Here is a 115,343-nt window from a genome sequence, read left to right as displayed (position 1 = left end):
CATGACGGTTTCAAAAAGATTTCAATAAGAAAAGATCGACCATTTATGTTGCATTTGGTAATTTGTCTGATTACTGGGATTTTGTTTTTTCAGATTTTTACCACTTTACCATTGTATCATAAAGAGCGATTTAATATGTCGGAATTTGATAGCGGGTTGCTTTTGAGTTTAAATGGACTCCTTATTTTGCTTTTTGAACTTCCGATAGTGAATTATGTAATCAAAAATAAAATAGATAATCATAGAGTTATTTTTGTAGGACTGTTGCTTATGTCTTCTAGTTTCTTGCTTTTGTTGTTACCTTGGCAAGCTGCTTTGATTCCTATGATGTTGCTTATGACATTCGGTGTAATGTTGACTTTTCCTTTTGCCAACTCATTTGCAATGGGTAGGTCTTACGAATCGCATGAAGGGAAGTATATGGCTGCTTTTACGATGAGTTATAGTTTTGCACATATCTTAAGTGCTAAAAGCGGGATGGAAATCATTCAAAGGTCAGGTTATGAGTCTAATTGGATGTTTATGGCTGCTCTCGGAATGGTTGGTTCTTTACTGGTGTTTAAGCTGTTTGCCATGGTTGAGAAGGAAGACGTGAATACTGATAGAAAAGTTGATGCCATTTTTCTTGATGAATAAAACTCCCTCTGTGTTAATTCAGTTTTTGATTGTAAAAACAGTTGTCCCTGAGAAAGGAATATAGTTTTAATAAATTTTAGACAGCAGTAAGCAAAAGTTTACTGCTGTTTTTTTTTGCGTCAATAAGTCCTTAATTTTAATTTGGTTTTATTTCTTTCTCGTTTTCTGTAAATTAGAATGTGAGTGTCGTTCCAATGGTATTAATTCCATCGATTTTTTTTGCATTGAATTTGAAACTGTATTTCCCAGTTTTTCCATTTTTAGAATTTTGACTTACGAATTTGCTTTTAGCGATGTTTTTACCAATAATATAGCCCATTACTAATGACAATGGATAATCAGAGTACCAATGTATGTTGCTCTGTGCCATTTGGAATCCCAATGCAATTATGATTGCTATGCCCAAGGGCTTTATCCATTTGTATTCGGGATAGTTCCCTGTTATTACATATAATGCCGCAGTGGCGGTCATTATGTGTCCTGAAGAAAATGAGCTGTAATTTGTTGGGTCATCTTCATACTCATCTAAGCCTGGAAAAGGCGACCATTTCCCTCCTGGATTTCCGGTTTCCATTGCAACATGAGGTTCTTGTCTCCCTGATATTCTTTTGAAAGTTTGGCTAAAAATACCTGTTATGATTGTACTTTCCACGAGTCCTGAAGCGGTGTGGAGAGATCGATAGTCATTTTTGAACAGTCCGTAAGTAGCAAATCCTATTCCTAATACTATTGGTGTTACTTTGCTGCCGCATAAAAAGAGTGAAGATGTGATGTTACTTGGGGTAACCACAGTAATGTTTGCCACTTTGTCATAAGTGACATTTTCGTCAAGGCCTATTCTTTCGCCTATTTTTCTTGATTCACATAAAGCTTGCTGGTCGTAGGGCAATAGTGCTACGGTTGTTATTGTAGCACAACTTAGAGCGATTATGTTTTCTTTTTTGCCACAATCCTTTATCGGGCCTATAAAGTCTCTTGGTAATTTTGTGATGAAGTCAAATAAATGTGGTTTCTTATATAGGTAGTTTTATTAATATCGATTTCATATACTTGATACATCTCTGCTGTGATGGTTGAGTCCTTCGGTTGTGAGAATAATAGATGTGTCGTTGTAAAAAGAACAAGTAAAAATTTTTTTGAATTTTTATACATAACGTTTATTTTTTTGTTAAGTATTCAATATGTTCTTTTAATAACTTATTAAATTTAAGAAATTTGCTCTAGTATGCTTTAAAAACAGTATGTTTTTTATCGGGTTAATCATGGATTTTGTAGATTATTTTTTTTTGAAAATCTAAAAAAAATCCCATCTAGTAATGAAGCAAGATGGGATTATGGGAGTAATGGCATTAAATAAATTAATTTTTAACAGCTTTTTTTTTTTGTTATATTCGCGAAAAAAAAGATGAAATATAAATGGTTATTTTCTATCTATTTTGTAACATTCATTACAAATGCGCAGTACACTTTAATTCCAGATGCTAAATTTGAGCAGGTTTTAATTAATAAGGGACTTGATGGGGGGGCTTTAGACGGAAAGGTTCTTACTGCAAACATTAATGGAATAACAACTTTAGATGTTTCTAATAAATATATTTCGGATCTTACGGGTATAAATGACTTTGTATCATTAACAATTTTAAGATGCAATTCTAACAAAATTATTTTGTTAGATGTGAGTAATAATAAAAATTTGGTTTCTTTGGTTGTTGATGACAATCCTTATCTGACTTTTTTAAATTGTTCTAACAGTAAATTAACGACCTTAAATATTAGTTCAAATATTGGTTTAGTAAATTTAAATTGTTCCAATAATTATTTAATCTATTTAGATGTTAGTAAAAATACTCTTTTGACCTCATTAGATGTTAGTAAAAATCTTGACTTAACCTCTTTAATAGCTAGTAATACCAGTCTGATATCTTTAGATTTAAGTACAAACTATTATTTGAATTTTTTGAAATTGGATAATATTCTTACTCTGAAGGTGTTAAATATATCAAATACCATTTTAACTAGTTTGGACGTGTCAAAATTAGTTTCTTTATCAAATTTAGATTGCTCTTTTACAAGGATAAGTTCTTTAGATGTTAGTATGAATAGTAATTTGATTAGTTTAAATGCTTCTAGTAATTATGATTTAATAAATTTAAATTGTTCTAATATACCATTGTCTTATTTAAATACTTATATAAGTGCTTTGACAACTTTAAATTGTGAGAACACACAATTAAGTTCCTTGGATCTTTCGTCAAATTCAAAATTGTCAATTTTAAATGTTAAAAAAAACAGCGTTTTGACTTCTTTAATTTTAGGTGCTAGTAATTTGAGTTCATTAGATTTAACTAACAATCTAGCTTTGACTTATCTAGATTGCGGTTCTAATTATTTAACTTCTTTAGATTTAAGTACGAATGTGGCTTTGACAACTTTGATGCACTCCGGAACTACAAATCTATTGGCTTTAAATTGTTCAAATACCCAAATAAAATCATTAGATGTAAGTATTCATACTAATTTGAAAGAATTGAATATTGATAATATGACTGTTTTAAAACGTTTAAATTGCTCTAATACAAAAATAACAGATTTAAATATAAAATCAAATACTGCATTAATTGAATTAAATTGCTCTTTTACTCCTTTAACTTCATTAGATGTAACGAAAAACATTGATTTAGAATCATTAACTTGTTCTTCTACTAAGCTTATTTCTCTTGATGTTAGTTCTAATAAGGTTTTGAATAATTTGATTATTAATAAAAATAGTGATTTAACCAGTTTGAATTGTTCAAATACTCGACTAACAAAATTAAGTCTAAGGGAAGATCCTTCTTTGTCAATTTTAAATGTTTTAAATGTAGTCACTTTGACTGATTTATATTGTGGATATAATAAAATAGCAGCATTAGATCTTTTAACTAATATTGCATTGACTAGCCTATTGTGTTCTGAAACAAATATTACAACCTTAGATTTAAGTAAAAATATTTTTTTGGAATATCTATTTTGTTCTAATAATAAACTTACGGATTTAAATTTAAGTCAAAACACTAAATTATTTCAATTGGATTGTAGGGATAACCAAATAACTAGTTTAGATTTAAGTTATAATAGAGAATTAGGTGATTTGCATTGTGAGAACAATTTAATTCATTCTTTAGATTTATCGCAAAATGATTATACTGGTGCTTTAGATTTATACTGTGATAGTAACCGTCTCACTTCTTTAAATTTGAAGAGTTGTAGTTATGGTACAGGAAATGTTGCGTATTTTTTGAGTGCTTTAAATAATCCAGATTTAACTTGTATTATGGTTGGTAATGTAGACAAAGCGATAAATAATTATTTGTGGCATATAGATGGAATTGCAAGTTATAGCTTGTTTTGTGAATCATTGGGAGTTGATCAAAACGTATTGTATAATATGCATTGTTATCCAAACCCGACTAATGACTTTTTAACTGTCGAGCTGAACGGTTCAGAGGATAAAGTTACTTTTAGTATTTATGATTTAATTGGAAAACTGGTTTCTAAGCAAGAAGGGCAAGGATTGTTGAATAAATTAAATTTGAGTGGTTTGGTTCAAGGTGTTTATTTGTTAAAAATTGACACGGATAATGGTTCTTACAGCGCTAAGTTTATAAGGAATTAGCTTTATTATGACTGCGTTTATAATGTTAACTTTTTTTAAACAAACCCAGCGAATGTTGTTATGATTTAATTTTATTGAAAAGTGAATTTAAAATTTCTGTTAATGTTTTTTATGATTATAAAGGTTATGCCTAATTCTTTCTATAATATAAGAATTCTAATGATATTCAAGTTGTCCGTAATTGAATTTACAGTCAACTTTTTCAGGACAAGACATTATAAAAAAAATCCCATCTCGTAATGAAACAAGATGGGGTTTTTTATATTTTAAATCTAATTTAGATTATCCTAAAGCAACTCTTTTGAAATTTGTAATTTCAACGTTGAATCCTTTAACATAATCACTAACTTTTTTACTATCATCTTTGATAAAGTTTTGGTCTAATAAAGCTTTCTCTTGGTCTAAAGTAGTATTGTCAGAGATGAAACGTAGAATTTTTCCTGGAAGAATTTTATCCCAAATTTGTTCTGGTTTACCTTCAGCTTTTAATTCAGCTTTGGCATCTTCTTCAGCTTGTTTTATAACTTCTTCAGTTAGTTGAGAGAAAGAAATATATTTAGGAACATTTTTTAAAGTTTTTCCTAAACGTTTAGCTTCTTCATTTTCTTTTTCGATTATAGCAATACGAGCAGCAAGTTCTGAAGCGACAAAAGCTGGATCAAAATCTTTGTAAGATAATGTGTCAGCTCCCATAGAAGCAACTTGCATAGAGACGTCTTTGGTTAAAACATCAGCATTGTCAACTGATGCAGAAATTGCTGTTAATGCAGCAATTTTGTTAACGTGAACATAAGATCCAACGAAAGCACCTTCAACGATTTCAAAACCACCGATTTCGATTTTTTCACCGATAACACCAGTTTGTTCGATTAATTTTTCAGCAACAGTGATTCCGTTGAAATCTGAAGCTAAAAATTCTTCTTTAGTAGCGAAGTTGATCGCTTTTTCAACTAATTCTTTAGCCAAAGTTACGAAAGAATCATTTTTACCTACGAAATCTGTTTCGCAGTTTAAAGTGATAATAGCTCCTTTAGTTTTGTCTGCATTGATAAAAGAAACAGCAGCTCCTTCACTAGACTCACGGTCAGAACGGTTATCAGCAACTTTTTGCCCTTTTTCTCTAAGGTTTTGTATAGCTTTATCGAAATCTCCTTCAGCTTCAACTAAAGCTTTTTTACAGTCCATCATTCCGGCACCTGTAGTTTGTCTTAATTTATTTACGTCTGCAGCAGTAATTGTTGCCATAATATTTTGTGTTTAATGTTATAAAAGTAAAAATTCCAAGTTCTAAATCCCAAATCCCAATTTTAATAAATTATCAACATATCGTTTCTAATTTTTTATGGAATTTGGAATTTAAATCTTGGAATTTAAAAATTTGATTTATTCTTCAGTTGCTGGAGCTACAGGAGCTTCAGCTGCTGGAGCCGCAACTACTGGAGTTTCAGCTGCTGGAGCTTCAACTTCAGCAACAACTTCAGTAGCATCAGTTTCTTTATCAGAAGTTCTATTTGCAAGACCATCGATAATTGAAGCAGTAACTAAAGATAAAATTTTATCAATTGATTTAGAAGCATCATCATTTGCAGGAATTACGTATTCTACTTCACGAGGATCAGAATTGGTATCAACCATTGCAAAAACTGGAATGTTTAATTTTTGAGCTTCTTTTATTGCGATGTGTTCTGCTTTGATATCTACTACGAACAATGCTGCAGGAAGTCTAGACATATCTGCGATTGAACCTAAGTTTTTCTCTAGTTTAGCACGAAGACGATCAACTTGTAAACGCTCTTTTTTAGAAAGGGTCATGAATGTACCGTCTTTCTTCATTTTATCAATAGTAGACATTTTTTTAACTGCCTTTCTAATTGTAACGAAGTTAGTTAGCATTCCACCAGGCCATCTTTCAGTGATGTAAGGCATGTTTGCAGCTTTTGCTTTTTCAGCAACGATGTCTTTTGCTTGTTTCTTGGTAGCAACAAATAATATTTTTCTACCTGATGCAGCGATTTTTTTCAAAGCTTCATTAGCTTCTTCAATTTTTGCTGCAGTTTTATATAGATTGATAATGTGTATACCATTACGCTCCATATAAATGTAAGGAGCCATATTCGGATCCCATTTTCTAGTCATGTGTCCAAAATGAACACCTGCTTCTAGTAATTCTTTTACTTCTACTTTGTTTGACATTTTTTGTACTAGTTTACGTTCTGTTGATTAGCAATGTAGGAATGGCGATTTCTCGGCTACATACATTTAGATGCTAAACTAATTCCTACCTCGGTAGGCAACAACAACATTGTTTTAAATTTTTTAATACATTCTAGAATGTCTTGTCCTAATTGAACAAGACAGGTAATATTAACGTTTAGAGAATTGGAATCTCTTACGAGCTTTCTTCTGACCGAATTTCTTACGTTCAACCATTCTTGGATCTCTAGTTAATAAACCTTCTGGTTTCAAGATAGCTCTGTTTTCAGCATTTACTTCACACATAACACGTGCTAATGCCATTCTTACAGCTTCTGCTTGTCCAGTTGAACCACCTCCGTAAACGTTTACTTTTACGTCAAAGTTAGTAGCGTTCTCTGTCATAGACATTGGTTGCATAACTTTGTACTGTAAAGTAGCAGTTGGGAAGTAAGTTGCGAATGCTTTTTTGTTTACAGTGATTACTCCTGTTCCTTCCGAAACATAAACACGTGCAACAGCGGTTTTTCTTCTACCGATTTTGTGAATAACTCCCATTACTTAAGATCGTTTAGGTTAACAGTTCTAGGTTTTTGAGCTCCTTGTTTGTGCTCAGATCCTACAACAACATTTAAATTTCTAAAAAGTTCAGCCCCTAATTTGTTTTTAGGTAACATTCCTTTTACAGCTTTCTCAACTAATAATGCAGGGTTTTTTGCTTGCAATACTTTAGCAGTTAAAGTTCTTTGTCCTCCAGGGTAACCAGTGTGACGGATGTATGTTTTCTCATCCATTTTGTTACCTGTTAGGTTGATTTTTTCTGAGTTGATAACAATTACGTTATCTCCACAGTCCACGTGTGGGGTATAACTTGGCTTGTACTTACCTCTTAAAATCATAGCGACTTTTGAAGCAAGACGACCTAAGTTATGACCGTCAGCATCTACAACTATCCATTCTTTTACAGAATTGGCTTTTGTTGTTGAAATTGTCTTGTAGCTTAATGCGTTCACAATAATATATTTTAATTAAACATTCCATCCCCAATAAAGGGGTTGCAAAAGTACAATTAATTATTTTAAATACAAATACCTTAATTGATTATTTTTCAATATGGTTTGCGCTGATTATCAAATGTATATTTATTGTATTCTGTTTTTAATTTTATAGCGGAACCTTTATTTGCTATATTTTGCTTCAAAAATCTTTTTGTTGTAGTAAATTTTTTGTACTTTTCGCTTTTATCTGTTTAAATGCTTGTCTTTTTATTGTTTTTTTGTAATAATATGGCTAAGTACTGATAAATTCTGATTTTTTTTATTTTTAAAGTTTCTTAAAGACCACTAAATTCCACATCCCAATGAAAGCAAAGGCTACATTAAAACAAATTGCAAAAGAACTTAATGTTTCGGTTTCTACCGTTTCCAAAGCACTTAATGACAGTCCTGAAATTAGTGAACAAACAAAAATTAGAATTAAAGAATATGCTAAATTAAAAAATTACAAACCCAATGTTATCGGGTTGAACCTGAAAAATAGAAAGACCAAAACCATTGGGGTAATCATACCTAATATTCTAAATTCTTTTTTTGCAAAAGTATTTAGCGGCATAGAAAAAGTGGCTGATAAAAAAGGATACAACGTAATTATGTGTATCTCTAATGAATCGCTTGAAAAAGAAGCGCACACCTTAGAGATGTTAAGTAATGGTACTATTGATGGATTTATTTTATCCATATCCGAAGAAGCCCAGAAATTAGGGGATTATAATCACTTTAAACAAATCATTATTGACGGTACTCCAATTGTCATGTTTGACAGAACAACAGACGAGGTAGACTGTGATAAAGTTATTGTAGACGATTTTGATTCGGGATTAAACGCAACACAACATTTGATTGATTTAGGATGCAAAAATATTGCGTTATTTTCTTCCGTTGATAATTTAAGTGTTGGTAAATTAAGGGCCGAGGGTTATTTTAAAGCATTAAAAGATAATAATATTGCAGTAAATGAAAATATTATTGTGCGCACCGATACAGAACTTGATTTAAAGGAGCAGATAGAAGAAGTGTACTCCAATAATCTTGTTGATGGTGTTTTTGCTTTGGATGAGAATGATTCGGTTGCCGCTTTAAAAATTGGTGTTAAAAAAGGATATAAAATTCCAAAGGATCTTAAAATTATCGGTTTTGCCGATGGTATTCTTGCTTCTAGACGTTTGTCTCCTAGTTTAACCACGGTTAGCCAACACGGAATTGAAATAGGTGAAGTAGCTGCGGAATTGCTTATCAAAAGATTAGAGTCTGAAGAAGAAGAGGAAAGCCCGTATGAAACGTTAGTAATCAGAACCAAACTTAAGGAGCGGGAATCTACGAGAAGATCTTGATTTTTCTACTGAGTTTAGGGGTTTTGATTAAACTATATTTACATAAAAAAAGGCAATCGATATTTTTATCTTGATTGCCTTTTTTTATTTAAAATATTGAAAGTTATTCTGGAAGCTATTGCTTATTTCTTTTTTCCATTGCTTTTATTTGAACTTGAATTATGACTGTCATAATCGTGATCTATTTTTTTAATTTCAGAGCTTTTGACTGACTTGCTTGGCTTGTATTGCGATTTGTGTTTGGAATTTTCTTTCCAAGGATCGTCTCCGTCAAAATCAAAATCGTTCCCATTTCCTGTTAATCGAATAGAAGAAGGTAAGTTGGCAGCAGTTGTCCATCTGCCACCGCCGTAATACGTGTATCTTTTGGTCGCAGGGTTAAAATACACATTAGCATCCGGATAGTATTTGTATTTCTTTTTTACTCCGTGGGCCAGCGCATGTGCAGGTGGGTTTTGGGCACTAGCGTTATAGGTCCCAGCTCCAATAAGAAATGCGAAAAACAAAATAATGGTTTTGATCGTTCTTTTCATAATAAATTGCTTTTAGTTATTATAAGTGTATGTAAATCAGAAAATTAAATATAATAAATTAGTTCTAAATGTTTTTATTTTTTTTAATTGTCAACTGAATACTAAAAACTGCTAACTGTATACTTCTCCTAATGCGCTTCCAGCCAGTTTTTACCCATGCCTAATTCTACTTCTAACGGAACTGTCATTATAAAAGCATTTTCCATTTCATGTTTAATCATAGGCTGAATTTTCTCTAATTCGGAATTGTGTACATCAAACACAAGCTCATCATGAACTTGTAATAACATTTTACTTTTCCAGTTCTCCGAAGTTAGTTTTTTATGAATGTTAATCATGGCGATTTTGATCACATCGGCAGCGCTTCCTTGAATAGGAGCATTCACGGCATTGCGTTCGGCTCCACCACGAACAATGGCATTGGCAGAATTGATGTCTTTCAAATAACGGCGACGCCCTAATATGGTTTGTACATAACCGTTCTCTCGTGCAAATTCAACTTGTTCCTGTATGTAGGATTTTAATCTAGGATACGTTTGATAATAGGCTTCGATCAAGGCGGCACTTTCACTTCTTGATAATGAGGTTTGATTGCTTAATCCAAAGGCAGAAACCCCGTAAATAATTCCAAAATTCACCGTTTTGGCATGACTTCGTTGTTCCCTTGTGACTTCTTCAAGCGGTACATTAAATACTTTTGAAGCGGTTGATTTGTGAATGTCTTCGTGGTTTTGAAACGCTTTAGTCATGTTTTCTTCTCCGCTCAGTGCTGCAATGATGCGCAGTTCTATTTGAGAGTAATCCGCAGAAAGCAAAGTGTAATTCTCATCTCTTGGAATAAAAGCTTTTCGGATCAATCGTCCTCTTTCGGTACGAACGGGAATGTTTTGTAAATTTGGGTTGTTCGAGCTCAAGCGACCTGTTGCGGCAACGGTTTGCATATAATCGGTGTGGACACGTCCTGTTTTTCTATCGACTTGGTTGGGCAATGCATCAATATAAGTACTTTGCAATTTTACCATTTGACGCCATTCGAGTATGTCACGAACAATTTCGTTGTCATTCGCTAAATAGGATAAAACCTCTTCACCTGTGGCATATTGACCTGTTTTGGTTTTCTTTTGTTTGGCTCCACCAATTTTCAATTTGTCAAATAAAACATCTCCGAGTTGTTTTGGAGAAGCCAAATTGAATTTCTCTCCGGCGGTTTCATATATTTTTTGTTCCAATGCGTTGCTTTCGGCAGCCATTTCAACCGACATCGATTTTAAAAACGGAACATCCAGATTAATTCCTTCCAATTCCATCGCAGCCAAAACCGGAATTAACGGAATCTCGATTTCGTCAAATAGTTTTTTGGTTTCGGCTTTGTCGAGAATCGGACTGAAATTTTGCTTCAACTGATAGGTAATGTCCGCATCTTCGGCGGCGTATTCTTTGATGTCTTCCAAAGACACCTCACGCATCGATTTTTGGTTCTTACCTTTTTTGCCAATTAAATCTTCGATAGATTTTGGCGAATATTTTAAATACGTTTCGGACAAAACATCCATGTTATGACGCATATCAGGATTGATTAAATAATGTGCGATCATCGTATCGAATAGCTTTCCTTTGATTTGAACATTATAATGAGAAAGGATCTTCAAATCGTATTTGATATTTTGACCAATTTTTTCGATGGTTTCACTTTCGAAAAAAGGCTTGAATTTATCTGCCAAAATTTGTGCTTCTTCCTGATTTTCCGGAAACGGAACATAAAATGCTTTTCCTTTTTCGAAAGAAAATGACATGCCGACCAATTCGGCATTCAAGGCATCAATTCCTGTAGTTTCGGTGTCAAAACAAACCGATGTTTGATTCATTAAATTTTGCAAAAGTAATTTCACAGCAAAATCTCCTTGAATACTTTGGTAAAAATGTTCTGTATTTTCTAAAGTTGCATAATACGAACTCGATTTTATTTCGTTGCTTTCTTCATCGGTAAAGCCAAATAAGTCAAATTGATCTTCATTGGATTTTTTGGCAGGAGCTTTTTTAACTATTTTTTCACTGTCATCATTATTGCCATTACCATTCGTTTCAATTTCGTCGTATTCTTTCCCTGTTCCAAAATATTTGTCAAACTGCGCTTTCATTTGACGAAATTCCAATTCCTGAAAGATCGCATCGGTTTTTTCAACATCGGGTTTTGATAATTCGTAGTCAGCTTCGTTAAACGTTACGGGACAATCGAGTAGGATAGTGGCTAATTTTTTAGACAAAATTCCCAATTCGGCATTGGCTTCGATTTTGGCTTTTATAGCACCTTTTAATTGATGGGTGTTGGCCAATAGATTTTCCATTGAGCCGTATTCTGCCAAGAATTTCTTGGCTGTTTTTTCTCCAACCCCGGGTAATCCCGGAATGTTATCGGCGGCATCGCCCATCATCCCCAGAAAATCGATAACTTGTTCTGGACGTTCAATTTCAAATTTGGCTAAAACTTCGGGAACACCCCAGATTTCTATGCCATTCCCCATACGAGCGGGTTTGTACATGAAAATATTTTCGGACACCAATTGTGCAAAATCTTTATCTGGAGTTACCATAAAGACTTGGTAGTTTTCTTTTTCGGCTTGTTTGGCGATGGTTCCAATTAGATCATCGGCTTCAAAACCGGGAACTTCAATAATCGGAATGTGCATAGCCTTCAATAGCTCTTGAATGTATGGAACGGCAATTTTTATCGCTTCTGGAGTTTCGTCACGATGTGCTTTGTATTCTTGGTACATTTCGTAACGGTATGTGCTTCCGCCTTTGTCAAAAGCCACTGCCAGATGGTCGGGCTTGTCACGTTTTATAACATCCATCAAGGCATTCATAAAACCCATAATGGCTGAAGTGTCCATTCCTTTAGAATTGATTCTGGGATTTTTTATAAATGCATAATACCCACGAAAGATTAAAGCATAGGCATCGAGAAGGAATAGGCGTTTTTGAGCAGACATATAATAAGTGTGTTTTTTTAGTGGGGTAAAAATAATCAAACATAATTTAATGGCTCTAATAAGCGTTAAATTTTAATTAATTAAAATCAGTATCCTTTTTTTAATTTGTTAATTTGTCTAAAAATTTTCTAAAATGATTTTACGCTTGCTCTTTTTTGGAATTGTTTTATTTGTCATTGAGCTTTATGCTTATCAAGCCTTTAGAACTTTAATTAAGTTGAAATGGGTATTAGTGTCTTATCAGATAATTAGTCTTGCCCTTTTTGTTTTTATTATTTATTCCTTTACGTTATTCGATCGTTCTGTTGGACAAACCAAGCAAACTATGTTTACGATGGGATTGTTGCTTTTGGTTTATGTCCCGAAAATTGTAATGTCAATTATTCTTTTGGGAGAGGATGTATTCAGAATAGCGGCAGGAGCTGTTAATTATTTTATTGATAATAGTGCCAATACTGGTTTTTTGCCTTCAAGGCGTAAATTCGTTAGTCAAGTAGGGCTAGGGTTGGCCGCGATACCTTTTTTGTCTTTGATTTATGGGATTTTTGAAGGAAAGTATAATTATAAAGTGGTGAAACAAGCGATACATTTCCCTGATTTGCCAGATGCTTTTGATGGTTTTACGATTACTCAAATTTCAGATGTGCACAGTGGAAGTTTCGATGATCCAGAAAAAATCAATTATGCGATTGATTTGGTAAACGAACAAAATTCGGATTTGATTTTATTTACGGGAGATATTGTTAATACGCATGCCAAGGAAATGAATCCGTGGATTGAAACTTTCAATAGAATTGAGAAGCCTCAATATGGTAAATATTCGGTTCTTGGTAATCATGATTACGGTGAGTATGTAACATGGCCGACCCAAGTTGCGAAAGATGAAAATTTTGAAGCCATAAAGAACTTGTACGATCAAATTGGTTTTACATTGTTGTTGAATGAACATACTTTTATAGAAAAAGATGGGGATAAAATTGCATTAGTTGGTGTGGAGAATTGGGGACATAATTTCAAGCAGGCTGGTGATTTAAAGAAAGCCTCACAACATTTGACCAAAGAAGATTTTAAAATCTTAATGAGTCACGATCCAAGCCATTGGGATCATGTTGTACAACACGACGAAAAGCATTTTCATTTAACGCTGTCGGGTCATACGCACGGAATGCAATTTGGCATTGAAATTCCAGGTTATTTTAAATGGAGTTTGGCTCAGTATGTTTATAAACAATGGGCCGGATTATATGAAAACTTGGGGAGATACGTTTATGTAAATCGTGGATTTGGGTTTCATGCGTATCCTGGTAGAGTCGGAATTATGCCTGAGATCACGGTAATTCAACTAATAAAGGGAGAAAAATTAGTATAGTTAGTTTTAAATGCTAAATTTGCAAGATAATATCTCTTTTCGAAAGTATTAGAAATTAAACATTTTGGTTTTATGTCAAAATTTGGAGAACTTATAAACGCTCAAGTTCCTGTGTTAATTGATTTTTACACAGATTGGAACGAACCTTCGGTATCAATGCATCCGGTTATTAAAGATGTGGCTGCAGCACTTGGTGATAAAGTGAAGGTAATAAAGATAGATGTAGATAAAAATCAAGAATTGGCTGATGCTCTACGTATCAAAGGCCTTCCTACTTTGATGATCTATAAAGAGGGGCATATGGTCTGGAGGCAATCCGGAGAACTGGATGCCAATACCATTATAGGACTTGTCCAAGAACAAATCTAAATTCAGTACTCTTTTATCGAATTATATCAAATTCAAATCCTTTTTGTTTTAGTACTTCTATGGATCTAGGTAGTGTGTATTCTAGGTTTTTGAATGCTTTTATACTGTCGTGAAAAACGATTACACTTCCTGACCGTGTGTTTTGCAGTACGTTTTCTAAACATTTTTCCGGTGAAATGCTTTGGTCAAAATCGGCACTCAGAACATCCCACATAATTATTTTGTATCCTAATTGGCGTAGTTTTTTGGACTGCGTTGTTTTTATTTTCCCGTAAGGCGGTCTAAAAAGTTTGCAGTGTTCAGTATTTAGTTCGCAGTTGTGATAGGTGTCAGATAGAGTTTGACACATTCTTATGTTATCAATATAGCCTTCAGTTTTGGTACTCCAGCCATTCAGATGATTGAAAGTGTGATTCCCTATTGCATGACCATTGTCGATTATTTTGTTAAAAATTGCGGGATGTTTTTGGATGTTTTTTCCAATGCAGAAAAAAGTGGCTTTTATTCGATGTTCTTTTAATACGTCCAAAACCCATTCTGTTATTTCGGGTGTTGGGCCATCATCAAAAGTTAAGTAGACTTTATTGTTCACATTAGGAATGTCCCAAATGTAATTGGAGAATATTCTTTTAATGAGGGAATGTGTTTTGATCCAATAAAAATTCATCTTTCAATACTACGATTAAATGTAGTTTAAACAAAAAAAATGCAGTGCTTTTTTATCAGCACTACATTTTTTGAGAGGTTCTAAATCTAAAAATTATTCTTTTTCACGTCCAAAACGAGCGAATATTTCGATATAGGTATTAAAAGTTTTTTTGCTTTTGTTGTAATACGTGGTATCTCCACTTTCTTTCATTACTTGTAATAATCCTCTATAACGCTCTAGATCTGTAATGATCTCCATCGTGATGCCTGATTGCTCAGACGGGCTTAATTTTGAATAATAATTAAGATTGTCGGTATATTTGCCAATTAATTTTTCAAGTAAATCATGAGCTTTTACTTTATCGCCTACCTGATAATACCCTTTTGCAAATGGCTCCAATACGGAGTAGTATCCAAATTTCTCCAAAGGCATTTTTGTCATGGCCAATTCAATGATATTTTTTGCTTTGTCTGTCTTTCCTTCTGCAATGAGTTGGTTCATCAAACGGGATAGATTCATTCTGTAGGTTAAGCTTTCTCTTCTGGTCTCAGGATCGTGATAAATTTTGTCACTTTCGCTATTGCCCCAATCCCATTTCATTATTTTGGCGTACATGTTTTCAGAGTCAATTCTTCCCATATCCATTTGGCCAGCATCTTTTGGTAATGCTGTTTTTATTGGGACTAATTTATAAACCATACCTTCCAGTTGAAGATATTCTTTCATCCATAAGTAATCTTCAGGATCAAAAGCACCTCCACTAAAATAAACAGGTCTTTTCCAGTTGTTATTGGCGATAAGATCCAGCATCATCAATCTGTTTTTGTATAAAGCACTTCCTTTTATCTCAATATCAATGCTAGGAACGATAGAGTCAATCAATTTTGGATCAACTACTTTATTCTTAATGATGGTGGCTTTGTCAATTGGAAATTTAATTTTATTGGTTGGGTAAAAATGAATAGTTTGTCCATTCTGCATCTCAACAGTCGATTTTGGATTTTTTATAAATTCAATAAAATCTTTTATGTCCCAACGGCTTTCTGTTTTAGGGATGTGGGCAACATAATCTAATTTATCACCTACATATTCATCATGAATAAACGAAATTGGTAAAGGCTCCGATTCGTATGCTTTTCTTTTCATTTGATCAATATACCAATCCGTCATAAAAAGACTCGTGTTAACAATTTTTATGTCGGTACGGATGCCTTCTATTTCTTGGGCGTACCAAAGAGGGAAAGTGTCATTGTCTCCTATGGTAAATAAAATAGCATTAGGGTCGCATGACTGTAAATACGCTTTTGCCATAGCAGTGGCGGTGTATTTTTCAGAACGATCATGGTCGTCCCAATTTTGGAATGCCATAAGTGCTGGAGCGGCCAATAAGCATCCGCCAATAAGTATTGGGCCAGCAATTTTTGGAGCTAAGTAGCTGCGAAGGCTTTCGTATAATGAATAAACTCCAAAACCAATCCAAATGGCAAAAACATAGAATGAGCCTACTAATGCATAATCTCTTTCACGAGGCTCAAAAGGTCTTTCATTCAGGTATATTTTTAATGCAATTCCTAAAAATAAGAATAGAACCAGTAAAACATAAAAGCTTTTTCTGTCTTTGCTTGCATGATACATGATCCCAATAAGTCCTAATATAAAAGGCAAAAAGAAATAAACATTGCGTCCTTTGTTGTTCAAAACGTCTGCGGGTAAATTGTCTTGAGATCCTACATGTAAAGTGTCGATAAATGGAATTCCGCTTATCCAGTTTCCGTCCAAATAATCGTATCTTCCTTGTTCGTCGTTTTGTCTTCCAACAAAATTCCACATTAAATACCTCCAGTACATATAACCAAATTGGTATTCGAACATAAAGCTAAAATTGTCTGCGGTAGTTGGCTTTTCGATGATTAAGTAATCACCGTAATGTTTCAGAAAAGAAACATAGCCTTCATTGTCGATCTGTTTTTGAGCATAAGCTTGTCTAAACTCGGCAATGGTTTTTTCGGTTTCGTTCTTTAATTGAGCAATGGCTTTATTGTAATCTTCTTCACTTAATTGATTTGGGTCTAAGCCGTATTTTGCTAAATCATCCTCATAAGGGTAGTCGGGATTCATTCTAAATGCAGGTGGATTTGTGAAATTCATGTAGTTTTCAACATGATCAGGGCTCCACATTCTTGGTAAAATGGTTTTTTGATTGTCGTCACTATTTTGTTCCGCATTTTTATAATTGTTTACAATAACGTATTTGCCCGTTTTGTAATCTCTTTCGTAGTTAGGTGCTTTGTCGCGGTAAGGGTTGTCAGCGTCTAATCCTGCAAAAGTTTCAGTGTACTGTGGGCCGTAAAATAATGGATTTACACCATACTGTTCCCTGTTGTAATAAGCTAGGACTTCGGCGGCATCCGAAGGTTTGTTTTCGTTAATTACGGTATTTGAATTGGCACGTATAGGTAACATCAACCAAGTTGAAAATCCTATTAGAATAAAAAGAACGCATAAAATAAGCGTATTGTAATGTACAAGATTTTTTTTGCGGGTGTATTTCAATCCAAAATAGAAGAATGCGATAAGAAGTAATGTTACAAAAATTGTCCCCGAGTTAAAGGGAAGTCCCATTGAATTAACCATGAAAACTTCGGTTTTACCAAAGAATGCCATTGTTAATGGTAGTAATAATTTAAAGATAAAAAGCAAAACGGATACAACTACAATATTGGCAATGATGAAGTTTTTTATCGTTACTACTTTGTGATTTTTAAAGAAATAAAGAAATCCAATTGCTGGAATAGTTAATAAAGCCATAAAGTGGACGCCAAACGATAGTCCAACCACTAATGAAATTAATAGCAACCATCGATTCCCTCTTGGCGTGTCCATTTCTTGTTCCCAACGTAATCCCAACCATAAAAGTAGAGAAATTAGTAAGGAAGCCATCGCATATACTTCGGCTTCTACGGCGTTGAACCAAAAACTATCTGAAAAAGTGTATGCTAGTGCTCCAACAAAAGAGCTGCCAAGAATGACAATAGCGTTGTCTTTGTTGATTTCAGTATATTGAGAAATTATTTTCTTCAAAATCATAGAAGAAGACCAAAACATAAATAGTATAGTAAAGGCACTTGAAAAAACAGAGGTCATGTTTACCATTAATGCAATATGTTCTTTGTCTATGGCAAACATGGCAAAAAAGGCTCCAATCATTTGAAACAAAGGTGCTCCTGGTGGATGGCCAACTTCTAATTTTGCTGCTGTAGCAATGTATTCTCCGCAATCCCAAAAACTCATGGTAGGTTCAACCGTAAGAGTGTAGGTTATTAATGCGATTGAAAATGCAACCCAGCCTGTAATCGTATTCCATTTATTGAAATTGAAAGATGCCATATAGTAGTTTTCTGTGTTTTTTTATATTTATTTTTTGTGTTACAAAGAAAATGTTTTTTTTTTTAATGTTTGTCTCCATTATTGTAATTTTATGTAAAAGAATTCGATTTTGATAACTTTATGTTTATTAGTATTTTAGAGGGTGTTGGTTTGTGAAAAGAAAATTATTTTCATTTTTTTTAAATAAAAAACCAAAAAAAATTTGCGCAAACTGAATTTTGTTCTAAATTTGCACTCGCTAAGCAAAACAACAGTAGCTAAGCAAAACGGAATTGGTCTATGGTGTAATGGTAACACAACTGTTTTTGGTGCAGTCTTTCAAGGTTCGAGTCCTTGTAGACCAACAGAAAGCCTCTCAAATTTGAGAGGCTTTTTTTTATGCCTTTTATTTTGGGGTGTGTTTGAGGTTTTCGAATGTGAAATCGAATGTGTTTAGGTTTAAATCTTAAATGTGACCACTGGTCTTGAAGTGTGATTTACCAAGTCTTCGGATATGCTGCCACTAAAGAAATGGGTTAAGGCGGTTCTTCCATGAGTGCAAAGAGCTATTAAATCGGCATTTTTTGCATTTGCGTAGTTGATTATGCCTTTTTCTATATTTGTATCGTTGTAGGTTTCCATTGAATAGTCAGGCATGTCGAATTCGGCAACAAATTCTTTCATTATTTTCTCGGCAGCAGTTGTGCTTTTGAAGCTGTTTGGGGTGCAAATCATTACCAGTTTTAATTTTGCGTTAAAAATCTTGGCGAATTTCAGTAATTCAAGAAATGGTTTTTTTATTTCTTTTGAAAAATCGGATGCAAAAACTATTTTTTTGATATCTAGCTGATCTACTTCCTGTTTGATGATTAAGACAGGAATGTTTGATAGGCGTACCACTTTTTCAGTGTTGGTTCCTATGAATATTTCCTCGAATCCAGAACTTCCATGCGATCCCATGACGATTAGGTCAATGTCGTTTTTATTGGCGTAAGTGGCTATTCCTTTGTATACATTGTCTAATAGTATGACTTCTGTGATTGGAATTCCTTTTAAATAAGGGCGGTCTTTGATGCTTTTGAGGATTTCATCTGCTTTTTGTTTGAACAGCATGATCGCAGGAATGCTTGTTTCACCAGTTACGGCATCGTTGCTTTGTCCAGGCAATTCTAACATATGTATTAAAACGATTTCAGCATTGTTTTTTTTGGCAATTTGAGCTCCCGCTTCAATGGCTTGATCGGCATATTTTGAAAAATCAGTAGGAATTAGTATTCTTTTCATGGTAGGTTAGTTTTTATTCCTGTAAAAAAAACAGGGTTTTGTTGATACTTTAAAGGTATAATTTTTTTTAATAGTAATCAATTTTTTTTGATTTATAAAAAAACACTATATTTGCACCGTTATTTATTAAAACTTAAATAATGAGGGGACTAATGTCCCCTCTTTTTATAAAGATATGACATTCAAAGAAAAAGTAATAGCAGTATTAGATGAAGCTCTTTTAGAAAAGCCAACGGTTTTTTTAATTGATCTGACCATTACGGATGCTTTTAAAGTTATTATAGGTATTGATGGGGATAATGGTGTGGTTTTACAAGACTGCATTGATATTAGCCGCGCAGTTGAAAATAATTTAGATAGGGAAGAACAAGATTTTTCTTTAGAAGTAGCATCAGTAGGAGTAGGGTCGCCATTAAAATTGGTTAGACAATACAAAAAAAACATAGGAAGAACATTAATTGTTAAGACTGCTACAGAAAATATTGAAGCAGAATTAGTTGAAGCTAATGATCTTTTTATAATTTTGTCTTGGAAAGCTAGAGAACCCAAAAAAATAGGTAAAGGAAAAGAAACAGTTCAAAAAGAATTGCAAATTCCTTACTCAGATATTAAAGAAGCAATTGTTACAGTAACATTTTAATTAAAGAATTCGCATGGAAAATTTAGCATTAATCGATTCATTCTCAGAGTTTAAAGATGATAAACTTATTGATCGTGTAACGCTTATGGCAATTTTGGAAGATGTATTTAGAAATGCATTGAAGAAAAAATACGGTTCAGATGATAATTTCGATATCATTATCAATCCTGATAAAGGTGATATGGAGATTTGGAGAAGAAGAGTAATCGTTGCTGACGAGGATTTGGATTTTGAAAATGAAGAGATAACTCTTACTGAAGCTAGAAAAATTGAATCTGATTTTGAAATTGGGGAAGAAGTTTCTGAAGAAGTGAAGTTAATAGATTTGGGTAGAAGAGCAATTTTAGCTTTACGCCAAAACTTAATATCTAAAATACACGAACACGATAATACGAATCTTTACAAGCAATTTAAAGATATTATTGGTGATATTTATACTGCCGAAGTACACCATGTGCGTCCTAGAGTGGTTATTTTGGTTGATGATGAAGGAAACGAAATCATATTGCCAAAAGAAAAACAAATACCTTCTGATTTTTTCCGTAAAGGAGATAATGTTAGAGGAATAATTGAAAGTGTTGAATTGAAAGGAAACAAGCCTCAAATTATAATGTCCAGAACTTCTGAAAAGTTCTTGGAGAAATTATTTGAACAAGAAATCCCAGAGGTTTTTGACGGTTTAATTATGGTTAAAAACGTAGTGAGAATTCCTGGTGAAAAAGCAAAAGTAGCCGTAGATTCTTATGATGATCGTATTGATCCAGTTGGAGCTTGTGTGGGTATGAAAGGTTCTCGTATTCATGGAATTGTTCGTGAATTAGGAAATGAGAATATTGACGTAATTAATTATACTAGTAATATTCAATTGTATATTACAAGAGCATTAAGTCCTGCTAAAGTTTCTTCTATTAAAATTAATGAAGAAACCAAAAGAGCCGAAGTGTTTTTGAAGCTGGAAGAAGTTTCAAAAGCAATTGGTAGAGGTGGACACAATATTAGATTAGCAGGTCAATTGACCGGTTATGAATTGGATGTAATCCGTGAAGGAGACGTTGCTGGTTCTACATCAGATGATGATGATGTTGAATTAACAGAGTTTTCAGACGAGATTGAAGATTGGGTAATTGAAGAATTTGCAAAAATTGGTTTGGATACTGCTAAAAGTATCTTGAAACAAGATGTAGAGGATTTGGTTAGACGAACAGACCTAGAAGAGGAAACGATTCTAGATGTAATGAGAATATTGAAAGAAGAATTTGACAGTTAGTCAATAGATCTTCAACGATAAACGTGCCACTTTACAATTAATTCTTGCTCGGTAGGTATCGAGTTAGAAGTAAAGTGAGGAATAACAAAAAAGGTAATAATAAAAAGGTTTTATGTCTGAAGAGAGAATTATTAGAATAAACAAGGTTTTAAGGGAATTAAATATTTCGTTAGAAAGAGCTGTGGATTATCTAAAAGATAAGGGAATTGCTATAGAGGCAAATCCAAACGCTAAAATTTCTGATCAGGAATTTAATATCCTACAAAGTCAGTTTGCAGGCGACAAGGGGAATAAAGAAGCTTCAAAAGAAGTAGGCGAAGAGAAAAGGAAAGAGAAAGAGGCGTTGCGTGTTGAGCGAGAAAAAGAAGTTGAAGACAAACGCAAACTTGAAGAAGACCGATTGAAACAACAAGAAGTTATTAAAGCAAGAGCTGTTTTGTCAGGGCCTGTTCAAGTAGGGAAAATTGATCTTAATCCTAAAAAACCTGCTGTAGCTCCTGCTCCCGTTATTGCTGAAAAAGTGATCGCTCCTAAAGATGTAATTCAAGAAGAAAAGCCTGTTCAAAAAGAAGCTATTCAGAATGAGGTTTCTGTTGAAAAACCGATCCAAAAAGAACCTTCTGTTGAGAAACCAGTAGTTGAAAAACCAGTAGTTGAAAAACCAGTAGTTGAAAAACCAGTAGTTGAGAAAACTATCGTTGAAAAACCAGTTGAGGAAACGAAAGAGGTAAAACATATACCTGGTATTAAAGAGGTTAAAAAAGTGGAGAAACCTGAGGTTGTTGCTGAGAAAAAAGTGGAACCTGTTGCTGGAGAAACTCCAGTAGAGGAATCTATCACAACTCAGTATCAAAAACTTTCGGGTGCTACTTTGACTGGTCAAGTTATTGACTTGTCTCAATTCAACAAACCTAAAAAGAAAAAAGAAGAGCCTAAAATCACTCCTAATAAACCAGGTGCGCCAGGTGCAGCGGGAGCGAATAGTGCTAACAAAAATAAACGCAAAAGAATTGCTCCGAAACCGGGTGCGCCTAGGCCGCCTGCAGTTCCGGGAGCGCCTAATCCTAACAAAATCACTCCAAACACAGGAGGAGGTGGTTTTAATGCTAACAGAAGTGCTAGACCTGGATTCGTAAAAGGAAACAGACCTGCTATTGTAGCAAAAGTGGAGCCAACAGAAGAGGAAGTTAAAAACCAAATCCGTGAAACTCTTGAAAAACTTCAAGGAAAAGGTGGTAAATCTAAAGCGGCAAAATACAGAAGAGATAAAAGAGATACACACCGTCAGAAATCGGATGATGAGCAAAGAGCTATTGACGAAGGAAGTAAAACAATAAAAGTTACTGAATTTGTTACTGTAGGTGAAATTGCAATCATGATGGATGTGCCAATTACTAAAGTGATTGGAACGTGTATGTCACTTGGAATCATGGTTACCATGAACCAGAGACTTGATGCGGAAACTTTAACTATTGTTGCCGATGAGTTTGGCTATGAAGTTGAATTTATCACGGTAGATATTGAAGAAGCAATCCAAGTTGTTGCTGATAAAGAAGAAGATTTAGTATTCAGAGCGCCTATTGTTACTGTAATGGGTCACGTCGATCACGGTAAAACATCTTTACTGGATTATATTCGTAAAGAAAATGTTATTGCAGGTGAGTCAGGTGGAATTACACAGCATATTGGAGCTTACGGAGTAACTTTGGATAACGGTCAAAAAATCGCATTCTTGGATACACCAGGTCACGAAGCGTTTACTGCTATGCGTGCACGTGGAGCTCAAGTAACAGATATCGCTATTATTGTAATTGCTGCAGATGATGACATCATGCCGCAAACCAAAGAAGCAATTTCTCATGCTCAAGCTGCAGGGGTTCCAATTATATTTGCTATCAATAAAATTGATAAACCAAATGCGAATCCTGAAAAAGTAAAAGAAAGATTAGCTGGAATGAACCTTCTTGTTGAAGATTGGGGTGGGAAAATTCAATCTCACGATATATCTGCAAAAGTGGGAACTGGTGTTAAGGAATTATTAGAGAAAGTATTATTAGAAGCGGAATTGTTAGATTTGAAATCGAATCCTAATAAAGCAGCTCAAGGCACGGTTGTTGAAGCTTTCTTGGACAAAGGAAAAGGATACGTTTCGACTATATTAGTGCAACATGGAACCCTGAAAGTGGGTGATTATATGTTGGCTGGAAAGCATCATGGTAAAATTAAAGCCATGCATGATGAGAGAGGAAATATAGTTACTGTTGCAGGTCCTTCGACTCCAGTATCAGTTTTAGGTCTTGATGGAGCGGCAACTGCGGGTGATAAGTTCAATATCTTTGAAGACGAAAAAGAGGCAAAACAAATTGCAGCTAAACGTTCTCAATTAATGCGTGAACAATCAGTACGTACACAAAGACATATTACATTAGATGAAATTGGACGTAGAATTGCATTAGGTCAATTTAAAGAATTGAACATTATCCTTAAAGGAGATGTGGATGGTTCTGTTGAAGCCTTGTCTGATTCGTTCTCTAAATTATCTACTGACGAAATTCAAATTAATATCATTCATAAAGGAGTTGGTGCGATAACAGAAACTGATGTTATGTTGGCTTCTGCTTCGGATGCAATCATTATTGGATTTAATGTTCGTCCTGCTGGAAATGCGAGACAATTGGCAGACAAAGAAGAAATTGATATCCGTTATTATTCTATTATCTATGCAGCGATCGATGACTTGAAAGATGCAATGGAAGGAATGTTAGCGCCAGAAATGAAAGAAGAAGTTCTTGGTACTGCTGAAATTAGAGAGATATTCAAAATCTCTAAAGTTGGTTCTATTGCAGGAAGTATGGTTATGGATGGTAAAATTGTTAAAAACGCCAAAATGAGAATTATCAGAGATGGTGTGGTTGTCTTTACTGGAGAGTTATTAGCATTGAAGCGATTTAAAGATGATGTAAGAGATGTTGCCAAAGGATACGATTGTGGTATTCAAGTGAAAGGATATAATGATATCGAAGAAAGAGATATTATTGAATCGTACCATGAAGTAGCGATCAAGAAGAAATTGAAATAGAATTTCGATATATTTAAAGTTTAAAAAATCCCAATTCGTTGGGATTTTTTTTATTTAAGCATAATTTGGAAATAAGGGGCTGGCTGAAGCTAGAACTTTATTTGAAAGAAGAGATACAGATTAATAATCTAAAATACATAGCAAATGGTGATGAACCGAATTGGGATTCTTGGTGCAATGCCTGAAGAAATAAACGGCATAGTTTTGTTACTTAAGGATAGGAAAGAATTAGTAAAGGGAATGCGTACCTATTATTTAGGCACAATAAATGGAGTAGAAGTAGTAGTAGTTTTTTCCCGTTGGGGAAAAGTAGCTTCCGCCACGACTGTAACCCATTTAATGGTAGAATTTGGGATTACGCAATTGTATTTTACAGGTGTTGCGGGATCTGTTAGCCCGGATTTGGCCGTTGGAGATATAGTTGTTGCGAGTAGTTTGGTGCAGCATGATATGGATGCTCGTCCTATTATGAAGCAGTTTGAAATTCCTTTATTGGGTAAAACGGAATTGTTTCCGCCAAAAGAGTTGTTGGAAAAATCATTTCATAAAGTTAAGAAACTAGAAAGTGCTAAAGAATTATTGCAGCTGATTTCATTGAAACAAAGAGAAATGTTTTTCATTTCAAATCCAAAAGTCTTTCTTGGGAAAATCGCTAGTGGGGATAAATTTTTTGCTAATAATGGTGAAAAAGAAAATCTTTTAAGGTTGCTTCCTGATGTATTGTGTGTGGAAATGGAAGGAGCGGCAGTTGCTCAAGTGTGTTTTGAATACGGCATTCCTTTTGTGGTTATCCGCACGATTTCGGATGCTGCAAATGAATCTTCATCTGTCGATTTTAAAGAGTTTGTGGGGCAAGTTGCATCTAAATTTGGAGTTGCAATTATTCAGGCTTTACTAAAGGAGTAATTTGTTTGCAATAGGTTTTTTTAAACAGTTGGGATTAAATACAGAAGCACCGTTATAACCTGAATTAAATTTAATAATACATAAAAAAAGCAAAGAGAATCAATGTTGTCTTTGCTTAGGTACTTATTGTTTAAAGAAAATGTAAATCGAAAGAAAAATTAACTTGAATCAGATTTTAGTTTATATAATGGAGTAGGTGTGTGAATTGAATAAGCCTTGTTTAGTAGTTTATTTGCTTGGCTTAATTAAAAATACAGTTTTGTACTTTTTTTTGATCTCTATAAGATTTCGCTCCGCTTCCATTCTATTTCTAAAATTTCCAACCCATACTTTGTAATTGGGTGTGTTGAAAATAATGGTGCCATCTATAGTTTTGAATTCTTGTTTGAACTCGCTCAAAGTTTTTTTAGCGGTTTCGCTTGGGCCGTTGAATATTTGAATTTTGTAGCGGTCATTGTAAGGTAAATTGGTGTTTATTTTTCTTTTTTCATTCAATATTTGCTCGAATTTCGGGTCTTGATTTAGGGTTGAATTCTGACTTTGTGCTTTTAAAGTGTTGCTGTAATTTAACAGGATAGTATAAAGTAGTACTGATTTTAGGGATCTTAAAATTCTCATAATGTGATTGTTTAAAATGCAAAAATAGTATTTAATGGGTTAGTGAAAATCAAAATCATTATTTAGATTTAATATAAATTATAATTAAGATTATTTTAAGTTTTTGTGAATAGTTCTTAAGTCGTATTTTTGTCGAAATTTTTAAATAAAGATTCGTTGTTATTTGACATTTATGTAAAATAAGCGAGTAAGTTTTTAGTAGATAATCATTATACTATATGGAAAAGGTGGGTAACCATAATTCGATTTCAAGGAAATTAATTTTAAGCTTAGCTTTAATGTTGAGTATTTCCTTAACTTCATTTGCGCAAGATGCAGCTCCTGTTGCTGATGCTTCAACTTCAGCGGCTCCTGCGGCTGCTACTGGTGGCGATGCGGCAAAGGGTAAAGAACTTTTTAATGCAAATTGTGCTGCGTGTCACAAGCTTGATGCTAAATCTACAGGTCCTGCTTTAAGGGATGTGGCTTCTAGAAGAGAAGTGGGTTGGTTGTACAAGTGGATACATAATAGTTCTGATTTGATTAAATCTGGTGATGCAGATGCTGTCAAAGTTTTTGAAGAAAACAACAAAATTCCAATGACTGCTTTTCCTCAGTTGTCAGAAGGGGATATTGATAATATTATAGCGTATACTTCTGAGCCAAAAGCTGAAGCGCCTGCTGCTGTTGTTGGAGCTGCGCCTGTTGCTGGAGCTGAAGATCAAGGTACTGGAATTTCTAATAATGTTATTTTAGGTGCTTTGTCATTAGTGATGGCAATACTTATTGTAATGTTAGTTTTGGTTAATAGGGTTTTAAGAAAAGTTGCTGCTGCAAATGGTATCGAAGTTGCTTCAAAAGAGCCTTCATTGCCTGTTTGGAAAGCATTTGTTAGAAATCAATTTTTGGTTTTAGTAACTGCAATATTTTTGTTGTTGTCTGGCGCTTATTTTGTGTATGGTTTCTTTATGCAAGTAGGGGTAGATCAAAACTATCAGCCAATTCAGCCAATACATTATTCACATAAGATTCATGCTGGAGATAATGAAATCAATTGTAAATATTGTCACTCTGCGGCACGTGTAAGTAAAACTGCTGGAATTCCTTCTTTGAATGTTTGTATGAACTGTCATAAAAGTATTTCTGAAGTTGCAGAAACTACAGCTACACCAGAATACAGTAAAGCTTTTTACGACGCTCAAATCCAAAAATTATACAAAGCTGTGGGTTGGGATGCTACTTCGCAATCGTACACAGGGAAAACAGAGCCTGTAAAATGGGTTCGTATTCATAATCTGCCTGATTTTGTTTACTTTAATCACTCGCAACACGTTACTGTTGCTGGTATTGAATGTCAAACCTGTCACGGTCCTGTTCAAGAATTTGAAATTATGAAGCAATTCTCTCCTTTAACAATGGGTTGGTGTATTGAATGCCATAGAAAAACCGATGTTAAAATGGAAGGAAATGAATACTATACTAAAATTCATGCTGAACTTTCTAAAAAGTATGGTGTAGATAAATTGACTGCCGCTCAAATGGGAGGTTTAGAATGTGGTAAATGCCATTACTAGAAATTTTAGGTTCCAATTTTTAAGTTTTCTGTAAACTTAAAACTTGAAGCAAAAAACTTGAAACAAAAAATAATAATTAAGATTAATATTTATATATAATATGTCATCAAACAAAAAATACTGGAAAAGTGTTGAAGAGCTAGACGGAAATAGTTCTATTGTTGAGGCGCTTAGAAATAACGAATTTGTTGAAGAAATTCCTACTGATGAATTTTTAGGAAATGAAGCAGCTTTGTCTTCTTCTTCAACTACGCGTCGTGACTTTTTAAAGTACGTTGGTTTTAGTACAGCGGCAGCATCTCTTGCTGCTTGTGAAGGTCCCGTGCATTTGTCAATTCCTTACGTGTTACAACCTGAGCAAATTATTCCTGGAGTAGCAGATTATTATGCAACTTCTGTTTTTGATGGTTTTGATTTTGCTAACCTTTTGGTGAAAACTCGTGAAGGTAGACCAATCAAAATTGATAATAACACTATCGCTGGAGCTAAATTTACTGCGAACGCTAGAATTCATGCTTCTATATTGTCATTATATGATAGCATGCGTTTGAAAGAACCTAAAGTAGATGCTAAAGATTCTTCTTGGTCAGCGGTTGATTCAAAAATAAAATCTAGTATTGTTGACGCTAAAGCAAAAGGAGGTCAAGTTGTATTCTTGACAAACACATTGGCAAGTCCATCTACTGAAAAGTTGATTGCTGATTTTATTGCTAAAAATCCTAATGCTAAACATGTAATATATGATGCTGTTTCTTCTTCGGAAGCTTTAGATGCATTTGAAACTGTTTATGGTGAAAGAGCTTTAGTGGATTATGATTTTTCAAAAGCTTCTTTAATTGTTTCTGTAGGAGCTGACTTCCTGGGAGATTGGCAAGGTGGATCATACGATACAGGATATGCCCAAGGTAGAATTCCGAAAAACGGAAAAATGTCTCGTCATTTTCAATTAGAAGCGAATATGACTTTATCTGGTGCTGCTGCCGATAAGCGTGTTGCGATGTCAACTGCGAATCAAAAACAAGCATTAGTTGTTATTTATAATATTATTACTGGATCATCAGTTGCAACTAATTTAGATGCAGCTTATAAGGCAGAAGTTACTAAAGCAGCTCAGCAATTAAAAGCAGCTGGTTCAAAAGGACTTCTTGTATCTGGTATTCAAGATAAAAATGCTCAATTATTAGTTTTGGCTATTAATCAAGTATTGGCTAGTGAAGCATTTAATACTTCAGGAACTAGACAAATCCGTAAAGGATCAAACGAAAAAGTAGCTCAATTATTGAAAGACATGAACGCAGGAAGTGTTCATACTTTAATAATGAGTGGTGTTAATCCAGTTTATACTTTGGCAGATAGTAAATCATTTGTTGAAGGATTGAAAAAGGTTAAAACATCTGTTTCATTATCTTTAAAAGAAGATGAAACGGCTTCGTTAACTACAATTGCTGCTCCAGTTCCTCATTATTTAGAGGCTTGGGGAGATTTGACTTTAACAAAAGGAACGTATAGTATTACTCAACCAACTATTCGTCCATTATTCAATACAAAACAATTTCAAGATATTTTATTGTCTATAAACGGTATTCCAGGTGCTTACTATGATTACTTGAAAGGGTATTCAGCTTCAGTTATTGCTGGTTCTTCTTGGAATAAAGTTTTGCACGATGGAGTTTATGTAGGTGTTATACCTGCGGCTCCAGCCGGTACTGCTGATTATAGCGCTGCCGCAAATGCTTTGGCGCAATCAAAACCTGCTGCTGGTCTTGAATTGGTATTGTATACTAAAACAGGAATGGGAGATGGTCAACAAGCCAACAATCCATGGTTGCAAGAGTTCCCAGATCCATTAACGAGAGTATCTTGGGATAACTATGTTACTGTTTCAAATGCAGACGCTAAAAAATTAGGACTTTCAAATGAGATTGTTGCTGATGGTGGTTTGAATGGTAGTTATGCTACGCTTACCGCTAATGGTGTTAAATTTGAGAAAGTGCCTGTTATTGTACAACCAGGTCAAGCTGTTGGAACTGTTGGTATGGCTCTTGGTTACGGTCGTAAAGCAGCTTTGAAAGAAGAAATGCAAGTAGGTATTAATGCTTATGCCTTATATAATGGTTTTAATAATGTACAATCTATTACATTAGTAAAAGCTGACGGAGTACATGAATTTGCTTGTGTTCAAGGTCAAAAAACATTGATGGGTAGAGGGGATATTATCAAAGAAACTTCTTTAGAAATATTCAATACCAAAGATGCTGAAATTTGGAATGAACAGCCAAAGGTTTCTTTGGATCATAAAGAAGTTGATGCTACATCAGTAGATTTATGGGGTTCATTTGATCGTTCTACAGGACATCATTTTAATCTTTCTATCGATTTAAATGCTTGTACAGGATGCGGTGCTTGTGTAATAGCTTGTCACGCTGAAAATAACGTTCCAGTTGTTGGTAAAGATGAAGTGAGAAAAAGTAGAGATATGCACTGGTTGCGTATTGATAGATACTATTCTTCTGAAAGTACTTTTGAAGGGGACAATGAAAGAAAAGAGAATATCGCAGGTTTGTCTAGTTCATTATCTACATTTAATGAAATGGAAAAAGCGGGAGATAATCCACAGGTTTCTTTCCAACCAGTAATGTGTCAACACTGTAATCATGCTCCTTGTGAGACTGTTTGTCCAGTTGCTGCAACATCACACGGTCGTCAAGGTCAAAATCAAATGGCTTATAACAGATGTGTTGGTACTCGTTACTGCGCTAATAACTGTCCTTATAAAGTACGTCGTTTTAACTGGTTTTTATACAACAAAAACAGCGAATTCGATTATCATATGAATGATGATTTAGGACGTATGGTTTTAAATCCAGACGTAAACGTTCGTTCTCGTGGAGTAATGGAAAAATGTTCAATGTGTATTCAAATGACACAAGCGACAATTTTGAAAGCTAAAAACGAAGGAAGAGCAATAAAAGACGGAGAATTCCAAACTGCTTGTTCAAATGCTTGTTCTACTGGAGCAATGGTGTTTGGAGATGTAAATGATAAAGAAGCTGTAGTTGCAAAACTTGCAGAAGACGAAAGAAGTTATCATTTATTGGAGCATGTTGGTACAAAACCAAATGTTGTATACCACGTTAAAGTTAGAAATACCTAGTACAAAAATTATTAATTAAGAATCAAATAAAGGATTATGTCGTCTCACTACGAAGCAGCCATTAGAAAACCCTTAGTTATTGGTGATAAATCTTATCACGATATAACTGTAGACGTAGCCGCACCTATTGAAGGTAAAGCAAATAAACAATGGTGGATTGTGTTTTCAATCGCATTAACCGCTTTCCTTTGGGGAATGGGGTGTATTATTTACACTGTATCTACCGGTATTGGAACTTGGGGATTAAATAAAACAGTTGGTTGGGCTTGGGATATTACTAACTTCGTTTGGTGGGTTGGTATTGGTCACGCAGGAACACTTATCTCTGCGGTGCTATTATTATTCCGTCAACGATGGAGAATGGCCATTAACCGTTCTGCGGAGGCAATGACAATTTTCTCTGTAATACAAGCAGGTTTATTTCCAATTATACACATGGGGCGTCCATGGTTAGCATACTGGGTATTACCAATTCCAAATCAGTTTGGGTCATTATGGGTAAACTTTAACTCTCCTTTACTTTGGGACGTGTTTGCAATTTCAACGTATCTTTCGGTTTCATTGGTTTTCTGGTGGACTGGTTTATTGCCTGATTTTGCTATGTTACGTGATAGAGCTATTACTCCTTTTAATAAAAGAGTCTATTCTATATTAAGTTTTGGATGGAGCGGTAGAGCTAAAGATTGGCAACGTTTTGAAGAAGTTTCATTAGTTCTTGCTGGTTTGGCAACTCCTCTTGTACTTTCTGTGCATACTATTGTATCGATGGACTTTGCTACCTCTGTTATACCAGGATGGCATACTACGATTTTCCCTCCATACTTTGTTGCTGGAGCGGTATTCTCTGGATTTGCAATGGTGAACACCTTGCTTATCATTATGAGAAAAGTTTCTAATCTTGAAGCATACATTACGGTTCAACATATTGAATTGATGAACATTGTAATTATGATTACAGGTTCGATTGTAGGTGTTGCTTATATTACTGAGTTATTCATCGCATGGTATTCAGGTGTTGAATACGAACAATATGCATTTTTAAATAGAGCTACCGGACCTTACTGGTGGGCTTATTGGGCAATGATGTCTTGTAACGTATTCTCTCCACAATTCATGTGGTTCAAAAAATTAAGAACTAGTATTATGTTTTCTTTTATCATTTCAATTGTTGTAAACATTGGAATGTGGTTTGAGAGATTTGTAATTATCGTAACTTCTTTACATAGAGATTATTTACCATCTTCATGGACAATGTTCTCCCCTACATTTGTAGATATTGGAATTTTTATCGGAACAATAGGTTTCTTCTTTGTACTTTTCTTATTGTATGCTAGAACATTCCCTGTTATTGCACAAGCCGAGGTAAAAACAATATTGAAAGCTACTGGAGAACGTTATATTAAAGAAAGAGAAGCTAATAAAAATTCACATCATGAGTAATAAAGTTATATACGCCATTTATAATGACGATGATATTTTGATGGATGCCGTAAAAAAAACACGTGCAGCTCATCATCATATTGAAGAAGTTTTTACCCCTTTTCCAGTTCACGGATTGGATAAAGCAATGGGACTTGCACCAACACGATTAGCAATTTGCGCTTTTATATATGGTTTGTGTGGTTTATCTTTTGGAACTTGGATGATGAATTTTATTATGATTCAAGATTGGCCTCAAGATATTGGTGGTAAACCAAGTTTCAGTTATATTGATAATATGCCAGCTTTTGTGCCTATTATGTTTGAAGAAACAGTATTTTTTGCAGCTCACTTAATGGTAATCACTTTTTATATGAGAAGTAGATTATGGCCTTTTAAAGAAGCTGAAAATCCTGATGTGAGAACAACAGATGACCATTTCTTGATGGAAGTAGCTGTTAATAACAATGAAGAAGAATTGATTTCTTTTTTTGAGGGTACAGGTGCAGTAGAAGTTAAAGTAATCGATAAGCATTAATTGTAGATATGAAAAGTTTATATAAAATAACACTTATATTTGGTTTAATGATTTTAGTTGCTTCATGTCATAATGATGCCAACCCAAATTATCAATATTTTCCAAATATGTATGAAGCCGTAAGTGCTGAAACGTATGCAACCGCACCAGTTGATGTATTTAAAAACGGTAATGAAGCTCAACTTCCTGCTGCAGGATCAATAAATAGAGGTTTTGAACCTTTTGACTATGCAAATACGCCTGAAGGTTATGCATTAGCTAAGGCTAATTTAATTTCTCCTTTAACAGTTGAAGAGAAAAATTCAGAAAAAGGAAAAGAACTTTATGAAATTTACTGCATCAGCTGCCATGGAGGTAGTGGTGATGGTAATGGAAAATTAGTTGAAAGAGAAAAATTTCTTGGTGTTCCTAATTACAAAGACAGAGAAATTACTGAAGGAAGTATTTTTTATGTTGAAACGTATGGTTTAAATGCTATGGGATCACATGCTAATCAAATGAGTACTCACGAACGTTGGTTAGTTGCTGACTATGTTCTTAAACTAAAAGCACAATAATAATTGTTGAACAAACTGATCGTAATAGATATGTATACATTTTCAAGTAAATTAAAAACTTTTTCTTTTGTCTTAATGGCTGTTGGTCTTTTAGGAATAGGATATGGTTTTTGGACTGCACCGAAAGATATTCAAGAAGTAGAAGCACTTCTTGCTGCAGACTCACATGGAGGACATGGTGAAGCTAAACATGAAGCAGCTGCACCTGCTCATGATTCTGAAACTACTCATGAAGTAGCTTCTGCTGAGCATGCTAAAGTAGCAACAGATAAACATGATGTTAAAGAAGATTCTGAACATAAGGAACATTTAGAGCATGTATTTCACCAATTAAGTAATAAACCTTGGGCAGCATTATACGTAGCTTGTATTTTCTTTATGCTTCTTTCGATGGGTACCCTAGTATTTTATGCTATTCAACAAGTAGCTCAAGCTGGTTGGTCTCCAGTTCTTTTCAGAGTGATGCAAGGAATTACATCTTACTTGCCTGTAGGTTCTGTAATTTTCTTTATATTTTTGGTTCTTTGTGGATTACACTTTAACCATTTATTTATATGGTTAGATCCTGAAGTTGTTGCACATGATAAAATTATTGCTAATAAAGCAGGATATTTAAACTTTCCTTTCTGGATTGTAAGAGCTGTTATATTTTTGTTAGGATGGAATGCATATCGTTATTTCTCTAGAAAAAATTGTTTAGCTCAAGATGAGTCAGATGATAATAGTTTTTACAAAAAGAATTTTAACATATCTGCTATGTTTCTAGTTTTCTTTATTGTTACTGAATCTATTATGTCTTGGGATTGGATTATGTCAATTGACCCTCACTGGTCTAGTACTTTATTTGGATGGTATGTTTTCGCTAGTTTCTTTGTAAGTGGTATTACTACCATTGCCATGGTTACTGTATATTTGAAATCTAGAGGATATTTAGAAAATGTAAATACAAGTCATATTCATGATTTAGCTAAATTTATGTTTGGTATTAGTGTTTTTTGGACTTATTTATGGTTCTCTCAATTCATGTTAATATGGTATGCTAACATTCCTGAAGAGATTACTTATTTTATTACTAGAATTCAAGTTTATAATTTACCGTTTTTTGGTGCTGTTGTTATGAATTTCTTGTTTCCTATATTAATTTTAATAAATACTGATTTCAAACGAATCACTTGGATTTTAGTTATGGCTGGTGTTTCTATTTTATTGGGTCATTATATTGACTTTTTTAATATGATTATGCCTGGTACGGTTGGAGGCAGTTGGTTTATTGGGATTTCAGAAATTGCATCGGTTTTATTCTTTCTTGGATTATTTATTTTTGTTGTCTTCTCAGCATTAACTAAAGTTCCTTTGTTGCCAAAAAGAAATCCATATATAGAAGAGAGTAAGCATTTTCATTATTAATATTTAAAGAGAAAAACAGATGACAAGTTTGTTGATAATTATAGTTTTAGTTTTATTGGCTGTTGCTTTATGGCAATTGACGAAGATTTTCGATCTAACGCAAGTAGGATCGACTTCGGACGATTCTCAAGTTGCAACCGATGATGATAATAATGTGCAAGGGTATTTGATGTTTGGTTTTTTAGCCTTCATTTATATTTTTACAATTTATGGTGTATTTGCTTGGGGGCCTTTGGTTCTACATACGCCAGCTTCAGAACATGGTTCGCTTATTGATAGTCTAATGAATATCACATGGGTGTTAATATTTATAGTTCAGGCTGTAACTCAAGTTTTGTTGCATTATTTTTCTTTTAAATACAGAGGTAGAAAAGATCAAAAGGCATTGTATTTTGCTGACAACAATAAATTAGAAGCAATTTGGAGTATTATTCCTGCTGTGGTTTTGGCTGGTTTGATTCTTTATGGTCTTTATGCTTGGACAAACATCATGTTTGTTGACGAAGATGAAGATACAATTGTAGTTGAATTATATGCACAACAGTTTAAATGGACGGCAAGATATGCTGGTGCAGATAATGTTTTAGGTAAAGCAAATGTGAGATTGATTGAAGGAGTTAATACTTTAGGGGTTGATTTGTCAGATCCTTATGCTCAAGATGACATCATAGTTTCTGAATTGCATATACCAAAAGGAAAAAAAGTACATTTCAAAATGCGTTCTCAAGATGTTTTGCACTCTGCTTATTTTCCACATTTTAGAGCACAAATGAATTGTGTTCCAGGTATGGTTACTGAGTTTGCTTTTACACCAATTTATACTACTGAAGAATATCAAGCTATGCCTTATATGATTGACAAAGTAGCTAATATAAATGCTTTAAGAGCTAAGAAAAGTATAGAGCTTGTTGCTAAAGGGGAAACTGCTTTAGATCCATATACTTTTGATTACTTATTATTATGTAATAAAATTTGTGGTGCATCTCATTATAACATGCAAATGAAAGTTATAGTTGACACACCTGAGGATTATAAAAAATGGCTGAGTGATAAAGCAACCTTGGTTAGCGAAGTAAAAGCTGCAAATGCTACTCAGGAACCTGTTGAAGGAGGAGTTAAATCGGATTCAACTCAATCAAAAGATACTGTAGCTGTTGATAAAATAGCGATGAAATAATTATTAAGAAAATTTAAAGTATAAATATATGTCAGCAGAAGGTCACGATCACGGACAGGATCACGAACACGAACACCACCATAAAGACACTTTCATTACTAAATATATTTTTAGTATTGATCATAAAATGATTGCCAAACAATACCTTATTACTGGTATTATTATGGGAGTGATTGGTGTAACTATGTCTTTGCTTTTTAGAATGCAATTGGCTTGGCCAGAAGAGTCTTTCAAGATTTTCAATATATTACTAGGAGATAAATGGGCTCCAGACGGTGTAATGACTAATGACATTTATTTGTCTTTAGTTACCATACACGGTACCATAATGGTATTCTTTGTGTTAACCGCAGGATTAAGTGGGACCTTTAGTAATTTATTAATACCACTTCAAATTGGAGCTCGAGATATGGCTTCCGGTTTTATGAATATGATCTCTTATTGGTTATTCTTCTTATCAAGTGTAATCATGATTTGTTCTTTGTTTATTGAATCTGGACCTGCGAATGCTGGTTGGACAATTTACCCTCCTTTGAGTGCTTTGCCACAATCTATTTCTGGTTCTGGACTTGGAATGACATTATGGTTGGTTTCTATGGCTATATTTATTGCTTCTTCTTTAATGGGATCTCTAAATTATGTAGTAACGGTTATTAACCTTAGAACTAAAGGAATGTCAATGACAAGATTGCCACTTACTATTTGGGCGTTTTTTGTTACAGCAATAATCGGGATAGTTTCTTTTCCAGTTTTATTATCTGCAGCTTTATTGTTGATTTTTGATAGAAGTTTTGGTACTTCTTTCTTCTTATCTGACATTTATCTTGCTGGTGAAGTTCTTCATTACCAAGGAGGTTCTCCTGTATTGTTTGAGCACTTATTTTGGTTTTTAGGACACCCTGAAGTGTATATTGTAATCTTACCTGCATTGGGGATTACTTCTGAAATTATTGCTACAAACTCTCGTAAACCGATTTTTGGATATAGAGCGATGATTATGTCAATTATTGCAATTGCATTTTTATCTACGATTGTTTGGGGACACCATATGTTTATATCAGGAATGAATCCTTTCTTAGGATCAGTATTTACATTTACAACATTGTTGATTGCGATTCCATCTGCTGTAAAAGCATTTAACTATATCACAACTCTTTGGAAAGGAAATCTTCAATTGAACCCAGCTATGTTGTTTTCAATTGGTTTGGTTTCTACTTTCATCACAGGAGGTTTGACAGGGATTATTCTTGGAGACAGTACTTTGGATATTAATGTTCATGATACTTATTTCGTTGTGGCTCACTTTCACTTGGTAATGGGTATTTCTGCTCTTTACGGGATGTTTGCTGGAGTTTATCACTGGTTCCCAAGAATGTTTGGTAGAATGTTGAACAAAAACTTAGGATACGTACACTTTTGGGTAACGGCAATCTGTGCTTATGGGGTATTTTTTCCAATGCATTTTATCGGATTAGCGGGTTTACCAAGACGTTATTATACCAACACAAACTTTCCATTGTTTGACGATTTACAAAATGTAAATGTATTGATTACAACATTCGCTTTAATTGGTGGTGTTTTTCAATTAGTGTTTTTGTATAATTTCTTTAGTAGTATTTTCTACGGTAAAAAATCGGTTCAGAATCCATGGAAATCGAATACCCTAGAATGGACTGCACCTGTGGAGCATATTCACGGAAACTGGCCTGGAGAAATTCCTCACGTACACCGTTGGCCTTATGATTACAGTAATCCTGCTCACGAAGAGGATTTTGTACCTCAAACGGTTCCAATGAAAGAAGGAGAAGTAGTTTTACATCACTAATATTTCAAAAATTATATAAATGCCTTTCTTTACGGAAAGGCATTTTTTCTTTCACTAAGCTTTGTCAATCCCGATAGCTGTCGGGATAAACTTTGACAAAGCTTTACTTCTTTTCTTATCTTTACACCTATGAATGAAAACTTAGATCCAACCAATACTAACTTCAGCTCTGAAGAACTCGATATAGAAAAAAGATTAAGACCCTTGTCTTTTGATGATTTTGCAGGACAAGATCAGGTTTTGGAAAATCTTAAGGTTTTTGTTGCAGCCGCCAATCAGCGTAACGAAGCTTTGGATCATACCCTTTTTCACGGTCCTCCGGGACTGGGAAAAACTACTTTGGCAAACATTTTGGCAAATGAACTGCAAGTGGGCATCAAAATAACTTCGGGTCCTGTATTGGACAAACCTGGGGATCTTGCAGGATTGCTTACCAATCTCGAAGAAAGAGACGTTTTGTTTATAGACGAAATCCATCGTTTAAGCCCAATAGTCGAGGAGTATTTGTATTCGGCAATGGAGGATTTCAAGATAGACATCATGATTGAATCTGGGCCGAATGCCAGAACGGTTCAAATCAATCTTAATCCGTTTACGCTTATTGGAGCCACCACACGCTCAGGGTTGTTGACAGCTCCTATGCGGGCCCGTTTTGGGATTTCATCACGATTACAATATTATACCACCGAACTTTTGACATCGATTGTGGAACGTAGCGCTTCTATTTTTAAAATGCCTATTTCCATGGAAGCGGCTATTGAAATTGCGGGTAGAAGCAGAGGGACTCCTCGTATCGCCAATGCGTTACTGCGTCGTGTGCGTGATTTCGCACAAATAAAAGGGAATGGAACAATTGACATTGAGATTGCTCGATATGCTCTGAAAGCATTGAATGTTGATGCGCATGGACTCGATGAGATGGATAATAAGATATTGAATACCATTATAGATAAATTTAAAGGAGGGCCGGTTGGTCTTTCTACATTGGCAACAGCCGTATCCGAAAGTAGCGAAACTATCGAAGAGGTCTATGAGCCTTTCTTGATTCAAGAAGGTTTTATTATGAGAACTCCCAGAGGACGTGAAGTAACCGATAAAGCGTATAAGCATTTAGGGAAAATTAAAACAAATATTCAAGGAGGTTTGTTCTAATTGTAAGGAGCTATTCCTGCTGTTCACTATATCTTTTCCTACTTAAAGAGAGCAGGAAAAGGATGTTGTTCCCATCAGGTCTATGGTATTTGCAGAGACTAAGTTCAATTTCTTTAAATTAGAAGTGATAAATAATAAGTTCAAATACACCCAATTCATCAAATCCGAAGCCAAGCGCCTCGGGTTTTTATCTTGTGGTATATCTAAAGCAGGATTTCTAGAGCAAGAAGCACCACGTTTAGAAAGCTGGTTAAACCAAAATTATAATGGTCAAATGACCTATATGGAGAATCATTTTGATAAACGTTTAGATCCTACTTTATTAGTTGTTGATGCCAAAAGTGTGGTTTCCCTTTTGTTGAATTATTATCCTTCGGAGACACAGAATCCGGATTCCTATAAAATTTCAAAATACGCCTACGGTCAAGACTATCATTTTGTAATCAAAGATAAACTGAAAGAATTACTTTTTTCTATTCAGTCTGCAATTGGAGATGTTACGGGTAGAGCTTTTGTTGATTCGGCACCTGTTCTTGATAGAGCTTGGGCCGCCAAAAGCGGTTTGGGTTGGATTGGCAAAAGTGGTAACTTACTCACCCAAAAAGTAGGCTCCTTTTATTTTATAGCCGAACTCATTATAGATTTAGATCTGGAATACGATACGGCTGTTACAGATCATTGTGGTACGTGTACCGCATGTATTGATGCCTGTCCTACAGAGGCAATTGTTGCTCCCTATGTAGTAAACGGGAGTAAATGTATTTCTTATTTTACAATCGAACTTAAAGAAAACATTCCTGTAGAAATGAAAGGAAAGTTTGAAGATTGGGCTTTTGGATGTGATATTTGCCAGGATGTTTGTCCTTGGAATCGTTTTTCGAAACCACACAATGAACCCTTGTTTAATCCCAATCCGGAATTGCTTTCCATGTCTAAAAAAGATTGGGAGGAGATTACCCAAGAAACGTTCAATATTGTATTTAAAAACTCTCCACTCAAGAGGGCCAAGTTTTCAGGCATTAAAAGCAATATTATTTTTTTGAATGATTAATATGTGTCAAATTTGATATTTATTGCTTTCTAAATGAGTAAAATTTCAAAGAATAAGAGTTAGGTCTGTCTATTAGTTATCTTTTTTTTGACTATTACATTTTTTTCATTTGTGCCAAAGGCTAATCATTCTTCACAAATTGCGAACAGCAGAGTTGCTACAAAATAATTTTTATTTTTATTTTTTATGTGTTATTTTTTTTTAACTTTAACTTCTATAAAATAAATTATTATGACTGTAAATCAGATACTAAGCGTAAAAGGAAGGGAAGTTTATTCGATACCTTCTTCAATAACCGTATTCGAAGCTTTGAGAATAATGGGGGAAAAAAATATTGGAGCAGTTCTAGTTATTGAAGAAACTGTTTTAAAAGGAATTTTATCGGAGAGGGATTACGCCCGAAAAATTATTTTAAAGGACAAATCTTCAAAGAAAACATTAGTGGGTGATATTATGGAGACAGAAGTTGTGACTGTAAAGCCAACGGATGATTTAGAATATTGTATGGAATTAATGACTGGAAAAAGGATAAGACATTTACCGGTTTCAGAAAATAATGTGGTTATTGGGATTATTTCTATAGGGGATGTTGTAAAAGCGATAATAGAACTTCAAAAAAGTACCATTCAATACTTAGATTCCTATATCAGTGGAAGCAAGGCATAAAAAAAAATTTTTTCAAGAAAGAATAGTTGCATTTTCATGTGGCTATTTTTTTTTGGGACATAAACTGTCCTAATTTTATATAAAAGAATTATATAAAAGCTTCCGTTTTAATGGAAGTCCTTATCTTTGCGGATTGAAAAAAAAACTAAAATAATGGACAAAAATAATAAAAGAAGAGAGGCGTTACTGTATCACGCTAAACCAACTCCAGGTAAGATTCAAGTAGTCCCAACCAAAAAATATGCTACTCAAAGAGATTTGTCTTTAGCCTATTCTCCGGGTGTTGCTGAACCTTGTTTGGAAATTGCAAAAGATGTAAATAATGTTTATAAATATACTGCCAAAGGAAATTTAGTAGCTGTAATTACAAATGGAACAGCTGTTTTGGGACTTGGGGATATTGGTCCCGAAGCCTCAAAACCAGTAATGGAAGGTAAAGGATTGCTGTTTAAAATTTTTGCCGACATTGATGTATTTGATATTGAAATCGGAACTAAAGATATAGAAGAGTTTATCCAGACCGTAAAGAATATTGCGCCAACATTTGGCGGAATCAATCTGGAAGACATAAAAGCACCAGAATCTTTTGAAATCGAACGCAGATTGGTCGAAGAGCTTGATATTCCGGTGATGCATGATGATCAACACGGAACCGCAATTATTTCTTCGGCAGCTTTAATAAATGCATTAGAGTTGGCTGAAAAAAAAGCCGAAGAAGTGAAAATGGTAGTGTCTGGAGCGGGATCTGCAGCTTTGGCCTGTGCCAATTTATATGTTTTGTTAGGGGTGAAATTAGAGAATATATTGATGTTTAATAGTAAAGGACTTTTAACAAAAAATAATCCTTCCTTATCTGAGTTACAACAAAAGTACGCCAGAGACATTGAACCAATATCTCTTGAAGAAGCTTTAATGGGGGCAGATCTTTTTCTGGGATTGTCTTCCGGTAATATCATGACTCCAAAAATGTTGCTGGGAATGGCCGAAAACCCAATTGTTTTTGCAATGGCAAATCCAGATCCAGAAATAGATTATAACCTAGCCATTGCCACCCGTAAAGATGTAATTATGGCGACTGGCCGTTCCGATTTTCCTAACCAAGTAAACAATGTTCTTGGGTTTCCCTATATTTTTAGAGGAGCATTAGATGTTCGAGCCACCAAAATAAACGAGGCTATGAAAATGGCCGCTGTACATGCATTGGCCGCTTTAGCAAAAGAATCGGTGCCGGAGCAAGTGAATATTGCTTATGGAGCCACTAAATTGGTTTTTGGAAGAGAATATATTATTCCTTCTCCATTTGATCCTAGATTGATAACTGTTGTTGCGCCTGCTGTTGCAAAAGCGGCAATGGATTCTGGAGTTGCCCTTAACCCAATTACAGATTGGAATAAGTATGAGGAAGAGCTTTTGAACCGTTTGGGGAATGACAATAAAATGGTTCGTTTGCTAACCAATAGAGCCAAAACAGATCCTAAAAGAATTGTTTTTGCAGAAGCGGATCAACTTGATGTTCTAAAAGCAGCTCAAATTGTTTCTGAAGAAGGTATTGGTTTTCCTATTTTATTAGGAAACAAAGAGATTATTTTGGAATTAAAAGAAGAGCTTGGTTTCTATGCCGATGTTCAGATCATTGACCCAAAATTGGACGAAGAGCAAGAAAGAAGAGATCGATTTGCCAATGCATTATGGGAATCTAGAAAACGAAATGGAGTTTCATTGTTTGATGCTCAAAAGTTTATGCGAGAAAGAAACTATTTCGCAGCCATGATGGTCAATTCTGGTGAAGCAGATGGTTTGGTTTCTGGGCATTCTCGAAGCTATCCATCTGTAGTGAAGCCGATGTTGCAACTTGTGGGGAAAGCTCCAAATGCTTCCTTAGTGGCCACTACAAATATAATGATGACCGGTCGGGGTCCTATGTTTTTGTCGGATACAGCGATAAACGTAAATCCAACGGCAGAGGACTTGGCTAAAATAGCCGTAATGACTGCCAAAACTGCCAAAATGTTTGGTGTAGATCCTGTTGTTGCAATGATTTCATATTCAAATTTTGGTTCATCTGTAAATGAAAGTGCTTCTAAAGTAAGAGAAGCCGTGGCTTATTTACATAAAAATCATCCAGATATTGTTGTTGATGGTGAAGTCCAAGCTGATTTTGCTTTAAATCCTGAAATGTTAACCGCAAAGTTTCCTTTCTCTAAATTGGCTGGGAAAAAAGTTAATATTTTAATTTTTCCGAATTTAGAATCGGCTAATATTACCTATAAACTCTTGAAAGAGCTGAATAAAGTAGGTTCTATAGGACCTATCATGATGGGAATGAAAAGCCCGGTTCATATTTTTCAATTGGGAGCAAGTGTTGAAGAAATGGTGAATATGGCTGCTGTAGCAGTAATTGATGCACAAGAAAAAAGTAAAAAAACAAAATAAAATAGAATACAAAATATAAGAATGATTTAATTTGAGATTTTAAGATGCAGAATGAGTTTTATTAGGTTTTATCTTTTAGATTCAAATCATAAATTTCATACAGTTTTCTTTTAATCTCAAATTTTATTACATTTGAACAGATATTTTATTTATGATAGCACATTTACAGGGAAAATTAGTGGAGAAATCACCTACAGAAGTCATAATTGACTGTGGAGGAGTTGGTTATCATGTAAATATATCATTGCATACGTATTCGTTAATTCCCAATGCAGATTTTGTTAAATTGTACACCTATCTTCAAATAAAGGAGGATGCACATACATTGTTTGGTTTTGTAGAGAAATCCGAAAGAGAAATTTTTAAAATGTTATTGTCTGTTTCAGGTATTGGAGCCAGTATAGCACGAACCATGCTTTCTTCTTTAGATCCAAAACAAATCATTAATGCAATAGCATCAGGTGATGTGGTAACCATTCAAACTATAAAAGGAATTGGGAGCAAAACTGCACAAAGAGTAATACTTGATTTGAAAGAGAAAGTGTTAAAATTATACGATTTAGATGATGTTTCAATGACTCAAAGCAATACAAATAAAGATGAAGCGTTATCTGCTCTAGAAGTCCTTGGATTTGTTAGAAAAACTTCTGAAAAAATAATTGAAAAAATTGTTAAAGAAGATCCAGAAGCTACTGTCGAATCTATAATTAAAAAAGCTTTAAAAAACTTATAACGTACATAAGAAGCCTAATTGATATGCATAAAATTCATGTTTTTTTGCTGGTCTTATTTTGCGGTTTTGTATCGCAGGCTCAAGTGCAACAAGTTGTTCAAGATACTGTTAAAAAAGGGTATGATGTAGGGGAGATTCAAATTAAAGACCCTCAAAGCATTCTTTCGGCCTATACCTATGATCCCGTTACAAATACCTATATTTATACCAATTCTATTGATGGATTTAATATCAATTACCCTATAGTTTTATCTCCTGCAGAGTATGAAAAATTAATTTTGAAAGAATCAATGAGTGATTATTTCAAGAAAAAGGCAGATGCGATAGATGGTAAAAAGGAGGGGAGTGAAGCTGCAAAAAAAGATTTATTACCCAGATATTATATTAAATCAGGACTTTTTGAGTCTATTTTCGGAAGTAATACAATAGATGTTAAACCTACCGGATCCGTAGAAATTGATTTAGGTATATTGTATACCAAACAAGATAATCCCGCTTTTTCAACTAGAAATAGATCCAATACCTCTTTTGATTTTAATCAAAGGATTAGCATGAGTTTGATGGGGAAAATTGGAACCCGACTTCAGGTGAATGCCAATTTTGATACCCAATCTACTTTTGCATTTCAAAACTTATTCAAACTAGAATATACCCCCGCAGATGATGATATTGTCCGAAAAATTGAAGTAGGTAACATAAGTATGCCTTTAAACAGTACTTTGATTGTAGGCGCCCAAAGCTTATTTGGTGTAAAAACCGAGTTACAATTTGGAAAAACAACCATTACAGGTGTCTTTTCTGAACAGAAATCCCAAGCCAAAAAGGTGGTGGCACAAGGAGGCGGTACAATTCAGGAATTTGAAATGTATGGGGCGGATTATGATAATGACAGGCACTACTTTTTGTCTCAATATTTTAGAGACAAATACGATAGTTCGATGAAAAGTTATCCTTTTATTGACAGTAGGGTTCAGATTTCAAGATTGGAGGTTTGGATAACTAATAAACAAAACCGCGTCAATGCGACCAGTAATAATTTAAGAAATATAATAGCGCTTCAGGATTTGGGAGAATCCCAACTGTCAAATTTTCCAGATGATACAGATATAGTAGTGTTAAATCCGCCAACAGGGATGTTTACGAGTCCTCCAGACACTCCTTCGGATAATGCGAATAATCGTTATAACCCCGCTTGGATCGGGAAACCCGAAGGATTGTTAACTACGGATATTCGAGAAATTGTTACGGCAAGTTCAGGATTTAAATCAACTGTTAGTGAGGGGCAAGATTACTCTAAGTTAGAAAATGCAAGGAAATTATTGCCTAATGAATATACGTTTAATGCCCAATTAGGATATATTTCATTGCAACAACGACTTGGGAATGATGAAATATTAGCTGTGGCTTATCAATATTCAATTGGAGACAAAGTATATCAAGTGGGTGAATTTGGTAATGATGGAGTAGATCCTACTATAGTTACGGGTACCCAACCTTCCAATCAAACGATTGTGACTCAAACTTTGATGTTGAAGATGTTGAAAAGTAGTTTGACAAATGTTTCGAATCCAGTTTGGAATTTGATGATGAAAAATATTTATCAAATTCAAGGGGCTTATCAATTAGTGCAAGATGATTTTAGGTTTAATATTCTTTATAAAAATCCATCTCCCCTAAATTATATTACCCCTGTAGATGGAAGTCCATTTCCGCCAAATCCTACTCCAGATAATACGGTAGAAAACACGACTTTATTAAAAGTGTTAAACGTAGATAGATTGAATTTTAATAATGATCCACAAGTGGGTGGTGATGGTTTCTTTGATTTTGTCCCTGGATTAACGGTAGATACTCAAAATGGAAGATTGATCTTTACTTCTAAAGAACCTTTTGGGGAATTAATGTTTTCTAAATTAAAAAACCCAAATTCTTTAGAAGACTATAAGGATGTGACCACTTATAATCCCAATCAGAAGAAATATGTGAACCCTAATATGTATAGGAACACACAAGCTGCCGCTTCTCAAAATCCGGAGTTGAATAAATTTCTATTAAGAGGAAAGTACAAATCGACAGGAGGAGATGGAATTCCAATCGGTGCTTATAATGTGCCCTTAGGATCTGTTAGAGTTACTGCCGCAGGAAGAATATTGGTCGAAGGTATAGATTACAGCGTGAATTATCAACTGGGAAGAGTTCAAATTCTTGATCCTTCTCTCCAAGCTTCCAATACTCCAATAGAAATTTCTTTAGAAAACAATTCTACTTTTGGCCAGCAAACGAGAAGGTTTATAGGTGTAAATGTAGACCACTTAATAAACGAAAATTTTATGGTTGGGGGAACTTTCTTAAATATGAGAGAAAAACCCTTTACCCAAAAAACGAGTTACGGTCAGGAATCTGTAGATAACAGTATTTTTGGATTGCATGGAAATTATTCATCTCCTGTTCCTTTTTTCACCCGTTTGGTCAATAAGTTACCCAATATAGACACGGATGTCCCTTCGAATATCTCCGTAAGTGGTGAGATTGCTTATTTGCTGCCTAATGCATCAAAAGGGGATCAGTTTGAAGGGCAGGCTACTATATATGTTGATGATTTTGAAAGTTCTCAGTCATCAATAGACTTGCGTTCTCCATATGCTTGGAGTTTGTCGTCAACGCCAACCAATGAAAATGCTCAGAAACCAACAGCTTATGACTTTAATGCTACTGCCACTGATTTGAGCTATGGATTTAAAAGATCGAAATTATCTTGGTATTCTATTGATCCCGTTTTTTATACGTCTAAACCATCGGGAATATCAAATGATGATTTGTCATTGAATACCACAAGAAGAGTGTATAGCGAAGAGTTATATCCTTTAACGGATATTGTGCAGGGACAATCCTTGGTGGTGAATACTTTGGATTTGAGTTATTATCCTTCTGATAGAGGACCCTATAATAACGGATTGAATGTTGGAAGTACGCCTAGAGATAATTTTGGGGGAATTATGAGATCATTAAGTTCTACCAATTTTGAACAAAGTAACGTAGAATATATTCAGTTTTGGGTAATGGATCCTTATGTTGGAGAAGGAAGTGTACCAGGGACAAATTCAGGAAAAATCTATTTTAATCTTGGTGAAATTTCGGAAGATGTTTTGAAAGACGGCAGAAAATTGTATGAAAATGGACTTGGCCCTGATCAAGTTTTGGTCAATCCGCCAGAAGTTTGGGGTAATGTGCCTGCGTCTCAATCCTTAATTTATGCTTTTGATAATAATCAAGGAAATAGAGTCAATCAAGATGTTGGTTTAGACGGTGTTGCATCGGCTGGTGAAGGAGCGTTTTATGGTAATTATGCAGCTGAACCAGATCCAGCTGGAGATAATTACACCTATTATTTGAACAGCACGGGAAGTGTTATTGATCGTTATAAAAATTACAACGGAGTTGATGGGAATTCAGCAGTCGATATAAATTCAGCCAATAGAGGGTCTTCAACAGTTCCCGATGTGGAAGATATCAATAGGGACAATACCATGAATACCATCAATGCTTATTATGAATATAGTATTGATATGAAGCCCGATATGACCGTTGGGCAAAATTTCATTTCGGATATTAGGAATACGCAAGTAACATTGGCAAATGGTAATTCAACAGAAGCAAGATGGATTCAATTTAAAATTCCGGTAAAACAATATGAAAATAAAATAGGGAGTATCTCGGATTTTAATTCAATTCGTTTTATGAGAATGTTCTTGACTAATTTTACGGATAAAGTTACGCTGCGTTTTGGAGCTTTAGATTTAATTAGAGGGGAGTGGAGGTTATATGATAAGGAATTATCAGAAAATGGAATAATAGATCCTAATCCATCGACGGCTTTTGGAACTGCTGCTGTGAATATTGAAGAAAATTCTAATAGATGTCCAATAAACTATGTAAGTCCGCCGAGCGTTGTAAGGGAGCAATTGTATAATAATAATACGGTAATCAATCAAGATGAGCAGTCCCTATCGATGAAGGCATCAGGGAAAGGACTTGAACCCTTGCATGGAAGAGGTGCCTACAAAAGTTTTAATGTAGACATGCGTCAATATAAAGCATTAAAAATGTTCGTTCACGCAGAATCCTTACCCGATGAAATAGAATTACTAGACGGCCAAATGGTTGCTTTTATTCGTTTTGGAAGTGATTATTCGGATGATTTTTACCAAATAGAAATTCCTTTAAAAGTGACACTTCCCGGTGCCAAAATTGGAGGAGTTTGTACTCCTGTAAGTCCCGAATTAGTTTGGCCGAGTGAAAATGAAATTGATCTTTCGTTAAGCTTGTTGACGAAATTAAAATTGGAAGCGTTAAAAATAGATCAGAGCACTCTTCCCGATGGAATTTATTACCAAACAGAAGGGGAGTTAAATCCTGATCTAGCCGGTAAAGGAAATATGCTGCGATTGGGGATAAAAGGAAATCCTAATATGGGAATGGTCCGAACTATTATGATGGGTATAAAAAGTAATGAAACCCATCAAGATATTAAAGGAGAGGTATGGTTTGATGAACTTCGCTTGGCCGATATGGATAATAAAGGTGGTATGGCAGCTTTACTGAATGTAGACACCAATTTTGCAGATTTAGGAACGCTGTCTTTTACTGGAAATATGAAAAATTACGGTTTTGGAGGGTTAGAACAAGGTCCTAACGAACGAAGTAGAGAAGATTTACAACAGTATAATATTGTTACCAATATTAATTTAGGTAAATTTTTGCCCAAAAAATGGATGCTTAATTTGCCTTTTAACTATTCTATTGGGGAATCCATTATTACTCCAGAATACGACCCTTTTTATGAGGATATAAAATTGGATCAAGTCTTGGATGAAGCCGACAGTGATGAAGAAAGGAAAAGTAAATTAACGCAAGCGATAGATTATACCAAACGTAAAAGCATTAACTTAATTGGTGTTCGAAAAGAAAGAGGTTTGGAGCAAAAACCAAGGGTGTACGATCCGGAAAATTTCACTTTTTCGCAATATTACAATGAAGTAGAGCGTCATGATTTTGAAGTTGAAAAGAACTTAGACCAACAATCTAGAACAGCGGTAGATTATGCTTTTACTTTTCAACCAAAAGAGATAGTGCCTTTTCAGAAAACGAAGTTCATGAAAAAAAGCTCCTATTGGAAGTTTTTAAGTGATTTTAATTTTAATTATTTGCCTTCTAATATTACATTTAATACTAATGTTGTGAGGCAAAACAATTTGCAGCAATTTAGACAAATAGAAGATATTGGAATTGGATTCGACCCTTTGTATAGAAGGAATTTCGGTTTCAATTATCAATATGGTTTTAATTATAACTTGACCAAATCATTAAAAATTAATTATACCGCTTCATCACGAAATATTGTAAAAAGCTACCTGGATGAAAATGATGTGCCTTTAGAGGATTTCACTATTTGGGATAGTTATTTAGATACGGGAACAGCGAATAATCACATGCAACAGTTTGTTTTGAATTATGATATTCCATTATATAAAATTCCCGCTCTTGGTTTTGTAAAAGCCAGTTACTCTTATACGGGAGATTATAGTTGGCAACAAGCCTCTACTGCAATGAGTGATGTCAAGATTGGAGATATGCGTTATAATTTAGGGAACACGGTGCAAAATGCTAAATCAACCAATTTGAATGGGACTTTTAATATGGAGACTTTCTATAAATATATAGGCATATCTAAGGACTCAAGAAAAACAAATGTTGCTAAACCAGCTCCGCCAAAACCAGGAGAAAAAGTGGCGAAAACGGATGTCCTCAAAAATATAAATAGAAGTCTATTCTTAGATGGATTGTATGGGGTTCTAACGAGTGTAAAAAATGTACAGCTTAGCTTTACTGAAAACAAAGGAACCGTTTTGCCTGGTTTTCTTCCGGGTGTTGGTTTTTTTGGATCTAAAAAACCTACCTTAGGATTTGTTTTCGGAAGTCAAAACGACGTAAGATATGAAGCCGCAAAAAACGGATGGTTAACCAATTACGAAGAGTTTAATCAAAATTTCACTCAAGTAAATAGTCAAATTTTTAAAGGTTCTGCCAATGTAGAGTTGACTCCTGATTTTAAAATAGATTTCTTGGCGGATCGCGCTTATTCTGAAAATTTTTCAGAACAGTATGATGTTAAAGATGGTGTGTACAATCCTAGATCACCGTATAGTTTTGGTGTTTTTTCGATTTCAACAGTGTTAATTAAAACTTCCTTTTCTAGCAGTGATGAAAATAGATCTAGTGCTTTTGAGGATTTTAAGAGCAATAGGCTAACCATTGCCAATCGATTGGCGGCTCAAAAAGGAATCGATTTAAATAATCCTGCGAATATTGGTGCCGATGGTTATCCGAAAGGATACAACGGTTCAAATCAAGCGGTATTGTTGCCCTCCTTTTTAGCAGCCTATACCGGAAGTAATGCTGATGGTGTTTCGCTTGATGTTTTCAGGAGTTTCCCAATTCCCAACTGGGCCATTAAATACAATGGATTAATGCGTTACACTTTTTTCAAGAAAAGATTCAAACGTTTTTCTTTGCAACAAAATTATAGGGCTTCTTATACGGTAAATTCTTTTCGATCTAATTTTAATTATACCAAAGATCCTAACGGAAAAGATGATAGTGGCAATTATTTCAATTCTACAATAATGTCGAACGTTACATTAGTGGAACAATTCAATCCTCTTGTGAGAGTTGATTTTGAGCTTAAAAATTCATTTAAATTGTTGACTCAGATTAACAAAGATAGAGCGCTATCGATGAGTTTTGATAATAATTTATTGACCGAAGTTCAAGGATTAGAATATGTGGTCGGTTTGGGGTATCGAATAAAAGATGTCGTTTTTTCTTCTAGATTAGCCGATAATCCTACAGGTGTTATTAAGAGTGATATTAATATAAAAGCGGATTTAACCTTTAGGGACAATCAAACGATTGTTCGTTATTTGGATTACGTCAACAATCAGTTGGCGGCTGGTCAAAACATTTGGACTTTGAATCTTACAGCCGATTATTCGCTAAGTAAAAATTTGACGATTATATTCTATTACAATCATTCTTTTTCTAAACCGGTTATTTCTACGTCATTTCCGCTTACCAACATTCGTTCCGGATTTACGTTACGTTACAGTTTTGGAAATTAATTTTAAAAATCTAAACAAGATTTGATTATAAGATTGCTACATTTGTAAAAAAAACAATTATTAATTATTCAATTATTATTTTATGAGCATACCAGCAAATTTAAAGTACACAAAGGATCATGAATGGGTTAGTATAGAAGGTGATGTCGCTACGGTGGGAATCACACATTTTGCACAAAAAGAATTAGGAGATATCGTATATGTTGAAGTAGAAACATTAGACCAAACTTTAGACAAAGATGAGGTTTTTGGTACGGTTGAAGCTGTAAAAACAGTTTCGGATTTGTTCCTTCCGTTGTCTGGAGAAATCATTGCTTTTAATGATGCTTTAGAAGCTAATCCTGAAAGTGTAAACGCAGATCCTTATGGAGCTGGATGGATGATTAAAATAAAAATTTCAAACTTGGCAGAAGTTGAGGAATTGCTTTCAAGTGAATCTTACAAAGAGCTTATTGGTGCCTAAATATCTATTGTTTGTAATAGCTTTATTTTGGACCGGAATTGTAGCTTATTTTTGCTTAGTTGAATCTAGCGAAATTCCAACTATTAATATACCCGATTTGGATAAATGTGTTCATACTTTTTTCCATTTTGTATTTACGTTAGTTTGGTTTTTGTTCTTAAGAAAACAATTGCAACGAAATAATGTTATAAGGCCGTTGTTTTATTCTTTTCTATTGTCCTTATTTTTTGGCGTAGGAATAGAATTTATGCAACAGCTATACACAACAACTAGGGCAGGGGACTTTTTAGATTTTATAGCCAATGCAATTGGGGCGATATTGGCTCTTTTTACGGTTGTATTTTGTAATAGGTTTAATGTCTTAAACTCCATTTTAAAAAATTAATTCCACTTCGGTGGAATTTTTTTGTTAAAACCATTTGCTTAAATTATCAAGAGTAATTGTATAATAATGTAAATTTGTTTAATTGAACTTCTAAATTGAACAGTGATGAACATTAAAAATTATTTAGATTCAACATACTTGAAAACGGCTGAACAAGCTGGGTTGAACGAAAGTGAAAATGAAATCGTTGCCAAAGGATTTATACAAGAGGCAATTGATGAGGATTTCAAACTGATCATGATACGTCCCAATAGGGTTGGTTTGGCTAAAAAAATGATTTCCAATGCTAATTCAAAAGTTCAAGTAGGAACAGTAATAGATTTTCCTGAAGGTAAATCTTCTATAGCTGCAAAACTGGATGAAGCACTTCAGTGTATAGAAAATGGTGCCGATGAATTGGATTTTGTGTGCAATTACGAAGCCTTCAAAAAAGGTGATTTAGCCTTAGTGAAAGAAGAAATCCTAAAAGGAACTCAATTGGCTTTAGACCATAGTAAAATTGCAAAATGGATTATTGAAGTGGCTGCACTCAATGATTTGCAAATTGCGGAACTTTCGGCATTGGTTAAGAATGTTGTGGTGGCTAATTTTAAAGAAGGCGTGTATGATTCGGTTTTTGTAAAATCATCAACGGGTTTTTATAAAACAGAAAATAATTTGCCTAACGGAGCTACTGTCGCTTCTGTGAAAATAATGCTTGAAAACGCTTCTCCACTTCCGGTAAAAGCTGCTGGAGGCGTGAGAACGTATGATGAAGCTGTTCAAATGATTCGGCTTGGTGTAAAACGCATTGGGACTTCTGGAGCCAAAGCGATTGCGAATGGGCAAGAATCGTCTTCTCAATATTGATTAGAAACTAAAAGCAAAATGGATAAAAATCTATTAACTTCCCTGCTTTTTCTTTGTGCTTTTTTGGTAAACGCACAAGTCCCCAATGCTGTACAGTCTGGAAATACAGACGAACGTTTTCCTGTTTTTTTAAGTTGCGAAAATTTGCATGCACAAGATTTAGAAAACTGTTTCTATAACGAAGTGCAACAATTCGTGTATCGTAATTACCAAGTGCCTGAAAAGTTGAAACAAAACCAATATACAGGGGTTGTTAAAGTGCTTTTTGAAGTAGACCCTACAGGAAAGTTTAAAATAGTATTCATTAATTCAAATAATGAAGAGCTGATTGCAGAAACTAAAAGGGTTTTTGGTAATTTTCCAAAAATTGGCCCGCCTACCTATAACGGGACTCCAACTTATTCCAAGTTTAATATAAGTATAGCTATTCCTTTATTGTCGCCAGAACAAATTGCTGCAACAGCTTTGGCTAAAAAAGAAAATATAAATATAAATGAAGGACTGACGGAATTGGATAGCATTGTTTATAAAAAATTTGATAATCCCCAATTTCAAAGTCATTTAAGTATTCCTTTTTCCCAGAGTTATTATGCCCAATTTGATGGTGCGATGAATCAAGTGGGGAGTAACAATCACACGGCTTCAAAACCGTTTACGTATGCCGAGGTTGAAAAATATTATAATTTTCAAAAGATCAATGCCAGTCTGATGAAGAAGAAGACGGGTTGGTGGGGACGAAAATTATGGAATGAAAATCTAGCCGAAATTCAGGGAGATGGGTATTGGTTTGCCTTGAACTTTTTGTTTAATGTGCAAGGTGGAATCTCTAATCCAAGTAAAACCGATTATACTTTTGTCAATACCAGAGCACTTAATTTTAAAGGGGGGCTCGGATCTCGTTTAAATTTCACCACCACTTTTTATGAAAGTCAAGGTCGTTTTGCGGATTACTACAATCAGTATGCCGTCTCTATGAAACCGTCTGGAGGAAACCCCGCCATTGTGCCAGGAATAGGCATTGCGAAAGCCTACAACTCTGACGCTTTTGATTTTCCGATGGCGGATGCCAATATTTCCTATAATGCCGCAAAATTTTTGGATTTGCAATTGGGCTATGGTAAGAATTTTATTGGCGACGGTTACCGTTCCTTGTTGTTGGCAGACGGAGCTAGTCCGTATCCTTTTTTTAAAATTGATGCAAATTTTTGGAAAATTAAATATACCGTAAATTATATGTGGCTTAAGGATGTTCGTCCTGAGGTAACGGTAGATAAAACCTATGCTTCAAAATACATGGTGAATCATTATCTAAGTTGGAATGTTTCGAATCGCTTGAATTTAGGTTTTTTTGAATCGGTGGTTTGGACAAACAGCAACGGTAGAGGTTTTGATGCGAACTTCGTTAATCCAATTGTATTTTATCGTGCGGTAGAGTTTTCTTCTTCTTCTAAAAGTGGGAATGCTCTTTTGGGATTGACTTATAAATACAAGTGGAATAATCAAGTTAATCTTTATGGACAATTCCTAATTGACGAGTTTTCTACAGGAGATATATTTGGAGGGGAAAAAAGTTGGAAAAATAAACTGGGCTATCAATTGGGGGTAAAATATTTCAATGCTTTTCATGTGGATAATCTGGTTCTGCAATTGGAATTCAATCATGTCCGCCCTTATGTGTATTCGCATAGTGAGCCAGTTACAAATTATGGACATAATAACCAGAGTTTAGGGCACCAATGGGGAGGAAATTTTCAGGAGTTGGTGGTTTTGGGATATTATCATAAGGATCGTTTTTATGCGAATGCAAAGCTTACGTTCGGCACTCGCGGATTTGATTATAATACTCTGGATAATAAATACAACTATGGGCAAGATATTTATAAAGATTATGATGAAAACAGACCTTATGATAAAGGTGTCAATGTAGGTCAGGGAAATAAAACCAGTATTTTTATTTCAGAAGTACAAGTGGGGTATTTGGTTAATCCAGCAACCAATTTTAAATTTTTCGGTAATTTTTTATATCGAAATTTTGATCCTACTACAAATACGGTATTGCATTTCGCAAATGAAACGACTTGGTTTTCTGTTGGTTTTAGATCGGATGTGTTTAATTGGTATTTTGATTATTAGTTTTTTAAGTTTTTCAGTGCAATTGTATTGTAAAAACGGAATAAAAAAACAGCTATATTTTCATTCTCTGATTTCATAGATTATTTTTGAATCTAATTCGTATCTTTGCAGCAGATTTCAAAAAATATACAAATTTTATCCGCATTGAGTACAACACAAATTCCCTTTTCATTTAAGTCTATTTATATTGATTTTAAAGCAATTACGAAAGCAGGTTTGGCTATAAGTGTTGTTTTTTCTTCTATTGCCGGTTATGTTCTTGGTTTTGATGATGCACATCCTTTTAGTTGGATTGTTTTGTTAAAGCTGGCAATTGGGGGGTATTGTATGGTGGGAGCTTCAAATGCTTTTAATCAAGTTATTGAAAAAGATTTAGATGCACTAATGGATCGTACTAAAAATCGTCCGGTACCCGCAGGAAGAATGTCTCCAAATTTGGCTTTGATTGTTGCAAGTCTTCTTACGATAATTGGAGTTGTTTTGCTTTATACGATTAATCCTAAATCGGCCATGTTTGGTGCGATTTCGATCTTTTTATATACCAGTGTTTATACACCGCTTAAAACGATGACTTCTCTCTCGGTTTTTGTTGGAGCTTTTCCCGGTGCTATTCCTTTTATGTTGGGTTGGGTAGCGGCAACTGGTGAATTTGGTATTGAAGCTGGGACTTTATTCTTAATTCAGTTTTTCTGGCAATTTCCTCATTTTTGGGCTATTGGCTGGTTTTTGTTTGAAGATTACGAAAAGGCGGGTTTCTTTATGTTGCCAACCGGTAAGAAAGATAAAGGGACTGCCTTACAGATTATATTATACACCGTATGGTTAATTGTAGCTTCTCTGTTGCCGGCTTTGGGATATACGGGGCATTTGTTTATTACGCCTATAGCAGCTGTTTTTGTGTTTTTGCTAGGTATTTGGATGCTTTTTTATGCCGTGCGATTGTATAAAATAAGAACCGCAAAAGCAGCAAGGACCTTGATGCTTGTAAGCGTGTCTTACATTACCTTATTGCAATTAATATACATATTTGATAAATTTTTAAGATAATTATGGAAATGACAATGACTACAGAAGAGTATAAATCTAGGACGGCAAAATCCTATAAATTAATATTGCTGTTCGCAATGGTAAGTATGACCATGATGTTTGCAGGCTTAACGAGTGCATACGTTGTGAGTCAATCTAGGGCAGATTGGGCTAAAAACTTTCAATTGCCTTCTGCTTTTTATTTTAGTACAATTGCTATTTTGGGATGCAGCGTTGCATTTCATTTGGCTAAAAAAGCGATTCAAAAGGATAAGCATAGTATGACGACTTCTTTACTTTTGACAACACTAGCTTTGGGAATTGCGTTCGTGGTTTTGCAATTTGTAGGGTTTGGACAGATCGTTGCCGAGGGGTATTTCTTTACCGGAAGTGCAAGTTCTATCACAACAACATTCTTGTATGTAGTGGTGGTTGTACACTTGATTCACTTGGCTGGCGGAATGATTTCGCTGTTAATTATTATTTATAATCATTTTAAACAAAAATATAATTCAACTCAAACTCTTGGAATTGAACTAGGTGCAATGTACTGGCACTTTCTAGATTTCTTGTGGGTTTATTTATTTTTATTTTTATTTTTCTTTAAATAAGAAAAAAACGTAAATTTGGGAACTTTTTAACGAATAACTTTTATGGAAGCGACAGTTACTACTGCAAATAGTGAAAAAACTTGGGGAGGCGGCAATGAGCCAATGGGAGCAAGTTATGGTAAATTAATGATGTGGTTTTTTATCGTATCGGATGCCTTAACGTTCTCTGGATTTTTAGCAGCTTACGGTTTTTCTAGATTTAAATTTATTGAAACATGGCCATTGGCCGATGAAGTGTTTACACACTTTCCATTTTTACACGGTGTTTCGGCTCCGATGTATTATGTGGCATTGATGACTTTTATTTTGATTTTCTCGTCTGTGACAATGGTTTTGGCCGTTGATGCAGGACATCAAATGAAGAAAGATAAAGTTGCCCTTTATATGTTTCTTACAATTATTGGAGGTTTAATCTTCGTGGGTTCTCAAGCTTGGGAATGGAAGAATTTTATCAAAGGAGAATATGGTGCTGTTGAAACAACAGGAGGTAGCTTGCTACAGTTTGTTGATAAAGAAGGGCATCGTGTGGCTTTGGCTGATTTTGCTGCAAAATTGCCTGTAGAGAGAGAACATTTATCTAGAGACAAAGCAAAATGGTTCATGAGTGAGTCTGCAATACCAACTTACACGGTTGCAGAAGTTCAAGCTGGATTCAAATCACATCCAGATATTTTGATTAGAACTGAAACTTTAACTAAAGAGAAAAGAAAAACAGTTTTGTCTAGAGAGGAATCTCTAGTGAGATTGAATCAAGCTAGTTTGGTTATTGAAGGGGCTAACTTAACCCATAATGAATATGGAAGTAAGCTTTTTGCTGATTTCTTTTTCTTTATAACTGGATTCCACGGATTCCACGTTTTCTCTGGTATTGTAATCAACATTATTATCTTTTTTAATGTTTTGTTGGGGACTTATGAAAAAAGAAAAAGTTATGAGATGGTCGAAAAAGTGGGGTTATACTGGCACTTTGTAGATTTAGTTTGGGTATTTGTTTTCACATTCTTCTATTTAGTTTAATTTTAGATTTATCATTATGTCACACGCACACGTTTCTAATACAAAAAGAATTTGGACTGTTTTCGGTCTATTATCTTTAATCACAACGGTTGAAGTTGGTTTTGGTATTGTTAGACCAGACGCATTATATATGAATACTTTTGTGAGTATGAATTTATTGAACTGGTTGTTTATTATATTAACACTTGTTAAAGCATATTATATTGTATGGGCTTTCATGCACATGGAAGGGGAGAAAAATTCATTGAGAAATGCAGTTGTTTATCCTTTAATATTTTTAGTTTGTTATTTGCTTTTTATTCTATTAACAGAAGGAAACTATGTTTTCGAGGTTTTTAAGAATTCTACCATTAAATGGAATTTTTAACATGATATTAATTCAAAAAAAAGGTACGCATTGCGTGCCTTTTTTTATTTTTGCACTTTAATTCTATAGTTTTTCATAATGAAAAAAAATATCGTCCTTTTTGTTCTTTTTATTTTACCAATTGTTGCTTATCTTTTTTTTGCTTCAGGTATCAATAGTTTTACCAAATTACCGGTAATCACGCCTAAAGTTGCCGACTTAGGCAAATGGGAATCTTTAAATGGTGAAAAAGTAAGTTTAAACAATAAAATTACTATTCTTGGTTTTTCGGGTACTGAAATTTTAAAAAATAGAGGAAATTATTTTAATCTAAACGAAAAAATTTATCAAAGGTATCATGACTTCAAAGATTTGCAATTTGTTGTAATCTCTCCATTGGGTACCGAGAAAGAGGTTAAGCTAGTACTGGAGTCTTTGGGTGCGTTTACTGATGTAAGCCAATGGCATTTTGTTTTTACCACTCCTTCAGCAATAAAATCATATTATAAACAATTAAATCTTAAATCAAGTTTAGGTAGTGATTTAGGTACTCCTAATGTTTATATTATTGATAAAGAAAGAAACCTTCGTGGTAGAAAAGAGAAGAAAGATTATAAAGAAGGATACAGTACTTTTCATCCTGCAGAATTGAGTAATGAAATGTTGGATGATTTTAAAGTCATTCTTTATGAATACCGCGCAGCTTTAAAAAAGAATCATAACGCAACCAAAAAACTTTAAAACGATGTTTAAAAACAAATCATATATAGGGATTTCTTTTGTGATACTCGTTTTTGGAATTTATGCAATTCCAAAAATTGTAGATAGAATGCAAAATAATAGTATTGTGCAAAGTGATCGCTTAGATAAAGGGATTGGTTCAACAGAAGAAAATAATAAATTAGTTAAGATAGGTCCTGTTCCTAAATTTGAACTGGTAAATCAGGATAATGTAAAGATTACAAACGATACTTATAAAGGGAAAGTCTATGTTTTAGAATTTTTCTTTGCCACTTGTCCTTCTATTTGTCCAAAAATGAATGCCAATATGGTAACCATTCAAAATGCTTTTTTTGGGAATCCTAATTTTGCTATTGCTTCAATAACTATTGATCCTTTGCACGATACTCCTGCTGTTTTAAAAGAACATGCCAAAGTTGTAGGTGTAAAATCTTCCAACTGGAATTTCTTAACAGGGGATAAAGAGTATATCTACAATTTGTCAAACAAAGGGTTTAATATTTATGTGGGAGAAAATCATAAAGTAGCTGGCGGTTTCGAGCATTCGGGTCTTTTTGCTTTAATTGATAAAAAGGGGAATATTAGATGTAGAAAAGATAATTACGGAAATCCAATTTTGTACTATGATGGATTGGATAAAAAAGGAGTGAGAGACATTCAGCAAGATATACAGGCTTTGTTGAAAGAATAGAGAGTTCAGAATTCAGTTGGCAGAATAAAAAATAAAGAGAATAGAATAAAGAATAATAGAGTAATAAAATAGAATGGAAAATAATACTATAGAACAAAAATATAATAAATGGATCGTCTTGCTGTCAATTGCAATACCGGTTGTGGTGGCGGTTCTTTTTAAAGTGAAGTTAAAAGATTTCGGTTTTGATGTTGCGCCTCTGTCGTTTTTGCCGCCTATTTACGCCACTGTAAATGGAATCACAGCTGTCTTGTTGGTTACGGCGGTAATGTCGATTAAAAACGGCAATAGAAAGCGTCACGAGTTATTAATGAAGATGGCTATTGGATGTTCGGTAGCATTTCTGGCGATGTATGTTGCCTATCACATGACGGCTGAATCTACAAAATACGGAGGAGAAGGGATGTTTAAATATGTGTATTTTTTTATTCTGATTACGCATATTGTGCTATCTATTGTGATTATTCCACTTGTACTGATAACTTATGTTCGTGCATTGGCCACTAAATTTGATAAACATAAGAAAATTGCAAAAATTACTTTTCCAATTTGGTTGTATGTTGCCGTGACTGGGGTGGTTGTGTATTTAATGATTTCGCCGTATTATGTTTAGTAGAGAAAACAAAAAAAAGACGATAGAGAAAAGACGAATTGGATTGAGAGTATGTTTCTATATTCTATGTTCAGTATTCTTTTCTGTTTCTTCCTACGCTCAATGTGCGATGTGTCGTGCTGCCTTGACAGGTAATGAAAATAAAGTCAAAGCGGCTGCCGTTAATGACGGTATCGTTTATCTTATGGTGATTCCGTATGTGCTTGTTGGAGCACTCGGGTATTATATTTATCGAATGAAAAAGAAGAAATCCTAGGGTAATATCAATAACATTGTCAATTGCAAAATTCAATTGCAATTTGAATAAAAAAAGCCAGTTTCTGAAAATATTTTCAGAAACTGATTTTTTTGGTTTTTAGGATTGGTCACTAAAAAACGGACCACTGACCACTCTACTTCAGTCCGTCGATAGCAACATTTATCGTTCCGTTTATTTTTATAAAAGCAATAATAGCCTGATTGGTTAGTTGCACTTTTTGAAACTGAATGTCTTCCATTTTTCCATTGATGAAAACGCCTGGCATAGGAGAGTAGTTTTTTAAATACATCATCATACTTTGTTTGGCTTCATCCAAGTTTTGTTTGATAGAATAACGGCAATTCGATTCTATTTTTTTCAAAATGATTCCTTGCGCCAGCCAGTTCGCAGTACGCATTAATTTGCTTTTGGTGTCTAATACATAATCCAGTTTGTCGAAATAAATTTCTTTGGTTGTTTCGTTGTATTGTGGAAAACCATTTAAATAAACGGTTCCATCTACAGCTCCTAAAAGATCTAAAGCAATCACCATTTTGCCGTCTTTGTGCCAAATAGCCACATTTTGAACTTTTACTTTCTTGCTTCCAGATCCAAATTCTTGCCCGACAAAATTGGCTGTCATTAATTTTGATGCTTCTTGGTAGGTAGAAACGGCTGCTATATTAGCCGAAATTTGTTCTGGGATTTTATCAACAGCTTTCAAAACAATTTTGTTGGCATCAAACTTCGATTCGGGTTTGTTAGCTATTAAAGTTTCCATGTTGCATTTCATACCCATGTTGAGTAAAAATGAATCATTCTTAAGTTTGACATTAGTGGCGTAAATTTCGATAGGAACAATTCTAAGCCAGCTATTATAGGTAGAACTCATTAGAAAAGGAGTGCTAATTTTTGAAATGGCATCCATAACATTGGGTTTGAAATCCATTGATTTTTCAATGGCGCTATCGATGTTTTTTTCGATTTTCGTTTGAAAAAGGCTTACCGCAGGATCAATAAGATAAGTAACGGGCAAATTTTTTCCAAAAACAGTCATCGTTGGACTTTCAATCCATTCCAATGATTTTAATGTTGTTTTTGAGTTTAATCGCCAATTGGATAAGCTAATGTCACTTAGTAGAGTTACGACTCCATTTAAATTGAATTCTTGTGTTTTGTACAGTTCTACACCTAATGTTTTGGTTCCAATTCGGTATTTAATCCACATTTTCAGGGGTAAAACCGTTTTTGTTTTCTGTCCTTCTTTTCCATGATCGTTTGTGATGGTAATTGGGGCCTGTTTCCATACTTTTATTTCAATATTGTCATCCTCAATTTTGTTGTCTTCATAGATTAAGCCATTTAATAATGTATTCGCCTGGTTTTCTATATCCTTTAGTTTTATGCTGACAGGTAAGTTTATATACGACGGAGTGCTAGAATAGGTTAATGGTACGGCATCGTCTGGTTCGGGTTTTAAAGCCGTGATTTTTTGTGAAGTCGAAGCGCAACTGATTGTTAAAAGCGTAAATAGGAAGATAATTAGTGTCGAAATGGTTTTTAGCATCTGTTTTTTTGATTGATAAGACAAAATTAACAAAACAAATATATTTTGGGATATAAGTGTAACAATTTCAATAGAAATATGTCTTATGAATAAAAACAGCGTTTATATATTAACTTTTTCTTAGTACTATTTATTTTAGAAAATAAGTATTATTGTTTTAAAATCAACGAGACCATGATTGAGATTAAAGACTTGCATAAATCATACAAAATGGGAAGTTCCGAATTGCATGTGCTAAAAGGAATTAATTTCAACATAAAAGAGGGTGAATTGGTGGCTATAATGGGATCCTCGGGTTCTGGAAAATCTACATTGCTTAATATTCTTGGTATTTTGGACGAAGCAGATTCTGGGGATTATGTTTTGGATAATTTGATTATAAGAAATCTTAATGAAACCCTCGCTTCTAAATACCGAAACCATTTTCTTGGTTTTGTTTTTCAATCTTTCAACTTAATTAATTACAAAAGCGCATTGGATAATGTGGCTTTGCCGTTGTATTATCAAGGTGTAAAAAGGAAAGAACGTAATGAGATTGCAATGAAATATTTGGAGAAAGTGGGTTTGGCTTCACATTCGCACCATTTGCCTAATGAACTTTCCGGTGGTCAAAAACAGCGCGTGGCTATTGCCAGAGCTATGGCTTCGAATCCAAAAGTATTATTGGCAGATGAACCTACAGGAGCATTGGATACCAAAACTTCTTATGAAGTTATGGAGTTGATACAGGGTATTAATGACGAAGGGAAAACCATTTTGATTGTAACTCACGAACCTGATATTGCAGCTATGTGCAAAAGAAATGTCGTCTTGAAAGATGGGTTAATCATTGATGACAAAATGGTAGAACAAGTTAGAGCTTCTTCGTATGTTTAATATAGAACGCTGGCAAGAAATATTTGAGGCTATTGCCAAAAATAAACTGAGAACTTTCCTTACCGGAATCTCGGTGGCTTCGGGTATCTTTATTTTGGTTATTCTTCTCGGAGTTGGAAAAGGATTGCAAAACGGAATAGAGAAGCAGTTTGAACGCGATGCAGCAGGAATAATCGAAGTGTGGTCAGGAGCAACCACAAAAGCCTATAAGGGTTTGAATCCAGGAAGGAAAATACAATTTAGAAATGATGATTACGATATTTCGGTTCAAAAATATGGCGATCAATTTGATAAAAACGGGTCAACGTACAATGCTTGGAATATTAATGTTGTCTATGGGAAGGAATCTGGTAATTATCAATATCGAGGAGTGAATCCAGATTATTTGGCGATAGAGAATGGAACTATCATTCAAGGGCGATATATAAACAATAATGACCTTGTAAATAATGAAAAAGTAGCGGTGATTGGACAAAATATAAAAATGAATTTGTTTAAGGATAAAAATCCCATTGGAGAACAAATTACAGTGAATAATATTAATTTCAAGGTGGTTGGTGTATACACGGATCCTGCTGGCGAAAGAGAGGAAAGAAGAGTGTATTTGCCTTTGACTACTGCTCAAAAGGTTTTTGGTTTAGGGGATAAGCTTAGTAATTTGTTTTATATTTTAAAAAAGCAAGATACCTATGAAGCCGCTTTAACGGAAGCGGATAAATTCACTAAGGGCTTGGGTCACTTATTGCGGAGTAAAAATACAATTGCCCCAGACGATGAAAGTGCTATTGGGATCAATAATTCTATTGTAGAGGCCAAAAAATTTTATGATTTAAATCTTTATATCCGATTGTTTTTTTGGTGGGTTGGGATTTGTACGATCATAGCGGGAGTTGTTGGTGTAAGTAATATTATGATGATCATTGTAAAAGAACGTACCAAGGAAATTGGGATTCGGAAAGCACTTGGAGCTTCTCCAGTTTCAATTATTGTTATGATTTTACACGAGTCTATATTTATTACCACCATTTCTGGTTTTGTCGGTCTCTTAACGGGATTGTCACTTTTAGAATTAGTTGGTCCCCATGCACAGAGCGAGTATTTCGTTAATCCGCAAGTAGATTTTACCGTGGCTCTATCAACCTTGATAGTATTGGTAGTTGCTGGAGCATTGGCAGGTTTCGTGCCGGCGTATAGTGCCGCAAAAATAAGACCTATTGTAGCACTTAGAGATGAATAATTATGTTTAACAGAGAGAACTGGAGTGAGATTTTAGAAGCCTTAACGGCAAATACCTTTCGAACGTTGCTTACTGCGTTTGGGGTGTTTTGGGGTATTTTTATTTTGGTAATATTATTGGCCGCTTCAAATGGTTTGGAGAATGGGGTCAAAAAAGGTTTTGATGGTATTGCTACCAACACCATGTTTATGTGGTCGCAAACTACTTCAAAAGCATACAAAGGCTTGCCTAAAATAAGAGAATTTGATTTTAGAAATAATGATGTTGAAGCTTTAAAACAAAAATTCCCTGACTTATTATATGTGTCTCCACGGAATCAATTGGGAGATTTTAATGGGGTAAGCAACGTGATTAGAGGTACTGAAACAGGTGCTTACACCATTTATGGAGATTATCCAGAATTGGTCAAACAAGAACAAATGGATATTATTAAAGGTCGTTTTGTGAATCAACAAGACATTCTTTTAAGACGTAAAGTAGCCATAATTGGAAAAGGAGTGATCAGTGAATTGTATAAGAATGCCGAAGAAGTAATCGGATCATACATTAAAATTAACGGTGTTAACTTTATGGTAGTTGGAGTTTATAAATCAAAGGGCAATAATAATGGAAATGCAGAATCAGCCCAAAAAAATATTTTTATTCCCTTTACCACTTTTCAACAAGCGTTTAATTTTGGTGACAAAGTGGGCTGGATGGCGCTTACCGCAAATGACGATGCTTCAATTACGGAACTTAAACCTGGGATTATGAGCTTTATGCGGGATCGGCATTCCATACATCCGGATGATGAGAGGGCGGTAGGGAATTTTGACTTGTTTAAGGAATTTCAAAAAGTGCAGGATCTGTTTCTTGTCCTCAAATTCATTGCCTATTTTGTTGGGACATTGGTGTTGTTGTCCGGTATTATTGGGATTTCAAACATAATGCTTATTGTGGTGAAAGAGCGAACGAATGAAATAGGAATTCGAAGAGCCTTAGGGGCAACTCCAGGAGCCATTCGATCTCAAATATTGTTGGAAGCTATTTCTCTAACTATTATTGCCGGGATGTTTGGTATTGCAGTGGCAACGGGATTGATAGCCATACTGAATATGATTTTAGCGTCAATACCATCAGACGGGATGATGTTTATTAATCCAAGTGTTGACTTAATGGTAGTTTTTATAGCCTTATTAATATTGGTGGGCTCAGGGTTGTTAGCTGGATTCATTCCTGCTCAAACTGCCATTAATGTAAAACCCGTTGATGCTTTAAGAACAGAGTAAATTTTCAATCAAAATATAATAATCGAATAAACAAACCATAAGATGAAAAAAGGAATAACCGTAACTGTTTTAATTTTTATAGCACTAGTCTTTTTTGGTGCTTTATATTACCTGTATGCCAAGAATCAAGAATCGCCTGTTGTTTTTGAAACGGATAAAGCTGAAGTAAAAACGATAGTAAAAAGCACCATTGCTACCGGAAATATTGTTCCCGATGAGGAAGTGCTTATTAAACCAAACATCTCGGGTATTATTGAAGCGGTTTATATTAAAGCCGGTGAAAACATTAAAGCCGGTGATTTGATAGCTAAAATTAAAGTGGTGGCGAATGTCTCTAATTTGAGCAATTCTCAAAATCAAGTGAAAACCAGCAAAATTGAACTAGACAATCAGGAGAAATTATTTCAAAGGCAAAAAACGTTGTTTGACAAAGGAGTCATTTCTGCCAATGATTTTGATGCCGCACAATTGGCTTACAATCAGGCCAAACAAAATTATAATGCTTCGAGACAAGGCTTTGATATTGTAAAAACCGGGACTACTTCTGGATTGGGGAATTATGCGAATACTTTGATTCGTTCTACGGTAAACGGAATGGTGCTTGATGTTCCCGTAAAAGTGGGGAATCAAGTAATTGAAAGTAATAATTTTAATGAAGGAACAACTATAGCTAGTGTTGCCGATATTGGAAGAATGATTTTTGTGGGGAAAGTGGATGAATCTGAAGTGGGTAAAATAAAAGAAAATATGCCTATTGAGATTACGGTTGGAGCTATCGAAAACAAAAAATTCGATGCTGTACTGACTTATATTGCTCCAAAAGGAAAAACAGAGAATGGAGCCATTCAATTTGAAATTAAAGCAACAATGACGAATCAAGATAATACTTTTATCAGAGCTGGTTTGAGTGCCAATGCCTCTATTATTTTAGAAAAAGCCGAAAAGGTTTTGGCTGTAAAAGAGTCGTTAGTACAATTTGATAAAAAAACACAAAAACCCTATGTTGAAATTGAAAGTAGTCCTCAAAAGTTTCAAAGAAAGGATGTGGTTTTAGGGGTTAGTGATGGAATTTATGTTGAAATAAAAAGCGGAATCAAGTCTTCCGATAAAATAAAGGTTTGGAATCAAGGCTTGAAAACCGAGGAGGAAAAAAAATAGTAAAAAATAATTTTAAGTATATAATTAAGTTAAATGGGCGTGGTACGTTTGCTGTGCTTTTATTCAGTGAAAAATGAAAAAAATAAATTGTTTAAGAATTGCCTTTGTCTTTTTGATAGGACTTTCGACTCAGGCACAAACCAAAGTTTGGACATTAGAAGAGTGTGTAAAGTATGCCATAAAAAACAACATCTCGATTAAGCAATCGGAGTTAGATACAATATCTGCCAGTATTGATAAAAGAGGTGCTTTTGGAAATTTTTTACCAACGGCCAGCTTAAATGCTAACCATTCTTGGAATATTGGTCTGAATCAAGATATTACGACTGGACTCTTGAGGAATCAAACCACACAATTTTCAGGTGTCGGGGCAAATGTTGGCGTGGACATCTACAAAGGGATGCAAAATCAAAATACACTCCGAAAAGCCAATCTTTCTATCGTTGCTTCAAAATATCAACTATTGAAAATGCAAGAAGATATTGCATTGAATGTTGCCAATGCTTTCTTGCAAGTGCTTTTTAATAAAGAAAATCTAAAAGTGCAAAAAGAACAATTGGTTATTAATGAAAAGCAATTCAAGCGTTCTGAAGAATTGGTCAAAGCGGGATCCATTCCTCGTGGAGATTTATTGGATGTCAAAGCAACAGTAGCTTCTAATAAACAAAATGTTATAACGGCCGAAAATGCTTTGTTGATTTCTAAATTGAGTTTAGCTCAATTATTACAGTTAAAAGAATTTTGGGACTTTGATGTAATTGATGATACCAATGCCAAAGATGAAAATAATATTATGTCGATCAAACCGATTGATATTTACGCAAAGGCAAAAGAAAGCAGAACGGAGTTGAAAATTGCACAAACGAATTTAGAAATCGCTGAGAAAGATGTAGCAATTTCCAAAGGGGCTTATCAGCCTACTTTAACAGGTTTTTATAATTTTAATACAAGAGCAAGTTATAGTGATATTGTGGTGGGTTCTACTCCAAATTTAGAAAACCCGACATCTGTTGTTGGTTTTGTAGAAGGAACAAATCAAAACGTATTGCGCCCCAATTCATTGCCTGTATTAGGAAATGCGGCGCCAATTATGGATCAATTTAGTGATAACAAGGGGCATTCTTTTGGCGCGCAATTATCGATTCCTGTTTTTAACGGATTCTCAGTAAGAAACAATGTGGAACGTTCTAAAGTAGCTTTGGAAAAAACAAAAATTGCACTGGAAAAAGAAGACTTAGATTTACAAAGAAATGTGTATACTGCTTTTACCGATGCAAAAGGAGCTTTGAATGCACATGAATCTTCCATTGTGGCACTAGAATCTAGAGAAGAAGCCTATAATTATGCTAAGGAAAAATACGCAGTGGGTTTAATGAATTCTTTTGATTTTAATCAATCGCAAACCTTACTAACCAACGCACAATCTGAAGTGTTAAGAACCAAATACGATTATATCTTTAAAATAAAAATATTAGAATTTTATTTTGGAATTCCAATTATCAAAAGTTAAGTTATCATGTCAAAAAAAACAATTTATATTTTAATAGGATCCGCTATAGTCATTATTGGGTTATTAGTAGGGTTTTCAAAAGCGGGGATTATAGGGAATAAAGATAAAGGCAAAGCAATTGAAATAGCCAATGTCAGTACTGGAACTATTGTTGAAACCGTTTCGGCAACAGGGAAAATTCAACCAGAAATTGAAGTAAAAATCTCTTCGGAAGTTTCGGGAGAAATTATTTCATTGAATGTAAAAGAAGGACAAGTAGTAAAAAAAGGAGATTTATTGGTTAAGATTAATCCTGATTTATACACTTCGGGATACAATCGTTCGGTTTCTAATTTGTCTGGAACCAAAGCGGGTTTAAGCCAGTCTGATGCTTCTTATAATGAAGCCAAAGCGAATTATGAAAGAAATAAATCATTATTTGAAAAAGGAATTATCTCCAAATCAGATTGGGATAAATCCGTAGCTTCTTTTGAAGTGGCCAAAGCAAACAAACAATCAGCTTATTACAATGTTCAAAGTGCTTCGGCAACCGTAAATGAAGCCAAAGATAATTTGGGGAGAACAACCATTTACGCTCCTGCAGATGGAACTATTTCGATGCTTAATGTAGAACTTGGCGAAAGAGTTTTGGGTACCCAACAAATGGCAGGAACTGAAATTTTGAGAGTCGCCAACTTGAATAATATGGAAGTTGAGGTAGATGTGAATGAAAATGATATTGTAAAAATTAAAGTGGGTGATTTGGCCAATGTTGAGGTTGATGCTTATTTGAAAAAACAATTTAAAGGTGTTGTTACCAGTATTTCCAATTCGGCTAGCACAGCATTAACGGCTGATCAAGTGACTAATTTCAAGGTAAAAGTTAGAATTTTAAAGGAATCGTATCAGGATTTGATGGTAGGAAAGCCACTTTCGTATTCTCCATTTCGACCAGGAATGACTGCTACAGTTGATATTATTACTAAAACACGAGCAAATGTTGTTAATGTACCGATTAGTTCTGTAGTGGTAAAATCGGACACCGCTGCCGTGAAAGAAATAAAAATCGAAGATCCGGAATCTGATAAAAATAAGCCAGCTCCTAAAAGCGATAAAAAACTAGAATGTGTTTTTGTGAAAGTGGGGGATAAGGCTAAAATCAGAATCATAAAAACGGGTATTCAAGACGATACTAATATTGAGGTGTTGTCAGGTCTCAAAAAAGGAGATGTGGTCATTACCGGGCCTTATACTACGGTTTCTAAAGATTTGAATTCTGGAGACAAAGTATTTATTGAATCGGATGTTAAGAAAAAATAGTTTTAGATTCATGAAACTATTTTGATCAGATTCATTTTGATCTGATCAAATAAAAAAACAAAACACGTCTTGAACTTTCTAGACGTGTTTTTGTTTTTATAAAGGATTTTTCAAAATTCGTTGTAAATTTGCAGTCGTATCAATTATTTGATGTTTTTAGTTCTTGGAATTCCTAATTCGTTTAAGCTGGAATCTAAAATCTAAAATCTAAAATCTAAAATCTAAATTTTTTAAAAAGTGTCCTACATCCTCAACATAGAAACCGCTACCAAAAATTGTTCTGTTGCTTTGGCAAAAGAAGGAAAAACAATATTGTGTAAAGAAATTGCCGAAGAAGGGTATTCCCATGCAGAACGATTACATGTTTTTATTGAAGAAATCATCAAAGAAGCTGGAATTGAATTGAAAGATTTAGTGGCTATTGCAGTAAGTCAAGGTCCAGGTTCTTACACTGGATTGCGTATTGGTGTTTCGGCTGCCAAAGGATTGTGTTATGCTTTGAATATTCCGTTGATTGCCGTAGATACCTTGAAGACATTGGCTTCTCAAGTAACAGAAACTGATGGTTTGATTGTTCCCATGATTGATGCCCGCAGGATGGAAGTGTATAGTGCTATTTTCTCATCAACTTTAGAGAAAGAACGAGAAATTCTGGCGGAGATTATCACCGAGAATTCTTTTGAAGAAGTTCCTGAAAAATTATATTTTGTGGGTGATTGTAACGAGAAGTGCAAAACCGTTTTAAAGAAAGACAATTTTGTGTTTTTAGATGCGATTAAATATCCTTCTGCCAATGAAATGAGTGCATTGAGTTTTGATAAGTACAAAAAAAGCGACACCGTAGATATCGCCTATTTTGAACCGTATTATCTGAAAGACTTTTTGACTACAACTCCAAAAAAGAAATAGTCAATAGTTATTATTTCTACTTATTGCTTTTAGAGACCTCGGTAATATAAGGTTGAAAAGTGATTTCAGCAGCATCAAAAGCCAATTTGCAGTTTTCTAAAGTATCGGAGAAAACGGCCCCAAAATCTTCGTTATTTGCCCACGGTCTTACCGCCAGTTGAATTGAATTGTCGGTTAGATTCTTTACGGAAACTTCTGCAGCGGGTGTTAGTAGCACTTTTGGATTGTTGTTTAAGATCGTTGTTATGATTTCCTTGGCCTTTTTGATATCGGTGTCATACGAAATAGCAATGGTCAAATCGACTCTTCTATGCCCTTCCATAGAATAGTTGATGATAGTTCCATTGGATAATGCACCATTTGGGACAAAAATAGTTTGATTGTTGGAGGCAATTAATTTGGTGACAAAAATTTGAATTTCTTTAACGGTTGCGATTACTCCTTGTGCTTCAATTGTGTCTCCCACTTTAAAGGGTTTGAAAAGAATGATAAGCATTCCGCCTGCAAAATTAGATAATGATCCCTGCAATGATAAACCTACTGCCAGTCCCATCGCCCCAAGAATGGCAACAAATGAAGAGGTTCCTATTCCTAATTTGTCGATAAAAGTTACAAACAGTAAGACTCTCAATACCCAAAGTAAAATATCGGCTAGAAATTTGGTCAAGGTTGGATCCAATTCTCTTTTGACCATTATTTTCCGAATGATTCTATTGGTAATTCGAATAGCGTAAAGTCCAATAAACAAAATAACAAAGGCAGAAATTACCTTTGGGGAATAATCTATTAAAACTTTTAAAAAAGTGCTGGCATAGCTAGCAATGTTCTCTGGATTTAGTGTCATGGGTAAATAATAAAAAAAAACCTTCCCATAGAGAAGGTTGTAGTTTGTAATGCAAAAATATTAATTATTTGTTTAAAAAGTTAAACAGCTTCTACTTTTATGCCTTCGTCATTCAACATGCTTTTTAGCATATTCTCAATACCGCTTTTCAGTGTGAAAGTAGATGATGGACAGCCATTGCAAGCCCCTTGCATGATTACTTTTACTGTTTTTGACGATTCATCGTAGGAATCAAAAAGGATATTACCACCATCTGCGGCTACAGCGGGTTTTACGTATTCCTCTAAAATATTGATGATTTTTTGTGAAGTTTCGTCTAGTGAATCAAAAGATTCATCTTTTGCTTTCTCGTCTTTAACAATGGTTTCAATTAAGCTTTCGTCTAAAACTGTTCCTCCGTTTTCGATGTATTGTTTGATGAAGCTTCTTATTTCAAGTGTGATGTCTTGCCATTCATTAATATCATATTTGGTAACAGATATGTAATTTTCATCTATAAAGATTTCTTTTACATACGGGAATTTAAACAACTCTTTTGCCAAAGGAGATGGAGCGGTTTGATCGATGTTTTTAAATTCGATGGCATTTTTTGTCAACATTCTGCTGACCACAAATTTTAAGGCAGCGGGATTTGGTGTTGATTCACCATAAACCGAAATAGGCTGTTTCTTGGTTTTGTTTTCGTCAACGGTAATTATAATTCCGCCTTTATCCACAAATGCTTCGATTTGTTCCGCTACAGCTTCTTTTACATCGTCCCATTCTACAATGCTAAACCTTTCGATAGCGATAAAATTACCCGAAATATATACTGTTTTTACAAAGGGTAAATAAAATAGTTGTTGTGCCAGTGGAGATACTTTGGCTTCGTCTATATTTTTAAATTCAAAACTCTCATTTTGAGTGATAAAATCTTGAAATTCAAATTTTAATATGGTTGGATTTTGTGTTTCTTTTATGGTAACTTTTGTCATGGTTTTTAAATTTTCCACAAATTTAGTGAAGTTATTTTCTACGATTAACTATATTTGATTTTTTAATGAATAAATTAACAAAAGGGTGTTTTTGTCACGCTTAGTTTTATAAAATTGCTGCTTAATGTACCGTACAATCAAGTTTTTAGTTGCTCTGTTCTTTATTACTCTAAACAGTTTCTCTCAAGAAGGAATTCCGGTATATTCAGATTATTTGTCCGACAATTATTATTTGATTTTTCCTTCTATGGCCGGCGCTTCCAATTGTGATAAAGTTAGGCTTACTTCTAGAAAGCAATGGTTTGATCAATCGGATGCTCCGCAATTGCAAACCTTAAGTTATAATGGTAGAGTAGGCGAGAAGTCTGGTGTAGGTGCTATTGTTTTTAACGATGTGAATGGCTATCACTCGCAATTTGGTTTTAAAGCTACTTACGCCTATCATCTGATGTTCTCTAGAGACGAGGTCGATTTGAATCAATTATCTTTTGGAATTAATGCAGGAGTGAACCAAAGTCAATTGGATGAAACTGATTTCCAGAATTCTGGGGATTATGATCCTGCACTAGGGAATATAGTTCAAAAAGCTTCTTATTTTAATTTGGATATTGGGGCTTCATATAATGTTCTCGATTTTAGTTTTAATGCTGTGGTTAAAAACGTTTTGGAAACAAGACAAAATATTTATACCGAGTATGAAAGTGATAATTTAAGAAAATTTATTGTCAGCGGAGGATATGTTTTTGGAAATGCCGATAAAATTTTATGGGAGCCTTCTCTTTTGTATCAATTTGTTGATAAAACAAAGGAAAGTGCTTTAGATATAAACATGAAAGCGTACAAAAATTTAAGTTTCGGTAGTCTTTGGGCTGTTTTGTCCTACAGAAGAAGTTTTGATGGCGCCGAATTTAGTAATGGAGGAGGAACTAATAGCCAGAAATTACAATATATTACTCCGGTTTTAGGTTTTAACTATAAAAATTTCATGTTTGCTTATACGTACTCCTATTTATTGGGGGATATTCAATATGATACGGCAGGATTGCATCAGCTTACTTTGGGTTTGAATTTGTTTTGCAAGCCAGTGAAGTATGATTGCAATTGTCCGGCAATTAATTAAATTTAGAATAAAAATGATAATAAAGTCTGTTAACGGAAAATCACCCAATATTCCTGAAGATTGTTATGTGGCAGAGAATGCTACTATAGTTGGTGATGTTACTTTTGGATCGTCCTGTAGTGTTTGGTTTAATGCGGTAATTCGTGGCGATGTCCATTTTATTACTATTGGTAACAAAGTCAATATACAAGACGGAGCCATTATACATTGTACCTATCAAAAACATCCAACTATTATTGGGAATAATGTTTCTATTGGTCATAATGCCATTGTGCATGGATGCACGATTCATGACAATGTGTTGATAGGAATGGGATCTATAGTAATGGACAATTGTACTGTTGGAAGTAATTCTATTATTGCTGCCGGAGCTGTTGTGACTCAAAACACGGTGATAGAATCGGGCTCCATTTGGGCTGGTGTTCCTGCCAAGAAGGTCAAAGATATTGATCAGTCTAATTTTGCTGGAGAAATTGAGCGTATTTCCAATAATTACGTGATGTATTCGAGTTGGTTTAAGGAGGAGTAATTTTTTTTAAAAATCCCTCTCCTCAACAGTGTATTTATTTTCTAAAATCTCAGCCAAAACTTTTGGATTTGAATTGGTATAGAAAATCGTCCCGACGCTTCGGGAGCTACTTTGGGCACTCGAAAAACCTACTTTGTCTTTGAGTATGTTTTGGGTTTGTTTGGCAACTGCCTCTCCAGAATCAATGATTTGAATGTGTTCTGGCAGAATTTTTTTTATTTGAGGAATTAAGTAGGGGTAATGACTGCATCCCAATACGAGATAATCGATATTGGCTTCAATCATAGGAGTAAGATAGGAACCTAGTAATTCAGTCATTTCGGGTGAATTAATATCGCCATTTTCTATGAGTTGGACTAATCCGTGACCTACTTGTTCAACGATTTTAGTGTCGTGATACATTTCTGTAGTCTTATTGAAAAGTTCACTGTTTAGGGTTCCTTTTGTGGCCAGAATTCCTATTGTTTGTGTTTTTGAATGTGTCGCTGCGGGTTTTATGGCGGGCTCGATTCCAATGAATGGTACAGTATATTTAGCCCTCAATTCTTGAATGGCATTGGTGGTGGCCGTATTGCAAGCCACAACTATTAGTTTGCAGTTCATCTCAATCAATAAGTCCGTATTTTTCATGCTCAAAGCAATGATTTCCTCTTTTGATTTTTGTCCATAAGGAGCATTTTTGCTGTCTGCCAGATAAATGGTTTTCTCGTTTGGCAGCAAATTATGAATGGCTTTCCAGATGGATGTTCCTCCTATTCCAGAGTCAAAAATACCGATTGGTTGATCGTTTGTCATAGATGCAAATTTATAAGCTATACTTTAAATATACTACAATTTTTATTGTAAAAAAAAACTGCTCGACCAATATTTTGGAAGAGCAGTTTATAGATGTATTTTATGTATTAAAATCCTAAATCTTTTTTTACATCAACAGTAATGTTTGTTCCGTCTGCAAGCAAAAGAGTAGATCCGTCTAAAACATATTGGAATCCTTTTGCTTTCCCCACTTTTTGGATAGAAGCTCTTACTTTTTCCATAATTGGTTTTACAATTTCAGATTCTTTAGTTTGTAATTCTTTTTGAGCATTGTCTCTAAAGTCAACGATTCTTTTTTGCATGTCTTGAACTTCTTTAGAACGCTCTTGATTTATAGCTTCAGTAACTGTTGCTGATTCAGCTTCATATTTTTTTAATTTTGCTTGGTATTCTTCAACCATTTTTTTGTAGTCTGCATCATAAGTCCCACTTAATTTCTCCAATTGTTTTTGAGCATCAAGCATAGCAGGCATTTTTCCCATAATTTCGCTTACATCAACATGAGCTACTTTAGTTTGTGCGTTAATGTTTTGAGACGCACCTAATATAAGAATTGCAGCAATTAGTAAAGTTTTGATTTGTTTCATCGTTTTAAAATATTTAGTAATTAATTAGTATTTGTGTTTTTGCTTTTTTATTGATTTATCGTTTATCAGCCTTTTTTTGCAGCTTCTTTTTCTTCCAGCTCTTTCAATCTCTTTTCTTCGGCAGCTTTTTTTGTAGCTTCTCTCTCTTCCAGAATTTTTTTTCTTCGTTCTTCGAGTGCTTTCTTGCGTTCTTCAACAGTGGTTGGTTTAACCTCTTCGGTTGTTGGTTTAAATTCTGTTGTTGTTTTTTCTACAACATTACTCGGGACAGGGGCTTTTTCTGTTGTTTCATTTGTTTTTGTTGCCGTCGTGCTGTTTTTTTTAGCGGCTCTGTCTGCGAGTTCTTTCGCACTTTTTTCTTCGGCAGCTTTTTTTGCGGCTTCTCTGTCTTCAAGAGTTTTTTTTCTTTTCTCTTCTAAAAGCCTTTTTTGTTCTTCTTGTGGACTCGGTTTAATAGTCTCTGTAGTGGTTTTTTCTACAGTACTATCCGGATTAGTAGTTTTAGCTGTTGTTTTTGCAACAACTGTACCCTTTTTTTTAGCTTCTCTTTCGGCAAGCAGTTGTTTTCGTTTTTCTTCGTACAGTCTTTTTGTTTCTTCCTGTGCTAGCCTTTTGGTTTCAATTAATAGTTCCCGTGCTGTTTTTTTATCTTGTAATGCTTTCTCCCTTTCTGCTAAAACTGGGTTTTCATCAATAGCATCTTCTTTGTTCTCTTTTTCTTCTTCTTCTTTTAACTGTTTTTTGGTCAGCTGTTCCCTTTTTTCGGTTCGATTTAGCACTCGTAACACTTGATCACTAATGTCAAATCTTTTTGCAGCAAAAAGAATGGTTAAGTGTGATGATTTGTCAAATATGAAATCATATTTTTTTGCTTCTGCAATATCTTGCACAGCCGTAAAAATTTGATCTTGAAGGGGTTTTACTAATCCTGCTTTTTGCGTAATCAAATCGCCATTTGGGCCAAATCTTTTTTGTTGGTAATCTAATTTTTCCGTTTCCAGGAACTTTATTTCTGTTTCTCTTTCTTCAATTAGCTCTGCCGTCAGTAATGGCTTTTCTGCTTTTAAAGCATCATTAAGTTTATTGATTTCTATTTTCCTAGTTTCAATTTCTTGTTTCCATTTTTGGGCTTTCTCTTCTAATTGGGCTTTGGCTTCGATATAATTGGGAACATTTTGCAAAATGTATTCCATATCGATATAGCCCACTTTATTACCTTTGGTCTGTGCGTTAATTGCAGTTGTTGCAATTAGGAGTAAAATTATAAATAAAAAATGTTTTCTCATAATTTTTAAATTTTAGAAATTCCGCACTAATATACTTAAAATTGCTGACCAATTATAAAGTGAGTTTGCCAACCGCTTGGTTGAATCGCCCCTGGGATAGGATCAAATCCATATCCGAAATCAATTCCCAATAAACCAAAAGCGGGCATAAATACTCTTAATCCTACCCCGGCCGAACGACTTAAATCAAACGGTCGATAATCTGAAAATTGTGCATAAGAGGAACCTGCTTCCGCAAAAGTTAATGCGTATATGGATGCCGATGCTTTTAATGTTATAGGATAACGTAATTCTAATGAAAATTTGTTGTAAATGGTGGCTCCATACGCTTCTCCATTTTCGTTTGCGGGTGTTAAGGAATCATTTTCGTATCCTCTTAACTGGATGTTTTGTCTTCCGTCTATTGAGCTTCCGGCCATACCGTCTCCTCCCATATAATATCTTTCAAATGGAATAACCCCTCTGTCTTGATTGTAAGCGCCTAAAAATCCAAATTGCATTAATGTGCGTAATACCAGTTTTTTATATACTGATGTAAACCAATCTCCTGTAAACTGCACTTTGTAATACTCTAACCATTTGTATTTTTCTTGGTCTACTTTTGCTGGATCGGCAGCCGCATCTTGATATTTGTCAGGATCTACTTTATTTGGCACTCCTGTGCCACTATTTGGTAATTTATCAAGATAATCTCCTGCATTTACAACTCGGTCATTATCATCTACATATGAGGTGCCATTATAGACGTATTTGTATTTTTCTTGATCTCCTAATGTTGCATAATCGATTCCGTTAAATAGAGAATACGGAAGTGTAAACTCTCCTACAACACCAAATTCCGAACCGTATGTTGGGAATATAGGGTTTATACCTTTACTGTTTCTTGTTAGACCTACGGTATACGATAAGTTTCTTGATTGCCCATTAGCGAATGTAAATAAACCATAAAGATAATTATGTAGATCGTATTGTTGGTAACTTACGGATTGAGAAAGTACAAAATTGTCGTCTGGAACGGTTAATCTTTTTGCTATTCCTACAGATAACGTTGTGATGTTAATGTATTTAGATTTATCTACCCTCTGAGTTTGATAATTGGAATTATATTGCTGACTAAAGGCAAAAGATGAGTTGAATTGAACGGGTCTTTTACCTCCAAACCAAGGCTCAGAAAACGATAAGCTATAGGTTTTGTAGTAAGAACTCGCTTGTAATCGTAAAGCAACTTTTTGTCCATCTCCCATCGGTAGTGGTTTGTAGGCATCTTTGTTAAATAAATTTCTTGCCGAAAAGTTATTAAAGGACAGTCCCAAGGTTCCTACGAAACCACCACCGCCGTAACCTCCTTGTAGCTCTATTTGGCTCGCTCCTTTTTCTACAAGATTGTATTCAATATCTACCGTGCCAGCTGCAGAATCTACATTTTTGAATTTTGGATCAATTTTTTCAGGATCAAAAAATCCTAATTGTCCAATTTCTCTAATAGTTCTTACAAGTTCTGCTTTATTGTATTTCTCGCCTGGATGAGTTCTCAATTCTCGGTAAATAACTTCATCATTTGTTTTGTCATTTCCTACTACAGTTATTTTGTTAAAATAAGCTATAGGACCTTCCGTTACTCGTATTTCAAAGTCAATGGTGTTGTCTACCGTTTTGGTCTCTACTGCATTTATGGTCGAAAATAAGTATCCGTTATTTTGGTATAAATTGGTAATATCATCTCCATCTGGTTTAGATTTGTCTGCGATTCTTTCTTGTAACAGTACTCCATTATAGGTGTCTCCAGATCGAATACCTAACATACTGCTTAATCCTTGATCTGAATAGACTGTGTTACCTATGAATTTAATGTTTCCAAAATAGTATTTTTGCCCCTCTTCTACGTTGATTTTAATGTATAATGCGTTTTTTTCTTTATTGTAGGAAACAGAATCTTTTTTAATTCGGGCATCTCTATATCCGATTTTTTTGTAATCGCTTACTATCGATTCTAAATCTTCCTGATATTTGTCTTCAATATATTTAGACCTTTTTAATACGTGGAAAAAACTTTGCTTTTTTGTATTTTTCATTGAGGTAAGGAGTTTGCTGTCATTTATTTCCTTGTTGCCTTCAATTTCAATATTATAAATTTTTACTTTTTCTCCTTTGTCTACATTCACAAGCATGTTAACTTCATTTGCTGTAGCAGTGTCTTTAGTTGTAGTTATGAATACTTTGGCATTAAAAAAGCCATCTTTTTTATATTGTTTTTCAATGTAGTTTTTTGTGGTTGTAACTAAATTTTCGGTTACAATTTTGCCTTTAGCAAGCCCGTTTTCTTTAATATAAGTTTCTGATTTGCTTTTTGTGACACCAACAATTTTGACTTCATTGATTTTTGGTAATTCCTTGATGTTTAAATCGAGGTATATACTGTCGTTCTGTATTCTGTTTACATAAAATGTAATTTCATCAAAAAGACCAAGCTTTCCTAGTTTTTTAATGGCACTGCTGATTTGTTCTCCTGGAACAGTGATTTCTTGCCCTTTTTCAAGGCCCGTAAAAGTGACAACTGTTTGTGGGTTAAAGCTGATATCGCCTATTACGGCAACATCTGCTAATATGTATTTTTTTCCTTGGTCAAATGGGACTCTTTCTTGTGCTTTAATCTGACTAAAGGTTCCTAAAATAAAAAAGGTAAGGACTAATTTTATGCTTTTATTTAACACTAAATAATTATTTAATTTGTTCACTTGTTTTTCCAAATCGACGTTCTCTTTTTTGATAGCTAATGATGGCCTCATGTAAATCCTTTTGTTTAAAGTCGGGCCATAATACATCAGTAAAATATAATTCTGCGTAAGCTATTTGCCATAACAAGAAATTACTTATCCTGTGTTCTCCACTGGTTCTTATTAATAAATCTACATCCGGTAAATTATGCGTGTAAAGATGCTCATTTATAATTGAATCGTCAATAGTGTCTATTGAAATTATATTATTTTTAACTTTCTCGCTTATTATTTTTACAAGGTTGACTATTTCTTCCCTAGATCCGTAGCTTAGCGCTAGTGTCAGGGTCATTTTTGTGTTGTCTTTTGTCTTATTAATTACGTCTTGTAGTTCTTTTTGAGCGTTTTTTGGTAATTTTTCTAAATTTCCAATGGCGTTCATTCGGATGTTATTTTCTAGTAACGTTGGAAGTTCTTTTTTCAATGAATTAATAAGAACTTTCATTAAGGTATCTACTTCTAGTTTTGGTCTGTTCCAGTTTTCAGTAGAGAATGCGTACAGTGTTAGGAATCCTATCCCTAAATCCGAGCATTCTTTTATGATTTTTTTTACAGATTTTGAGCCACTTTCATGTCCAAGTGCTCTTAAAAAACCTTTTTGTTTTGCCCATCGACCATTTCCGTCCATGATAATGGCCAGATGATTGGGTAGATTGTCTGTGTTTATTTTGTCTTTTAACATTTTTTTATTCGCTGCAATAACATTGTTTTTCTCCAAAGGTGTACGTCAAAGTTGCCCCCGAAAAAACATACCAATCATTATTATTTATATTGCCAAATTTAGGCAAACTTTCGTTGCTGGGATTGCTCCCGTCTATATTGTCTGTAAATGTATATCTAGCACCAACTTCTAAGCCTAAAATCAAGCTACGGGAAATGTTTGATTTTATTCCTACAGTCATAGGTATTGCTATTGAAGTTGATATTCCGTTTGTTTCTATTGTATTACCTGATAAATATTTACCGTCAAATAAAAAATAGCTCAAGCCAGAATAAACATAAGGTGTAACTTTTGGCTTGTCATTATGTAAATTGAAATCAAAAAAATTAAATTCAATCCCTGCAGACAATTCCTTTATGTTGTTTACAAAACTATAGCCTCTATTGTATCTGCCCGCTTCTTCTGAATCCCTGTCATCGGAAGAAATCTGAGACTGAGTATATGAGAGTCTATAGGAGTGTCTTGGGCTTTTATTCCATTTGTATAGAATTCCAAAGGCGGGTTCGTTAGGGTAAATGTAATTTGTCAGGCCAACATCTCCTACATAGTTACTTCCGCCAAGAAAAACACCTACCTCATGAATTTGGGCATGGTTAATTGTGTAGGCAAAAAAACACAAAAAAGAAATGAAGATTTTGTTCATAAAAATAAAAATTGCGTGCAAATATAATAATTATCAATAGGAATCAATACCCATTGTGAGAATAGTACATTTTTTTAAGAAGGTGATGGTCTAAGTAATGGGTTTTAATGACTGTAAACGAAGAAGTGGGTACTATTCGTATATAAATTGATTTAATTTCTTCTGTCTTCTCCCCAAAGTAATTTTGTTCTTAGGGTTTTTAAAAATGTTTCTTCTGGAATTTCTACCATATTGATCTGGAAAGAGGTTTTTTTTATGGTTAGAATCGAATCGTTTTTAACGGTCTTTAATCTAGAATCTAACGAAACCAAGTATTGGTCTTCTCTACCGGATACTTTTAGCCTGATTTCGGTTTCATCTGGAACAACAAGCGGTCTGGCATTTAGGTTATGAGGAGCTATCGGTGTAATGACTAGGCTTTTTACATCTGGAGTTAAAATTGGACCGCCACAACTCAACGAATAGCCTGTAGATCCTGTTGGAGTAGCTATAATTAAGCCGTCTGCCCAATAGGAGTTCAAAAACTCGTCGTTTAAATAGGTTTCTATCGTGATCATCGATGTGGTGTCTTTTCGGCTCACTGATATTTCATTCATGGCAAAATCAAGTTCATCAATAGCTTCGTTATCTGGCGAACAGGATAAACTCAACAAGGTTCTTTTTGAGATTGTGTATTTTTTATCGATAACGAATTGCATGAATTCGGCAATGTTTTCTTTTTGTACAGTAGCCAAGAATCCTAATCTTCCGGCATTTATTCCTAACAAAGGAACGCCTGAGTTACGAACAAGGGTTATGGCTCTTAAAATGGTGCCGTCTCCTCCGATGCTGATCAACATGTCAAAACTTTTGTCCAATTCTGTGTGAGAAGAAAAAGTTTTGTATTCTTTTTTTACAATGTTTTTCTCGTGCAACATTTTTAAGAAATCGGATTCAATAACCATTTCCACATTATTATTTTTGAAAAACACAAAAATGTCTTTAATGATGGGTTCTGTGCTTACTAAATAATATTGACCGTAAATAGCTACTTTCATTTTGTTGTTGAATCTGTTGGTTTATTTTGTTTTTGTTTTTAAAATCTATAGGAACAGTTACATGTTCAGGTATTTGTCTAGATAATCTGAACGTTCTTTTAAATTATTGATATAATTGTCTTCATGATGATCGGAGATGATTTCGTAACTATACCTTCTGAAAGTCTGAATAATATCATTCAAAGAGCCTAAATTAATTTTCATGGTTACTTGAACAGTGTTTATGTCAGATTCTGAAATGAAAAGACCTAAAAGTTTGCCGTTGTTACTTTCGACAATTTGCACGATTTGACTCATCGAGTAATCAACTGTGTTTTTCTTGACGATTATAATGGAACCTTGCTCTTTTAGAAATGGGGTTTCATGAAAAAATTTAATGATGTCTTCAATTTCATAATACCCAATATATTTATTGCTTTCATCCAAAATAGGTACTAGGTTGGTGTGGTTCTTTGCGAAAATTTCCAATACATCCAACCAAATCATATTGGATCTGACAAAAAAATGTTCCAGCGTAAATTTATAATCGAGTATTTTTTTGTCACTGTCAAAAGTTTCTATATCATCAGCAGCAATACTTCCAATGTAGATTCCCTCTTCTATAACTGGAAAATGGGAGAAGTTTAAATCATCAAAAAAGTCTCGAACAGCACCAATAGTTTCATGGCCGTCAATTGCTTTGTAGTCGTTTGTAATATAGTCTTTAATATCTGTCATAAATCTATCCTCAATAATTGACGCAAAATAATCAAAAATATACAGAATCTGCTACCTTTTACTTTGTATTTTTGTCAAAATAAATTTAAAAATTACTCTTTTAATTCCTGTTTCTATGACAAAATTAAGCGTTAATATAAATAAAATTGCCACTTTGCGTAATGCGCGTGGTGGAAATGTGCCTGATTTACTTAAAGTGGCCACTGATATCCAGAAATTTGGTGGGCAAGGAATCACTATTCATCCACGTCCAGACGAAAGACACATTCGGTATCAAGATGCCCGAGATTTAAAGTCGATTGTTTATACGGAATATAATATTGAAGGAAATCCAGAAGGGTCTTTTATAGATTTAGTGCTCGAAGTTAAGCCAACGCAAGTAACTTTAGTTCCGGATGCCGTTGATGCCATTACATCAAATGCGGGTTGGGATACCATAAAACATGCTTCGTTTTTGACCGAAATCGTTCAGGAGTTTCAACGAAATGGAATTAGAACATCAATATTTGTTGATCCCGTTTTAGAGATGATAGAAGGAGCTAAAATAATCGGAACCGAAAGAATAGAATTGTACACCGAAGCTTTTGCCCATGAATATGGCTTAGGGAATAAAAAAGGAATTGAGCCTTATGTGGCTTCGGCTGTTTTGGCAAATGAATTAGGATTAGGAATCAATGCGGGTCACGATTTAAGTTTGGATAATATTCAGTTTTTCAATCAAAATATACCAGGACTATTGGAGGTTTCCATTGGACATGCCCTTATTTCTGAAGCGATTTATTTAGGGTTGGAAAATGTGGTAAATATGTATTTGCAAAAATTGAAATAGTTTTATAATATCGATCAATGATTCCAGAATACAGGTTTTAATCTGCAATCTAAAATCTACTCCCGATAATTATCGGCACTAAAATCACACACAATGCTCTACTCAAAAATAGAAGGCTCAGGTAAACCACTATTAATTCTTCACGGCTTTCTTGGAATGTCCGATAATTGGAAATCACTCGGAACTCAATTCGCTGCCGATGGTTTTCAGGTTCATTTGTTAGATTTAAGAAATCATGGACGTAGTTTTCATTCGGAGGAGTTTAGTTATGAACTAATGGCTCAAGATGTGTACGATTATTGTCAAGCCAATCACCTAAATAAAATCAATATTATCGGCCATTCTATGGGCGGTAAAACAGCTATGCTTTTTGCGGCTTTGCATCCAGAATTAGTAGATCAATTAATTGTTGCCGATATTGGACCTAAATTTTATGCGCCACACCATCAGGATATTTTGGCGGGATTAAATGCGGTTGATTTTTCAATCAAACCAAGTCGTAACGATGTGGAAGAAACCATGAAGAATTACATTCCTGATTTTGGAACACGTCAGTTTTTGATGAAAAGCCTATATTGGGCAGAGCCAGGGCAATTGGCGTTCCGATTTAATTTGAGTGTTTTTAACGGTAAAATAAATGAAATTGGTAAAGCATTAGCTCCCAATTTAATTTTTGAAAAGCCAACACTTTTTATTCGTGGAGGGAATTCAAATTATATTTTGGACAGTGATTTTGAAAATATAAAAAATCATTTTCCGAATTCTAAAATTGAAACTATTCCCAATGTAGGGCATTGGCTTCATGCAGAAAACCCAGCTCTGTTTTATGAATTAGTAAGTACTTTTTTAAAATAAAATAAAATGGAATATTATTTTTACTATATTTATTGAAATTTTAAAAGGACATTTCTATGAATTTACTAATTAGAATCATTGTTACGGCAGGATTGGTTTTTGGAATAGCCCATTTTTTGCCGGGTGTTCATGTTGCCGGACCAGCTACGGCAATGGTCGTTGCAATTGTTTTGGGACTGCTTAATATTTTTATAAAGCCTATAATGGTACTGCTAACCTTACCTTTTACAATCGTTACTTTAGGATTGTTTTTATTGGTTGTAAATGCAATAATTATTTTACTTTGTACTAAAATTGTCGGTGGTTTTACTGTTGATACTTTTTGGATTGCAATGATTTTTAGTGTTGTTTTATCCCTTTCCCAGTCTATCATTTTTTCAATTATTGGTAACGATAAGTAGTGTTAAATTAGTTTTAAAGTTAGTGTGTTTATTTCTACATTAAAGCTGAAATGACCTAACTTTGTCTTAAGTTTTTAATCAAATGAATAAAAAAATCTACATATTGCTACTCGCTGTATTTGGTTTCTTATGGATGTCAAGTGTGGCTTTTGCATGTGGGAATAATTATTCAGATAAGGACTCTTGTAAAAAAGAAGTTTCTTCAAAACAAGAAACAAAACATTGTTGTGATACCCATAACAATGCCAATGGAAAACGACACCATGGGTGCGGCGGAAAATGTGGACATTCGAATTGTAATATTCCTGCCGTGCAAATTGCCATTGTTGCTTCTTTTGCAACAGAAATAAATGCTAAAACATTCTTTTTTTATACCAAAAAAGAAAATTTTAATGATCTGAAAACCACAATTTCTTCTGGTTTTAAATCGATTTGGCTCATTCCTAAAATAGGCTAAATTTAATTTTGACAGCCATTGGTGTGTCAAATCGAAAGCAAATCTTGCTTTAAATCCTTTTTTAATCGGCTAACGGAGTTATTTAATTATAGTTTTTTGCTATTATTTGATTATGCTCTAGTCTATTCAATTCAAAATTATTTAAATTTAAAACAAAACGACAATTCACTAAATCGAAAATTTCGACGAAGTCAATTCCTTGTTTATTAAAATCAAAAAAAATGAAAAATTTAATTATCGTATTAAGCGTGTTCTTAACAGTAATTACAGTAGCATCTGCCCAAGTAGACACAAAAAATGAAGCTCAAAAAACAACTTATGCCTGTCCGATGCATCCGGATGAAGTAAGCTTGATCGAAGGCGGATGTAGCAAATGTGGAATGAAAATGGTTATAACCACGGAACGAAAATACAATCCCGCAGTTAAAGGAAGTCAAGCCAGTAGTGAGGTTGTTACAAAATATATCTGTACAATGGATGGAGCAACTTCAGCTAAACCAGGAAAATGTCCTAAATGTGGCATGAAAATGACAAAACAAAAAGTTCAAGAAACGACTTATGCTTGTCCGATGCATCCAGATGAAGTAAGTTTGATCGAAGGCGGATGTAGCAAATGTGGAATGAAAATGGTAAAAACTACCAAGCTCAACCATGATACTGCAGGCAAAGGTCAAAAAACAAGTACAGAAGTTATTACTAAATATGTTTGCACAATGGATGGAGCTACTTCTGATAAGCCAGGAAACTGCCCTAAGTGTGGTATGAAAATGACTGAAAAAGAGAATCTTAAAAAATAATTTCATCATATAAAATTTGAATCTCTTTTTATTCCAATTTAAGGGTCATTACAAATAATTATTTGCGATGAGTTTCTTACAAAGGCAATGATTGATTGAATAGAGTAGCATTCATATTTAAAATAAATTTCAAAAAAATGAAAAATACAATTATAGCCTTACTAATAATGATATTCGGGCTGGTTTCCTGTAACCAAAAAAACAATGAGAAAGCCTCAGAAACAAAAACGCCAACTGAAGACACGACACAAGTGTACGCCTGCCCAATGCATCCTGAAATAACAGGAAAAAAAGGAGATACTTGTTCCAAATGCGGAATGGAATTAACCGAGAAAGTAAAGTAAAAATAGCAATCCTATCAGTCCCGTCCCGATAATTATCGGGAGTTATCGGGACTGATAGGGTTAAAAAACAAATCAGATGGTAGAAAAATTGATATCATTCTCACTGCGAAATCGAGTGGTTGTATTGCTGGTTTCCGCTTGCTTATTTGCTTGGGGAGTTTATAGTGTGCAACAAAATCCCATCGATGCCATTCCTGATTTATCCGAAAATCAAGTTATTGTATTTACGGAATGGATGGGAAGAAGCCCACAAGTAATAGAGGATCAAGTGACCTATCCTTTGGTTTCCAATTTACAAGGGATTCCAAAAGTTAAGAATATTCGAGGCGCATCAATGTTTGGGATGAGTTTTGTTTATATCATTTTTGAAGATAATGTAGATACCTATTGGGCAAGAACCCGTGTAATGGAGAGATTGAATTTTGCACAACGATTGTTGCCACAAAACGTAGTCCCAACATTAGGGCCTGATGGTACGGGAGTGGGACATATTTTTTGGTATCATTTAGAGACTAATGGTATGGATTTGGGAGAACAAAGAGCCTTACAGGATTGGTATGTGAAGTTTGCTCTGCAAACGGTACCCGGTGTGGCCGAAGTAGCTTCGTTTGGTGGTTTTGAAAAGCAATACCAATTGGTTTTAGATCCACTAAAAATGCAGTACTACAAGGTGAGCATGATGGAAGTGATGAATGCCGTCAAAGCGAATAATAATGATGTTGGTGGTCGAAAATTTGAAATGAGTGATATGTCCTATATAATAAGAGGTTTAGGATATGTAAAAAATATAAAGGATGTAGAAAACATTGCAATTAAGGATTACAACGCTGTTCCTGTTACCGTAAAAGATATAGGTTCCTTACAAATGGGGGGAGATTTGAGGTTAGGAATTTTTGATGAAAATGGTACAGGCGAAGTGGTTGGAGGAATTGTGGTTATGCGATATGGCGAAAATGCCGATAAAGTAATAAAAGCGGTCAAATTAAAAATGAAGGAAGTCGAAAAAGGGTTGCCCGAAGGCGTAACTTTTAAAACCTCCTATGACAGAAGTGAATTGATTGAAAAAGCGATCGAATCAGTAAGAGGGACCTTAATCGAGGAAATGATTGCCGTTTCTATAGTGGTATTGTTTTTTCTTTTCCATTGGCGAAGTGCTTTAATTATCCTGATACAATTACCAATTTCCGTAGCGGTAGGATTTATTTTGCTGGAGGCATTTGGAATATCTTCCAATATTATGTCATTAACCGGAATTGCGCTTGCCATTGGGGTAGTGGTAGATGACGGGATTGTAATGGTCGAAAATGCCTATAGAACCATTTCGGAGAAACAGGAGGAAATGGATAATAACCAACAACCGACTTAAAATGACAAATAAAATAAAAAATATATTCAAAAAGGAACACGACCCATTATCGACTGAAGAACGATTAAAACTTATCGAAAGTTCTTCAAAATTGGTTGGGCCAGGTGTTTTTTATTCTACAATAATTGTAATTACTTCTTTTTTGCCTGTGTTCCTTCTTACAGGAATGGAAGGTAAATTGTTTAGCCCTTTGGCATGGACCAAATCGTTTATACTGATAGTCGATGCTTTTTTGGCGATTACGCTAACTCCTGTTTTAATTAGTTTTTTGTTGAAAGGGAAACTACGCCCAGAAAACAAGAATCCCATTAATAGAAAATTAGAAAGTTTTTACACGCCCATTTTGATTTTTTGTTTAAAATGGAGAAAAACAGTATTAGGAATTAATGTCATTGCGCTATTGATAGGAGTCTTGATGTTTACTCGCTTGGGTTCGGAATTTATGCCTCCGTTAGACGAAGGCTCTGTTTTATTCATGCCCGTTACCTTGCCCGATGTTTCCAATTCTGAAGTAAAGAGAATTTTGCAAGTACAGGACAAACTCATCAAATCGATACCCGAAGTGGTTCATGTTTTGGGGAAAGCCGGACGAGCCAATACCGCTACGGATAATAGTCCGATAAGTATGATAGAAACAATTATTTTGTTGAAACCAAGACAGGAGTGGAGGGAAGGGATAACCAAGAACGATATTGTCACGGAAATTAATAATAAACTGCAAATTCCGGGAGTGACAAATGGTTTTACACAACCGATTATCAATCGCATCAATATGCTTTCTACAGGTATTAGAACGGATGTAGGGATTAAAATCTACGGAGCTAGTTTGGATACTATAAATGTTTTGTCCCAAAAAATAAAAAAAGCTCTTGAAGGTACTTCTGGGGTAAAAGATTTATATGCAGAACCCATTACGGGAGGGAAGTATATTGATATTGAGGCAAAACGGGAAGTTATTGGTAGATATGGACTCACCATAGATGATATCAACAATGTCGTGGAAGCGGCTATTGGGGGGATGAAACTAACCACAACTATTGAAGGTAGACAACGATTCTCTGTAAACGCAAGATACGCACAAGAGTATCGAAATAGTATAGAAGCTTTGAAAAAGATACAAGTACAAACAATGGAATTTGGTCCTATCCCATTAGAAACGGTTGCCGATGTTAAAATAAGTGACGGACCACCTATGATAAATAGTGAAAATGCAATGCTTCGTGGGAGTGTTTTATTTAATGTTCGAGATCGGGATTTAGGAAGTACCGTAAAAGAAACACAGGAAAAACTCGATGCCATGATGACCAAAATGCCTAAAGGCTATTATGTGGAATGGAGCGGACAATGGGAAAATCAAATTAGAGCCAATAAAACATTGAGTTTGATATTGCCCATCGTTATCATTATTATATTCCTGGTTTTATATTTCACCTACCATTCCATGAAGGAAGCTATAATCACAATGATAACGGTTCCGTTTGCTTTGATAGGAGGAGTGTTTTTGGTTTATTTTTATGGAATTAATTTATCCGTTGCCGTTGCCGTTGGGTTTATTGCCTTGTTTGGGATGGCGATTGAAACGGCAATGTTAATGACCATCTATTTGAATGAAGCTATGAACAAGATGGTAGCAAAACACGGCAATAGTTCAGAAACCATAACTGAAGCTATTTTGAGAGACTACATTATTGATGGTTCAGCCAAAAGATTGCGTCCAAAATTAATGACGGTTTCGGTGTCATTATTTGGGTTAATACCCATACTTTGGGCAACGGGAACAGGGGCAGATGTGATGCTCCCAATTACCGTTCCGCTTATTGGGGGAACCATTACCTCGACAATTTATGTATTATTAGTAACTCCAATTGTTTTCGAAATATCCAAACTTCGGGAATTAAAAACAAAAGGAAAAATAGAACTTATAGATGTCAAAGAATAATTATTTTCTCGTTATAAGTGTTTTGATTTTAAGCGTTATAAATGGTAATGCTCAAACACTTTCGTTGGATGCTATCTTGAGTACGATCAAGGAAAATAATCCGCAATTAAAAATGTACGATGCCGATATTCAAAGCATGGATGCTGCTGCAAAAGGAGCAAAAAGCTGGATGCCTCCCCAAGTGGAAACCGGTTTTTTTATGACACCCTATAATGCAAAACTCTGGAAAGCTGATGAAATGTCATCCGGGATGGGTTCCTATATGCTAGGCGTTACCCAAATGATACCCAATACCAGAAAACTAAAAGCCGATTCTAACTATATGAATGCAATGTCTTCTGTGGAAACAGAAAACAAAAATTACACCATCAATCAATTGAATGCCGTTGCCAAAACCAATTATTATCAATGGCAAGTTGCGTTAAAAAAAGTTAAAATAGCTAATGAAAATTTGTCGCTTTTAAGCTATATGATTAAAAGTATGGAAATTAGGTATCAATACAACATGGATAAATTGCCCACTTATTATAAAGCAAAATCCCAATTTAGCGCCTTGCAAAGTATGATTGTGATGCTGGAAAATGACATCTCTAAAAGTAAATTTATATTGAATTCATTGATGGCAAGGGATAAATACACTTCGTTTGAGATTGATACGATCTATAAATTCAAAGAATACAGCTTGACGGAAATGGATACCGCGAAACTTTCACAAAACAGAAGCGACATTAAAGCCATTGAAAAAACAATGGAAATCAATCGGTTGAAAGTGGAAGTGGAAAAAGCAAAACAATTGCCGGAATTCGGAATTAAATATGACAATATGTTTGCTTTTGGCAATCAGCCGCAACAGTTTAATTTAATGGGAATGATCACAATTCCCATGCCGTGGTCAACCAAAATGAATAAAGCCAATATCAATAGTTTTCAAATTAAAAATGAAAGCCTGAATTGGCAAAAGCAAATGATTTTGAACGAGACAACCGGAATGATTATGGGAATGAACTCCGAGTTGACTAATTTGAAAAAACAATATGAAATTGCCAATAAACATATTATTCCGGCTTTGCGAAAAAATTATGATACGTCAATAATAGCGTGGCAAAATAACACGGGAGATTTATTTGCGGTTCTCGATGCTTGGGAAGCCTTGAATATGGCTCAAATTGAGGCGTTGGAAAAACTGCAAAGTATTTTGGCAACACAAGTAGAAATTGAAAAACAACTAGAAACGAACTAATGATAACCCGTTGGGTATAATTCTGTTTAAATAAAAAACAAACCACATAGATGCATAGATTTACAACTAATAATTAAAGAAAGAATAGAAAATAGCACTATTTTTCACATAGATTGACTATGTGAAAAGTAAAACATCTATCAAACTCTTTTTAAAAACTATAAATTCTATGCTTCTATGTGGTTAAAAAACATTTACACCCAACAGGTTAATGATAAAATGAGCATAATCGTAAATTGGTCTTAAATACCAATGACGATACGCGAATTACATTTGACCAATAAAAAGTAATAAATATAACAAATGAATAACTATTTAAAATATGGGTTGGTTTTTATAGGGATTTTGGTTGTTGGAACTGCAATCTATTTCTTTGCCTTGCCATCAGATAATCATTCTGTAAGCGAGCATCAAGATGCCGTTTACACCTGTTCGATGCATCCCGAAATTAGAAGTGACAAACCCGGTAAATGTCCTATATGCGGAATGACTTTGGTAAAAAAGGTAATAGAAAGTCATGTTGTAGAAAATCAATCTATTGACAATCTTTTGAAACCGACCGATAATTTTGTTATCGGGAATTACCAGACCACAACCGCAGTAGACACCACAATTAACAGCGAAATAAAATTACCCGGTATTGTGGCTTATGATCCAAATTCAGCTGTGAATATTGCCGCTCGAATAAGCGGAAGAATAGAAAAAATGTATGTTCATTATAAGTTTCAGAGAATAAATAAAGGACAGAAACTCTTTGATTTATATAGTCCGGAATTATTGACCGAACAGCAAAATTTTATTTATTTAATTTCTAATGATGTCGATAATGTGTCGATTATTAAAGCGTCAAAACAAAAACTACTACTTTATGGAATGACAGAAAGCCAGATCAATGCATTGTCCTCTTCCAGAAAAGTAAATCCTCGAATCAGTATTTATAGCCCAGCTCATGGAATTGTTGCAGGAACGGAAAAAATGGAAAATACGAGTGCTCCTGAAATGTCAAATGTGGGCAACAACACCGAAGCATTAAATATAAAAGAAGGGAGTTATGTGAAAAAGGGAGAGACAGTTTTTAAACTGCTGAATACTGATGCTGTATGGGGTGTTTTTAATATTATTCAAGGTTACAATAGTCTAATAAAAATAAACGAATCAATAGTCATTACTTCAGAATTGGATAAAAATGATAGCTTTAATGCAAAAATAAATTTCATAGAAACGCAATTTAATGCAACAGACAAATCCAACAGAATTCGGGTTTATTTGAATAACAGTACGTTGAAGTGGCCAATTGGTTTGAGATTGCAGGGCATTGTAGAAACAAGTCCAATAAAAGGAATTTGGTTGCAAAAAGAAGCAATGGTAAGTGTTGGAGTCCAAAAAATAGTTTTTATAAAAAAGGAAAATGGATTTAAGGCAATTGCAATAAAAACTGGAAAAGAAATGGATGATTTTGTTCAGATAGTAAATGGTCTTTCTGTGAAAGATACAATTGCTAAAAACGCACAATATCTAATGGATAGTGAGAGCTTTATTAAAACCACAAAAAATCATGAGTAAAAGGATAAAAATAATGGGTCTTTTGTCAATACTGTTTTCGGTATTTATAGCTTGTAATACCAAAAAAGAGGAAGATCATAGCATGCATGAAAAAAAAGAAACAGTTTTCTATACTTGCTCTATGGATCCTCAGATAAAAGAAGATAAACCAGGGAAATGTCCTATTTGTCATATGGAGTTGACTCCCATAAAAAATAATGATAAAGAAACAAACGAAATCAGTTTGAGTAAGCAACAAATACAGTTGGGGAATATTACCACTCAGACTATTGGAACAACCCAAAGTGATTTAGAGCAGAAGTTCACGGGTGTTTTGACAGTTAATCAAGAAAAAATAAATACCCTTTCTACCAGATCAATGGGGCGTATTGAGCGATTGTATTTTAAAACTGTCGGCGATTATGTGAAAAAGAATGATCCCGTTTATCAATTGTACAGTGAGGAAATTGCCATAGCCAAACAAGATTATTTTACGGCATACAAACAACTATCGATGCCTGGTGATTTTGGGAAGAACGCCCAAAATATGTTCCGTGCAGCCAAGCAAAAACTACTTTTTTATGGCTTGTCAAATACGCAAATTGAAAATATAAAAAAGAGTGCAGACGTTTCGCCCTATACTACTTTTCACAGTACGTACAGCGGTACCGTTTTTGAAATAATTGCCACCGAAGGCAGTTATGTCATGGAAGGTTCCGGTCTGATTAAAGTAGCCGATTTAAATACTCTTTGGCTTGAAACGCAGGTAAACATAAACTATGCTAAAACGTTGCGCATTGGTCAAACGGCACAAATATCGTATACTGATTTTCCAGAACAAACAAACCAAGCGAAAGTTACATTCATCAATCCAGAAGTGAATACAGACACGAGACTGCTTCTCATTCGGTTGGAAGTTCCGAATCGAAATTTACAGCTAAAACCGGGAATGCAGGCTGTCGCAAAATTAAAACAGTCCAATATCAAAGGATTGTTTATCCCCATTGATGCGGTAATCCAAGATCAAAATGCATCGTATATTTGGGTAGAAAAACGGCCAGGTGTTTTTGAAAACGTAATGGTGGAAACAGGCGTTGAAATAAACGGAATGATTGAGATTATATCGGAAATAGATCCTTCAAAAAAAGTTGTGATTACTGGAGCTTATGCTATAAACAGTGAATATAAATTCCGAAAAGGTAGCGATCCAATGGAAGGACATAAGATGTAAAATTTTATAAAAACAACAGTATGACCAATTTCAACCCAATCATCCAAAACGAATTGAGTAATGGAAACAAATATCATTAATGATCACACAAGGCAAACAAACTGGTATGTCATAACAGGCGGACCAAGTTCAGGTAAAACGACAACTGTAACCCTGCTTAAAGAAAGAGGGTATGTTACCACGATGGAACACGCCAGACACTTTCTCGATACACAACGCCTGAAAGGAAAAACAATACAGGAGATCAGAAGTAATCAACGGGAATTCCAGTTAGGGGTTTTAGACATGCAGATTGAACAAGAGAATGAAATTTCACCGGATGTTCTGGTGTTTCTTGACCGTGCCATTCCAGATGCACTTGCCTACTATCGTTTTTTAAACCTTCCGGTAGATAAAAAACTGACAGAGGCACTGCGGACAGTCTCCTATAAAAAAGTTTTCATTCTCGATTGTCTTCCTTTGGTAAATGATTATGCAAGGAATGAAAATGTAGAAGCGCAGAAAAAAATCCATGCACTTATTACAGAAGTTTATGAATCCTTGCCTTTCCCAGTTGTACACGTTCCAATACTCCCGACAGCAGAAAGAGTAGATTTTATTTTGAATAATCTTTAATGCAGCTAATAAATGATTGTAATATGGAATTCTACCAACATCATATCGATACTGTCATTAATCAATTCAACAGTAATGCTGAAAATGGTCTAAGCGAAAATACAATCGAAAAGGTTAGGAAAAAGTATGGCACTAATGTACTGAAAGTAGAGAATTCAAAAAATGTTTTTAAAATACTTTTCGGTCAATTCACAAGTCCGCTAGTTCTCATTTTGATTGTTGCATCCTTAGTGGCGTATTACTTAGGGCAGCCACGCGATGGTTCCATACTTTTAATTATTGTAATCTTGAATTCCCTCATTGGTTTCTATCAGGAATGGAAAGCCGAAAATATTCTTGCCTCACTTAAAAAGTTGATTGTAAACAAATGCACGGTTGTAAGAGAAGGTAAAACAATTGAAATTTTTGCAGAAGACCTTGTGCCCGGTGATCTTGTAAAGCTATATGAAGGTGACGGCGTTCCCGCAGACATTCGTTTGCTTTATTCAAATGGCTTTGCTGTAAATGAATTTATTCTCACTGGGGAATCATTGCCTTCAAGCAAAGACCATTTATTTTCTACCGATATAACATTGCCTCTTGCTGAAATAAAAAATTGTGTTTATATGGGAACAACGGTTGCTCGTGGTGAAGCAATCGGTATTGTTTATGCAATCGGGATACAAACGGAAATTGGTAAAATAAGTGCTAGCTCTCAGGAAATTAAGTCTGCAGATTCCCCTGTACAAATTGAAATTGCAGATGTTGCAAAGAAACTGACCTATGTAACTCTATTCGTTGGAGTCTTCCTGTTTGCTACGCGATTATTACTAAATGATTCAATTGCATTGGCACTTGTTTTTTCCGTAAGCGTTGCCGCCGCAATGGTTCCCGAAGGATTACCTGCGCAAATTTCAATGGCACTGGCACTGGCAGTTGGAAGGTTGGCTAAAAGAAAAGCAATAATAAAAAAGATTGTTTCGGCACAAACATTAGGTTCAGCAACTGTCATAGCATCAGACAAAACAGGAACCATTACTAAAAATGAAATGACCATCACGGGGTGTTACTTCAATGGCAAATCCTTTACGGTTTCAGGATTGGGTTACGAACCTCTTGGAAGTATTTCTGACGATCAAAGCAATGTTTTAAAAAAAGATTCTTTAGGAAATTCTAAACTATTTTTTCTTTCTGGATTTCTTTCTTCCACCGGAAAAGTGAGTCCCCCCGATAAATACCATCCTTCTTGGTATTGCATTGGTGATCCTACAGAAGCTGCATTTGCAACGCTCGCATTGAAAGCCGGATTCACATTAGAAGAAATTGAAAAAGAATACCCTTTGATAAAAGCATTTGGATTCGATTCATTTCGTAAAAGAGCTTCGATTATTCGTGGCCATCAAAATAAAATTATTTCTTCTGTCAAAGGCTCTATTGAATCCATATTGCAAAAATCAATAAAAATCATTTCTGACGGAAATATAAATGAATTGACAGATGCACAAAGACAGCAAATGCTGTCTATGTCAGAAACATTTTCTGAAAATGCACTACGGGTAATTGCCATTGCATACAAAGAAATTGAATTTAAAGATGATTATACGATTGACGATGCTGAACAAGGATTAATCTTTGCCGGATTCGTTACTATGTTTGATCCGCCACACGAGGAAGTGAAAGAAGCTATTGAATCTGTTTTCAAGGCACATATGAAAGTCTTTATGATAACAGGAGACAATGAAATAACCGCAAAAGCAATTTCTAAAAATATTGGTTTGATGAATGAAGGCAATGAGTTTCCGAAAATAATTAACGGAACCTCATTACAATCGATGACAGACCAACAACTGACGTCTGTTTTTAAAAATAGGGCAGTGATATTTTCAAGAGTGTCTCCCGATGATAAATTCCGCATAGTGGATCTGCTGATAAAACAGGGTGAAATTGTAGCAGTAACTGGTGATGGTGTAAACGATACGCTTAGTCTAAAGAGAGCCGACATTGGAATTGCAATGGGAAAAAATGGTTCTAAAGTAGCGCAGGAAGCTGCCAATATGATTTTACTGGATGATAATTTTTCCACCATTGTCGTCGCCGTAAAAGAAGGAAGAACCATTTTCTGGAATCTGGAAAAGAATATCAAAATAAATATTACCTGTAACATTGCTGAATTGTCTTGTGTTTTGTTTGGTTTTACAGGAGCTTTCTGGGGTATTGCAACGCCAATATTAGCTGTTCAGATTTTATTGATAGATATGGTGGGTGAATTGTTTCCGTTAATGATGTTGACTTATGACCCACCGGAAAAAAACATCATGGAAAATCCTCCCAGAAACCCGAAAGACAAAATTCTTACCAAAAACACAATGAATGGAATCCTAATCAATGGTCTGATTACAGGGCTAGTAGCTTATTCGGCTTTTTTAGGAGTGTTTTTACATAATCACCATCTTTCAGATCATTACGAAAAGGCAATCACAGTTACTTTTGTTTCCATAATCTTTGGTAATTACGCCAATGTACTTTCGGCAAGAACCGCCGGTAATGTTTTCGGGAAATATTTATTCTCAAACAAAAAACTTTTTATCGGTTTTTTGTTTTCCTTTTCTTGTGTTTTGTTGTTAGTTTACCTGCCATTGTTAAATCTTTATTTTCACACTTCTCCTTTACTGTTGGTAGATTGGCTATTCCCTTTGGCTTCGGGAATAATTTGTCTGACTGTTTTTGAATACCGTAAAAAAACAGAATACAAAAATGTATAATAGGGGTGTTTTTCTTAAAACAAATAAAAAACCATCATTTGCAAGCTAAATAAAAATCGGAGTTATATTGATTGACCAACATTCAAATTGAAAGTCTTATGGTTGAAACGGAGTGAAAATAAACGGGGAGGATTGAAATTATTTCAGAAATAAATCCTTCAAAAAAAGTTGTGATTACCGGAGCTTATGTAATAAACAGAGAATATAAATTCCGAAAAGGCAGCGACCCAATGGAGGGGCATAAGATGTAATGTTGTTTTGTCCCTTTCTCAGTCTATCATCTTTTCAGTTATAGGTAACGATAAATAGTGTTAAATTAGGATGCTTATTTTTGTATTAAAGCTGAAATGACCTAGCTTTGCCCTAACTTTTAATCGAATGAATAAAAAAATCTACATATTAGTACTAGCTGTATTTGGTTTCTTAATGATACCAAGTGCGGTTTTTGCTTGTGGTAATAAACATTCTAATAAAGTTTTTTGTAAAAAAGAAGTCTCTTCAAAACAAGATGCAAAAGATTGTTGTGATTCCCATAATAATCAAAATGGGAAACGACACGATGGCTGTGGCGGAAAATGTGGTCATTCGAATTGCAATATTCCTTCCGTGCAAATTGCCGTTATTGCCCCTTTTGTAGCAGAAATAAATACTAAAGCACTCTTTTTTTATACAAAAAAAGGAGGTTTTGATGATTTGAAAACCACTATTTCTTCCGGTTTTCAATCACTTTGGCTCATTCCTAAAATAGGCTAAATTCAATTTTGACAGCCATTAGTGTGTCAAATTCTAAGCAAATATTGCTTTAAATCTTCATTAATATAAGTTTAAATTGTTCGAACATGGTTTCAATGCTATAGTTTGACTGTTTTTTTACTTATTCATTTAAAAAAAAAATAATACACCATGAATTCATTAAAAAAAATAATGATGGTAGCATTAACAGTGCTTGCTATCACACAATCAAACGCGCAAATTAATAATGCCAAAATCGAAACGGTAAAGATATATGGTAATTGTGGAATGTGTAAATCTAAAATTGATAAAGCAGGAAGTCAAAAAAACATAGCGGAAGTAGTTTGGAATAAAGACACCAAAATGGCAACACTTACTTATGATTCAAAAAAAACAAATCAAGAAGAGATCTTAAAAAAAATTGCTTTGGCAGGATATGATAGTGATTTTTTTCTTGCACCAGAGAAGGCTTATTCCAGTCTGAACGGTTGTTGTCAATACGATAGAGAAGCAAAAGTGGAAATTCAAGCTGAATTAAAAAACGAAGTAGCAATCGAAAATATTTCTACCGTTTCAGTAAATCAAGAAACAAATCAATTGCAATCCGTTTTTGATAATTATTTTTTATTGAAGGATGCTTTAGTAAAAACGGATGGTAAAACAGCCTCCGAAAAATCAACAGCATTATTATCCTCTATTGCCGCTGTCAAAATGGAAACTTTAAAAGTGGAGGAGCATATGGCTTGGATGAAAGTGTTTAAAGATTTAACAGCCAATACAAAAAGTGTTTCTGAAACGCAGGATGTTGAAAAACAAAGAGATGTATTTAACTCATTGTCTCAAGAAGTTTATGAATTGATTAAAGTTTCAAAACCAAAAGAGGTGGTTTATTATCAATATTGTCCGATGAAAAAAATGAATTGGTTAAGTAAAGAAAACACAATCAAAAATCCATATTATGGATCTCAAATGTTGAGTTGTGGTAGTGTGGTAGAAACAATTAAATAATTAATTAACAATAAAAAATGAAAAATATAATTCTTTCAGCCCTAGTAATGGTATTCGTATTGGTCTCTTGTAACCAAAAAAATAAACAAGAAGAAACAGCTGTTACAACAACAGAAACTACTTCGCAATTGTATGCATGTTCAATGCATCCAGAAATAACAGGAAAAAAAGGAGACGAATGTTCTAAATGTGGAATGGAATTAACTGAACCTGTAAAAGCAACACCTGAAAAAGTTGTTGAACCCACATCAGAATCAAAAAATGGAGCTGGTGCTTTTTCTCTAACTGAAATACAAAGTGATTTCGCCAATATAAAAAATGCAATAGCTAAAAATGACACTAAACAAGCAGCTGTTGCAGGAAGATCTTTATATGAAGTTTTCAATAAAATAGATGTAAATTCTATTGATGCAAAACTCAAAAAAGACTATTTGGATATTGCCGAGAGTGCTAAAGAAAATGCAGAACATATTGGCGATAACGAAGGTAAATTAGACCATCAAAAAGAACATTTTGAAATATTAAGTAAGGATGTTAATGACTTAACTAAATTGTTCGACTCAGCTAAAAAATAATATATACATTTAAATAAAATTAAATTTTAAAAAATCAATAAAATGAAAAATATAATTCTTTCGATCCTATTAGTAACATTCACAATAGGTTCTAGTAATGCTCAAAACACAAAAGTGAAGAGCCAATTCTCAATCGATAAAATTGTTACCAATTATTTAACTTTAAAAAATGCGTTGACCAAAGACGATGCAAAAAGTGCTGCAAGTGCAGGTAAAGTTTTATATGCAGCATTTAATACTGTAAACGTAAATTCTATTGATGCAAAACTCAAAAAAGACTATTTGGATATTGCAGAGAGTGCAAAAGAAAATGCTGAACACATTGGTGATAATGCTGGAAAAATAGACCATCAAAGAGAGCATTTTGTTTCGTTAAGCAAAGACATTAACGATTTGATAAAACTTTTTGGTACTAAACAAAAACTATATCAAGATTTTTGTCCAATGGCAGATGATGGCAAAGGCGCTATTTGGATAAGTGAAATTAAAGACATCAAAAACCCCTATTATGGTTCTAAAATGCTTACTTGTGGTTCTATGAGAAAAGCATTGTAAGATGAAAAGAAGCATCAAAAAAACACTTTATACAGGGTTAATTATTTTTTTGCTAATACAATTGTATCAACCTGCTCGGAACGAAAGTTTAGAGCAGGATGTTACAACCGATTTTACAAATGCGTATAGCGTTCCTAAAAATGTAGAAACTATTTTGCGAACTTCCTGCTATGACTGCCATAGTAACAATACAAATTATCCTTTGTATTCGTATATCCAACCCGCCCGGTTTTTTATGGAAAGGCACATTACAGAAGGGAAAGAAAATCTAAATTTTAATGAATGGGGAAATTATAGTAACCGAAAGCAGAAGAATAAACTAGATAGAATTGCCAAACAAATTAAGTCTAGCGAAATGCCTTTAGCTTCATATACCTTAATTCACAGAAATGTCATCCTAACAGCTACTCAAAAAGAGGAAATAATCAATTGGATTAACAACATAACAAAAAATGAAAATTAAAACCTTAATTATAACACTATTAATTACGATTACAGCATCAGCTCAAAAAGTAGTCCGTTACGACCTCTATGTTCGTGATACAATAGTGAATTTTACAGGCAAAGAAAGACACGCTATTGCAGTAAACGGACAAATCCCTATGCCTACTTTAACCTTTACAGAGGGTGACATAGCAGAAATTTATGTGCATAATGAATTAGAGGAAGAAACCTCTACACATTGGCACGGTTTACTTTTGCCTAACAAAGAAGATGGAGTTCCCAATCTTACACAAATGCCAATCAAGCCACACACAACTCATAAATACACTTTCCCGATCATCCAACACGGAACACATTGGTATCATAGTCATTCTGGATTACAGGAGCAAATTGGAATGTATGGTTCCTTTGTGATGAATAAAAAAGCAGATGATCCAACCTTTAGAAAAGGAATTGATGATTTACCCACAGTTCCAATAGTACTAAGTGAATGGACGGATATGAACCCGAATAATATTCACAGAATGTTGCACAATGCAAATGATTTTCCTGCCATCAAAAAAGGAACAACACAAAGTTATACTGAAGCTATTAAGCAAGGGCATTTCAAAACCAAAGTGATAAACGAATGGAAGCGAATGAATGCAATGGACGTAAGCGACGTATTTTACGATAAAATTTTGATGAATGGTAAACCTAGTACTGATCTTAAGAGTATTGATGGAAAACCTTTAAAAGCAGGGGATAAAGTACGTTTACGAATTTCCAACGGTGGAGCTTCTTCTTATTTTTGGCTAACTTATGCAGGCGGAAAAATAACCGTTGTTGCTAACGATGGTAACGATGTAGAACCTGTAGAAGTCGATCGATTAATTGTTGGCGTTTCTGAAACGTATGATGTTGTTGTTACAATTCCTGCCGATAAAACCGCTTTTGAATTTTTAGCGACGACCGAAGATAGATTGTATTCAGCCTCTTATTTTATTGGAGATGGTATCAAGCAACTAATTTCGCCTCTTCCTAAACTCAAATATTTTGAAGGGATGAAAATGATGAACGATATGATGAAAATGAATGGTGATTTAGATGATATGGGAATGAGTATGTCTTACAATCAAATGGATATGAATGTGGTAATGTACCCAGAAATTACAGGTGAAACAAAGCCAAAATCGAAAGATAAAATGGGTGATAAGAAAATGACCGAAGCGGATTACAATAGTAATGCACTTTCAGATATAGTTACTTTGAACTACGCAATGTTGAAATCTCCAACAAAAACAATTCTTCCCAAAGAGGCTCCCGTAAAAGAATTAAGATTTGAACTTTCAGGAAATATGAATCGCTATGTTTGGAGTTTAGACAACAAAGTAGTTTCTGAAACGGATAAAATCCTAATCAAAAAAGGTGAAAATATTCGTGTTACAATTTACAACGGCTCTATGATGCGTCACCCAATGCACTTGCACGGACACGATTTTAGACTCTTAAATGGTCAAGGAGATTATGCTCCAATGAAAAATGTTGTAGACATAATGCCGATGGAAACAGATGTCTTCGAATTTAATGCGAATGTAGAGGGAGATTGGTTTTTTCATTGTCATATTTTATACCACATGATGAGTGGCATGGGTAGAGTTTTTACTTATGAAAACCAAGCTCCAAACCCAGAAATTCCAGATCCAAAATTAGCACGTCGTAAATTATTTGCCGACGATAGAAAATTTCACTTTATGGCAGAAAATGATTTTGCAACCAATGGCAACGATGGAGAGGCAATGTATCAAAGCACTCGTTGGAGCATTGGCACAGAATGGCGTTTAGGTTACAATGACCATCACGGTTACGAAACCGAAACACATATTGGGCGATATATTGGTAAAATGCAATGGATAATGCCCTTTATAGGTTTCGATTGGCGATACAGAAAAATGGAAGATGGCGAAATGGAAGAGAATATTTTTGGGCAAAAAAGTACCAAAGATGTACGTTCAGTTTTTAGTGCCGGTATTAATTTTACATTGCCTATGCTTATTGTAGCTCAAGCCGAAGTATTCACCGATGGAAATGTACGCTTACAGTTTGAACGAAAAGACATTCCGGTTTCTAAAAGGCTTCGAATGAGTTTAATGTGGAATACTGATAAAGAATATATGGCAGGATTGCGATATGTTATAAAACGAAATTTTGGTGTAACTACACATTACGACAGTGATATGGGACTAGGTTTTGGAGTAAATTTGAATTATTAGAAGACTTTAATTAATTTTTTTTTATAAAATTGGGAGTGAAAGTATATATCAAAAATATGGTTTGTGATCGTTGCATTATGGTGGTGAAGTCCGAGTTTGAAAAACTCGGTATTCACCCTGTTGCAATCGAGTTAGGTCAAGTAGAACTTTTGGAGGATTGGAATGAAAAAGACAAAGCAATTTTAAGTAAAAGATTAAATGAGCTTGGTTTCGAATTATTGGAGGATAAGACTATTGTTACCGTCGAAAGAATCAAAAACCAAATTGTAACCCTGGTCCATCATCAAAATTTAGATTTAAAGACCAATTTGTCCCATTATTTGGCGACTCATTTAGGTCAAGAATACAACGCCTTAAGTACTTTGTTCTCTGAAGTGGAAGGAATAACCATAGAGTATTATTTCATCGTTCAAAAAATAGAGAAAGTCAAAGAATTGTTGCGTTATAACGAATTGTCATTAAGTGAAATTGCTTTTAAAATGAATTACAGTGATGTCGCTCATTTAAGTAATCAGTTTAAGAAAATGACTGGAATGACTCCAACGAATTTCAAAAAAGCACTTGAAATCAAAAGGAGTCAGATTGATAGTTTATAAATTTTACAAATCATTTTAAAAATTCTACAAGAGTAGAAATGCATTATTTCAGAACTTTGAATAACTTAAATTAGTTAATTTTAATAGCCTTGTCTATTTGTAAAGCTATTTTTTAATTCAAAATTATGATACATACTTATACAATTACGGGAATGTCCTGCGATGGTTGCCGTTCGAAAGTGGAGAAAACATTAAATACGATTGAAGGAGTAAAAGCTTCGGTCACTTTGGATCCACCAATGGCAACAATCACGATGGAAAAACACATTCCTATTTTCCAATTCCAAAAAGCATTGTATGCCGTTGGGAAATACACCATCAGCGAAAGCGATTCGGTGGCAACAGTTCACAAACCGGATGATACGCCAGTAGCGAAATCATGCTGCAGCTCAAAAGGGTCAGGCGACAATCAGCACAAGAAAATCCAAAATAATAACCCAGGAAAATACTATTGCCCCATGTTTTGCGAAGGCGAAAAAGTCTATGACCAAGCAGGAGATTGCCCTGTTTGTGGAATGGATTTAGTGAAATACCCTGAATTAACCGTACAGAAAACACAGTACACTTGCCCGATGCATCCCGAAATTGTTAAAGATCAGCCAGGATCCTGTAGTATTTGCGGAATGGATTTGGTGCCAATGGCAACTGCCGATTCAGATGAAGAAAAGGGCTATAAAAAGATGTTGCGTAAAATGAAAATTGCGGTTGGATTTACAACGCCTATTTTCATTATCGCCATGTCGGACATGATTCCGAATAATCCAATGTATCAATTAATGGATGCAAACAGTTGGAATTGGGTTCAGCTATTTTTATCGTTGCCGGTTGTATTTTATGCCTGTTGGATATTCTTCGTTAGAGCTTGGAAATCCATACTAACGTGGAATCTCAATATGTTTACCCTTATCGGAATTGGATCTGGAGTGGCGTTCCTGTTTAGTTTGGTAGGCTTGCTCTTTCCAAGTATTTTTCCGCATGAGTTTAAAAATCATAACGGAGTTGTTTCGCTTTATTTTGAAGCCACAACCGTAATCCTTACTTTGGTTTTGTTGGGACAATTGATGGAGGCCAAAGCGCACAGCCAAACCAGTGGAGCCATAAAAGCATTATTGAAATTAGCCCCTACCGAAGCTACTTTGGTGGTTGACGGAAACGATTCTATAATCTCCATTCATGACATCAAGAAAGGCGATTTGTTGCGCGTCAAACCAGGAGAAAAAATCCCCGTAGACGGAAAAATCACCAGCGGAGCTAGTACTATAGATGAGTCCATGCTCACCGGAGAACCTATACCTGTTGACAAAACGGTGGGGGATGCTGTGAGTTCCGGAACTATTAACGGAACTAAATCCTTTGTAATGCTGGCCGAAAAAGTAGGGTCAGAAACCTTGCTTTCCCAAATTATACAAATGGTAAACGTTGCCAGTCGTTCTAGAGCACCCATCCAGAAGTTAGCAGATACCATTGCCAAATATTTTGTTCCCATTGTGGTGTTGGTTGCCGTGCTAACATTTGTTGTTTGGGCAAGTTTTGGTCCTGAACCCGCTTTGGTATATGGATTCATCAATGCCATTGCGGTATTGATTATTGCCTGTCCCTGTGCTTTGGGCTTGGCAACTCCCATGTCGGTTATGGTTGGAGTGGGGAAAGGGGCGCAATCGGGTGTTTTGATAAAAAATGCCGAAGCCTTAGAAAATATGAATAAAGTAAATGTTTTAATTACCGATAAAACAGGGACAATTACCGAGGGAAAACCTTCTGTGGAGAAAATCTATGTAATCGTTAAAGAAGAGGATGAGGTGTTACAATTTATTGCCTCACTCAATAAATACAGCGAGCATCCTTTGGCGGAAGCCATAGTCGATTTTGCGAAAGCGAGAAATATAGCTTTGTTAGAAGTCGAAGGTTTTGAAGCCATTGCGGGAAAAGGGGTTTTGGGCGCGGTATCGAATAAAAAAGTAGCACTTGGAAATCAAAAATTAATGGAACAAGTTAATGTTACTGTTTCAGATGATTTAGAAAATAAAATTAGTGCTGAGCAAAAATTAGGCAAAACCGTTTCGTATATAGGCATTGATGGAGAAGCTATCGGATTTGTATCAATTACGGATGCCATAAAAAGTACCAGTAAGGCAGCGATAAAAGAACTAATGCGTCAAGGAGTTGAAGTAGTAATGCTTACCGGTGATAATGAAAATACCGCCAAAGCAGTGGCTGATGAATTAGGATTATCATCTTACAAAGCCAGTTGTTTGCCAGAGGATAAGTTCGAAGAAATTAAGAAATTGCAAGCGCAAGGCAAAATTGTGGCCATGGCGGGCGACGGGATAAACGATGCTCCGGCTTTGGCGCAAGCCAATGTTGGAATTGCCATGGGAACCGGAACCGATGTCGCTATCGAAAGTGCCAAAATCACTTTGGTAAAAGGCGATTTGCAAGGCATCGTAAAAGCCAGAAATTTGAGTCATGCCGTGATGCAAAACATCAAGCAAAATTTAGTTTTTGCGTTTTTATACAATGTCTTAGGAATCCCAATTGCGGCTGGGGTTTTGTATCCTGTTTTCGGGATTTTGCTATCGCCCATGATCGCGGCTTTGGCCATGAGTTTTAGCTCGGTTTCCGTAATTGTAAATGCATTGCGATTAAGGAATTTAAAGCTTTAGAAAAACACCACTACTATACTTTTGGGCGTGACCGCCGCTAGAAAAAAGGGCTAGACACTTTGTCTTCATTGCCCTTTTCTCTAGCGGCGGTCGGGCTTCCCGATAGCTATCGGGAAGCGCTACTTCGGTAGCTAGCTGCAATCCCTCACGCATACCCAAGAACTTCAAGGGAAACGAGAGGGGTTTTGTTTTTATAAGAACTCTAGGGTTGAGGTAATAAAAAAAGATTAAGCGTGCTTTCTAAGTATTTTTGCACTATCAAAATAATAGTTGTTGTCAGACCGATACTTCCGAAATTAGGCGGAGATGTATGATTTTGTAGAACTTTAACCACTTCAATGGATTTGGGTATTTGGCTTAATATAAAAATGGTTTTATATTAAAGATGTTTTAGGAAATTCGTAACTAGGGATTAATTTAACTCAAAACCACCAATAACATCAGGGCAAACGCATCAGTTATTTTTACCGCAGATTCGCAGATTTTAATGAAAAATTTTATTCTAAATTAACCGCTTTCAGCGGAATTGGCGCAAATTGGTTTCTATAAAATCACAAAATTTAGTATTTCAAGTAATAAATCTGCGAATCTGCGGTTGTTTTTTTAACTCGTGCGTTTGCCCTGCCAATAACATGGTAACGTAGTAATCCAGATTACAGTGAAGTCAAAAATAAAAGCCTTTAGTAATTTCTCTCTGAAGGCAAATGCCCATGATGTTTTTTAAATGCAGTAGAAAATTTACTCACATTTTCATAACCAAAAGTATAAGAAATGTTTTTAATCAATAGAGAATCATTTGATAACATTTCTTTTGCCAAAGCCATTTGTTTTTCTTGAAAAAATTGAAACAATGACTTTCCTACCTCTTTTTTAAAATCAGTTTTTAGTTTAGAAGGGGAAATGCCAATTTCTTTTGACAAATGAGGTATTCCTGGAAATGGCTGATAAATATATCCGAGCAAAACTTCTGTAAGTGAAATACTACTATTTTGAGTTTCTTTTGAAATTTTAAAAAGAGAATACTGCAACAATTCTAATGTCTTAATTTTCAAGGATAGTTTATTATTGTTTGCATTTCCTATACTATGGGAAAAAATAGATGCCATGTCTTCAGTTAAGGTGTTGGTATTACAAAAAAAGTGAGGGATATTCATACTTTCTCTATCAGAATCAATAAAGTATTGGATAGAATTATAAAAACCGAAAGCATTCTCTTTTATGTTTTTCTCTAGCCATTGAGAAGAAAAATAGGCTACTAGGTGTATGGATTTTGAGTCTTTATGAAAAAAATTTATTGATTGTGCTTTTGGCTTACTAAAGATCCCACTATTGTTTTGAAAATTGTGACCCCCAATTAGTTGAATTTTTGCATCTGTTGTATCCAGCCGAAAAGCAAGGTTATAATAATCACTCGGTAAACTAGGGTCATATAATAAATTATGACTTGTATTTTTTTTAACATCCAAGTCAATATACATGAGCCATAATCCTTCTTCAATTTCTTGATATTCAAAGGTTCCTTTAGTAAATGGGTTGTTGGTCGTAATAATGTTATTATCAGGGTCCGGTTTATTATAAGGAATTCCAGATAAACTTTCGATCATTACTTGTGGAGAATTAGCAACAAAGGGTAGTATATAAAATCCATTTTTTTGTGTAACAATATATTTCTTTAGCTTAAAAAAGAATTTGTCTAATCGTTCTGCAAGCATTTCTTATTTGATTTTTGGATAATAAAGTTACAAATGTAAGCTGTTTTTCTATTAATAATTGTCCTATTGGAGGGTATATAAGTCTTATTGGAGGGTTGACGAGGATTTCTATGCGGTAGTTTTGCAAATTCTATAAATCAAATCACAGGAAACGTAACTATTAATAATGAATATAGACACAAAAAAGTCAAGTTTGGTGTTTTGTTCTTAGGACTCGGACTAACAGCACAGGCACAATAAGCAATTACTGCCACAGGCGGTAATGCTTCGGGTAGTGGAGGAACCGTTGCTTATTGGGTAGGGGGAATTGGTTATGCCACTAAAACAGGAACTACCGGTTCGGTATCGCAAGGCGTACAGCAATCTTTTGAAATACAGGTCTTAAATAAGTGTGTTTTAAATTTTTCGCATAGAAAGGTCTTATGCCGCTTTTCACTTCTCTTGTGACTAAGAAATTCCGTTTGATGCCTTTTTTTTATTAGGAACTTTTGCTCTAATGTAGTTTTGTCTTAGAAAAGAGAAAAAAGGCGAGCGATATTTATTTAAAAAAATAGGCTTGTTTAAGCGTTATGAAAAAAAGTGGAGCAGAACCCACTAAAAAAAAACGGGGCGGATTCTGAAAAGCCTTACGAATAGGGAAAACAAACATTAAAATATGAAAAAGAAAATTACTTTATTATTATCGTTACTAATCACAAATTTAGGAATTGCTCAAACAACATTTTTTTTTGAAAATTTTGAAACACCTAGCACAACATTTAGTTTAAATACCTCTGACTTAGGAGGCGCAACCTCAGGTCAAAACAGTTGGATTAAAAACAACAATTATAATGGAGGAAGTGGTTCTCTAATATGCATGGGGTTCCCTTTTAGTTATACGATTAATAATGTAGCGCCTCAAAATGCTCAAATTATAAATTCTCCAAATAGTACTTATATGCATATAATAAGCAGTAAAGCTCTTTCTGATGGAATCTTATGTGCCAGTTATATCGAAGATGATAATTTTTGTTATCTTTCTGAATCAAATTTTTTAAAAATGAACACAGGTGTTACAACAACTGGTTTTACAAATATTTCGATAAATTTTTGGTGGTTATGTGGTGGAGATACTTCATCTGGAGAATTATATTATAGTATAAATGGTGGAAATACATGGATATTGAGTTCATCAAACTATAATAATCAATTAGCATGGTCATTAGCTTCAGTAACAAACCCTGCTTGGGATAATCAATCTGACTTACGGTTTGCTTTTCGTTTTGTAAACAATCTTAGTAATACTACTAACTTAGGGTTTTCTATAGATGATGTTAAAATTTCAACAACAATGGTAACACCATTGCCAACGGCCTATATCGTTACAGGAGGAGGTGCTTATTGTGCAGGAGGTTCGGGAATGCCAGTTTATTTGTCGAATTCAGAAACAGGAGTTACGTATCAATTAAAAAATGGAGCTACTAATGTAGGTAGTCCTGTTTCTGGTACAGGAGCCGCAATCTCTTTTGGTAATCAAACTACAGCAGGAACTTATAAGGTAGAAGCTACTAGAACAGTTGGAGGTAGCACTGCTACGATGACAGGAAACCCAGTAGTAACGGTGACACCATTGCCAGCGACACCAACTATTACAGCAGGAGGTCCGACCACTTTCTGTACAGGAGGAAGTGTTACATTAACTTCATCTTCTGCAACAGGAAACGTTTGGTCTACATCAGCAACTACACAATCTATAGTGGTGACTGCTGGAACAACTTATACTGTTGCAGTTAATAGCGGAGGTTGTGCTTCGGCTAGTTCTGAAGGAACTATAGTTACTGTCAATACAATTCCTGTTGCTCCAGCAGTTACTACGCCAATAACTTACAATCAAGGAGCAACAGCAACTCCACTAACCGCTACAGGTTCAAATTTGTTATGGTACCAGGCAGCAACCGGAGGTTCAGGTACTGCAACAGTTGCAACACCTTCTACGGCGACCGAGGGAAATGTTTATGTTTACTGGGTTTCACAAACAGTTAATGGTTGCGAGGGTTCAAGAGCTAAAATAAATGTTATTATAGCTGAGGCCGCCACGCCAGCAACTCACTTAAATTTTGATGGGGTTAATGATTATGTAAATTGTGGAAATAGTCCAACTTTAAATTTAACAGGATCTATTACTGTTGAATCAATGATTTATATAAATTCTTTAGTTAATAACCGTTGCATTGTTGGTAAAGATAATTGGAGCGCAAATACAGGGTATTCATTTTGGTTATCTCCAGATAATAAATTTGGATTAAGATTCGGAAATAGATCTTTTTTAAGTAATACTGTTGTGCCCAGGAATGAATATGTTCATTTATCAGCAACTTACAATTTAAGTACAAAAACTGTTTCAATTTTTTTAAACGGGGTTTTAGACAGGACTTATTCGAATGTTAGTAACCCAGTATCTAATTCAGGAAATTTATATTTAGGTACTCCACAAGATGCGGTAGGGAGCTCTTCTTATGCTTTTAATGGAAGTATAGACGAAGTTCGTATTTGGAATAGAGCGTTATCTCAAGCTGAAATTGTCAATAATATGAATTGCGAATTGCCAACACCTACTACACAAACAGGATTGCTGGCTTATTATCAATTCAATCAAGGAGTTGGTGCAACTGATAATGCAGGAGCAACTTCATTGACAGACGCTTCTGCAAATGCTAATCATGGGACATTGAATAACTTTGCTTTAACTGGAGCGGCATCAAACTGGGTAGCAGGTTCGCCTATTGTTACGGGAACTAATTGTCCTTATATAGTTCCTACGATTACTGTTACTGATATTAATAAAACATACGGAGATGTTAATTTTGATTTAGAAGCTACTTCAAACTCCCAAGGAGTCATTACTTATAGTATCGAAGGTGTTAATACAACTGGAACAACTTTAAGTGGAATCAATAACAAAACTGTGAATGTTGGAAATGCAGGGAGTTTGACTATTCGAGCTACACAAGCAGCAGATGGGATCTATGCCTCAGAAACAAAAGACATTACAGTAACAATCGGTAAAGCAACATTAACAGTAACTGCGGATACAAAATCGAAAGTATATGGTAATGCAGACCCTGAATTAACCTATCAGGTTACGTTAGGCGTTTTGAAATCAGGAGATGTGTTCACAGGTTCATTGTCTAGAAATGCTGGTGAAAACGTAGCAAATTATGCAATCTCAGCGGGAACTGTTTCTGCTGGTGCGAACTATAATGTGTCATTTGTGCCTGCAAATTTATCCATCACACCAAAAGCAATCACTATCACTGCGGATACGAAATCGAAAGTATATGGTGATGCAGATCCTGCATTAACCTATCAGGTTACGTTAGGCGTTTTGAAATCAGGAGATGTGTTCACAGGTTCGTTGTCTAGAACTGCTGGTGAAAACGTAGCAGATTATGCAATCTCAGCGGGAACTGTTTCTGCTGGTGCGAACTATAATGTGTCATTTGTGCCTGCAAATTTATCCATCACACCAAAAGCAATCACTATCACTGCGGATACAAAATCGAAAGTATATGGTAATGCAGATCCTGCATTAACCTATCAGGTTACGTTAGGTGTTTTGAAATCAGGAGATGTGTTCACAGGTTCATTGTCTAGAAGTGCAGGTGAAAACGTAGCAAATTATGCAATCTCAGCGGGAACTGTTTCTGCTGGCGCGAACTATAATGTGTCATTTGTGCCTGCAAATTTATCCATCACACCAAAAGCAATCACTATCACTGCGGATACGAAATCGAAAGTATATGGTGATGCAGATCCTGCATTAACCTATCAGGTTACGTTAGGCGTTTTGAAATCAGGAGATGTGTTCACAGGTTCGTTGTCTAGAACTGCTGGTGAAAACGTAGCAAATTATGCGATCTCAGCTGGAACAGTTTCTGCTGGAGCAAATTATACTATGACATTTCTACCTTCCAATTTATCAATCACAGCACGAGCAATTATGATTACTGCAGATGCAAAATCGAAAGTTTACGGTGGTGTAGATCCAGTATTAACGTATCAAGCAGTATTGGTAGGAGCAGATGTTCTTACCGGAAGTTTGACAAGAGCAGCTGGAGAAAACGTAGGTGTCTATGCGATAAGTTCAACACTTACAAACGACAACTATGACGTCACTTTTGTACCTGCAGACTTAACCATTATCAAAAAAGCGGTAACGGTAACTGCAGATGCAAAATCCAAAGTATATGGAGGTGTAGATCCTGTATTAACGTATCAAGCAGTATTGCTAGGAACAGATGTTCTTACAGGAAGTTTGACAAGAGCAGCTGGAGAAAATGTAGGTGTCTACGCAATAAGTTCAACACTTACAAACGACAACTATGACATCACTTTTGTACCCGCAGACGTAACCATTATCAAAGTAGCGGTAACGGTAACTGCAGATGCAAAATCCAAAGTATATGGAGGTGTAGATCCTGCATTAACGTATCAAGCAGTATTGCTAGGAACAGACGTCTTTACAGGAAGTTTGACAAGAACAGCTGGAGAAAATGCAGGTGTCTATACGATAAGTTCAACACTTACAAACGACAACTATGACATCACTTTTGTACCTGCAGACTTAACCATTATCAAAAAAGCGGTAACGGTAACTGCAGATGCAAAATCGAAAGTATATGGAGATGTAGATCCTGCATTAACCTATACTGTGTCACCAAGCTTATTATCAGGAGGGTCTTTTACAGGAATATTGACTAGAGCCGTTGGAGAGAATGTTGGGACTTATGCTATTGGACAAGGAAATTTAAGTGCTGGTTCGAATTATACCATTAGCTATAATGATGCCTCTTTTGTAATTACTAAAGCAGATCAGGTTATTACTTGGAATCAAATCTTAGAATCAGGATGCGATGGAGGAACAAGTACTGCATTAACAGCAAGTACTACTAGCGGTTTGCCATTAAGTTTTGCCTCTTCTAATACTAATGTGGCAAGTGTTTCAAATGGGGTTTTAGCGTATAATAATTATGGTGCTGCGACTATAACTGTTTCTCAATTGGGGGATATCAATTATAATGCTGCTCAATTAATCGTCTTGCCGGTATTATATACCCAGCCAAATTTAATCAGAAAACATTTTGACGATGTTATCTTCTTTGACAATAGTTCCAAAATTTTTAAATCCTTTAGCTGGTATAAGGATGGTATGTTGGTTTCTGGTCAAACGGCTCAATATTTTAAAGACAACGGAGTTTTAAATGGAACTTATTATGCTATGGCTACAAAAGTAGATGGGACAGTAGTTACCACTTGTCCTTTGACATTCTCTCCTTCAGTAGAGGTAGAATATTTAAAAATTGCGCCTAATCCTGTTAGTAGTAATTCAATATACCAACTCATCACTAATGTGGATCCAGCAAAATTGCAAAATGCGCGTGTTACAGTGTTTAATGTGCTTGGAGCTCTAATAACGGATAAGGTAATTGGAGAAAAAACAGTAGACATGATAGCGCCAAGTGCGGAAGGAATTTATATTGTAAAATTGACCTTGGCAAGCGGTAAATACTTCACGAAAAACCTTTTAGTTAAAAATTAAAAAGAGCAAATCATTACGGATATGAAATCCTCATTCGATAAAAATGAGGATGGATTATTCTAATATTAAAAACATAAACAAATATGAAATTTAAATATTTAATAGGAATTGCAGTGGTCCTATTCTCTACAGGAATGAATGCGCAGTTTTATGTAGGGGTGCAGTCAGGAATCGCCAATATTCAAAGTGATGTAAATGGAGTTTCGAATTCCCATGAAATTGGAGGGGCGTTAAAAGCGGGCTACATTTATTCCTTAACAGATCACATTGGTATTGGATCGGGAGTAGAGTTTTCACAATATAAAAACAAGGTGTTTTTAGATCAAGTAGGAACAACTCTAACTAATTTTGAAGTAGATGCTACAGGTTCTGCATTTATTTATAATGTTACTACAGGGGATTATAAAGAATATCAAACATTGCAAGCAATTCAGATTCCACTTTTCTTACAGTATAAAAGAAATATTAACAAAGGAATTGATTTCAATTTTAGAGCAGGTGTTAAGTACTTTTTACCTGTAAAATATAAGTTTGAAGCTTCGGCATCCTTTGTAAATGGAATTGGTTACTACCCAGATATTGAATTATATATAGATAATTTGCCTGAATATGGATTTGGGAATCAACCAAATTACGCTGCATCTGGAGAGTACAACACAAAAGGTATTTTGATGAGTACATTTGAGTTAGGATTTACTTTTGAAATGGGTGCAAAGAACGCATTGTACACTGCTATGTTTCTAGACACCGGTTATGGGACAATCCTTGACCAAGAGCAAAACGAGTCTTATGTAGGTTATAATCCAACATCGGTTACTGATAGAAATGCAAATGGACTGTACAGTATTGACAAAAACGCAACTGTAAAACCCGTTGCATTCGGTTTGACATTAGGGTGGAACTTTTAATAAATTAAGTGTTTTTTACCTTATAGAAAGCAAAGATTAAGTTGGGGAGACTAAACTCAAAAGACAGGAATTGATTTTTTGTCAGTTGTATGTTTTATGGAATAATCCTGATCTTAAGGAATTGTTTAAAATCGTTTAGATTTAAAAGTGGTTGTCTGTTGATATAGACAACTGCTTTTTTTTTGAACTGTTACCCCAAGTTTTTTTAAACTAGGAAGGATAATTAATGTCATTTTATCTTTGTTTTTACTGGGGTAAATTTAGCATAAACACACATCACTTCGAATGTATTTTTTTTGGCTTGTAACCCGTTTTGAAAACGAGGGTTAAATAATCCAAAAAAAGGATCTAGAAGATTTGTTTGTTGAAGCGTTCTCGATATGATTTTTAAAGTGGAAGTTTTGGATGAAATAAAAGGAATTGTCTAATTTTAAAAACCTACTCGAACTGACGAGTGGTGAATAACCAACTTCAGTTCTTGCAGTAAATCAATGATAAATTGAAAAAGAGACTGTTTTGCAAAGCCTAACCTAAAACAAGGGGTCGAATATTTTTTGTTGTGAGCAAACACGTTTTGAAGAAAATGCTATTTTATTTTCTTTAATACTTCTTTCGCAACAGCCTTGTAAGCTGCTGTATGATTAGGAAAATCTTTGATGATTATGATTTTCAATTCGGGAAGTATCCAATCGTAATGTTGCCCCAAAAGATGTAAAGTACGCATCGAATAGACCTTCGGAGCTACTTTGATATCATTAATCAACCAATCAAAATTGTTTTCTATGATTTCGTCCAGATGTTTTGGAGAAAGTTGTATTTCCTTTTTCTTATAATGGGAAAGTATCAAAAGCTGACAAACTTTGGCCATAGGTCGAATGGCACTTTCGTCTTTTAGTTTTTAATGTGGAAAAAAAAATCCAAATGATCTTCTAGCCATTCCAATTTCTGATAACAGACAAACACCCGATCGCTCGGATATGCAAAATTTTCTTTTGTAAACGATCTCGCGGATTTGCAATCCGCGCCCACTCAATACATCGGCAAAGTGAGAAAATAAGAAAGAATGATGAAAAATAAATTGGTCTTGTTAATTGGAAAGGGCACGGATTGCAAATCCGCGCTATCGTGACCGATGTCGCCATCGAAAGTGCCAAAATCACTTTGGTAAAAGGCGATTTGCAAGGCATCGTTCAAGCCAGAAATCTGAGTCATGCCGTTATGCGAAACATCATGCAAAATTTGGTTTTTGCTTTTTTATACAATGTTCTAGGAATTCTGGTTGCTGCAGGGGTTTTATATCCTGTTTTTGGAATTTTGCTCTCGCCCATGATAGCGGCTTTGGCCATGAGTTTTAGCTCGGTTTCCGTAATTGTAAATGCGTTGCGACTGCGTAATTTAAAGCTTTAGAAAAACACCACTACTATACTTTTGGGCGTGACGGCCACTAGAAAAAAGGGCTAGATACTTTGTCGTCATTGCCCTTTTATCTAGCGGCGGTCGGGCTTCCCGATAGCTATCGGGACGCGCTACTTCGGTAGCTAGCTTTAATCCCTCACGCAGCTTCAGGGAAAACGAGGAGATTTTGTTTTTTTAAGAAGTGTAAAGTTGTGGTAAATAAAAAATATTTTTATCTGATTTATAAGTATTTTTCTGTTATTTTTGAAAAATAAATATGACGGAATGAATCTTAGTGTATGTATCCGATTTTGGGTAAATAAAGAAAGTTTGTTTCGTATATAAACGAGTTAGCGATTATTGCTCCGGTGACGAAAAACCGCTGAATTTAATCGGGTATTTTAATTTAGAAAAGGATTTACAAAAGCTGAAACCGAGCTGACCGAAATCACATCCGAAAATTGAAACTTAATTGTTGCAGACGTAAAAAATGCGAACCGCTTTTCGGACAATCGAAGGCGGATTTTTTTTGTCGATTTTTTTTTGAGGTTTAATTAAAGTTTGCCGAAGCTGAACTTGCTAAACTGAACTTACTAAACTGAACTTGCTAAAGCGGAACTTTGGTAGCGGAAAATAAAAAATGGAAATTCATACGCAATTGGAATGGATTATTGTAATCGTTAATCAGAGGTGCTTAACGAGCGTGTCACAACAATCGCTAACATTTAGCAAACTAGGCGAGAAAAGCCCTTAGCAAGCCCCGAATTTGAAAGATTCCGGGGCTTTTCTTGTTTAGT

The 115,343-nt window shown here is 34.8% G+C and carries 91 protein-coding genes, 1 tRNA gene and 1 pseudogene (1 of these 93 running past the window's edge); 69 read left to right on the top strand and 24 right to left on the bottom strand.

What is annotated here, in order from left to right:
• Nucleotides 1-636 carry the 3' portion of an MFS transporter gene (locus DB891_RS05695; RefSeq protein ID WP_116761480.1) on the top strand. 603 nt of this gene lie to the left of the window's left edge, so only the last 636 of its 1,239 coding nucleotides appear in the window; the start codon falls outside the window, past its left edge; the stop codon is at nt 634-636.
• A 172-nt stretch (nt 637-808) separates the two neighbouring features.
• Here DB891_RS05695 and DB891_RS05690 read toward each other — a convergent pair whose 3' ends face one another.
• Nucleotides 809-1,525, bottom strand: coding sequence for a phosphatase PAP2 family protein (locus tag DB891_RS05690; RefSeq protein ID WP_189337104.1), 717 nt, complete (start codon nt 1,523-1,525; stop codon nt 809-811).
• 516 nt (nt 1,526-2,041) lie between these two features.
• On the opposite strand from DB891_RS05690, the gene DB891_RS05685 reads away from it, so the two are divergent.
• Nucleotides 2,042-4,291 carry a T9SS type A sorting domain-containing protein gene (locus DB891_RS05685; RefSeq protein ID WP_116761477.1) on the top strand — a complete coding sequence of 750 codons (2,250 nt, stop codon included), beginning with the start codon at nt 2,042-2,044 and terminating at the stop codon, nt 4,289-4,291.
• A 282-nt stretch (nt 4,292-4,573) separates the two neighbouring features.
• Here DB891_RS05685 and tsf read toward each other — a convergent pair whose 3' ends face one another.
• The 4 genes from tsf to rplM form a co-directional block, all read right to left on the bottom strand.
• Nucleotides 4,574-5,536: a translation elongation factor Ts gene (tsf, locus tag DB891_RS05680; protein WP_116761475.1), complete on the bottom strand. Its 963-nt coding sequence runs from the start codon at nt 5,534-5,536 to the stop codon at nt 4,574-4,576.
• A 138-nt stretch (nt 5,537-5,674) separates the two neighbouring features.
• Nucleotides 5,675-6,484 carry a 30S ribosomal protein S2 gene (rpsB, locus tag DB891_RS05675; RefSeq protein ID WP_116761473.1) on the bottom strand — a complete coding sequence of 270 codons (810 nt, stop codon included), beginning with the start codon at nt 6,482-6,484 and terminating at the stop codon, nt 5,675-5,677.
• Nucleotides 6,485-6,655: 171 nt separating this feature from the next.
• Nucleotides 6,656-7,042, bottom strand: coding sequence for a 30S ribosomal protein S9 (gene rpsI, locus DB891_RS05670; protein WP_116761471.1), 387 nt, complete (start codon nt 7,040-7,042; stop codon nt 6,656-6,658).
• Nucleotides 7,042-7,497: a 50S ribosomal protein L13 gene (gene rplM, locus DB891_RS05665; RefSeq protein WP_116761469.1), complete on the bottom strand. Its 456-nt coding sequence runs from the start codon at nt 7,495-7,497 to the stop codon at nt 7,042-7,044. The genes rpsI and rplM overlap by 1 nt, the downstream gene beginning before the upstream one ends.
• Nucleotides 7,498-7,844: 347 nt before the next feature.
• Here rplM and DB891_RS05660 point away from each other — a divergent pair, with 347 nt between their 5' ends.
• Nucleotides 7,845-8,873 carry a LacI family DNA-binding transcriptional regulator gene (locus tag DB891_RS05660; RefSeq protein WP_116761467.1) on the top strand — a complete coding sequence of 343 codons (1,029 nt, stop codon included), beginning with the start codon at nt 7,845-7,847 and terminating at the stop codon, nt 8,871-8,873.
• Nucleotides 8,874-8,995: 122 nt separating this feature from the next.
• On the opposite strand, the gene DB891_RS05655 is transcribed toward DB891_RS05660, so the two are convergent.
• Together DB891_RS05655 and polA are read right to left on the bottom strand one after the other, a co-directional pair.
• Complete coding sequence (locus tag DB891_RS05655; protein ID WP_116761465.1) at nt 8,996-9,406, bottom strand: hypothetical protein; 411 nt, start codon at nt 9,404-9,406, stop codon at nt 8,996-8,998.
• A gap of 128 nt (nt 9,407-9,534) precedes the next feature.
• Nucleotides 9,535-12,396 (bottom strand): DNA polymerase I, encoded by a 2,862-nt coding sequence (gene polA / locus DB891_RS05650; RefSeq protein WP_116761463.1) that lies wholly within the window; start codon nt 12,394-12,396, stop codon nt 9,535-9,537.
• A gap of 133 nt (nt 12,397-12,529) precedes the next feature.
• Here polA and DB891_RS05645 point away from each other — a divergent pair, with 133 nt between their 5' ends.
• Nucleotides 12,530-13,765, top strand: a complete 1,236-nt coding sequence (locus DB891_RS05645; protein ID WP_116761461.1) for a metallophosphoesterase — start codon at nt 12,530-12,532, stop codon at nt 13,763-13,765.
• 72 nt (nt 13,766-13,837) lie between these two features.
• Complete coding sequence (locus DB891_RS05640; protein WP_116761459.1) at nt 13,838-14,134, top strand: thioredoxin family protein; 297 nt, start codon at nt 13,838-13,840, stop codon at nt 14,132-14,134.
• A 13-nt stretch (nt 14,135-14,147) separates the two neighbouring features.
• On the opposite strand, the gene DB891_RS05635 is transcribed toward DB891_RS05640, so the two are convergent.
• Nucleotides 14,148-14,801 (bottom strand): polysaccharide deacetylase family protein, encoded by a 654-nt coding sequence (locus DB891_RS05635; protein ID WP_116761457.1) that lies wholly within the window; start codon nt 14,799-14,801, stop codon nt 14,148-14,150.
• A gap of 93 nt (nt 14,802-14,894) precedes the next feature.
• Nucleotides 14,895-18,170 (bottom strand): glycosyltransferase family 117 protein, encoded by a 3,276-nt coding sequence (locus DB891_RS05630; protein WP_116761455.1) that lies wholly within the window; start codon nt 18,168-18,170, stop codon nt 14,895-14,897.
• Nucleotides 18,171-18,443: 273 nt separating this feature from the next.
• Between DB891_RS05630 and DB891_RS05625 the strand changes: the two genes are divergently transcribed.
• A tRNA-Gln gene (locus DB891_RS05625) sits at nt 18,444-18,514 on the top strand.
• Nucleotides 18,515-18,608: 94 nt separating this feature from the next.
• Here DB891_RS05625 and DB891_RS05620 read toward each other — a convergent pair.
• On the bottom strand, nt 18,609-19,433 hold the full coding sequence (locus DB891_RS05620) for a universal stress protein (protein ID WP_116761453.1): 825 nt from the start codon (nt 19,431-19,433) through the stop codon (nt 18,609-18,611).
• A gap of 175 nt (nt 19,434-19,608) precedes the next feature.
• On the opposite strand from DB891_RS05620, the gene rimP reads away from it, so the two are divergent.
• The 4 genes from rimP to DB891_RS05600 all read left to right on the top strand — a co-directional run bounded on the left by rimP (nt 19,609) and on the right by DB891_RS05600 (nt 25,325).
• Nucleotides 19,609-20,073: a ribosome assembly cofactor RimP gene (rimP, locus tag DB891_RS05615; protein ID WP_116761451.1), complete on the top strand. Its 465-nt coding sequence runs from the start codon at nt 19,609-19,611 to the stop codon at nt 20,071-20,073.
• 13 nt (nt 20,074-20,086) lie between these two features.
• Nucleotides 20,087-21,340, top strand: coding sequence for a transcription termination factor NusA (gene nusA / locus DB891_RS05610; RefSeq protein ID WP_116761449.1), 1,254 nt, complete (start codon nt 20,087-20,089; stop codon nt 21,338-21,340).
• Between the two features lie 112 nt (nt 21,341-21,452).
• Entirely contained in the window at nt 21,453-24,419 is a 2,967-nt protein-coding gene (gene infB / locus DB891_RS05605) for a translation initiation factor IF-2 (RefSeq protein WP_116761447.1), read from the top strand.
• Nucleotides 24,420-24,563: 144 nt separating this feature from the next.
• Nucleotides 24,564-25,325, top strand: a complete 762-nt coding sequence (locus DB891_RS05600) for a 5'-methylthioadenosine/adenosylhomocysteine nucleosidase (RefSeq protein ID WP_116761445.1) — start codon at nt 24,564-24,566, stop codon at nt 25,323-25,325.
• A gap of 228 nt (nt 25,326-25,553) precedes the next feature.
• Here DB891_RS05600 and DB891_RS05595 read toward each other — a convergent pair whose 3' ends face one another.
• Entirely contained in the window at nt 25,554-25,943 is a 390-nt protein-coding gene (locus DB891_RS05595) for an SPOR domain-containing protein (RefSeq protein ID WP_116761443.1), read from the bottom strand.
• A gap of 218 nt (nt 25,944-26,161) precedes the next feature.
• On the opposite strand from DB891_RS05595, the gene DB891_RS05590 reads away from it, so the two are divergent.
• The 26 genes from DB891_RS05590 (at nt 26,162) to DB891_RS05465 (ending at nt 59,917) form a co-directional block, all read left to right on the top strand.
• Nucleotides 26,162-27,496: a c-type cytochrome gene (locus DB891_RS05590; RefSeq protein ID WP_116761441.1), complete on the top strand. Its 1,335-nt coding sequence runs from the start codon at nt 26,162-26,164 to the stop codon at nt 27,494-27,496.
• 100 nt (nt 27,497-27,596) lie between these two features.
• Nucleotides 27,597-30,650, top strand: a complete 3,054-nt coding sequence (locus DB891_RS05585) for a TAT-variant-translocated molybdopterin oxidoreductase (RefSeq protein ID WP_116761439.1) — start codon at nt 27,597-27,599, stop codon at nt 30,648-30,650.
• A gap of 36 nt (nt 30,651-30,686) precedes the next feature.
• A complete protein-coding gene (gene nrfD / locus DB891_RS05580; protein WP_116761437.1) occupies nt 30,687-32,090 on the top strand; it encodes an NrfD/PsrC family molybdoenzyme membrane anchor subunit in 1,404 nt (467 codons plus the stop codon).
• Nucleotides 32,083-32,607 carry a DUF3341 domain-containing protein gene (locus tag DB891_RS05575; protein ID WP_116761434.1) on the top strand — a complete coding sequence of 175 codons (525 nt, stop codon included), beginning with the start codon at nt 32,083-32,085 and terminating at the stop codon, nt 32,605-32,607. Before nrfD ends, DB891_RS05575 begins: the two co-directional genes overlap by 8 nt.
• Before the next feature lie 8 nt (nt 32,608-32,615).
• On the top strand, nt 32,616-33,164 hold the full coding sequence (locus DB891_RS05570; RefSeq protein WP_116761432.1) for a c-type cytochrome: 549 nt from the start codon (nt 32,616-32,618) through the stop codon (nt 33,162-33,164).
• Nucleotides 33,165-33,194: 30 nt separating this feature from the next.
• Nucleotides 33,195-34,571, top strand: a complete 1,377-nt coding sequence (locus DB891_RS05565) for a cation-translocating P-type ATPase (protein ID WP_116761430.1) — start codon at nt 33,195-33,197, stop codon at nt 34,569-34,571.
• Nucleotides 34,572-34,590: 19 nt separating this feature from the next.
• Nucleotides 34,591-35,748: a cytochrome c oxidase subunit II gene (locus DB891_RS05560; protein ID WP_116761427.1), complete on the top strand. Its 1,158-nt coding sequence runs from the start codon at nt 34,591-34,593 to the stop codon at nt 35,746-35,748.
• A 28-nt stretch (nt 35,749-35,776) separates the two neighbouring features.
• Nucleotides 35,777-37,573 carry a cytochrome c oxidase subunit I gene (locus DB891_RS05555; RefSeq protein ID WP_116761425.1) on the top strand — a complete coding sequence of 599 codons (1,797 nt, stop codon included), beginning with the start codon at nt 35,777-35,779 and terminating at the stop codon, nt 37,571-37,573.
• A gap of 129 nt (nt 37,574-37,702) precedes the next feature.
• Entirely contained in the window at nt 37,703-38,725 is a 1,023-nt protein-coding gene (gene ruvB, locus DB891_RS05550; protein ID WP_116761423.1) for a Holliday junction branch migration DNA helicase RuvB, read from the top strand.
• A 124-nt stretch (nt 38,726-38,849) separates the two neighbouring features.
• Nucleotides 38,850-39,776, top strand: coding sequence for a tRNA epoxyqueuosine(34) reductase QueG (gene queG / locus DB891_RS05545; protein WP_116761708.1), 927 nt, complete (start codon nt 38,850-38,852; stop codon nt 39,774-39,776).
• Nucleotides 39,777-40,007: 231 nt separating this feature from the next.
• Nucleotides 40,008-40,442: a CBS domain-containing protein gene (locus tag DB891_RS05540; RefSeq protein WP_116761421.1), complete on the top strand. Its 435-nt coding sequence runs from the start codon at nt 40,008-40,010 to the stop codon at nt 40,440-40,442.
• 153 nt (nt 40,443-40,595) lie between these two features.
• Nucleotides 40,596-42,875 (top strand): NADP-dependent malic enzyme, encoded by a 2,280-nt coding sequence (locus DB891_RS05535; RefSeq protein WP_116761419.1) that lies wholly within the window; start codon nt 40,596-40,598, stop codon nt 42,873-42,875.
• Between the two features lie 151 nt (nt 42,876-43,026).
• The gene (ruvA, locus tag DB891_RS05530) at nt 43,027-43,608 is read left to right on the top strand and encodes a Holliday junction branch migration protein RuvA (protein WP_116761417.1); all 582 of its coding nucleotides are present in this window, start codon (nt 43,027-43,029) and stop codon (nt 43,606-43,608) included.
• Nucleotides 43,609-43,631: 23 nt separating this feature from the next.
• On the top strand, nt 43,632-50,786 hold the full coding sequence (sov, locus tag DB891_RS05525) for a T9SS outer membrane translocon Sov/SprA (protein WP_116761415.1): 7,155 nt from the start codon (nt 43,632-43,634) through the stop codon (nt 50,784-50,786).
• A gap of 82 nt (nt 50,787-50,868) precedes the next feature.
• On the top strand, nt 50,869-51,249 hold the full coding sequence (gene gcvH / locus DB891_RS05520) for a glycine cleavage system protein GcvH (protein ID WP_116761413.1): 381 nt from the start codon (nt 50,869-50,871) through the stop codon (nt 51,247-51,249).
• Entirely contained in the window at nt 51,218-51,634 is a 417-nt protein-coding gene (locus tag DB891_RS05515) for a VanZ family protein (protein ID WP_317045991.1), read from the top strand. Before gcvH ends, DB891_RS05515 begins: the two co-directional genes overlap by 32 nt.
• 105 nt (nt 51,635-51,739) lie before the next feature.
• Nucleotides 51,740-52,483 (top strand): deoxyribose-phosphate aldolase, encoded by a 744-nt coding sequence (deoC, locus tag DB891_RS05510; protein WP_116761411.1) that lies wholly within the window; start codon nt 51,740-51,742, stop codon nt 52,481-52,483.
• Between the two features lie 18 nt (nt 52,484-52,501).
• A complete protein-coding gene (locus tag DB891_RS05505; protein WP_116761409.1) occupies nt 52,502-54,616 on the top strand; it encodes an energy transducer TonB in 2,115 nt (704 codons plus the stop codon).
• A gap of 144 nt (nt 54,617-54,760) precedes the next feature.
• The gene (gene cyoE, locus DB891_RS05500) at nt 54,761-55,663 is read left to right on the top strand and encodes a heme o synthase (protein WP_223256058.1); all 903 of its coding nucleotides are present in this window, start codon (nt 54,761-54,763) and stop codon (nt 55,661-55,663) included.
• 2 nt (nt 55,664-55,665) lie between these two features.
• Nucleotides 55,666-56,253: a cytochrome c oxidase subunit 3 gene (locus DB891_RS05495; protein ID WP_116761407.1), complete on the top strand. Its 588-nt coding sequence runs from the start codon at nt 55,666-55,668 to the stop codon at nt 56,251-56,253.
• 42 nt (nt 56,254-56,295) lie between these two features.
• Nucleotides 56,296-57,270, top strand: coding sequence for a cytochrome c oxidase subunit 3 (locus DB891_RS05490; protein ID WP_116761405.1), 975 nt, complete (start codon nt 56,296-56,298; stop codon nt 57,268-57,270).
• 16 nt (nt 57,271-57,286) lie between these two features.
• On the top strand, nt 57,287-57,637 hold the full coding sequence (locus DB891_RS05485; RefSeq protein WP_116761402.1) for a cytochrome C oxidase subunit IV family protein: 351 nt from the start codon (nt 57,287-57,289) through the stop codon (nt 57,635-57,637).
• A 78-nt stretch (nt 57,638-57,715) separates the two neighbouring features.
• Nucleotides 57,716-58,357 carry a hypothetical protein gene (locus DB891_RS05480; RefSeq protein WP_116761400.1) on the top strand — a complete coding sequence of 214 codons (642 nt, stop codon included), beginning with the start codon at nt 57,716-57,718 and terminating at the stop codon, nt 58,355-58,357.
• A 4-nt stretch (nt 58,358-58,361) separates the two neighbouring features.
• Nucleotides 58,362-59,048 (top strand): SCO family protein, encoded by a 687-nt coding sequence (locus DB891_RS05475; protein WP_116761398.1) that lies wholly within the window; start codon nt 58,362-58,364, stop codon nt 59,046-59,048.
• A gap of 73 nt (nt 59,049-59,121) precedes the next feature.
• Nucleotides 59,122-59,661: a DUF420 domain-containing protein gene (locus tag DB891_RS05470; protein ID WP_116761396.1), complete on the top strand. Its 540-nt coding sequence runs from the start codon at nt 59,122-59,124 to the stop codon at nt 59,659-59,661.
• Entirely contained in the window at nt 59,654-59,917 is a 264-nt protein-coding gene (locus DB891_RS05465) for a hypothetical protein (protein ID WP_116761394.1), read from the top strand. Before DB891_RS05470 ends, DB891_RS05465 begins: the two co-directional genes overlap by 8 nt.
• Before the next feature lie 136 nt (nt 59,918-60,053).
• Here the strand turns inward: DB891_RS05465 and DB891_RS05460 are convergent, their stop codons facing one another.
• Entirely contained in the window at nt 60,054-61,466 is a 1,413-nt protein-coding gene (locus DB891_RS05460; RefSeq protein WP_116761392.1) for a DUF4403 family protein, read from the bottom strand.
• A gap of 174 nt (nt 61,467-61,640) precedes the next feature.
• Here DB891_RS05460 and DB891_RS05455 point away from each other — a divergent pair, with 174 nt between their 5' ends.
• The 7 genes from DB891_RS05455 to tsaB all read left to right on the top strand — a co-directional run bounded on the left by DB891_RS05455 (nt 61,641) and on the right by tsaB (nt 69,723).
• On the top strand, nt 61,641-62,342 hold the full coding sequence (locus tag DB891_RS05455) for an ABC transporter ATP-binding protein (RefSeq protein WP_116761390.1): 702 nt from the start codon (nt 61,641-61,643) through the stop codon (nt 62,340-62,342).
• Nucleotides 62,335-63,579, top strand: a complete 1,245-nt coding sequence (locus DB891_RS05450) for an ABC transporter permease (protein WP_116761388.1) — start codon at nt 62,335-62,337, stop codon at nt 63,577-63,579. Before DB891_RS05455 ends, DB891_RS05450 begins: the two co-directional genes overlap by 8 nt.
• Before the next feature lie 2 nt (nt 63,580-63,581).
• Nucleotides 63,582-64,847, top strand: a complete 1,266-nt coding sequence (locus tag DB891_RS05445; RefSeq protein WP_116761386.1) for an ABC transporter permease — start codon at nt 63,582-63,584, stop codon at nt 64,845-64,847.
• Between the two features lie 42 nt (nt 64,848-64,889).
• The gene (locus DB891_RS05440) at nt 64,890-66,005 is read left to right on the top strand and encodes an efflux RND transporter periplasmic adaptor subunit (protein WP_116761384.1); all 1,116 of its coding nucleotides are present in this window, start codon (nt 64,890-64,892) and stop codon (nt 66,003-66,005) included.
• Nucleotides 66,006-66,078: 73 nt separating this feature from the next.
• The gene (locus DB891_RS05435) at nt 66,079-67,515 is read left to right on the top strand and encodes a TolC family protein (RefSeq protein WP_116761382.1); all 1,437 of its coding nucleotides are present in this window, start codon (nt 66,079-66,081) and stop codon (nt 67,513-67,515) included.
• 6 nt (nt 67,516-67,521) lie between these two features.
• Complete coding sequence (locus DB891_RS05430; protein WP_116761380.1) at nt 67,522-68,814, top strand: efflux RND transporter periplasmic adaptor subunit; 1,293 nt, start codon at nt 67,522-67,524, stop codon at nt 68,812-68,814.
• Between the two features lie 237 nt (nt 68,815-69,051).
• Nucleotides 69,052-69,723 (top strand): tRNA (adenosine(37)-N6)-threonylcarbamoyltransferase complex dimerization subunit type 1 TsaB, encoded by a 672-nt coding sequence (tsaB, locus tag DB891_RS05425; protein WP_116761378.1) that lies wholly within the window; start codon nt 69,052-69,054, stop codon nt 69,721-69,723.
• A gap of 16 nt (nt 69,724-69,739) precedes the next feature.
• On the opposite strand, the gene DB891_RS05420 is transcribed toward tsaB, so the two are convergent.
• Nucleotides 69,740-70,567 (bottom strand): mechanosensitive ion channel family protein, encoded by an 828-nt coding sequence (locus DB891_RS05420; RefSeq protein WP_116761376.1) that lies wholly within the window; start codon nt 70,565-70,567, stop codon nt 69,740-69,742.
• A gap of 80 nt (nt 70,568-70,647) precedes the next feature.
• Nucleotides 70,648-71,541 (bottom strand): NifU family protein, encoded by an 894-nt coding sequence (locus tag DB891_RS05415; protein WP_116761374.1) that lies wholly within the window; start codon nt 71,539-71,541, stop codon nt 70,648-70,650.
• Between the two features lie 124 nt (nt 71,542-71,665).
• Between DB891_RS05415 and DB891_RS05410 the strand changes: the two genes are divergently transcribed.
• Nucleotides 71,666-72,661, top strand: a complete 996-nt coding sequence (locus DB891_RS05410) for a PorP/SprF family type IX secretion system membrane protein (protein ID WP_116761372.1) — start codon at nt 71,666-71,668, stop codon at nt 72,659-72,661.
• 13 nt (nt 72,662-72,674) lie between these two features.
• Nucleotides 72,675-73,190, top strand: coding sequence for a gamma carbonic anhydrase family protein (locus DB891_RS05405; RefSeq protein ID WP_116761702.1), 516 nt, complete (start codon nt 72,675-72,677; stop codon nt 73,188-73,190).
• Nucleotides 73,191-73,196: 6 nt separating this feature from the next.
• Here DB891_RS05405 and murI read toward each other — a convergent pair whose 3' ends face one another.
• The 8 genes from murI to DB891_RS05365 form a co-directional block, all read right to left on the bottom strand.
• Nucleotides 73,197-73,985 (bottom strand): glutamate racemase, encoded by a 789-nt coding sequence (gene murI, locus DB891_RS05400; RefSeq protein ID WP_116761370.1) that lies wholly within the window; start codon nt 73,983-73,985, stop codon nt 73,197-73,199.
• A 107-nt stretch (nt 73,986-74,092) separates the two neighbouring features.
• Nucleotides 74,093-74,593 (bottom strand): OmpH family outer membrane protein, encoded by a 501-nt coding sequence (locus DB891_RS05395; RefSeq protein ID WP_116761368.1) that lies wholly within the window; start codon nt 74,591-74,593, stop codon nt 74,093-74,095.
• A 65-nt stretch (nt 74,594-74,658) separates the two neighbouring features.
• Nucleotides 74,659-75,879 carry an OmpH family outer membrane protein gene (locus DB891_RS05390; protein WP_116761366.1) on the bottom strand — a complete coding sequence of 407 codons (1,221 nt, stop codon included), beginning with the start codon at nt 75,877-75,879 and terminating at the stop codon, nt 74,659-74,661.
• 35 nt (nt 75,880-75,914) lie between these two features.
• Nucleotides 75,915-78,665, bottom strand: coding sequence for a BamA/OMP85 family outer membrane protein (locus DB891_RS05385; protein ID WP_116761364.1), 2,751 nt, complete (start codon nt 78,663-78,665; stop codon nt 75,915-75,917).
• On the bottom strand, nt 78,598-79,335 hold the full coding sequence (locus tag DB891_RS05380) for an isoprenyl transferase (RefSeq protein WP_116761700.1): 738 nt from the start codon (nt 79,333-79,335) through the stop codon (nt 78,598-78,600). The genes DB891_RS05385 and DB891_RS05380 overlap by 68 nt, the downstream gene beginning before the upstream one ends.
• A gap of 4 nt (nt 79,336-79,339) precedes the next feature.
• Nucleotides 79,340-80,017, bottom strand: a complete 678-nt coding sequence (porG, locus tag DB891_RS05375) for a type IX secretion system protein PorG (RefSeq protein ID WP_116761362.1) — start codon at nt 80,015-80,017, stop codon at nt 79,340-79,342.
• A gap of 152 nt (nt 80,018-80,169) precedes the next feature.
• Nucleotides 80,170-81,054, bottom strand: coding sequence for an NAD kinase (locus tag DB891_RS05370; RefSeq protein ID WP_116761360.1), 885 nt, complete (start codon nt 81,052-81,054; stop codon nt 80,170-80,172).
• A gap of 57 nt (nt 81,055-81,111) precedes the next feature.
• A complete protein-coding gene (locus DB891_RS05365) occupies nt 81,112-81,771 on the bottom strand; it encodes a CBS domain-containing protein (RefSeq protein ID WP_116761358.1) in 660 nt (219 codons plus the stop codon).
• A 115-nt stretch (nt 81,772-81,886) separates the two neighbouring features.
• Here DB891_RS05365 and DB891_RS05360 point away from each other — a divergent pair, with 115 nt between their 5' ends.
• From DB891_RS05360 to DB891_RS05260, 21 genes are all read left to right on the top strand, one after another.
• The gene (locus DB891_RS05360) at nt 81,887-82,600 is read left to right on the top strand and encodes a pyridoxine 5'-phosphate synthase (RefSeq protein ID WP_116761356.1); all 714 of its coding nucleotides are present in this window, start codon (nt 81,887-81,889) and stop codon (nt 82,598-82,600) included.
• Between the two features lie 93 nt (nt 82,601-82,693).
• Complete coding sequence (locus DB891_RS05355; protein WP_116761354.1) at nt 82,694-83,455, top strand: alpha/beta fold hydrolase; 762 nt, start codon at nt 82,694-82,696, stop codon at nt 83,453-83,455.
• Between the two features lie 56 nt (nt 83,456-83,511).
• Nucleotides 83,512-83,856 carry a phage holin family protein gene (locus tag DB891_RS05350; protein ID WP_116761352.1) on the top strand — a complete coding sequence of 115 codons (345 nt, stop codon included), beginning with the start codon at nt 83,512-83,514 and terminating at the stop codon, nt 83,854-83,856.
• A gap of 82 nt (nt 83,857-83,938) precedes the next feature.
• Nucleotides 83,939-84,313 carry a hypothetical protein gene (locus tag DB891_RS05345; protein WP_116761350.1) on the top strand — a complete coding sequence of 125 codons (375 nt, stop codon included), beginning with the start codon at nt 83,939-83,941 and terminating at the stop codon, nt 84,311-84,313.
• Between the two features lie 221 nt (nt 84,314-84,534).
• Complete coding sequence (locus DB891_RS05340; RefSeq protein ID WP_116761348.1) at nt 84,535-85,110, top strand: heavy metal-binding domain-containing protein; 576 nt, start codon at nt 84,535-84,537, stop codon at nt 85,108-85,110.
• A 137-nt stretch (nt 85,111-85,247) separates the two neighbouring features.
• The gene (locus DB891_RS17725; protein ID WP_223256057.1) at nt 85,248-85,454 is read left to right on the top strand and encodes a heavy metal-binding domain-containing protein; all 207 of its coding nucleotides are present in this window, start codon (nt 85,248-85,250) and stop codon (nt 85,452-85,454) included.
• A 76-nt stretch (nt 85,455-85,530) separates the two neighbouring features.
• Entirely contained in the window at nt 85,531-86,820 is a 1,290-nt protein-coding gene (locus DB891_RS17880; protein WP_116761346.1) for an efflux RND transporter permease subunit, read from the top strand.
• 1 nt (nt 86,821) lies between these two features.
• Nucleotides 86,822-88,759 carry an efflux RND transporter permease subunit gene (locus DB891_RS17875; protein ID WP_262497827.1) on the top strand — a complete coding sequence of 646 codons (1,938 nt, stop codon included), beginning with the start codon at nt 86,822-86,824 and terminating at the stop codon, nt 88,757-88,759.
• On the top strand, nt 88,746-89,999 hold the full coding sequence (locus DB891_RS05320; protein WP_116761342.1) for a TolC family protein: 1,254 nt from the start codon (nt 88,746-88,748) through the stop codon (nt 89,997-89,999). Before DB891_RS17875 ends, DB891_RS05320 begins: the two co-directional genes overlap by 14 nt.
• Before the next feature lie 303 nt (nt 90,000-90,302).
• Complete coding sequence (locus DB891_RS05315; protein ID WP_116761340.1) at nt 90,303-91,562, top strand: efflux RND transporter periplasmic adaptor subunit; 1,260 nt, start codon at nt 90,303-90,305, stop codon at nt 91,560-91,562.
• Complete coding sequence (locus tag DB891_RS05310; RefSeq protein ID WP_116761698.1) at nt 91,555-92,772, top strand: efflux RND transporter periplasmic adaptor subunit; 1,218 nt, start codon at nt 91,555-91,557, stop codon at nt 92,770-92,772. Before DB891_RS05315 ends, DB891_RS05310 begins: the two co-directional genes overlap by 8 nt.
• 60 nt (nt 92,773-92,832) lie before the next feature.
• Nucleotides 92,833-93,387 (top strand): AAA family ATPase, encoded by a 555-nt coding sequence (locus tag DB891_RS05305; RefSeq protein WP_116761339.1) that lies wholly within the window; start codon nt 92,833-92,835, stop codon nt 93,385-93,387.
• 23 nt (nt 93,388-93,410) lie between these two features.
• Nucleotides 93,411-96,128, top strand: coding sequence for a cation-translocating P-type ATPase (locus DB891_RS05300; RefSeq protein ID WP_189337103.1), 2,718 nt, complete (start codon nt 93,411-93,413; stop codon nt 96,126-96,128).
• Nucleotides 96,129-96,506: 378 nt separating this feature from the next.
• Nucleotides 96,507-96,881, top strand: a complete 375-nt coding sequence (locus DB891_RS05295) for a hypothetical protein (RefSeq protein WP_116761335.1) — start codon at nt 96,507-96,509, stop codon at nt 96,879-96,881.
• A gap of 150 nt (nt 96,882-97,031) precedes the next feature.
• Nucleotides 97,032-97,868, top strand: a complete 837-nt coding sequence (locus DB891_RS05290) for a DUF3347 domain-containing protein (RefSeq protein WP_116761333.1) — start codon at nt 97,032-97,034, stop codon at nt 97,866-97,868.
• 17 nt (nt 97,869-97,885) lie between these two features.
• On the top strand, nt 97,886-98,443 hold the full coding sequence (locus tag DB891_RS05285; protein ID WP_116761331.1) for a DUF3347 domain-containing protein: 558 nt from the start codon (nt 97,886-97,888) through the stop codon (nt 98,441-98,443).
• Nucleotides 98,444-98,485: 42 nt separating this feature from the next.
• Nucleotides 98,486-98,998, top strand: coding sequence for a DUF3347 domain-containing protein (locus tag DB891_RS05280; protein ID WP_116761329.1), 513 nt, complete (start codon nt 98,486-98,488; stop codon nt 98,996-98,998).
• A 1-nt stretch (nt 98,999) separates the two neighbouring features.
• A complete protein-coding gene (locus DB891_RS05275) occupies nt 99,000-99,461 on the top strand; it encodes a heme-binding domain-containing protein (protein ID WP_116761327.1) in 462 nt (153 codons plus the stop codon).
• Nucleotides 99,451-101,694 (top strand): multicopper oxidase domain-containing protein, encoded by a 2,244-nt coding sequence (locus DB891_RS05270; RefSeq protein WP_116761325.1) that lies wholly within the window; start codon nt 99,451-99,453, stop codon nt 101,692-101,694. Before DB891_RS05275 ends, DB891_RS05270 begins: the two co-directional genes overlap by 11 nt.
• A 35-nt stretch (nt 101,695-101,729) precedes the next feature.
• Nucleotides 101,730-102,290 (top strand): helix-turn-helix domain-containing protein, encoded by a 561-nt coding sequence (locus DB891_RS05265; RefSeq protein WP_223256056.1) that lies wholly within the window; start codon nt 101,730-101,732, stop codon nt 102,288-102,290.
• A gap of 125 nt (nt 102,291-102,415) precedes the next feature.
• Nucleotides 102,416-104,953, top strand: coding sequence for a heavy metal translocating P-type ATPase (locus DB891_RS05260; RefSeq protein WP_116761321.1), 2,538 nt, complete (start codon nt 102,416-102,418; stop codon nt 104,951-104,953).
• Nucleotides 104,954-105,633: 680 nt separating this feature from the next.
• On the opposite strand, the gene DB891_RS05255 is transcribed toward DB891_RS05260, so the two are convergent.
• Nucleotides 105,634-106,557 carry a helix-turn-helix domain-containing protein gene (locus DB891_RS05255; RefSeq protein WP_189337102.1) on the bottom strand — a complete coding sequence of 308 codons (924 nt, stop codon included), beginning with the start codon at nt 106,555-106,557 and terminating at the stop codon, nt 105,634-105,636.
• A gap of 763 nt (nt 106,558-107,320) precedes the next feature.
• Between DB891_RS05255 and DB891_RS05250 the strand changes: the two genes are divergently transcribed.
• Together DB891_RS05250 and DB891_RS05245 are read left to right on the top strand one after the other, a co-directional pair.
• Entirely contained in the window at nt 107,321-112,243 is a 4,923-nt protein-coding gene (locus DB891_RS05250) for an MBG domain-containing protein (protein WP_116761317.1), read from the top strand.
• Between the two features lie 83 nt (nt 112,244-112,326).
• Nucleotides 112,327-113,151 carry a hypothetical protein gene (locus tag DB891_RS05245; RefSeq protein ID WP_124019496.1) on the top strand — a complete coding sequence of 275 codons (825 nt, stop codon included), beginning with the start codon at nt 112,327-112,329 and terminating at the stop codon, nt 113,149-113,151.
• 586 nt (nt 113,152-113,737) lie between these two features.
• Here DB891_RS05245 and DB891_RS05240 read toward each other — a convergent pair.
• Nucleotides 113,738-114,019, bottom strand: coding sequence for a hypothetical protein (locus DB891_RS05240; RefSeq protein WP_116761313.1), 282 nt, complete (start codon nt 114,017-114,019; stop codon nt 113,738-113,740).
• Nucleotides 114,020-114,279: 260 nt separating this feature from the next.
• Between DB891_RS05240 and DB891_RS05235 the strand changes: the two are divergent.
• Nucleotides 114,280-114,558 (top strand): annotated as a pseudogene (locus tag DB891_RS05235) (ATPase); the annotation flags it as partial.
• Between the last annotated feature and the right edge of the window lie 785 nt (nt 114,559-115,343).

Source organism: Flavobacterium laiguense (assembly GCF_003097655.1).
GTDB lineage: Bacteria > Bacteroidota > Bacteroidia > Flavobacteriales > Flavobacteriaceae > Flavobacterium > Flavobacterium laiguense.
This window is presented reverse-complemented; position numbering and strand designations above follow the sequence as displayed.

Bases quoted from the DNA above. Each gene is read 5' to 3' on its own strand.
- DB891_RS05685 (WP_116761477.1), top strand. From the start codon at position 2,042: ATGAAATATAAATGGTTATTTTCTATCTATTTTGTAACATTCATTACA.
- tsf (WP_116761475.1), bottom strand. From the start codon at position 5,536: ATGGCAACAATTACTGCTGCAGACGTAAATAAATTAAGACAAACTACA.
- rpsB (WP_116761473.1), bottom strand. From the start codon at position 6,484: ATGTCAAACAAAGTAGAAGTAAAAGAATTACTAGAAGCAGGTGTTCAT.
- rpsI (WP_116761471.1), bottom strand. From the start codon at position 7,042: ATGGGAGTTATTCACAAAATCGGTAGAAGAAAAACCGCTGTTGCACGT.
- DB891_RS05660 (WP_116761467.1), top strand. From the start codon at position 7,845: ATGAAAGCAAAGGCTACATTAAAACAAATTGCAAAAGAACTTAATGTT.
- DB891_RS05655 (WP_116761465.1), bottom strand. From the start codon at position 9,406: ATGAAAAGAACGATCAAAACCATTATTTTGTTTTTCGCATTTCTTATT.
- polA (WP_116761463.1), bottom strand. From the start codon at position 12,396: ATGTCTGCTCAAAAACGCCTATTCCTTCTCGATGCCTATGCTTTAATC.
- DB891_RS05645 (WP_116761461.1), top strand. From the start codon at position 12,530: ATGATTTTACGCTTGCTCTTTTTTGGAATTGTTTTATTTGTCATTGAG.
- DB891_RS05640 (WP_116761459.1), top strand. From the start codon at position 13,838: ATGTCAAAATTTGGAGAACTTATAAACGCTCAAGTTCCTGTGTTAATT.
- DB891_RS05635 (WP_116761457.1), bottom strand. From the start codon at position 14,801: ATGAATTTTTATTGGATCAAAACACATTCCCTCATTAAAAGAATATTC.
- DB891_RS05630 (WP_116761455.1), bottom strand. From the start codon at position 18,170: ATGGCATCTTTCAATTTCAATAAATGGAATACGATTACAGGCTGGGTT.
- DB891_RS05620 (WP_116761453.1), bottom strand. From the start codon at position 19,433: ATGAAAAGAATACTAATTCCTACTGATTTTTCAAAATATGCCGATCAA.
- rimP (WP_116761451.1), top strand. From the start codon at position 19,609: ATGACATTCAAAGAAAAAGTAATAGCAGTATTAGATGAAGCTCTTTTA.
- nusA (WP_116761449.1), top strand. From the start codon at position 20,087: ATGGAAAATTTAGCATTAATCGATTCATTCTCAGAGTTTAAAGATGAT.
- infB (WP_116761447.1), top strand. From the start codon at position 21,453: ATGTCTGAAGAGAGAATTATTAGAATAAACAAGGTTTTAAGGGAATTA.
- DB891_RS05600 (WP_116761445.1), top strand. From the start codon at position 24,564: ATGGTGATGAACCGAATTGGGATTCTTGGTGCAATGCCTGAAGAAATA.
- DB891_RS05595 (WP_116761443.1), bottom strand. From the start codon at position 25,943: ATGAGAATTTTAAGATCCCTAAAATCAGTACTACTTTATACTATCCTG.
- DB891_RS05590 (WP_116761441.1), top strand. From the start codon at position 26,162: ATGGAAAAGGTGGGTAACCATAATTCGATTTCAAGGAAATTAATTTTA.
- DB891_RS05585 (WP_116761439.1), top strand. From the start codon at position 27,597: ATGTCATCAAACAAAAAATACTGGAAAAGTGTTGAAGAGCTAGACGGA.
- nrfD (WP_116761437.1), top strand. From the start codon at position 30,687: ATGTCGTCTCACTACGAAGCAGCCATTAGAAAACCCTTAGTTATTGGT.
- DB891_RS05575 (WP_116761434.1), top strand. From the start codon at position 32,083: ATGAGTAATAAAGTTATATACGCCATTTATAATGACGATGATATTTTG.
- DB891_RS05570 (WP_116761432.1), top strand. From the start codon at position 32,616: ATGAAAAGTTTATATAAAATAACACTTATATTTGGTTTAATGATTTTA.
- DB891_RS05565 (WP_116761430.1), top strand. From the start codon at position 33,195: ATGTATACATTTTCAAGTAAATTAAAAACTTTTTCTTTTGTCTTAATG.
- DB891_RS05560 (WP_116761427.1), top strand. From the start codon at position 34,591: ATGACAAGTTTGTTGATAATTATAGTTTTAGTTTTATTGGCTGTTGCT.
- DB891_RS05555 (WP_116761425.1), top strand. From the start codon at position 35,777: ATGTCAGCAGAAGGTCACGATCACGGACAGGATCACGAACACGAACAC.
- ruvB (WP_116761423.1), top strand. From the start codon at position 37,703: ATGAATGAAAACTTAGATCCAACCAATACTAACTTCAGCTCTGAAGAA.
- DB891_RS05540 (WP_116761421.1), top strand. From the start codon at position 40,008: ATGACTGTAAATCAGATACTAAGCGTAAAAGGAAGGGAAGTTTATTCG.
- DB891_RS05535 (WP_116761419.1), top strand. From the start codon at position 40,596: ATGGACAAAAATAATAAAAGAAGAGAGGCGTTACTGTATCACGCTAAA.
- ruvA (WP_116761417.1), top strand. From the start codon at position 43,027: ATGATAGCACATTTACAGGGAAAATTAGTGGAGAAATCACCTACAGAA.
- sov (WP_116761415.1), top strand. From the start codon at position 43,632: ATGCATAAAATTCATGTTTTTTTGCTGGTCTTATTTTGCGGTTTTGTA.
- gcvH (WP_116761413.1), top strand. From the start codon at position 50,869: ATGAGCATACCAGCAAATTTAAAGTACACAAAGGATCATGAATGGGTT.
- deoC (WP_116761411.1), top strand. From the start codon at position 51,740: ATGAACATTAAAAATTATTTAGATTCAACATACTTGAAAACGGCTGAA.
- DB891_RS05505 (WP_116761409.1), top strand. From the start codon at position 52,502: ATGGATAAAAATCTATTAACTTCCCTGCTTTTTCTTTGTGCTTTTTTG.
- DB891_RS05495 (WP_116761407.1), top strand. From the start codon at position 55,666: ATGGAAATGACAATGACTACAGAAGAGTATAAATCTAGGACGGCAAAA.
- DB891_RS05490 (WP_116761405.1), top strand. From the start codon at position 56,296: ATGGAAGCGACAGTTACTACTGCAAATAGTGAAAAAACTTGGGGAGGC.
- DB891_RS05485 (WP_116761402.1), top strand. From the start codon at position 57,287: ATGTCACACGCACACGTTTCTAATACAAAAAGAATTTGGACTGTTTTC.
- DB891_RS05480 (WP_116761400.1), top strand. From the start codon at position 57,716: ATGAAAAAAAATATCGTCCTTTTTGTTCTTTTTATTTTACCAATTGTT.
- DB891_RS05475 (WP_116761398.1), top strand. From the start codon at position 58,362: ATGTTTAAAAACAAATCATATATAGGGATTTCTTTTGTGATACTCGTT.
- DB891_RS05470 (WP_116761396.1), top strand. From the start codon at position 59,122: ATGGAAAATAATACTATAGAACAAAAATATAATAAATGGATCGTCTTG.
- DB891_RS05465 (WP_116761394.1), top strand. From the start codon at position 59,654: ATGTTTAGTAGAGAAAACAAAAAAAAGACGATAGAGAAAAGACGAATT.
- DB891_RS05460 (WP_116761392.1), bottom strand. From the start codon at position 61,466: ATGCTAAAAACCATTTCGACACTAATTATCTTCCTATTTACGCTTTTA.
- DB891_RS05455 (WP_116761390.1), top strand. From the start codon at position 61,641: ATGATTGAGATTAAAGACTTGCATAAATCATACAAAATGGGAAGTTCC.
- DB891_RS05450 (WP_116761388.1), top strand. From the start codon at position 62,335: ATGTTTAATATAGAACGCTGGCAAGAAATATTTGAGGCTATTGCCAAA.
- DB891_RS05445 (WP_116761386.1), top strand. From the start codon at position 63,582: ATGTTTAACAGAGAGAACTGGAGTGAGATTTTAGAAGCCTTAACGGCA.
- DB891_RS05440 (WP_116761384.1), top strand. From the start codon at position 64,890: ATGAAAAAAGGAATAACCGTAACTGTTTTAATTTTTATAGCACTAGTC.
- DB891_RS05435 (WP_116761382.1), top strand. From the start codon at position 66,079: ATGAAAAAAATAAATTGTTTAAGAATTGCCTTTGTCTTTTTGATAGGA.
- DB891_RS05430 (WP_116761380.1), top strand. From the start codon at position 67,522: ATGTCAAAAAAAACAATTTATATTTTAATAGGATCCGCTATAGTCATT.
- DB891_RS05420 (WP_116761376.1), bottom strand. From the start codon at position 70,567: ATGACACTAAATCCAGAGAACATTGCTAGCTATGCCAGCACTTTTTTA.
- DB891_RS05415 (WP_116761374.1), bottom strand. From the start codon at position 71,541: ATGACAAAAGTTACCATAAAAGAAACACAAAATCCAACCATATTAAAA.
- DB891_RS05410 (WP_116761372.1), top strand. From the start codon at position 71,666: ATGTACCGTACAATCAAGTTTTTAGTTGCTCTGTTCTTTATTACTCTA.
- DB891_RS05405 (WP_116761702.1), top strand. From the start codon at position 72,675: ATGATAATAAAGTCTGTTAACGGAAAATCACCCAATATTCCTGAAGAT.
- murI (WP_116761370.1), bottom strand. From the start codon at position 73,985: ATGACAAACGATCAACCAATCGGTATTTTTGACTCTGGAATAGGAGGA.
- DB891_RS05395 (WP_116761368.1), bottom strand. From the start codon at position 74,593: ATGAAACAAATCAAAACTTTACTAATTGCTGCAATTCTTATATTAGGT.
- DB891_RS05390 (WP_116761366.1), bottom strand. From the start codon at position 75,879: ATGAGAAAACATTTTTTATTTATAATTTTACTCCTAATTGCAACAACT.
- DB891_RS05385 (WP_116761364.1), bottom strand. From the start codon at position 78,665: ATGAGGCCATCATTAGCTATCAAAAAAGAGAACGTCGATTTGGAAAAA.
- DB891_RS05380 (WP_116761700.1), bottom strand. From the start codon at position 79,335: ATGTTAAAAGACAAAATAAACACAGACAATCTACCCAATCATCTGGCC.
- porG (WP_116761362.1), bottom strand. From the start codon at position 80,017: ATGAACAAAATCTTCATTTCTTTTTTGTGTTTTTTTGCCTACACAATT.
- DB891_RS05370 (WP_116761360.1), bottom strand. From the start codon at position 81,054: ATGAAAGTAGCTATTTACGGTCAATATTATTTAGTAAGCACAGAACCC.
- DB891_RS05365 (WP_116761358.1), bottom strand. From the start codon at position 81,771: ATGACAGATATTAAAGACTATATTACAAACGACTACAAAGCAATTGAC.
- DB891_RS05360 (WP_116761356.1), top strand. From the start codon at position 81,887: ATGACAAAATTAAGCGTTAATATAAATAAAATTGCCACTTTGCGTAAT.
- DB891_RS05355 (WP_116761354.1), top strand. From the start codon at position 82,694: ATGCTCTACTCAAAAATAGAAGGCTCAGGTAAACCACTATTAATTCTT.
- DB891_RS05350 (WP_116761352.1), top strand. From the start codon at position 83,512: ATGAATTTACTAATTAGAATCATTGTTACGGCAGGATTGGTTTTTGGA.
- DB891_RS05345 (WP_116761350.1), top strand. From the start codon at position 83,939: ATGAATAAAAAAATCTACATATTGCTACTCGCTGTATTTGGTTTCTTA.
- DB891_RS05340 (WP_116761348.1), top strand. From the start codon at position 84,535: ATGAAAAATTTAATTATCGTATTAAGCGTGTTCTTAACAGTAATTACA.
- DB891_RS17725 (WP_223256057.1), top strand. From the start codon at position 85,248: ATGAAAAATACAATTATAGCCTTACTAATAATGATATTCGGGCTGGTT.
- DB891_RS17880 (WP_116761346.1), top strand. From the start codon at position 85,531: ATGGTAGAAAAATTGATATCATTCTCACTGCGAAATCGAGTGGTTGTA.
- DB891_RS17875 (WP_262497827.1), top strand. From the start codon at position 86,822: ATGACAAATAAAATAAAAAATATATTCAAAAAGGAACACGACCCATTA.
- DB891_RS05320 (WP_116761342.1), top strand. From the start codon at position 88,746: ATGTCAAAGAATAATTATTTTCTCGTTATAAGTGTTTTGATTTTAAGC.
- DB891_RS05315 (WP_116761340.1), top strand. From the start codon at position 90,303: ATGAATAACTATTTAAAATATGGGTTGGTTTTTATAGGGATTTTGGTT.
- DB891_RS05310 (WP_116761698.1), top strand. From the start codon at position 91,555: ATGAGTAAAAGGATAAAAATAATGGGTCTTTTGTCAATACTGTTTTCG.
- DB891_RS05305 (WP_116761339.1), top strand. From the start codon at position 92,833: ATGGAAACAAATATCATTAATGATCACACAAGGCAAACAAACTGGTAT.
- DB891_RS05300 (WP_189337103.1), top strand. From the start codon at position 93,411: ATGGAATTCTACCAACATCATATCGATACTGTCATTAATCAATTCAAC.
- DB891_RS05295 (WP_116761335.1), top strand. From the start codon at position 96,507: ATGAATAAAAAAATCTACATATTAGTACTAGCTGTATTTGGTTTCTTA.
- DB891_RS05290 (WP_116761333.1), top strand. From the start codon at position 97,032: ATGAATTCATTAAAAAAAATAATGATGGTAGCATTAACAGTGCTTGCT.
- DB891_RS05285 (WP_116761331.1), top strand. From the start codon at position 97,886: ATGAAAAATATAATTCTTTCAGCCCTAGTAATGGTATTCGTATTGGTC.
- DB891_RS05280 (WP_116761329.1), top strand. From the start codon at position 98,486: ATGAAAAATATAATTCTTTCGATCCTATTAGTAACATTCACAATAGGT.
- DB891_RS05275 (WP_116761327.1), top strand. From the start codon at position 99,000: ATGAAAAGAAGCATCAAAAAAACACTTTATACAGGGTTAATTATTTTT.
- DB891_RS05270 (WP_116761325.1), top strand. From the start codon at position 99,451: ATGAAAATTAAAACCTTAATTATAACACTATTAATTACGATTACAGCA.
- DB891_RS05260 (WP_116761321.1), top strand. From the start codon at position 102,416: ATGATACATACTTATACAATTACGGGAATGTCCTGCGATGGTTGCCGT.
- DB891_RS05255 (WP_189337102.1), bottom strand. From the start codon at position 106,557: ATGATCGAAAGTTTATCTGGAATTCCTTATAATAAACCGGACCCTGAT.
- DB891_RS05250 (WP_116761317.1), top strand. From the start codon at position 107,321: ATGAAAAAGAAAATTACTTTATTATTATCGTTACTAATCACAAATTTA.
- DB891_RS05245 (WP_124019496.1), top strand. From the start codon at position 112,327: ATGAAATTTAAATATTTAATAGGAATTGCAGTGGTCCTATTCTCTACA.
- DB891_RS05240 (WP_116761313.1), bottom strand. From the start codon at position 114,019: ATGGCCAAAGTTTGTCAGCTTTTGATACTTTCCCATTATAAGAAAAAG.